The 112129-nt window shown below is 71.4% G+C and carries 104 protein-coding genes, 2 tRNA genes and 2 riboswitches (2 of these 108 only partly in view); of the genes, 44 read left to right on the top strand and 62 right to left on the bottom strand.

From position 1 onward, the window contains the following. Nucleotides 1-472: the 3' end of a GNAT family N-acetyltransferase gene (locus MOJ79_RS04615; RefSeq protein WP_241923060.1), read on the top strand. Its footprint begins 734 nt before the window's first position; the window shows 472 of its 1206 coding nt (coding positions 735-1206); the start codon falls outside the window, past its left edge; the stop codon is at nt 470-472. On the opposite strand, the gene MOJ79_RS04610 is transcribed toward MOJ79_RS04615, so the two are convergent. Both MOJ79_RS04610 and ppa read right to left on the bottom strand, forming a co-directional pair. Further along, nucleotides 459-3194 (bottom strand): M16 family metallopeptidase, encoded by a 2736-nt coding sequence (locus MOJ79_RS04610; RefSeq protein ID WP_241923059.1) that lies wholly within the window; start codon nt 3192-3194, stop codon nt 459-461. The genes MOJ79_RS04615 and MOJ79_RS04610 overlap by 14 nt on opposite strands. A gap of 170 nt (nt 3195-3364) precedes the next feature. Beyond that, the gene (gene ppa / locus MOJ79_RS04605) at nt 3365-3904 is read right to left on the bottom strand and encodes an inorganic diphosphatase (protein ID WP_241923058.1); all 540 of its coding nucleotides are present in this window, start codon (nt 3902-3904) and stop codon (nt 3365-3367) included. A gap of 203 nt (nt 3905-4107) precedes the next feature. On the opposite strand from ppa, the gene MOJ79_RS04600 reads away from it, so the two are divergent. The 3 genes from MOJ79_RS04600 to MOJ79_RS04590 all read left to right on the top strand — a co-directional run bounded on the left by MOJ79_RS04600 (nt 4108) and on the right by MOJ79_RS04590 (nt 8655). Beyond that, nucleotides 4108-6261 carry a sodium-translocating pyrophosphatase gene (locus MOJ79_RS04600; protein WP_241923057.1) on the top strand — a complete coding sequence of 718 codons (2154 nt, stop codon included), beginning with the start codon at nt 4108-4110 and terminating at the stop codon, nt 6259-6261. 85 nt (nt 6262-6346) lie between these two features. Continuing rightward, the gene (locus MOJ79_RS04595; protein ID WP_241923056.1) at nt 6347-7828 is read left to right on the top strand and encodes an NfeD family protein; all 1482 of its coding nucleotides are present in this window, start codon (nt 6347-6349) and stop codon (nt 7826-7828) included. A 35-nt stretch (nt 7829-7863) separates the two neighbouring features. Next, complete coding sequence (locus MOJ79_RS04590) at nt 7864-8655, top strand: slipin family protein (RefSeq protein ID WP_241923083.1); 792 nt, start codon at nt 7864-7866, stop codon at nt 8653-8655. Here the strand turns inward: MOJ79_RS04590 and MOJ79_RS04585 are convergent. The 6 genes from MOJ79_RS04585 to MOJ79_RS04560 form a co-directional block, all read right to left on the bottom strand. Then, nucleotides 8652-9149: a transcriptional repressor gene (locus tag MOJ79_RS04585; RefSeq protein WP_241923055.1), complete on the bottom strand. Its 498-nt coding sequence runs from the start codon at nt 9147-9149 to the stop codon at nt 8652-8654. The genes MOJ79_RS04590 and MOJ79_RS04585 overlap by 4 nt on opposite strands. 3 nt (nt 9150-9152) lie before the next feature. Then, nucleotides 9153-9920 carry a metal ABC transporter permease gene (locus MOJ79_RS19080; protein WP_241923054.1) on the bottom strand — a complete coding sequence of 256 codons (768 nt, stop codon included), beginning with the start codon at nt 9918-9920 and terminating at the stop codon, nt 9153-9155. A gap of 9 nt (nt 9921-9929) precedes the next feature. Further along, nucleotides 9930-10916 (bottom strand): metal ABC transporter solute-binding protein, Zn/Mn family, encoded by a 987-nt coding sequence (locus MOJ79_RS04575; protein WP_241923053.1) that lies wholly within the window; start codon nt 10914-10916, stop codon nt 9930-9932. A 7-nt stretch (nt 10917-10923) separates the two neighbouring features. Beyond that, nucleotides 10924-12075 carry a hypothetical protein gene (locus MOJ79_RS04570; protein ID WP_241923052.1) on the bottom strand — a complete coding sequence of 384 codons (1152 nt, stop codon included), beginning with the start codon at nt 12073-12075 and terminating at the stop codon, nt 10924-10926. Beyond that, nucleotides 12066-13388 (bottom strand): hypothetical protein, encoded by a 1323-nt coding sequence (locus MOJ79_RS04565; protein WP_241923051.1) that lies wholly within the window; start codon nt 13386-13388, stop codon nt 12066-12068. Before MOJ79_RS04565 ends, MOJ79_RS04570 begins: the two co-directional genes overlap by 10 nt. 128 nt (nt 13389-13516) lie before the next feature. After that, nucleotides 13517-14308: an enoyl-CoA hydratase gene (locus MOJ79_RS04560; RefSeq protein ID WP_241923050.1), complete on the bottom strand. Its 792-nt coding sequence runs from the start codon at nt 14306-14308 to the stop codon at nt 13517-13519. A 103-nt stretch (nt 14309-14411) separates the two neighbouring features. Here MOJ79_RS04560 and MOJ79_RS04555 point away from each other — a divergent pair, with 103 nt between their 5' ends. Next, the gene (locus MOJ79_RS04555; protein WP_241923049.1) at nt 14412-15509 is read left to right on the top strand and encodes an acyl-CoA dehydrogenase; all 1098 of its coding nucleotides are present in this window, start codon (nt 14412-14414) and stop codon (nt 15507-15509) included. Nucleotides 15510-15527: 18 nt separating this feature from the next. On the opposite strand, the gene MOJ79_RS04550 is transcribed toward MOJ79_RS04555, so the two are convergent. Further along, the gene (locus MOJ79_RS04550; RefSeq protein WP_241923048.1) at nt 15528-17180 is read right to left on the bottom strand and encodes an acyl-CoA synthetase; all 1653 of its coding nucleotides are present in this window, start codon (nt 17178-17180) and stop codon (nt 15528-15530) included. Between the two features lie 190 nt (nt 17181-17370). Between MOJ79_RS04550 and MOJ79_RS04545 the strand changes: the two genes are divergently transcribed. The 5 genes from MOJ79_RS04545 (at nt 17371) to MOJ79_RS04525 (ending at nt 22065) form a co-directional block, all read left to right on the top strand. Then, a complete protein-coding gene (locus MOJ79_RS04545) occupies nt 17371-18147 on the top strand; it encodes an ABC transporter ATP-binding protein (protein ID WP_241923047.1) in 777 nt (258 codons plus the stop codon). After that, nucleotides 18140-18850: an ABC transporter ATP-binding protein gene (locus tag MOJ79_RS04540; RefSeq protein WP_241923046.1), complete on the top strand. Its 711-nt coding sequence runs from the start codon at nt 18140-18142 to the stop codon at nt 18848-18850. The genes MOJ79_RS04545 and MOJ79_RS04540 overlap by 8 nt, the downstream gene beginning before the upstream one ends. 50 nt (nt 18851-18900) lie before the next feature. Then, complete coding sequence (locus tag MOJ79_RS04535) at nt 18901-20112, top strand: ABC transporter substrate-binding protein (protein ID WP_119287542.1); 1212 nt, start codon at nt 18901-18903, stop codon at nt 20110-20112. A 67-nt stretch (nt 20113-20179) separates the two neighbouring features. Next, nucleotides 20180-21067 carry a branched-chain amino acid ABC transporter permease gene (locus MOJ79_RS04530; protein WP_241923045.1) on the top strand — a complete coding sequence of 296 codons (888 nt, stop codon included), beginning with the start codon at nt 20180-20182 and terminating at the stop codon, nt 21065-21067. A 107-nt stretch (nt 21068-21174) separates the two neighbouring features. Continuing rightward, nucleotides 21175-22065, top strand: a complete 891-nt coding sequence (locus MOJ79_RS04525; protein ID WP_241923082.1) for a branched-chain amino acid ABC transporter permease — start codon at nt 21175-21177, stop codon at nt 22063-22065. 34 nt (nt 22066-22099) lie between these two features. Here the strand turns inward: MOJ79_RS04525 and MOJ79_RS04520 are convergent, their stop codons facing one another. The 3 genes from MOJ79_RS04520 to MOJ79_RS04510 are packed head-to-tail and all read right to left on the bottom strand — an operon-like array spanning nt 22100 to nt 25513. Next, nucleotides 22100-23680 carry an aldehyde dehydrogenase family protein gene (locus MOJ79_RS04520; RefSeq protein WP_241923044.1) on the bottom strand — a complete coding sequence of 527 codons (1581 nt, stop codon included), beginning with the start codon at nt 23678-23680 and terminating at the stop codon, nt 22100-22102. Between the two features lie 48 nt (nt 23681-23728). After that, nucleotides 23729-25030 (bottom strand): O-acetylhomoserine aminocarboxypropyltransferase/cysteine synthase family protein, encoded by a 1302-nt coding sequence (locus MOJ79_RS04515; protein ID WP_241923043.1) that lies wholly within the window; start codon nt 25028-25030, stop codon nt 23729-23731. Nucleotides 25031-25051: 21 nt separating this feature from the next. Continuing rightward, on the bottom strand, nt 25052-25513 hold the full coding sequence (locus MOJ79_RS04510) for a CoA-binding protein (protein WP_241923042.1): 462 nt from the start codon (nt 25511-25513) through the stop codon (nt 25052-25054). 98 nt (nt 25514-25611) lie between these two features. Between MOJ79_RS04510 and MOJ79_RS04505 the strand changes: the two genes are divergently transcribed. From MOJ79_RS04505 to gcvP, 7 genes are all read left to right on the top strand, one after another. Then, complete coding sequence (locus tag MOJ79_RS04505; RefSeq protein WP_241923041.1) at nt 25612-26946, top strand: aspartate aminotransferase family protein; 1335 nt, start codon at nt 25612-25614, stop codon at nt 26944-26946. Between the two features lie 110 nt (nt 26947-27056). Further along, nucleotides 27057-28043: a TAXI family TRAP transporter solute-binding subunit gene (locus MOJ79_RS04500; RefSeq protein WP_241923040.1), complete on the top strand. Its 987-nt coding sequence runs from the start codon at nt 27057-27059 to the stop codon at nt 28041-28043. Between the two features lie 122 nt (nt 28044-28165). Beyond that, the gene (locus MOJ79_RS04495) at nt 28166-30763 is read left to right on the top strand and encodes a TRAP transporter permease (RefSeq protein ID WP_241923039.1); all 2598 of its coding nucleotides are present in this window, start codon (nt 28166-28168) and stop codon (nt 30761-30763) included. Continuing rightward, on the top strand, nt 30760-31416 hold the full coding sequence (locus MOJ79_RS04490; RefSeq protein WP_241923038.1) for an aspartate/glutamate racemase family protein: 657 nt from the start codon (nt 30760-30762) through the stop codon (nt 31414-31416). Before MOJ79_RS04495 ends, MOJ79_RS04490 begins: the two co-directional genes overlap by 4 nt. After that, nucleotides 31414-31513, top strand: a riboswitch (glycine riboswitch). It overlaps the preceding gene by 3 nt. A 10-nt stretch (nt 31514-31523) precedes the next feature. Beyond that, a riboswitch (glycine riboswitch) is annotated at nt 31524-31635 on the top strand. Nucleotides 31636-31680: 45 nt separating this feature from the next. Next, on the top strand, nt 31681-32829 hold the full coding sequence (gcvT, locus tag MOJ79_RS04485; RefSeq protein ID WP_241923037.1) for a glycine cleavage system aminomethyltransferase GcvT: 1149 nt from the start codon (nt 31681-31683) through the stop codon (nt 32827-32829). 23 nt (nt 32830-32852) lie between these two features. Beyond that, the gene (gcvH, locus tag MOJ79_RS04480; RefSeq protein WP_119287566.1) at nt 32853-33227 is read left to right on the top strand and encodes a glycine cleavage system protein GcvH; all 375 of its coding nucleotides are present in this window, start codon (nt 32853-32855) and stop codon (nt 33225-33227) included. Between the two features lie 34 nt (nt 33228-33261). Then, nucleotides 33262-36168 carry an aminomethyl-transferring glycine dehydrogenase gene (gene gcvP, locus MOJ79_RS04475; RefSeq protein ID WP_241923036.1) on the top strand — a complete coding sequence of 969 codons (2907 nt, stop codon included), beginning with the start codon at nt 33262-33264 and terminating at the stop codon, nt 36166-36168. A gap of 51 nt (nt 36169-36219) precedes the next feature. On the opposite strand, the gene MOJ79_RS04470 is transcribed toward gcvP, so the two are convergent. From MOJ79_RS04470 to cysS, 6 genes are all read right to left on the bottom strand, one after another. Beyond that, nucleotides 36220-36312, bottom strand: a tRNA-Ser gene (locus MOJ79_RS04470). Nucleotides 36313-36354: 42 nt separating this feature from the next. Beyond that, nucleotides 36355-37629 carry an aspartate kinase gene (locus MOJ79_RS04465; protein WP_119287786.1) on the bottom strand — a complete coding sequence of 425 codons (1275 nt, stop codon included), beginning with the start codon at nt 37627-37629 and terminating at the stop codon, nt 36355-36357. An 87-nt stretch (nt 37630-37716) separates the two neighbouring features. Further along, on the bottom strand, nt 37717-39054 hold the full coding sequence (gene tilS, locus MOJ79_RS04460) for a tRNA lysidine(34) synthetase TilS (protein WP_241923035.1): 1338 nt from the start codon (nt 39052-39054) through the stop codon (nt 37717-37719). Then, complete coding sequence (locus tag MOJ79_RS04455; RefSeq protein WP_119287572.1) at nt 39023-39994, bottom strand: acetyl-CoA carboxylase carboxyltransferase subunit alpha; 972 nt, start codon at nt 39992-39994, stop codon at nt 39023-39025. Before MOJ79_RS04455 ends, tilS begins: the two co-directional genes overlap by 32 nt. Before the next feature lie 23 nt (nt 39995-40017). Further along, nucleotides 40018-40668, bottom strand: coding sequence for a DNA-3-methyladenine glycosylase family protein (locus MOJ79_RS04450; protein ID WP_119287575.1), 651 nt, complete (start codon nt 40666-40668; stop codon nt 40018-40020). Between the two features lie 5 nt (nt 40669-40673). Continuing rightward, nucleotides 40674-42044, bottom strand: a complete 1371-nt coding sequence (gene cysS / locus MOJ79_RS04445; protein ID WP_241923034.1) for a cysteine--tRNA ligase — start codon at nt 42042-42044, stop codon at nt 40674-40676. Between the two features lie 112 nt (nt 42045-42156). On the opposite strand from cysS, the gene MOJ79_RS04440 reads away from it, so the two are divergent. From MOJ79_RS04440 to MOJ79_RS04425, 4 genes are read left to right on the top strand one after another with little or no spacing between them, the layout of a single operon-like run. Further along, a complete protein-coding gene (locus MOJ79_RS04440; RefSeq protein ID WP_241923033.1) occupies nt 42157-42714 on the top strand; it encodes a peptidylprolyl isomerase in 558 nt (185 codons plus the stop codon). A gap of 1 nt (nt 42715) precedes the next feature. After that, complete coding sequence (locus tag MOJ79_RS04435; protein ID WP_119287582.1) at nt 42716-43219, top strand: peptidylprolyl isomerase; 504 nt, start codon at nt 42716-42718, stop codon at nt 43217-43219. Between the two features lie 4 nt (nt 43220-43223). Further along, a complete protein-coding gene (locus tag MOJ79_RS04430) occupies nt 43224-44009 on the top strand; it encodes a UDP-2,3-diacylglucosamine diphosphatase (RefSeq protein WP_241923032.1) in 786 nt (261 codons plus the stop codon). After that, a complete protein-coding gene (locus MOJ79_RS04425; protein WP_241923031.1) occupies nt 44006-44788 on the top strand; it encodes a zinc-dependent peptidase in 783 nt (260 codons plus the stop codon). The genes MOJ79_RS04430 and MOJ79_RS04425 overlap by 4 nt, the downstream gene beginning before the upstream one ends. Nucleotides 44789-44803: 15 nt before the next feature. Here MOJ79_RS04425 and clpA read toward each other — a convergent pair whose 3' ends face one another. Together clpA and clpS are read right to left on the bottom strand one after the other, a co-directional pair. Beyond that, nucleotides 44804-47107 carry an ATP-dependent Clp protease ATP-binding subunit ClpA gene (clpA, locus tag MOJ79_RS04420; RefSeq protein WP_241923030.1) on the bottom strand — a complete coding sequence of 768 codons (2304 nt, stop codon included), beginning with the start codon at nt 47105-47107 and terminating at the stop codon, nt 44804-44806. Next, nucleotides 47104-47460: an ATP-dependent Clp protease adapter ClpS gene (gene clpS / locus MOJ79_RS04415; RefSeq protein ID WP_241923029.1), complete on the bottom strand. Its 357-nt coding sequence runs from the start codon at nt 47458-47460 to the stop codon at nt 47104-47106. Before clpS ends, clpA begins: the two co-directional genes overlap by 4 nt. 270 nt (nt 47461-47730) lie before the next feature. On the opposite strand from clpS, the gene MOJ79_RS04410 reads away from it, so the two are divergent. Next, nucleotides 47731-47991 carry a cold-shock protein gene (locus tag MOJ79_RS04410; protein WP_119353448.1) on the top strand — a complete coding sequence of 87 codons (261 nt, stop codon included), beginning with the start codon at nt 47731-47733 and terminating at the stop codon, nt 47989-47991. A 111-nt stretch (nt 47992-48102) separates the two neighbouring features. On the opposite strand, the gene icd is transcribed toward MOJ79_RS04410, so the two are convergent. From icd to hemN, 3 genes are all read right to left on the bottom strand, one after another. Then, complete coding sequence (icd, locus tag MOJ79_RS04405) at nt 48103-49356, bottom strand: NADP-dependent isocitrate dehydrogenase (RefSeq protein WP_119353449.1); 1254 nt, start codon at nt 49354-49356, stop codon at nt 48103-48105. Between the two features lie 106 nt (nt 49357-49462). Further along, nucleotides 49463-50236 (bottom strand): urease accessory protein UreH domain-containing protein, encoded by a 774-nt coding sequence (locus MOJ79_RS04400; RefSeq protein WP_241923028.1) that lies wholly within the window; start codon nt 50234-50236, stop codon nt 49463-49465. 6 nt (nt 50237-50242) lie between these two features. After that, nucleotides 50243-51661 (bottom strand): oxygen-independent coproporphyrinogen III oxidase, encoded by a 1419-nt coding sequence (gene hemN / locus MOJ79_RS04395; protein ID WP_241923027.1) that lies wholly within the window; start codon nt 51659-51661, stop codon nt 50243-50245. 180 nt (nt 51662-51841) lie between these two features. Here hemN and fnr point away from each other — a divergent pair, with 180 nt between their 5' ends. Beyond that, the gene (gene fnr, locus MOJ79_RS04390; RefSeq protein ID WP_241923026.1) at nt 51842-52576 is read left to right on the top strand and encodes a fumarate/nitrate reduction transcriptional regulator Fnr; all 735 of its coding nucleotides are present in this window, start codon (nt 51842-51844) and stop codon (nt 52574-52576) included. Nucleotides 52577-52615: 39 nt separating this feature from the next. On the opposite strand, the gene MOJ79_RS04385 is transcribed toward fnr, so the two are convergent. The 9 genes from MOJ79_RS04385 to MOJ79_RS04345 are packed head-to-tail and all read right to left on the bottom strand — an operon-like array spanning nt 52616 to nt 60506. Then, nucleotides 52616-52915: a hypothetical protein gene (locus tag MOJ79_RS04385; protein ID WP_241923025.1), complete on the bottom strand. Its 300-nt coding sequence runs from the start codon at nt 52913-52915 to the stop codon at nt 52616-52618. Between the two features lie 3 nt (nt 52916-52918). Continuing rightward, nucleotides 52919-53167: a hypothetical protein gene (locus MOJ79_RS04380; RefSeq protein WP_241923024.1), complete on the bottom strand. Its 249-nt coding sequence runs from the start codon at nt 53165-53167 to the stop codon at nt 52919-52921. Nucleotides 53168-53208: 41 nt separating this feature from the next. Next, nucleotides 53209-54699, bottom strand: coding sequence for a cytochrome c oxidase accessory protein CcoG (gene ccoG / locus MOJ79_RS04375; RefSeq protein WP_442863096.1), 1491 nt, complete (start codon nt 54697-54699; stop codon nt 53209-53211). A gap of 40 nt (nt 54700-54739) precedes the next feature. Beyond that, nucleotides 54740-55657, bottom strand: a complete 918-nt coding sequence (ccoP, locus tag MOJ79_RS04370) for a cytochrome-c oxidase, cbb3-type subunit III (protein ID WP_241923023.1) — start codon at nt 55655-55657, stop codon at nt 54740-54742. Further along, a complete protein-coding gene (locus MOJ79_RS04365; protein WP_241923022.1) occupies nt 55650-55868 on the bottom strand; it encodes a cbb3-type cytochrome oxidase subunit 3 in 219 nt (72 codons plus the stop codon). Before MOJ79_RS04365 ends, ccoP begins: the two co-directional genes overlap by 8 nt. A gap of 19 nt (nt 55869-55887) precedes the next feature. Further along, nucleotides 55888-56508 (bottom strand): cytochrome-c oxidase, cbb3-type subunit II, encoded by a 621-nt coding sequence (gene ccoO / locus MOJ79_RS04360; protein ID WP_241923021.1) that lies wholly within the window; start codon nt 56506-56508, stop codon nt 55888-55890. A gap of 25 nt (nt 56509-56533) precedes the next feature. Continuing rightward, nucleotides 56534-57994 (bottom strand): cytochrome-c oxidase, cbb3-type subunit I, encoded by a 1461-nt coding sequence (gene ccoN / locus MOJ79_RS04355; protein WP_442863095.1) that lies wholly within the window; start codon nt 57992-57994, stop codon nt 56534-56536. Nucleotides 57995-58025: 31 nt separating this feature from the next. Next, nucleotides 58026-58226, bottom strand: coding sequence for a cbb3-type cytochrome oxidase assembly protein CcoS (gene ccoS / locus MOJ79_RS04350; RefSeq protein ID WP_119287615.1), 201 nt, complete (start codon nt 58224-58226; stop codon nt 58026-58028). Nucleotides 58227-58253: 27 nt separating this feature from the next. Beyond that, nucleotides 58254-60506, bottom strand: coding sequence for a heavy metal translocating P-type ATPase (locus tag MOJ79_RS04345; RefSeq protein ID WP_241923020.1), 2253 nt, complete (start codon nt 60504-60506; stop codon nt 58254-58256). Between the two features lie 69 nt (nt 60507-60575). Here MOJ79_RS04345 and MOJ79_RS04340 point away from each other — a divergent pair, with 69 nt between their 5' ends. After that, nucleotides 60576-61058 carry a DUF192 domain-containing protein gene (locus MOJ79_RS04340; RefSeq protein WP_241923019.1) on the top strand — a complete coding sequence of 161 codons (483 nt, stop codon included), beginning with the start codon at nt 60576-60578 and terminating at the stop codon, nt 61056-61058. Between the two features lie 23 nt (nt 61059-61081). On the opposite strand, the gene MOJ79_RS04335 is transcribed toward MOJ79_RS04340, so the two are convergent. From MOJ79_RS04335 to xseA, 4 genes are all read right to left on the bottom strand, one after another. After that, the gene (locus MOJ79_RS04335; RefSeq protein ID WP_241923018.1) at nt 61082-62509 is read right to left on the bottom strand and encodes a sensor histidine kinase; all 1428 of its coding nucleotides are present in this window, start codon (nt 62507-62509) and stop codon (nt 61082-61084) included. Nucleotides 62510-62513: 4 nt separating this feature from the next. After that, entirely contained in the window at nt 62514-63194 is a 681-nt protein-coding gene (locus MOJ79_RS04330) for a response regulator (RefSeq protein WP_241923017.1), read from the bottom strand. Between the two features lie 25 nt (nt 63195-63219). Beyond that, nucleotides 63220-63807, bottom strand: coding sequence for a superoxide dismutase (locus MOJ79_RS04325; RefSeq protein ID WP_235823255.1), 588 nt, complete (start codon nt 63805-63807; stop codon nt 63220-63222). 150 nt (nt 63808-63957) lie between these two features. Further along, nucleotides 63958-65268 (bottom strand): exodeoxyribonuclease VII large subunit, encoded by a 1311-nt coding sequence (gene xseA, locus MOJ79_RS04320; RefSeq protein ID WP_241923016.1) that lies wholly within the window; start codon nt 65266-65268, stop codon nt 63958-63960. Nucleotides 65269-65621: 353 nt separating this feature from the next. On the opposite strand from xseA, the gene MOJ79_RS04315 reads away from it, so the two are divergent. From MOJ79_RS04315 to MOJ79_RS04285, 7 genes are all read left to right on the top strand, one after another. Beyond that, on the top strand, nt 65622-66257 hold the full coding sequence (locus tag MOJ79_RS04315; protein WP_119287626.1) for a MotA/TolQ/ExbB proton channel family protein: 636 nt from the start codon (nt 65622-65624) through the stop codon (nt 66255-66257). Between the two features lie 25 nt (nt 66258-66282). Further along, complete coding sequence (locus tag MOJ79_RS04310) at nt 66283-66708, top strand: ExbD/TolR family protein (protein WP_119287629.1); 426 nt, start codon at nt 66283-66285, stop codon at nt 66706-66708. Nucleotides 66709-66719: 11 nt separating this feature from the next. Beyond that, nucleotides 66720-67769, top strand: coding sequence for a tetraacyldisaccharide 4'-kinase (gene lpxK, locus MOJ79_RS04305; protein WP_241923015.1), 1050 nt, complete (start codon nt 66720-66722; stop codon nt 67767-67769). Continuing rightward, entirely contained in the window at nt 67766-67963 is a 198-nt protein-coding gene (locus MOJ79_RS04300; RefSeq protein ID WP_241923014.1) for a Trm112 family protein, read from the top strand. Before lpxK ends, MOJ79_RS04300 begins: the two co-directional genes overlap by 4 nt. An 18-nt stretch (nt 67964-67981) precedes the next feature. Next, entirely contained in the window at nt 67982-68767 is a 786-nt protein-coding gene (gene kdsB, locus MOJ79_RS04295) for a 3-deoxy-manno-octulosonate cytidylyltransferase (RefSeq protein WP_241923013.1), read from the top strand. 142 nt (nt 68768-68909) lie between these two features. Next, the gene (adk, locus tag MOJ79_RS04290; RefSeq protein ID WP_241923012.1) at nt 68910-69563 is read left to right on the top strand and encodes an adenylate kinase; all 654 of its coding nucleotides are present in this window, start codon (nt 68910-68912) and stop codon (nt 69561-69563) included. 103 nt (nt 69564-69666) lie between these two features. After that, the gene (locus tag MOJ79_RS04285; RefSeq protein ID WP_241923011.1) at nt 69667-70425 is read left to right on the top strand and encodes a 3-hydroxyacyl-CoA dehydrogenase; all 759 of its coding nucleotides are present in this window, start codon (nt 69667-69669) and stop codon (nt 70423-70425) included. Between the two features lie 27 nt (nt 70426-70452). Here MOJ79_RS04285 and MOJ79_RS04280 read toward each other — a convergent pair whose 3' ends face one another. The 6 genes from MOJ79_RS04280 to guaB all read right to left on the bottom strand — a co-directional run bounded on the left by MOJ79_RS04280 (nt 70453) and on the right by guaB (nt 79318). Then, complete coding sequence (locus tag MOJ79_RS04280; RefSeq protein ID WP_241923010.1) at nt 70453-73068, bottom strand: TonB-dependent receptor domain-containing protein; 2616 nt, start codon at nt 73066-73068, stop codon at nt 70453-70455. A 167-nt stretch (nt 73069-73235) separates the two neighbouring features. Beyond that, the gene (locus tag MOJ79_RS04275; protein WP_241923009.1) at nt 73236-74159 is read right to left on the bottom strand and encodes an LD-carboxypeptidase; all 924 of its coding nucleotides are present in this window, start codon (nt 74157-74159) and stop codon (nt 73236-73238) included. Beyond that, a complete protein-coding gene (tadA, locus tag MOJ79_RS04270) occupies nt 74147-74737 on the bottom strand; it encodes a tRNA adenosine(34) deaminase TadA (protein WP_241923008.1) in 591 nt (196 codons plus the stop codon). Before tadA ends, MOJ79_RS04275 begins: the two co-directional genes overlap by 13 nt. Before the next feature lie 166 nt (nt 74738-74903). After that, complete coding sequence (gene guaA / locus MOJ79_RS04265; protein WP_241923007.1) at nt 74904-76487, bottom strand: glutamine-hydrolyzing GMP synthase; 1584 nt, start codon at nt 76485-76487, stop codon at nt 74904-74906. A 14-nt stretch (nt 76488-76501) separates the two neighbouring features. Further along, complete coding sequence (locus MOJ79_RS04260) at nt 76502-77764, bottom strand: MFS transporter (RefSeq protein ID WP_241923006.1); 1263 nt, start codon at nt 77762-77764, stop codon at nt 76502-76504. 81 nt (nt 77765-77845) lie between these two features. After that, the gene (gene guaB, locus MOJ79_RS04255) at nt 77846-79318 is read right to left on the bottom strand and encodes an IMP dehydrogenase (RefSeq protein WP_241923005.1); all 1473 of its coding nucleotides are present in this window, start codon (nt 79316-79318) and stop codon (nt 77846-77848) included. A 93-nt stretch (nt 79319-79411) separates the two neighbouring features. On the opposite strand from guaB, the gene MOJ79_RS04250 reads away from it, so the two are divergent. Beyond that, entirely contained in the window at nt 79412-79945 is a 534-nt protein-coding gene (locus tag MOJ79_RS04250; protein ID WP_241923004.1) for a DUF4124 domain-containing protein, read from the top strand. A 25-nt stretch (nt 79946-79970) separates the two neighbouring features. Here the strand turns inward: MOJ79_RS04250 and MOJ79_RS04245 are convergent, their stop codons facing one another. Both MOJ79_RS04245 and MOJ79_RS04240 read right to left on the bottom strand, forming a co-directional pair. After that, entirely contained in the window at nt 79971-80270 is a 300-nt protein-coding gene (locus MOJ79_RS04245; RefSeq protein WP_241923003.1) for an RnfH family protein, read from the bottom strand. Next, nucleotides 80260-80712: a type II toxin-antitoxin system RatA family toxin gene (locus tag MOJ79_RS04240; RefSeq protein ID WP_241923002.1), complete on the bottom strand. Its 453-nt coding sequence runs from the start codon at nt 80710-80712 to the stop codon at nt 80260-80262. Before MOJ79_RS04240 ends, MOJ79_RS04245 begins: the two co-directional genes overlap by 11 nt. A gap of 59 nt (nt 80713-80771) precedes the next feature. Between MOJ79_RS04240 and smpB the strand changes: the two genes are divergently transcribed. Continuing rightward, nucleotides 80772-81224: an SsrA-binding protein SmpB gene (gene smpB / locus MOJ79_RS04235; RefSeq protein WP_119287659.1), complete on the top strand. Its 453-nt coding sequence runs from the start codon at nt 80772-80774 to the stop codon at nt 81222-81224. Nucleotides 81225-81232: 8 nt separating this feature from the next. On the opposite strand, the gene MOJ79_RS04230 is transcribed toward smpB, so the two are convergent. From MOJ79_RS04230 to MOJ79_RS04205, 6 genes are all read right to left on the bottom strand, one after another. After that, entirely contained in the window at nt 81233-82405 is a 1173-nt protein-coding gene (locus tag MOJ79_RS04230) for a PLP-dependent transferase (RefSeq protein WP_241923001.1), read from the bottom strand. A gap of 12 nt (nt 82406-82417) precedes the next feature. After that, nucleotides 82418-83812, bottom strand: coding sequence for a 30S ribosomal protein S12 methylthiotransferase RimO (rimO, locus tag MOJ79_RS04225; RefSeq protein ID WP_241923000.1), 1395 nt, complete (start codon nt 83810-83812; stop codon nt 82418-82420). 27 nt (nt 83813-83839) lie between these two features. Next, complete coding sequence (gene phaR / locus MOJ79_RS04220) at nt 83840-84418, bottom strand: polyhydroxyalkanoate synthesis repressor PhaR (RefSeq protein ID WP_241922999.1); 579 nt, start codon at nt 84416-84418, stop codon at nt 83840-83842. Between the two features lie 128 nt (nt 84419-84546). Then, nucleotides 84547-84623 (bottom strand) — tRNA-Val (locus MOJ79_RS04215). A gap of 42 nt (nt 84624-84665) precedes the next feature. Beyond that, complete coding sequence (locus MOJ79_RS04210; protein WP_241922998.1) at nt 84666-86909, bottom strand: RelA/SpoT family protein; 2244 nt, start codon at nt 86907-86909, stop codon at nt 84666-84668. After that, on the bottom strand, nt 86906-87784 hold the full coding sequence (locus MOJ79_RS04205) for an alpha/beta fold hydrolase (RefSeq protein ID WP_241922997.1): 879 nt from the start codon (nt 87782-87784) through the stop codon (nt 86906-86908). Before MOJ79_RS04205 ends, MOJ79_RS04210 begins: the two co-directional genes overlap by 4 nt. Before the next feature lie 56 nt (nt 87785-87840). Here MOJ79_RS04205 and MOJ79_RS04200 point away from each other — a divergent pair, with 56 nt between their 5' ends. Next, nucleotides 87841-88620, top strand: coding sequence for a 3-hydroxybutyrate dehydrogenase (locus MOJ79_RS04200; protein WP_241922996.1), 780 nt, complete (start codon nt 87841-87843; stop codon nt 88618-88620). 18 nt (nt 88621-88638) lie between these two features. Here the strand turns inward: MOJ79_RS04200 and MOJ79_RS04195 are convergent, their stop codons facing one another. Then, a complete protein-coding gene (locus tag MOJ79_RS04195) occupies nt 88639-89352 on the bottom strand; it encodes an SIMPL domain-containing protein (protein WP_241922995.1) in 714 nt (237 codons plus the stop codon). A gap of 252 nt (nt 89353-89604) precedes the next feature. On the opposite strand from MOJ79_RS04195, the gene ompR reads away from it, so the two are divergent. Then, the gene (ompR, locus tag MOJ79_RS04190) at nt 89605-90333 is read left to right on the top strand and encodes an osmolarity response regulator transcription factor OmpR (protein WP_241923079.1); all 729 of its coding nucleotides are present in this window, start codon (nt 89605-89607) and stop codon (nt 90331-90333) included. Then, nucleotides 90330-91769 (top strand): sensor histidine kinase, encoded by a 1440-nt coding sequence (locus MOJ79_RS04185; protein WP_241922994.1) that lies wholly within the window; start codon nt 90330-90332, stop codon nt 91767-91769. Before ompR ends, MOJ79_RS04185 begins: the two co-directional genes overlap by 4 nt. Here the strand turns inward: MOJ79_RS04185 and ftsH are convergent. The 6 genes from ftsH to MOJ79_RS04155 all read right to left on the bottom strand — a co-directional run bounded on the left by ftsH (nt 91747) and on the right by MOJ79_RS04155 (nt 97620). Next, nucleotides 91747-93597, bottom strand: a complete 1851-nt coding sequence (gene ftsH, locus MOJ79_RS04180) for an ATP-dependent zinc metalloprotease FtsH (protein WP_241922993.1) — start codon at nt 93595-93597, stop codon at nt 91747-91749. The two genes, MOJ79_RS04185 and ftsH, sit on opposite strands and share 23 nt — an antisense overlap. Before the next feature lie 4 nt (nt 93598-93601). Further along, nucleotides 93602-94720, bottom strand: coding sequence for a S1C family serine protease (locus tag MOJ79_RS04175; RefSeq protein ID WP_241922992.1), 1119 nt, complete (start codon nt 94718-94720; stop codon nt 93602-93604). Further along, entirely contained in the window at nt 94717-95145 is a 429-nt protein-coding gene (locus MOJ79_RS04170) for a phosphate-starvation-inducible PsiE family protein (protein WP_442863097.1), read from the bottom strand. The genes MOJ79_RS04175 and MOJ79_RS04170 overlap by 4 nt, the downstream gene beginning before the upstream one ends. Nucleotides 95146-95240: 95 nt before the next feature. Beyond that, the gene (locus tag MOJ79_RS04165) at nt 95241-96320 is read right to left on the bottom strand and encodes a S1C family serine protease (RefSeq protein ID WP_241922990.1); all 1080 of its coding nucleotides are present in this window, start codon (nt 96318-96320) and stop codon (nt 95241-95243) included. After that, a complete protein-coding gene (locus tag MOJ79_RS04160; RefSeq protein WP_119353586.1) occupies nt 96317-96628 on the bottom strand; it encodes a chaperone modulator CbpM in 312 nt (103 codons plus the stop codon). Before MOJ79_RS04160 ends, MOJ79_RS04165 begins: the two co-directional genes overlap by 4 nt. Further along, nucleotides 96625-97620, bottom strand: a complete 996-nt coding sequence (locus MOJ79_RS04155; protein WP_241922989.1) for a DnaJ C-terminal domain-containing protein — start codon at nt 97618-97620, stop codon at nt 96625-96627. The genes MOJ79_RS04160 and MOJ79_RS04155 overlap by 4 nt, the downstream gene beginning before the upstream one ends. A gap of 165 nt (nt 97621-97785) precedes the next feature. On the opposite strand from MOJ79_RS04155, the gene MOJ79_RS04150 reads away from it, so the two are divergent. From MOJ79_RS04150 to MOJ79_RS04135, 4 genes are all read left to right on the top strand, one after another. Further along, on the top strand, nt 97786-98220 hold the full coding sequence (locus MOJ79_RS04150; RefSeq protein WP_241923078.1) for an Hsp20/alpha crystallin family protein: 435 nt from the start codon (nt 97786-97788) through the stop codon (nt 98218-98220). A gap of 19 nt (nt 98221-98239) precedes the next feature. Next, nucleotides 98240-98635, top strand: a complete 396-nt coding sequence (locus tag MOJ79_RS04145; RefSeq protein WP_241922988.1) for an Hsp20/alpha crystallin family protein — start codon at nt 98240-98242, stop codon at nt 98633-98635. A 69-nt stretch (nt 98636-98704) separates the two neighbouring features. Beyond that, the gene (locus MOJ79_RS04140) at nt 98705-99211 is read left to right on the top strand and encodes an Hsp20/alpha crystallin family protein (RefSeq protein WP_119353584.1); all 507 of its coding nucleotides are present in this window, start codon (nt 98705-98707) and stop codon (nt 99209-99211) included. Between the two features lie 139 nt (nt 99212-99350). Then, the gene (locus MOJ79_RS04135; RefSeq protein ID WP_241922987.1) at nt 99351-100646 is read left to right on the top strand and encodes a flavin-dependent oxidoreductase; all 1296 of its coding nucleotides are present in this window, start codon (nt 99351-99353) and stop codon (nt 100644-100646) included. 119 nt (nt 100647-100765) lie between these two features. On the opposite strand, the gene ispF is transcribed toward MOJ79_RS04135, so the two are convergent. Beyond that, entirely contained in the window at nt 100766-101980 is a 1215-nt protein-coding gene (ispF, locus tag MOJ79_RS19015) for a 2-C-methyl-D-erythritol 2,4-cyclodiphosphate synthase (RefSeq protein ID WP_336606310.1), read from the bottom strand. Between the two features lie 77 nt (nt 101981-102057). Here ispF and mfd point away from each other — a divergent pair, with 77 nt between their 5' ends. Further along, nucleotides 102058-105519 carry a transcription-repair coupling factor gene (gene mfd, locus MOJ79_RS04120; protein WP_241922986.1) on the top strand — a complete coding sequence of 1154 codons (3462 nt, stop codon included), beginning with the start codon at nt 102058-102060 and terminating at the stop codon, nt 105517-105519. Between the two features lie 45 nt (nt 105520-105564). On the opposite strand, the gene MOJ79_RS04115 is transcribed toward mfd, so the two are convergent. From MOJ79_RS04115 to MOJ79_RS04105, 3 genes are read right to left on the bottom strand one after another with little or no spacing between them, the layout of a single operon-like run. Beyond that, nucleotides 105565-106716 (bottom strand): cytochrome-c peroxidase, encoded by a 1152-nt coding sequence (locus tag MOJ79_RS04115; RefSeq protein WP_241922985.1) that lies wholly within the window; start codon nt 106714-106716, stop codon nt 105565-105567. 6 nt (nt 106717-106722) lie between these two features. Continuing rightward, nucleotides 106723-107427 (bottom strand): SCO family protein, encoded by a 705-nt coding sequence (locus tag MOJ79_RS04110; RefSeq protein WP_241922984.1) that lies wholly within the window; start codon nt 107425-107427, stop codon nt 106723-106725. Further along, complete coding sequence (locus MOJ79_RS04105) at nt 107424-108758, bottom strand: selenium-binding protein SBP56-related protein (protein WP_272885350.1); 1335 nt, start codon at nt 108756-108758, stop codon at nt 107424-107426. Before MOJ79_RS04105 ends, MOJ79_RS04110 begins: the two co-directional genes overlap by 4 nt. Before the next feature lie 171 nt (nt 108759-108929). Here MOJ79_RS04105 and MOJ79_RS04100 point away from each other — a divergent pair, with 171 nt between their 5' ends. Genes MOJ79_RS04100 through MOJ79_RS04090 form a run of 3 tightly spaced genes read left to right on the top strand, consistent with a single transcriptional unit; the run spans nt 108930 to nt 111944 of the window. Continuing rightward, nucleotides 108930-110033, top strand: coding sequence for a methyl-accepting chemotaxis protein (locus MOJ79_RS04100; RefSeq protein WP_241922983.1), 1104 nt, complete (start codon nt 108930-108932; stop codon nt 110031-110033). Nucleotides 110034-110091: 58 nt separating this feature from the next. After that, entirely contained in the window at nt 110092-110820 is a 729-nt protein-coding gene (serB, locus tag MOJ79_RS04095) for a phosphoserine phosphatase SerB (RefSeq protein ID WP_241922982.1), read from the top strand. Beyond that, the gene (locus MOJ79_RS04090; RefSeq protein ID WP_241922981.1) at nt 110817-111944 is read left to right on the top strand and encodes a glutaredoxin family protein; all 1128 of its coding nucleotides are present in this window, start codon (nt 110817-110819) and stop codon (nt 111942-111944) included. The genes serB and MOJ79_RS04090 overlap by 4 nt, the downstream gene beginning before the upstream one ends. A gap of 10 nt (nt 111945-111954) precedes the next feature. Here the strand turns inward: MOJ79_RS04090 and MOJ79_RS04085 are convergent, their stop codons facing one another. Further along, on the bottom strand, nt 111955-112129 hold the 3' end of the coding sequence (locus tag MOJ79_RS04085; protein WP_119287704.1) for a TrpB-like pyridoxal phosphate-dependent enzyme. The gene runs 1190 nt beyond the window's last position; the window shows 175 of its 1365 coding nt (coding positions 1191-1365); its start codon lies beyond the right edge, outside the window; its stop codon occupies nt 111955-111957.

Here is a 112129-nt window from a genome sequence, read left to right as displayed (position 1 = left end):
CGCGCACCGCTCGACGCCGTACCTGACGCGCGCGTTCTTCGGTGCGATGGCACGCACGATGCCCGAGGCCTGGCTGCTGTTCGTCGCGTGGCGCGGCGGCGAGCGCATCGCCGCGTCGCTGCTCGCCGTCGACGACGCGCGCCGCAGCGCATACGGCCGCTACTGGGGCTGCACCGAGTACGTGCCGTGCCTGCACTTCGAGGCCTGCTACTACCGTCCGCTGGCGTGGTGCCTCGAGCACGGTTACCTGCGCTTCGAAGGCGGCGCGCAGGGCGAGCACAAGATGGCGCGCGGGCTGCTGCCGGTGCGCACGACGTCGGCGCACTGGTTGCGCGACGCGCGCTTCGCGCGCGCGGTGGCCGACTTCGTCGCGCGCGAGGGCGAACACGTCGCGCTGTACGTCGACGAGCTGAACGAGCGTAACCCGTTCAAGCCGCCCGCCGAAGGCACCGGCGGCGCTACGGCTGCCTGAAGTCGCCGGCGAGCGCGCGCACGAAAGCCGCCGGGTCGAGGTGGCGGCGCAGCGCCGCATTGACCTGCGCCGGCGTCAGCGCGGCGATCGCCTCGTCGACCTGCTGCGACACCGCCATCGTGCGGCCGAGATACAGATTGGCCGCCAGTGCGCCGGCCAGCCGCTCGTCCTGCGCGCGCGACAGGCGGCGGAACGCCAGCAGCGATTCGCGCGCCGCGCGCACCTCGTCGTCGCTGAATCCCTCGTCGAGCGCGCGCCGGATCTCCTCGGCGAACGCGCGCTCGACGGCGTCGCGGTTGGCCGGCGCGAAGATCGCGCCGGCGCCCCACACCGAGTGCGGCTCGTGGCTGCTCCAGTCGACGTAGCTCCAGGTGCCGTACGACAGCCCGTCCTTCTCGCGGATGCGCCGCCACAGCCGCGAGTCGCCACCCCTGCCGAGCATGAAGTTGGCCAGCGTGAACGCGGCGTAGTCGGCGTCGGTGTCGGCGAGCGCGACGCGCTGCTGCACGGCGAGCACCGCGTTCTGCTTGTCGGGCGTGAGCCGCTGCAGCCGCGCCGGTGGCGGCGCATACCACGGCCGCGGCACCCGCGCGTACGGCTCGGGCGCCGTCCAGCCGCCGAACGCCCGCTCGACGGCGGCGCGCAGCGCATCGGCGTCGAAGTCGCCGACGGCAGCGAACTGCGCGTGCGCGCTGCCGTAGAAGCGGCGGTGGAACTCGCGCAGCTGCGCCAGCGTGACGGCGCGCACGTCGTCGGCGCGCTCGTCGAAGCTGCGTGCGTGGCGCACGTCGCCGCGCGGGTAGGGGTTGCCGTGCCGAGCGAGCGCGAGGTCGGCGATGGCCTGCGGGTCGTCGCGCTGCGACGCGATGCCTGCCAGCGCCTGACGCCGCACCTCCTCGAGCGCGTCGGGCGGCAGCGCCGGCTCGCGCAGCAGCGACGCCACCAGCGCGACGGCTTCGGCCGCGTGCTCGCGCCGCGTGCGCAGCGACACCGTCAGCACGCCGCCGCGCGCGGCGATATCGAGCTCGGTGCGCAGCGCGTCGAGCCGGTCCTCGATCTGCTGGCGCGTGAGCCCACCGCCGCCCTTGTCGAGCATCGCGGCGAGCATCGCCTCGACCTCGGCCTGGCCGGCCAGCGACTGCGCGGTGCCGTAGCGCAGCGTCAGCACGGCGTGGACGGCCTGACCGCGCGTGGGCTTGGGCAGCAGCGCGAGCTGCATGCCGTGCGCGAGCGTGACGCGCTGCGTGCGCGCCTCGATGTTCGCCGGTGACGGGTCGAACGGCGGCACGGGCGCCGCGGCCGGCGCGGGACGGAATGCCCGGAGCTGCTCGGCCACGTCGACGCGCTGCGGTGCCGGCGCGCGCACCGGCTGCGGCGTCGGCAGGTAGGTGCCCAGCGTGCGGTTGGCGACGATCAGGCGCTCGCGCGCGACGCGCTGCACGTCGGCCAGCGTCAGCGCGCGCACGCGGTCGCGCTGCAGGAAGAACAGCCGCCAGTCGCCGGCGGCGATCGCCTCCGACAGCGCGACGCCGACCTGCTGCGGATCGCTGAAGCGCAGCTCCCACGCCTTGAGCCACTTGTGGCGCGCGCGTTCGAGCTCCTCGGCCGTGACCGGCTCGCGCTCGAGACCTTCGAGCGTGTCGAGCAGCGCCGCGCGCGCGGCCTCGACGTCCTGCTGCGGCTCGAGCTGTGCGCCGAAGTAGGCCACGCCGGGCTCTTCGGTCGGCAGCGTGCCGCCGAACACGCTCGCCGCGAGCCGCTGCTCGACCAGCTGCTTGTGCAGCCGCCCCGACGGCGTGTCGCCGAGCACGATGGCGAGCACCTCGGCCGCGGCGAAGTCGGGCGCCGCCGCCGGCGGCAGGTGGTACAGCGCGAGCAGCGCCGGCGTGCCGCCGGCACGGCGCAGCGTGACGCTGCGCTCGCCGTCCTGCGCGGGGTCGAGCGTCGGCGCGAGCCAGCGCGGCTCGGCCGACCGCGCGATGGGGCCGAAGTGCTCGGCGATCCACGCCAGCGTCGCCGGCGGGTCGAAGCGGCCGGAGACGATCAGCGTCGCGTTGTCGGGGCGGTAGTGCTTGCGGTAGAACGCGCGCAGCCGCTCGATGTCGACGTTCTCGACGTCGGTGCGCGCACCGATCGTCGCGTTGCCGTAGTTGTGCCACTGGTACGCCGCGGCCAGCGAGCGCTGCAGCAGGATGCGAAACGGGCTGTTCTCGCCCATCTCCATCTCGTTGCGCACCACCGTCATCTCGGTGTCGAGGTCGCGCTGCGAGATCGTGCTGTGGACCATCGCGTCGGCCAGCCACGCGAGGTACCAGCGCAGGTGCTCGTCGTTGTCGGCGAAGCTGGCGAAGTAGTTCGTGCGGTCGACCCAGGTCGTGCCGTTGGCGCGCAGCCCGCGGCGCATGAATTCGGCCCACGGGTTCGGCGTCGTCGGCGTGCCCTTGAACAGCATGTGCTCGAGCAGGTGCGCCATGCCGGTTTCACCGTAGCTCTCGTGGCGCGAGCCGACGCGCACGGTCAGGTTGACCGTCGTCGTCGGCTTCGAGTCGTCGGCCACCAGCAGAACCTGCAGCCCGTTGGCGAGGCGGTACTCGGCGATGCCCTCGACCGAGGTCACGGCCTCGACGCCGGCGGGCAGCGCGCGTGCGGACGCTGCCAGCGACAGCGCGCCCAGCACGGTCAACACCAGCGCGTGGAGCCACAGGCGGTGGACGCGCGTCACCCGCAGCGCCGACCGCGCGAGAACGCCCGTCACTGACTGCCCCATGGTCACGCAGTGTAGGCAGCGCCAGCGCGGCGCGCCGCGGCGGGGTCATCCCCTCGGCAGCTGCGCTGCACCCACGAACGGCGACGGGGCCCTCGGCCCCGTCATGTCGCGAGCAGCCCTGGCGGTCAGGCGCGCTTGACCTTGCGGTAGTTCGCGATGCCGTCGGCGACTTCGGCGCGCGCGCTGTCGGGGCCTTCCCAGCCCGTGACCTTGACCCACTTGCCCTCTTCGAGGTCCTTGTAGTGCTCGAAGAAGTGCTGGATCGTCTTCAGCCGCATCGGATTGAGGTCTTCGGGCTTCTTCCACTGCGTGTAGATCGACAGGATCTTGTCGATCGGCACCGCGAGCAGCTTGTTGTCGCCGCCGGCCTCGTCCTCCATCTTCAGCACGCCCAGCGGCCGGCACGTCACGACGACGCCGGGAATCAGCGGCACCGGCGTGATGACGAGCACGTCGACCGGGTCACCGTCGGCCGCGAGCGTCTGCGGGATGTAGCCGTAGTTGCACGGATAGTGCATCGACGTGCCCATGAAGCGGTCGACGAACAGCGCGCCGGTCTCCTCGTCGACCTCGTACTTGATCGGGTCGCCCATCATCGGGATCTCGATGATGACGTTGAACTCGTCGGGCGCCTTCGCCCCGGGGGTGACGTTGTGCAGACTCATCGACCGGCCTCGACAGCAGTGGAAACCCGAATTGTAGAAGCCCGCCTTGCCCCGCCCTGACGGCACGGCGCCCCGCAGGAAAACACCATGCCGTCGCCAGCGGGCGTTCCCGTAGCATGCCGGCGCGCCGCGTGCGGACGAGCCATCGGAGCGGCGGCGGGACAATCATCAGATCGGGTCAGACAGAGGAAGGAGAGACATTCATGTCCACCGCAATGGCGCTGTACCTGGCGCTGGCGTGCGGCCTCGCGGCCGTCATCTACGGGTTCGTCCAGCGCAGCTGGATCCTGCGCCAGGACGCCGGCAATGCCCGCATGCAGGAGATCGCCGGCGCCGTCCAGCAGGGCGCGGCCGCGTACCTCGCGCGGCAGTACAAGACGATCGCGATCGTCGGTGTCGTGCTCGCGGTGCTGATCGGCGCCTTCCTCGACGTGACGACCGCCATCGGCTTCGTGCTCGGCGCCGTGCTGTCGGGCGCGTGCGGCTTCATCGGCATGAACATTTCGGTGCGTGCCAACGTGCGCACCGCGCAGGCGGCCACGCGCGGCATCGGTCCGGCGCTCGACGTCGCGTTCAAGGGCGGCGCGATCACCGGCCTGCTCGTCGTCGGGCTGGGGCTGCTGGGCGTGGGCGTCTTCTACTGGTTCCTCGTCGGCAACGGCGCGATGAACCCGACGACCAAGCTCACCGACCTGCTCAAGCCGCTGCTCGGCCTCGCGTTCGGCTCGTCGCTGATCTCGATCTTCGCGCGTCTGGGCGGCGGCATCTTCACCAAGGGGGCCGACGTCGGCGCCGACCTGGTGGGCAAGGTCGAGGCCGGCATCCCCGAAGACGACCCGCGCAACCCGGCGGTGATCGCCGACAACGTCGGCGACAACGTCGGCGACTGCGCCGGCATGGCCGCCGACCTGTTCGAGACCTATGCCGTGACGCTGATCGCGACGATGACGCTCGGCGCGCTGATGGTCGCCGCGGCGCCGCTGAACGCGGTCGTCTATCCGCTGCTGCTCGGCGGCGCGTCGATCATCGCGTCGATCATCGGCGCGAGCGTCGTCAAGGCCAGCCCCGGCATGAAGAACGTGATGCCGGCGCTGTACAAGGGCCTGATCGTCGCCGGCGTGATCTCGCTCGTGCTGTTCTACGTTGTCACCGCGCTCGTGATGCCGGCCGACGCGCTCGGCGCCGGCACGCACTGGCGGCTGTGGGCCGCGAGCGTCGTCGGGCTGGCGCTGACCGCGGCGATGGTGTGGATCACCGAGTACTACACCGGCACCGACTACAAGCCGGTCAAGCACGTCGCGCAGGCGTCGACGACCGGCCACGCGACGAACATCATCGCCGGCATCGGCGTGAGCATGAAGTCCACCGCGTGGCCGGTGATCTTCGTGTGCCTGTCGATCCTGGTCGCGTACTGGCTGGCCGGCCTGTACGGCATCGCGGTGGCAGCCACGTCGATGCTGAGCATGGCCGGCATCATCGTCGCGCTCGACGCCTACGGCCCGATCACCGACAACGCCGGCGGCATCGCCGAGATGGCCGAGCTGCCCGACAGCGTGCGCGACATCACCGACCCGCTCGACGCGGTGGGCAACACGACGAAGGCGGTGACCAAGGGCTACGCGATCGGCTCGGCGGGCCTCGCGGCGCTGGTGCTGTTCGCCGACTACACGCACTCGCTCGAGGCCAAGGGCATCCTGGCCACGTTCGACCTCAGCAACCCGAACGTGATCATCGGCCTGTTCATCGGCGGCCTGATCCCGTACCTGTTCGGCGCGATGGCGATGGAGGCCGTCGGCCGCGCGGCCGGCAGCGTCGTCGAGGAGGTGCGCCGCCAGTTCCGCGAGATCAAGGGCATCATGGAAGGCACCGCGAAGCCCGAGTACGGGCGCGCGGTCGACATGCTGACGACGGCGGCGATCAAGGAGATGATGATCCCGTCGCTGCTGCCCGTCGTCGTGCCGATCGTCGTCGGCCTCGCGCTCGGCCCCGAGGCGCTCGGCGGGCTGCTGATGGGCACGATCGTCACCGGTCTGTTCGTCGCGATCAGCATGTGCACCGGCGGCGGCGCGTGGGACAACGCGAAGAAGTACATCGAAGACGGGCACCACGGCGGCAAGGGCAGCGATGCGCACAAGGCCGCCGTCACCGGCGACACCGTCGGCGACCCGTACAAGGACACCGCCGGCCCAGCCGTCAACCCGCTGATCAAGATCATCAACATCGTCGCGCTGCTGATCGTGCCGCTGCTGCCGGCCGCGGGCGGCAAGCCGCACGCCGAACTGGCCACACCGCCGGCCGTGTTGCAGACCGCGGCGGCGACGACGCCGGTGGTGGCACCGCCGGCCGCGAAGCCCTGAGCGGGCGCTTCTCGACCCAGAGGGCCGGCCCCGTGCCGGCCCTTTTTCTTGGTCGGCGGCACGGCGCGCCTATGATGCGATGGCGATGGACACGCCGCGCCGCCCGACACCGCCCGCGCGCAGCCCCCTGCGCGCGCTCGGCTGGATGCTGCTCGCCGGGCTCGGGGCGTGGCTCGGTGTTCTCGCCGTGTCGCTCGCGCAGGCCCCCGGCGGGGCGCGCACCGCGGTCGTGCTGACGATCGACGGTGCGATCGGGCCGGCGAGCGCCGACTACGTCAAGCGTGGGCTCGCGCGCGCGCAGGAGCGCGGCGCCGCGGCCGTCGTGCTGCAGATCGACACGCCGGGCGGGCTCGACACCTCGATGCGCGAGATCATCCGCGCGATCCTCGCGTCACCGCTGCCGGTGCTCGGCCACGTCGCGCCCAGCGGTGCGCGCGCGGCGAGCGCCGGCACGTACATCCTCTATGCGAGCCACGTCGCCGCGATGGCGCCGGGCACCAACCTCGGTGCCGCGACCCCGGTGCAGATCGGCGGCGGCTCGCCGCTGCCCGGCGGCCCGAGCGACGAGCGGCCGGCCCCACCGCCGGCGCCCGCCGCGTCCGCGGCCAGCGCCCCGGCCGGCGGCGACGGCGTCACGCGCAGCCCGCGCCGTGGCTCAAGCGCGATGGACGCCAAGGTGACGAACGACGCGGTGGCCTACATCCGCTCGCTGGCCGAGCTGCACGGCCGCAATGCCGACTGGGCCGAGGCCGCAGTGCGCGACGCCGCGAGCCTTGCCGCCGAGGACGCGCTCAAGCGCGGCGTCATCGATCTGATCGCCGCCAGCGTCGCCGACCTGCTCGACAAGGCCCACGGGCGCGAGGTGCGTCTCGGCGAAGCGCGGCTCACGCTCGAGACGAAGGGACTCGCCGTCGAGCGCCTCGACCCCGACTGGCGCTCGCGGCTGCTCGGCGCGATCACCAACCCCAACCTCGCGCTGATCCTGATGCTGGTGGGCATCTACGGGCTGATCTTCGAGTTCATGAACCCCGGCGCGCTGGTGCCGGGCACGATCGGCGCAATCAGCCTGCTGCTCGGGCTGTACGCGCTGTCGGCGCTGCCGGTCAACTACGTCGGCGTCGCACTGCTGCTGCTGGGCATCGCGCTGATGGTCGCCGAGGCGTTCACGCCGTCGGTGGGCGTGCTCGGCATCGGCGGCGTCGTCGCGTTCGTGTTCGGCGCGATGCTGCTGTTCGACGCCGACGCGCCGGGCTTCGGCGTCTCGCTGGCGCTGGTCGGCGGCGTCGCGCTCGCGAGCCTCGGCATGACGCTGCTGATCGTGCGCCTGGCGCTCAAGTCCAGGCGCAGCCGCGTCGTGACGGGAGCCGAAGGCATGGTCGGCACCGAGGGCCGCGTGCTCGACTGGGACGGCCGCGCCGGCCACGTGCTCGCCGCTGGTGAACGCTGGGCAGCCGACGGCCCCGAAGGACTGCGCCCCGGCCAGGCCGTGACCGTCACTGCGGTGCACGGGCTGCAACTGAGCGTGCAGCCGGCGCGCGAGGCGTGGCCGGTGCCGCATCACCCCTGACCGCCCCGATGGACCACCCCCTGGAAGCCCTCGACATGTTCTTCGACTTCGCGTTCTACCTGCCCTTCCTCGTGCTCGCGCTCGTCGTGCTCGGCGCGTCGATCCGCATCCTGCGCGAGTACGAGCGCGGCGTCGTGTTCACGCTCGGACGCTTCACCGGCGTCAAGGGCCCGGGCCTGATCCTGCTCGTGCCGTACATCCAGCAGATGGTGCGCGTCGACCTGCGCGTGGCGGTGCTCGACGTGCCGAGCCAGGACGTGATCTCGCGCGACAACGTCTCGGTCAAGGTCAATGCCGTCATCTACTACCGCGTCGTCGAGCCGGCGAAGGCGGTGATCCAGGTGCAGAACTTCCACCAGGCCACCAGCGAGCTCGCGCAGACGACGCTGCGCTCGGTGCTCGGCAAGCACGAGCTCGACGAACTGCTCGCCGAACGCGACAAGATGAATGCCGACATCCAGGAGATCCTCGACCAGCAGACCGACGCCTGGGGCATCAAGGTCGCCAACGTCGAGCTCAAGCACATCGACCTCGGCGAGGGGATGGTGCGCGTGATGGCGCGCCAGGCCGAAGCCGAGCGCGAGCGGCGCGCGAAGATCATCAACGCCGAGGGCGAGGAGCAGGCCGCGCGCAAGCTGCTCGAGGCGGCACGCGTGCTCGGCCAGGCGCCCGAGGCGATGCAGCTGCGCTACCTCAGCACGCTGGCGACGATCGGCATGCAGAACAGCTCGACGATCGTATTCCCGTTCCCGACCGAGTTCGGGCCGCTGCTTCAGAAGTTCGCGCGCGAGGCCACCTCGACGGGCAACGATCGCCCAGCGGCCTAGCCTCCGGAGCGGACGGGCAGCGCGCAACGTGCGCACAGGCCCGGGATCTCCGCCCCGTGCGCCGCGAACCCGGCGCGACGAGCTTCGCTCTGGATGGACTGGGACAGGCGCGGCCGCGACCATTCCTGGGCGGTACCACAGCGTTGACAGACCAGGAAGATGGGATCGTGGTGCGCCGTACCCGGCTCGTGGCACGCGACGAAGCTGCTCGTCGAAGCGACGCGATGCACGAGGTCTTGATCGACAAGGAAGTCCAACGCACGGTACACCGTCATCGGTGCAACGCGGCCATGCACCTCGCGCATCTTTTCGAGCAGGTCGTAGGCCTTCAGCGGCGCGTCGTGGGTCACGAGCAACGCATAGACCTCGGCGCGCAGCGGTGTCCATTGCACACCGCGCGATTCACACAGCCGGCGCGCGCGTTCGAGACGGTCGGACGAAACTGGCAGCGGCATACCATGGCTGGCTGGTGTCGAGGCGCTGCGCTTGTTCACCCTTCAATTGTAGGTAGATACCTGCTGGCGACGTCGCCCAATCGCGCTGCCTAGACCCCAAATGGTCAGCCCTGCTGCCACGCAAGCACCGCTGGGCCAGTCGAGCATCCACGACAACGCGAGACCCGCTGCCGCGACGATCACGGCCGAGGCCAGCACGAACGGCCACGCCCAACCCGCGCGCATCCACAGCGCCGGAGCGATCAGACAGGCGAAGACCAGCACCAAGCCGAGAACGGGCACAGCGACGCTGACGGCAAAGGCAAACACCATGTAGAAAAAAGCGTCACCCGACGATACCCGCGGCAGCCGCCATTTCAGCGCAATAACCAGCGCGGCAGTCACGGCGAGCGCCACGGCCTGCGTCATGTCAGCCCACAACACGTCTGCGGCGAGCATCTGCGCGAGCCGCTCGCCACCGTGCGGGTCAAGCCTGGCTCCGAGCACGGCGAGGCTCGCACCGGCGGCGTAGACAAGACCGATCAGGGCCTCGCGGTACGGCGGCCAGCGCCTGACCAGCCAAGCGACGAACATGCTGCCGGCCAGCGCACCTGCGGCGCTGGCCACCCAGGCCCAGACGCCAAGGTGACCACCGAGCCAGGCTCCTACCCACAGCGATGTGGCAGCTGCCGCCTGCGCCACGGCCAGGTCGATAAACACGATGCCGCGGTCCAGCACACGATGCCCAAGCGGCGCGAGCAGCGCGCAACCGGCCGCCAGCGCCGCCAGAGGCGCCACGAACCACGGCAGGACAGTCACGGCTTCCGGCACCGCAGGCGCTCAGTGCAGTCGCTCGCGCAGCGTCCCCACGACCTTGTCAAACCAGCGTGCGAGCGCATCGGGCTGGGATGGGTCGTCGACAGTGGCCGGCAGCACGATCGGCTGCAGCACCATACCGCCGGACGGCGCCGGCAACCGCTGCGCCAGCCAATGCGCCGGGCGCGGATCCTGGTAGCTCGCGACAACGATGCCAGCCGGCGGATCGGCGTGCAGCGTTTTCAGCACTTGCTGCAGATGACCCGGTGTGGGTGGCATTCCCGGGACCGGTTCGAGGTCGGCGGCAACGACGATTCCCAGCCAGCGCCACAGGTAGGCGAAAGTGCCGTGCTGTACTGCCACGCGCTTGCCACGCAGCGGTGCAGCCTGCGCTTCCCAGGCCAAGATGCGTTGCTGCCAGTCGGCCTCGAACGCGCGAAGTCGCTGCCGGACCGGCTCGGCCTGCGCCGGATCGATTTCGCCGATGCGAGCGGCCAGCGCACGGGCGATCGGGATCATGTGTCGGGGATCGAGGTGGATGTGCGGATTGCCGCGCACGTGCACATGACCCGCGAAGGGGTTCCACGCGCTGCCCGGCGCTGGACGGTCGTCGAGCAGCTCGACGACTTCCTCCGCATAGAACATGCCGGGCGCCGCGTCCTGGACCCGAGGATTGGCTGCGCGCTGCTGCAGCGTGGGCAGCCAGCCCTGCTCAAGCTCGGCGCCGGTGCACACCGCCAGATCGGCACGACGAAGCTGGGCGATCAGCGCCGGGCGCGGCTCGATCTGGTGCGGATCCTGTCGTACGTTCGTGGCTGCCAGCACCTCCGCCTGTGGCAGCAGCACCCGCGTCAGCGCCGCCCACTCGGCCTCGCACGCGAAGACTGACATCGCCCGGACTGGAAGTCCGGCCGAAAGTGCGATCGCGAGGCCGGCGACGAGCCGCCACCCCAGCATGCCGCGCGGCCCGATCGCTGGCGGCACGGCAGAACAGGCAACATCGATCTTCATCGGCGTCTCAGTAAGTGTGCGCCGGGTGTGCGCCGAGACTGAACACGTACTGCAGCTGCACCGAATGGCGCGCCGCGTCGTCGAGCCCCTTGGCGTGGCGTTGCGTCGTGAACTGCAAACGCAGCGTCTGCAAGTGGGTCGGCTTCCACGCGACCATGACCGCATGCTCGTCCAGATGCACGGGGTGGAAATGATCGCCGTGTGGCGACAGCGCGCGCAGCCGATCCGTGCGCCAGCCGACCTCCCAGCCCGGCCGAAAGCGCCAGACGGCGGCGATCGACGAGGCCTGGTGACGGTCATCGCCGTCGGCGTGTCCGCCCAGGCCGGTGACGAAAGAGTGTTCAGCCAACACGCGAAGCTCCCGGTTGGCGGCATTGCCGTCGGGGGCCCACTTCCAGGCTGCATCGAACATCCACAGATGCCGGCCGCCGAACCGGGCCCCATGCACGTGTGCGTGGTCATGGTCATCGTCATGGCCGTGATCGTCGCCATGCACGGCCTCAAGGCGGTTGTGGACATATGCAATGCCGAGCTGCCAACTGTGCATCGTCCCGACATCGCCACCCGCCTTGGTCGAAAACGTCCAGCTGCCCACCGCCGGCTGACGGACTGCATCAGGGACGAGCTGCCGGCCGCGAAACGCCTCGACACCAACGCGCCAGTACAGCGGCGTAGGCAACAGCCAGTTCACCCGCACGCCGTCGTCGAACCAGTGGCCACCAAGAAAGGCGCGGTAGGCGAGCGGCCGTTCGGCAAAGTCGTCGGCGTGCGGATGGCGCTCGTTGAGGTAGCCAACCTGAGCCAGGAATCGGCCCAGGCGCAGCGTCAGACCCGCCGGCAGACTGCGGGTCTGCAACCAAAGCTCTTCGAGCTCGACCTCGATGCGGCCGTCGTGCGCATGCGCGGCAACAGTCGCCTGGCCTTCCAGCGCGGCACCGACCGGACCCCACGCAGTGACGTCGCTCGGACCGAGCCCCAGTCCCCGCTCGCGCGATCCGAATGCAGTGGCGCGAGACGTCGTGCCGACGTCGACCACGGCGCCGAACCGCCACGCCTGCGCGTCAGACGCCGCGGCCGGCGTAACGGTACCGAGCGCGAGCAGCAAGACGGGCAGCGCCCGAACCGCGGCATCAGGCAGGCATCGACGCTTCATCGCCATATTCCCAGCCATACGATCGCCGACGGGACATATCCAAGGTCTCGGCGCTCAAGGACGGTCCCGTCATGGGCATTGATGCTCACAAGCTGCCTGGCCACCGGGTCACTGAGGTAGATCACGTCGCGCGCTCCGTTGGCCGAAATTGCCGGCCATGGCGCAGCCGTGGGCATGCCGGCAACGACTTGAGCGTTGCCGGCTGCGCGCCATGTCGGGCCATCCCGCACCAGTTGGTGCAGCCGCCCGAGGCTGTCGAGGACGAAGAAACGCTGGCCACTGCGGTCGAAGCCGTGCGCCCGGCGAACGACGCCTTCGGCAAGGTCTTGAATTACCAGTTCCGTGGCGACGCCGGCGGCGGCGTCGATCGCGAAGAAGCGCGTCGTCGCCGTGGCACCGCTGCCGGCGTTGCCGATGCCGATGACGTGTCCGGCCAGGCGTGGATGACCGGCGATCGTGCCGATGCGGATCGGCGTCGGCACGTGGCGAGCCTGCACGCTCCCGTCGGCCCCTGTCGTCGCGACGAGCACACCATCCTGACAACCGACCACCGTGTGCCGGTCCAGCGTCGTGAAACTGCCGTGCATACCCTCGCACCGAACTTCGTCGATACGGCGTATGAACGAGTACCCCGCACCCTGGCGCCGCCACTGTTCGAGGTGGGTCGGCAGCGTCGTCGACGCATCGGCGGCGCGGTGGACGGTCAGCAGCCAGTCGCCCCAGGGCTCGGCCAGACCATGGATCGAAACCGTCAGATCGAGCCCTGCGACGACGGACCCTCGCCCGATCGAGTCGTCGGTGATCAGCCGTACCGCTGCGGTACGCACTGGCGCGGATGCGGCGTCGCCGTCGAAGAAGACCGCCGCCTGCACGCCTGACTGCACGTCGTAGTGCGTCGGGCGCGGCCCCTGCAGCCGCCACGCCATCGGGCGACTGTCGCGCTTGTAGTCGTGCAGGTGGTCGCCGTGGTCCTCCTGCCAGATGCCGCCGTCGACGAACTGCACCTGATCTTGCAGGCGCTGCACGACGACGGCATAGCGCCCGCCGGGGCTCGCGTAGACGGCCGAAGGTGGATGTTCCAGCGCATGCGCCGCGACGGGCCACGATGTGTCGTCGAGGTCGTATATCCGAAGCGTCGTCGCGTCCTGCTCGGCCACGACGAGTCGGCCCGCGGTGTCGATGAAACGATCGTCGTGATCATGACCACCGCCGCCACCGCCACCACACCCAGCGAACATGACCGCGATGCTCAGCGCGGCAATCCATACGCCACCGAGTCGACGACGAACATCGATCCTGCGACCGCGGAACTGCGGCATGGCTCTCCTCCTTTGCACTGCAACCGGCGCAGCCCCGTCCCGGAAGCAACAGGGACTCGCTAAATAGTGATGTTATCACATCACACACTGTGCTGGGCAAAGGTCTTGCCGCACACGGCAACGTTACGTTAGCCGGCGGACCAGCTGGGGCGACGCTTGTCGATGAAGGCCTGCACGCCCTCGAGCGCGGCCTCGTCCATCATGTTGCACGCCATCGTCTGCTCGGCGTCGGCGTAGGCGGCCTCGATGCCCTTCTCGAGCTGGCGGTAGAACAGCGCCTTGCCCATCGCCACCGCGACGCGCGGCTTCGCGACGATCGCGGCCACCAGCCGCTCGACTTCGGCGTCGAGCTGGTCGGGCTCGGCGACGCGGTTGACGAGGCCCTTGGCCTTGGCCTCGTCGGCGTCGATGAACTCGCCGGTGACGAGCATCTCGAACGCCGCCTTGCGCCCGAGGTTGCGGCTCAGCGCGACGCTCGGCGTCGAGCAGAACAGGCCGAGGTTGACGCCGCTGACGGCGAACTTCGCGCCGCGTGCGGCCACCGCGAGGTCGCACATCGCCACCAGCTGACAGCCCGCGGCGGTGGCGATGCCGTGCACGCGCGCCACCACCGGCACCGGCAGCTTCTGCAGGCTCATCATCATGCGACCGCACTGGCCGAACAGGCGCTCGTAGTAGCCCAGCGACGGCTGCGCGCGCATCTCTTTCAGGTCGTGGCCGGCGCAGAACGCCTTGCCGGCGCCGGCGATCACGACGACGCGCGCCGTCTCGTCCTTCGCGATCGCATCGAGCTCGCGCTGCAGCGCCGCGAGCATCGCTTCCGACAGCGAATTGAACGCCTGCGGCCGGTTCAGCGTCAGCGTGATGACGCCGCGCGCGTCCTTCGCGTAGCACACCAGCGGGTCGTCGGTGGTCAGCATCGTCGCTCTCCTGTCTCCTGGATTGCGGGCCCGGCGCACAGGCGCCATCGTGCATCGTAGCGCCTCGCGGCAGGGCCGCACGCTGGCCTACAGTGGCGGCGAGATGACCGCCACCGTTCCCCACCCCGACATCACTGGCACTGCGCTCGCTCCACGTGACGCAAAGCGCCTGCGCGACGACGCCGCAGTGGCCGACGCCGGCGGTGCGCTGACTGCCGCGCAGCGCGCGCTGGTGCACCGCCGCGGCTGGCTGGGCACGCTGGCACCGCGCGCCGTTGGCGGCGCCGAGTGGCCACTGCCGCGGGTCGTCGCGCTCGAGGAGGCGCTGGCCGAGGCCGACGGCAGCACCGCCTGGGTCGTCACGCTGTGTGCCGGCGCTGCGTGGTTCGCCGGGTTCTGGCCGCCGGCGCTGGCGCGCGATGTGCTGGCCACGCACCGGGCATGCGTGGCCGGCAGTGGCGCCGCGACCGGCCGCGCCGAACACGACGGCGACGGCTGGCGACTGCAGGGACGCTGGGCCCACGCCAGCGGCGCCCCGTGGGCGACACACTTCACCGTCAACGCCGTGCTGCACCAGCACGGCGTGCCACTGCACGATGCCGGCGGTGCACCGCGCGTGGCCGCCTTCGTCGTACCGGCGCGCTGCGTGCACGTCGAGCCGACGTGGCGCGCGATCGGGCTGCGCGCGAGTGCGTCGCACGCGTTGCGCATCGACGGCGCGTGGGTGCCGGCGTCGCACCGTTTCGTGATCGACGCCGCGCACGCGACCCACGACGGTCCGCTGTGGCGCTTTCCGTTCCGCGCGCTGGCCTTCGCGACGCTGGCGGCGGTGACCTGCGGCATCGCGCGCCACTTCGTCGCGCTGGCCATGCCGGCCGTCGCGGTGCGACTGGCCAGCGAAGGCGCCGCATCGCCGCTGCGCGAGGCCGCACGCGATGCGCCGCGGCAGTTGACGCAGGCGCGCGACGCATTCTACGCCCGGCTCGACGCGGCGTGGGCGCGCGTCGAAGCCGGGCTGCCCGCGCACGACGCAGCGGCCGCCGTCGAGGCGGCCGCGCGCGAACTCGTCCACGCGGCGCGGCGCGCCGTCGACGACCTCTACCCGGCCTGCGGGCTGCCGGCCGCCGACGCCGGCTCCGACATCAACCGCGTCTGGCGCGACCTGCACACAGCCACCCTGCACGCGCTGTGGTGGACCTGAGCGCAGGCGCACAGCGCGCTACCCGATCGCGCTGGCGGACTTCGCCCGCTCGCGCAGCTGGAACTTCTGGATCTTGCCGGTCGACGTCTTCGGGATCTCCTCGAAGCGGATTTCGCGCGGCACCTTGTAGCCGGCCAGCTGGGTGCGGCAGTGCGCGACCAGCTCGTCGGCGGTGACGCTGGCACCGGGCTTGAGCTCGACGTAGGCCAGCGGCGTCTCGCCCCACTTCGGGTCGGGCTTGGCGACCACGGCGCACGCGAGCACCGCCGGGTGGCGGTACAGGGCGTCCTCGACCTCGATCGAGCTGATGTTCTCGCCGCCGCTGATGATCACGTCCTTGCTGCGGTCGCGGATCTTGACGTAGCGGTCCGGCTCGAGCACCGCGAGGTCGCCGGTGTGGAACCAGCCGCCCTCGAAGGCCTTGGCGGTCGCCGACGGGTTCTTCAGGTAGCCCTTCATCACGATGTTGCCGCGGAACATGATCTCGCCCATCGTCTGCCCGTCGGCCGGCACTTCCTGCATCGTCTGCGGGTCCATCACCGTCATGCCGTCCTGCAGCGCGTAGCGCACGCCCTGGCGGCCGTTCAGGCGCGTCTGCTCGGCCAGGCTCTGGCGCGCCCAGCTGTCGCGCTTGACCGCCACCGACGCCGGCCCGTAGACCTCCGTCAGCCCGTAGACGTGCGTGATGTCGAAGCCGATGCGCGCCATGCCCTCAATCATCGCCGCCGGCGGTGCCGCGCCTGCGACCATGCCCTTGACGCCGTGCACGCCCTCGCGCCACTCGGGCGGTGCATTGACGATCAGGTTGTGCACGATCGGCGCCGCGCAGTAGTGCGTGACGCCGTGCTCGCGCATCGCGTCGAGGATCGCGCGCGCCTCGACGCGGCGCAGGCACACGTGCACACCGGCCTGCAGCGCCACCGTCCATGGGAAGCACCAGCCGTTGCAGTGGAACATCGGCAGCGTCCACAGGTACTTCGGAAACGGCGGCATCGTCCACGTCACGGCGTTGCCCACCGCGTTGAGGTACGCGCCGCGGTGATGCGTGACGACGCCCTTCGGGTCGCCCGTCGTGCCGCTGGTGTAGCTCACCGCGATCGCGTCCCACTCGTCGGCCGCACCCTCGAGCCTGGGCAGCGGCGCGTGGGCGGCCAGCAGCGCCTCGTACTCGTGCGCGCCGAGGCGCTCGCCGCCGCCGGTGTACTCGCTGTCGCAGACGTCGATCACGACCACCTCGCGGCCGTGCTGTTCGCGCAGCAGGCGCAGCGCCTCGCGCACCGTCGGCGCGAACTCGCGGTCGGTGAGCAGCACCTTGGCCTCGCAGTGGGCCATCTGCCACGCCAGCAGCGGCGCATCGAGCCGCGTGTTCAGCGTGTTGAGTACGGCGTTGATCGCCGGCACCGCGTAGTGCGCCTCGACCATCTCGGGCGTGTTGGCGAGCATCGTGCTGACGGTGTCGAGCCGCCCGACACCCAGCGCGCGCAGCGCGGCGCCGAGCCGCGCCGCGCGCTCGCGGCACTGCGCCCACGTGTAGCGGCGCGCGCCGTGGATCACGGCCGGCAAGTCGCCGAAGACCTCGGCGCTGCGCTCGACGAAGCTCGTCGGCGTCAGCGCCGCGAAGTTGGCCGCGTTGCGGTCCAGGTGCTCTTCGTAGATGTTCTTCGTGCTCATCGTGGCGCCTCATCGGGGCCCAGGCCCCTCTTGCCATGGCCGGGCGTCCGTATGGTAATCAGGCGCGCCGCGTTGGCCATGGCCCGCGCACCGTCGACGTTAGGCACAAACCCGATGGCGGGCAGCGCGGCCGCCACCGAATAATGCCGCCGTTCAATCAGACAACGGCGGCGTGCTGCGCTGCCTCCCGATGACCACCGACGTCATCCTCGAGACCCGCGGTCTCGTCAAAGAATTCAAGGGCTTCGTGGCCGTCGCCGGCGTCGACCTGCGGGTGCGCCGCGGCACGATCCACGCACTCATCGGACCCAACGGTGCCGGCAAGACGACCTGCTTCAACCTGCTGACCAAGTTCCTGCCGCCCACGCGCGGGCAGATCCTCTACGAGGGCAGCGACATCACGGCCGAGAAGCCGGCGCAGATCGCGCGCCGCGGCATCGTCCGCTCGTTCCAGATCTCGGCCACGTTCCCGCACCTGACAGTGCTGGAGAACGTGCGCGTGGCACTGCAGCGCCAGCTCGGCACGTCGTTCCACTTCTGGCGCTCCGAGCGCACGCTCGATGCGCTCAACGGCCGCGCGCTCGAGCTGCTCGACACCGTCGGGCTGCGCGAATTCGCCAACGTCGTCACCGTCGAGCTGCCCTACGGCCGCAAGCGCGCGCTCGAGATCGCGACGACGCTGGCGATGGAACCGAAGCTGATGCTGCTCGACGAGCCGACGCAGGGCATGGGCCACGAGGACGTCGACCTCGTCACGCAGCTGATCAAGAAGGTCGCCGCCAACCGCACCGTGCTGATGGTCGAGCACAACATGAACGTCGTCGCGCGCATCGCCGACACGATCACCGTGCTGGCACGAGGGGCCGTGATCGCCGAGGGCCGATACGAGCAGGTGTCGAAGAACCCGCAGGTGCTCGAAGCCTACATGGGCAGCGCCGAGGTCGAACTGCAGGGCGCACATGGCTGAAGGCGTCGAGCTGCTGCGGTTGACGGACGTGCACGCCTGGTACGGCGAGTCGCACATCCTGCACGGCGTCGACCTCCAGGTGCACCGCGGCGAAGTCGTCACGCTGCTCGGCCGCAACGGCGCCGGGCGCACGACGACGCTGCGCGCGATCCTCGGACTGGTCGGTCGGCGCAGCGGGTCGATCATGATCAACGGCACCGAGGCGATCGGCCTGCCACCGCACGCGATCGCGCACCTGGGCGTGGGCTACTGCCCCGAGGAGCGCGGCATCTTCGCCAGCCTGACCTGCGAGGAGAACCTGCTGCTGCCGCCCGCGGTCGCCTCCGGCGGAATGAGCCTGGACGAGATCTACGCGATGTTCCCCAACCTGAAGGAGCGCCGTTCGAGCCCCGGCGGAAGGCTCTCGGGCGGCGAGCAGCAGATGCTGTCGGTGGCGCGCATCCTGCGCACCGGCGCGAAGCTGCTGCTCCTCGACGAGATCTCCGAGGGGCTGGCGCCAGTGATCGTGCAGGCGCTGGGCCGCGCGATCCGCACGCTGCGCGACAAGGGACTGACGATCGTGATGGTCGAGCAGAACTTCCGCTTCGCCGCGCCGCTGGCCGACCGTTTCTACGTGATCGAGCACGGCCGCGTGATCGAGTCGTTCGCCGCCAGCGAGCTGGCGGCCAAGCAGGACATGCTGCACGAGGTGCTCGGCGTGTGAGGGCCGGCGCGAGCCGGATCGGTGATTCGACCAAAGAAAGGGACAAGTCCATGAAGCTGCGTATCGTGTCGGCGCTCGTCGCGGCCGCCTGCGCCCTCGGCGCGGGCGGCGCTCAGGCGCAGATCTCCGATGGCGTGATCAAGATCGGCGTGATGAACGACATGTCGGGCCTGTACGCCGACATCTCGGGGCCGGGGGCACTGGTCGCCGCGCGTCTCGCCGTGGAGGACTTCGGTGCCGCCGCCAAGGGGCTCAAGGTCGAGATCCTCGGTGCCGACCATCAGAACAAGCCCGACGTGGGGTCGACGATCGCGCGCAGCTGGTACGACCGTGACGGCGTCGACGTCATCGTCGACGTGCCGACCTCGTCGGTGGCGCTGGCGATCAACCAGATCACGCGCGAGAAGGGCAAGGCCTTCCTCGTCTCGGGCGCGGCCACCGCCGACCTGACCGGCAAGGCGTGCAGCCCGAACACGATCCACTGGACCTACGACACCTGGATGCTCGCCAACGGCACCGGCAGTGCGATCGTCAAGACCGGCGGCGACACCTGGTTCTTCCTGACCGCCGACTACGCGTTCGGCCATGCGCTCGAGCGCGACACCGAGGCCGTCGTCGTCAAGAACGGCGGCAAGGTGGTCGGCAAGGTCCGCCACCCCTTCCCCGGCACTGACTTCAGCTCGTTCCTGCTGCAGGCGCAGGCGTCGAAGGCCAAGATCATCGGCCTGGCCAATGCGGGCGGCGACACGATCAACTCGATCAAGCAAGCCGCCGAGTTCGGTCTGACCCGCCGCGGGCAGAACCTCGCCGGGATGCTGGTGTTCATCAACGACATCCACAGCCTCGGTCTGAACACCGCGCAGGGGCTGATCCTGACGGAGACCTTCTACTGGGACCTCAACGACCAGACCCGCGCGTGGTCCAAGCGCTTCGCGGAGCGCCACAACGGCCGCATGCCGTCGATGGTGCAGGCGGGCGTCTACTCGGCGGTGCTGCACTACCTGAAGGCGGTGGAGGCGCTCAAGAGCGACGACGGCACCAAGGTCATCGAACAGATGAAGAAGATGCCCACCGATGACCCCCTGTTCGGCAAGGGGTCGATCCGCGCCGACGGCCGCAAGATCCACCCGGCGTACCTGTTCGAGGTCAAGACCCCGGCCGAGTCGAAGGGGCCGTGGGACTACTACAAGCTGCGCGCGACGATCCCGGCCGCCGAAGCCTTCCGCCCGCTGAACCAGGGCGAATGCCCGCTCGTCAAGTGAGCGCCCCCGGCGGCTGAGCCTCCACGCCGGCGCCGCGCACGCGCGGCGCCGGCCCATTCGACGCGCCATGACCGAGATCTTCGGGATCCCCACGCAGGCCCTGTTCGGGCAGCTGCTGATCGGCCTCATCAACGGGGCGTTCTACGCGCTGCTGTCACTCGGGCTGGCCGTGATCTTCGGCCTGCTCAACATCATCAACTTCACGCACGGCGCGCAGTACATGATGGGCGCGTTCGTCGCGTGGTGGCTGCTCAACAAGTTCGGGCTGGGCTACTGGTGGGCGCTGCTGATCGCGCCGCTGGTCGTCGGCGCCACCGGCGTCGTGATCGAGCGCACGATGCTGTCGCGCCTGTACAAGCTCGACCACCTCTACGGCCTGCTGCTGACCTTCGGCCTGGCGCTGATCATCCAGGGCCTGTTCCGCCAGCAGTACGGCTCCTCCGGCCAGCCCTACGCGATTCCCGAGGCGCTGCAAGGCGGTCAGAACCTGGGCTTCATGTTCCTGCCGAACTACCGGGCGTGGATCATCGTCGCCTCGCTGATCGTGTGCCTGGCCACCTGGTACGTCATCGAGCGCACCAAGCTCGGCGCCTACCTGCGCGCAGCCACCGAGAACCCGCAGCTCGTGCAGGCGTTCGGGATCAACGTGCCGCGCATGATCACGCTGACCTACGGCTTCGGCGTCGCGCTGGCCGCGCTGGCCGGCGTGATGGCCGCGCCGATCTACCAGGTCAGCCCCCAGATGGGCGCGGACCTGATCATCGTCGTCTTCGCCGTCGTCGTCATCGGCGGCATGGGCTCGATCCTCGGCTCGGTGGTCACCGGATTCGGGCTCGGCCTGGTCGAAGGGCTGACCAAGGTCTTCTACCCCGAAGCCTCGAGCACGGTGATCTTCATCATCATGGCCATCGTGCTGCTCGTGCGTCCTGCCGGGCTGTTCGGAACACAGAAATAGCGATGAGCGCCCCCACCTCCCCCCTCGCGCGAGGCGCGATCGCGCCGGCCGACAGCGGTGCGCGCCGCGACGCTCAGGCGCGTCTGCACCTGACGCTGTTCGTCGTGATGGCGCTGTTCTTCGCCGTCGCGCCGGCCGTGGCCTACCCGGTGTTCCTGATGAAGGTGATGTGCTTCGCGCTGTTCGCCTGCGCGTTCAACCTGCTGATCGGCTTCGGCGGGCTGCTGTCGTTCGGCCACGCGATGTTCCTCGGCTCGGCGAGCTATGCGTCGGCGCACGCGGCCAAGGTGTGGGGGTTCAACCCCGAGTTCGCGATCCTGTTCGGCACGCTGTGCGCCGGCCTGCTCAGCGTCGTCGCGGGCTCGCTCGCGATCCGCCGCCAGGGCATCTACTTCGCGATGATCACGCTCGCACTGGCGCAGATGGTGTTCTTCTTCAGCCTGCAGGCGCCCTTCACGGGCGGCGAAGATGGCATCCAGGCGGTGCCGCGCGGGCACCTGTTCGGCGTCGTGGACCTGTCGCAGCCGCTGGCGATGTACGCCGTCGTGCTCGCGGTGTTCCTCGGCGGCTTCGCGCTGATCTACCGCATCGTGCATTCGCCGTTCGGCCAGGTGCTCAAGGCGATCCGCGAGAACGAGAACCGTGCGATCTCGCTCGGCTACGACACCGACCGCTACAAGCTCGTCGCGTTCGTGCTCTCCGGGACGCTGGCCGGCCTGGCCGGCGCGACCAAGGCCATCGTGTTCCAGCTCGCGTCGCTGACCGACGTGCACTGGACGATGTCGGGCGAGGTCGTCCTGATGACGCTGGTCGGCGGGCTGGGCACGATCTTCGGCCCCATCGTCGGCGCCGCGGTGATCGTGACGATGCAGAACTACCTCGCGCCGCTGGGCGCGTGGGTCACCGTCGTGCAAGGCGTGATCTTCGTCGTGTGCGTGCTGGCGTTTCGGCGCGGCATCGTCGGCGAGATCGGGCACGCACTGAAGAAGTCGCTGTAGGCGCTGCCGCAGCGGCGCCGTGTGCGCGCGGCCGTCACTCGACGACGGTCACCGACTGCTCGCGCAGGTATTGCGGCAGGTACCAGAACGAGCCGATCGCCTTGCCGGTGCTGCCGCTGCCCTTCCAGCCACCGAAGGGCTGGTAGCCGGGCCACGCGCCGGTGGTCGCACCCTGCGGCCGGTTCACGTAGGTGACGCCGGCCTCGATGCGGTCGAGGAACACCTCGACTTCGTCGGGGGCACCGTAGAAGCCTGCCGTCAGGCCGTAGTCGCTGTCGTTGGCGCGCGCCAGCGCCTCGTCGAGGGACTCGACCTCGCCGACGAGCACGAGCGGCAGGAACAGCTCGTCGCGCCACAGGCGGTGCCCATAGGGCATGCGCGCCACGGTCGGCGCGACGAAGTGGCCGTGCGCGAAGTCGCCGGCCTGCAGCACCTCGCCGCCGACGTCGATGCGGCCGCCGGCGCGGATCTCGTCGACCGCCCGCCGGTAACGCGCCACCGCGGCGGCGTTGATCACCGGCCCCATCCAGTGCGCCGCGAGCACCGGATCGCCGATCGCGATCGCGCGCGTGCGCTCGACGAGCCGCTCGCGCAGCGCGTCGGCGACGCTGCGCTCGACGTACACGCGCGAGCACGCCGAACATTTCTGCCCCTGCAGCCCGAATGCCGACCGCACGATGCCGGTGGCGGCGCGGTCCAGATCGGCGTGGCGCGTGACGATGGCCGGGTTCTTGCCCCCCATCTCGGCGATCACCGGCCGCGGGCGCGTGCCGGCGGCGAAGCGGCGCAGCAGCGCCGTGCCGACCTCGTGCGATCCGGTGAACGTGACGCCGGCGACGTCGGGCGCACCCACCAACGCGTCGCCGACCTCGCCCCCGGCGCCGGCGACGAGGTTGACGACGCCCGGCGGCAGTGCCGCCTCTTCGAACACGTCCATCAGCAGCCGCCCGCTCCACGGCGTGTCGCTGGCGGTCTTGAACACCACCGTGTTGCCCGCCACCAGCGCCGCGCCGACCGGCCCGCCGGCCAGCGCGAACGGGAAGTTGAACGGAGCGATCACGGCCCACACGCCGTAAGGCCGCAGCCGCGTGCGGTTGTGGCTGCGCCAGCCCGGCAGCGGGTCGTCGGGCAGCGCCCGCTCGAAGCCGTCGGCTTCTTCCATGCGGTCGCAGTACCAGGCGATCAGGTCGGCCGTCTCCTGCACCTCGCCGAGCGCCTCCATGCGGTTCTTGCCGACCTCCAGCGCCACCGCGGCGGCCAGATCGAACACCCGCGCCTCGATGCGCTGTGCCGCGCGGCGCAGCAGCGCGACGCGCTCGCGCCAGGGTGTGGCCGCCCAGGCGGGCGCGGCCGCGCGCGCGGCGTCCACCGCGGCCCGCGCGTCGGCGGCGGTGCCGGCGGCGAAGCGCCCGAGCTGCAGGCGCGCGTCGGCAGGCGCGCGCTTGTCGATCCACTGCGCACCGCCACGGCGCTGCCCGCCGATCGTCATCGCGTGGTCGGCGCCGAGCTGCGCCCGCACGCGCTGCAGGGCCTCGTCGAAGCGCTCGTGCAGCTGCGCCGGCGGGTCGAACATCGTCGCGTAGGTCAGGCGGAAGGCGGGGGTCGTGTCGCTCATCGTCTCGCTGGGTCAGGGGTCGAAGGAATCGCGCTGCCACGCAGCCGGTCACGCGCCCGCCTTCGCGAGCGCCTGGTCGATGTCCCACAGGATGTCGTCGACGTGCTCGAGACCGACCGACATGCGGATCATGTCGGGCGTGACACCGGCGGCGCGCTGCTGCGCCTCGTCGAGCTGGCGGTGCGTCGTCGACGCCGGGTGGATCACGAGCGTGCGCACGTCGCCGATGTTGGCGAGGTGGCTCATGAACTGCGCCGCCTCGATGAACCGCACGCCGGCGTCGAGCCCGCCGTCGATCCCGAACGCGAGCAGCCCCGACGCACCCGGCGCGCCATCGACGTGGCGCATCTGGCGCGCCAGCAGCGCGTGCTGCGGGTGGTCGGGCAGCCCGGGGTAGTTGACCCAGCCGACCTTGGGATGCGCGCGCAGGAACTCGGCGACGCGGCGCGCGTTCGTGCAGTGCCGCTCCATGCGCACGTGCAGCGTCTCGACGCCCTGCAGGATCTGCCACGCGCTCATCGGCGCGAGCGCCGCGCCGTACACGCGCAGCGTCTCCATGCGGCAGCGCATCGTGAAGCCGAAGTCGCCGAAGGTCTCGTAGAAGCGCACGCCGTGGTAGCCGGGGCTCGGCTCGGTCATGCCGGGGAACTTGCCGTTGTCCCACGGAAACTTGCCGCTCTCGACGACGACGCCGCCCAGCGTCGTGCCGTGGCCGGCGAGGTACTTCGTCGCGCTGTGCACGACGACGTCGGCGCCGTGCGCGATCGGGTTGCACAGGAAGGGGCTCGGCACCGTGTTGTCGATCACCAGCGGCACGCCGTGCGCGTGCGCGACGTCGGCCACCGCGGCGATATCGAGCACTGCGAGGCTCGGGTTGCCCAGGCTCTCGGCGAACACCGCGCGCGTGTTCGGCCGCATCGCGGCGGCGAACGCCTCGGGCCGCGTCGCGTCGACGAACGTCGTCTCGACGCCGAACTTCGCGAGGTTGACGGCGAGCATCGTCACGGTGCCGCCGTACAGCGCCCCGGCAGCGACGACGTGGTCGCCGGCCTGCAGGATCGTCATCAGCGCGAGCGCCTCGGCGGCCATGCCGCTCGCGGCGGCCACCGCGGCGCGGCCGCCCTCGAGCGCGGCGACGCGCTCCTCGAGCGCAGCCACCGTCGGGTTGGACAGCCGCGAGTAGACGTTGCCGAAGGTCTGCAGGTTGAACAGCGCCGCGGCGTGGTCGGCGCTGTCGAACACGAAGCTCGTCGTCTGGTAGATCGGCAGCGCGCGCGCGCCGGTCGCGGCATCGGGGATCTGGCCGGCGTGGATCGCCAGCGTTTCGGGGTGGAAGCGGCGGTCGGCCACGGTGTGCCTTCTGCGGTCGTGTCAGTGCGGCCGCTTGGCCGAGATCACGCCGGTGTTGACGCCGACCCAGTGCAGGCCGCCGAACAGGCGCGCGTGCTCGATCTTGACGCAGCGGTCCATGACGCTGTCGAGGCCGGCGGCGCGTGCGATCGCGTCGGCCTCGGCGTTGGCCACGCCGAGCTGCTGCCACAAGCACTTCGCGCCGATCGCCACCGCGCTCGCCGCGATCGGCGGCAGGTCGGCGGGCTTGCGGAACACGTCGACCATGTCGACCGGGAACGGGATGTCCTCGAGCCGCGCATAGCTCTTCTCGCCGAGGATCTCGGGGTACTTCGGGTTGACCGGCACGATGCGGTAGCCCTTGCCCTGCAGGTAACTGGCGGCGAAGTAGCTCGGCCGGAACCAGTCGGCCGACAGGCCGACGACGGCGATCGTGCGGCAGGTGCGCAGGATGCGGCGCAGCGTGGCGATGTCGTCTTGCATGCTGGGCGCCGACTGTAGCGGGCCGGACACGGATCACAATCGTGGCTTCCCTGCCCCCGCGACCCGTATCCGACCGTCTCTTGACCGACCCGACCGCCATGAGCCACGTCCTGCACCGCCAGCTGAAGTCCCCCCTGCCCGTCGCCGTCGGCGGCGAAGGCTGCTGGCTGATCGACCGCGACGGTCGCCGCTACCTCGACGCATCGGGGGGCGCCGCCGTCTCGTGCCTCGGCCACGGCCACCCCGACGTGATCGCCGCGATGCACGCGCAGATCGACCGCCTGGCCTACGCGCACACGAGCTTCTTCACGACCGAGGTCGCCGAACAGCTCGCCGACCACCTCGTCGCGCACGCGCCGCCCGGCACGAGCCACGCCTATTTCGTCAGCGGCGGCTCGGAGGCGGTCGAGGCGGCGCTGAAGATGGCGCGGCAGTACTTCGTCGAGATCGGGCAGCCGCAGCGCGAGCACTTCATCGCCCGGCGCCAGAGCTACCACGGCAACACGCTCGGCGCGCTCGCGGTGGGCGGCAACGAGTGGCGAAGGCGCCAGTTCGCGCCGCTGCTGATCCCGGTCACGCACGTCTCGCCGTGCTACGAGTACCGCGACCGGCGTGCCGACGAGACGCCCGAGCAGTACGGCCGTCGGCTGGTGGCCGAGCTCGCCGAGGCGATCGACCGCCTCGGCGGCGACCGTGTGATCGCCTTCGTCGCCGAGACGGTCGTCGGCGCGACCGCCGGCGCGTTGACGCCGGTGCCGGGGTACCTGAAGGGCGTGCGCGAGCTGTGCGACCGCCACGGCATCCTGCTGATCCTCGACGAAGTGATGTGCGGCATGGGCCGCACCGGCACGCTGCACGCGTGCGAGCAGGAAGGCGTCGTGCCCGACCTGCTGACGGTCGCGAAGGGCCTCGGCGGCGGCTACCAGCCGATCGGCGCCGTGCTCGCGCAGCGGCGCATCGTCGACGCGTTCGCGCGCGGCAGCGGCATGTTCCACCACGGCCACACCTACATCGGCCACGCGGTGGCGTGCGCGGCGGCGCTCGCGGTGCAGCAGGTCATCGAGCGCGACGCGCTGCTCGAGCGCGTGCAGCGGCAGGGGTACGGCCTCGCCGAGCGGCTGCACGCCGCGCTCGGCGCGCACCCGCACGTCGGCGACGTCCGCGGCCGCGGGCTGTTCTGGGGCATCGAGCTGGTGGCCGACCGCGCGACGAAGGCGCCGTTCGACCCCGCGCGCCGGCTGCACGCGGCCGTCAAGCGCGAGGCGATGGCGCGCGGGCTGATGGTCTACCCGATGGGCGGCACGATCGACGGACAGCGCGGCGACCACGTGCTGCTCGCGCCGCCGTTCATCGTGTCGGATGCCGAGCTCGACGCGATCGTCGAGCGGCTCGCCGCGGCGATCGATGCGGCGCTGGCGGCCACCGCCGCATGAGCCGCCGCTGCGGTGAAACCCGCGGGTGACGCCACGCCGCCGGTGCAAGAATCCACGCTTCGCGCCGCGTCGACGACGCGGCCACCCCCATCGCATCCAGGAGTGACAGCATGACCTCGATCCGCAAGATCCCCGCCCTGCGCCCGCTGCTCGCCGCCGCCGCGCTGGCGCTCGCGCTGCCGGCCACGCCGGCGCTCGCGCAGCAGAAGTTCATCACGATCGGCACCGGCGGCGTCACCGGCGTGTACTACGCCGCCGGCGGCGCGATCTGTCGCCTGATGAACAAGGACCGCGCCAAGCACGGCATCCGCTGCTCGGTCGAATCGACCGGCGGCTCGGTGTTCAACATCAACACGATCCGCTCGGGCGACCTCGACTTCGGCGTCGCGCAGTCCGACTGGCAGTACCACGCGATGAACGGCACCAAGGCGTTCGAGAAGGACGGCAAGTTCGCCGACCTGCGCGCCGTGTTCTCGCTGCACCCCGAGCCGTTCACGGTGCTCTCGCGCAAGGAAGCCAACATCACCAAGATCGACGACCTCAAGGGCAAGCGCGTGAACATCGGCAACCCGGGCTCGGGCACTCGCGCGTCGATGGAAGAGCTGATGAATGCGCTCGGTTGGACGACGCGCGACTTCGCGCTCGCCGCCGAACTGAAGGCCGACGAGCACGGCCCGGCGCTGTGTGACAACAAGATCGACGCCTTCTTCTACGGCGTCGGCCACCCGAGCGCCAACATCCAGGACCCGATCACGACCTGCGGCGCGCGCCTCGTGCCGCTGCAGCACCCGGCGATCGACAAGCTCGTCGCCGGCGCGCCGTACTACGCCAAGGTCAACATCCCCGGCGGGCTGTACGCCGGCCACCCGAACCCGACGCCCACCTACGGCGTGATGGCCACCTTCGTGACCTCGGCCAAGGTGCCCGAGGCGACGGTGTACGAGCTGACCAAGGCGGTGTTCGAGAACTTCGAGGAGTTCAAGAAGCTGCACCCGGCGTTCGGCGCGCTCGACCCGAAGGAAATGATCAAGAACGGCATCTCGGCGCCGCTGCACCCCGGCGCGGTCAAGTACTACAAGGAAAAGGGCTGGATGTAAGCCCCGTGCCTGCGGCACCGGCGCGCGAACCCCGTGCCGCCGTTGCCGGCGCGCCCGAAGGCCCCGCACGGGGCCTTTTTTGATCCGACCGTGCCCGCGTCCCGCGAGGAGGAGCCACCCCGATGCTGCGCAAGAACAAGCCCGATCCGGCCGAGATCGACGTCGCCCAGCTCGCCGCCGACACCGACACCGGCGGACGCAACCCGGGCCCGATCGTCGCGAAGCTGATCCTCGCCGTCACGCTGGCGTGGAGCCTGTTCCAGCTGTGGATCGCCTCGCCGCTGCCGTTCGCGCTCGGCGTCGGCGTGTTCAACGACACGCAGTCGCGCGCGGTGCACCTGGGCTTCGCGGTGTTCCTCGCGTTCATGGCGTACCCGGCGTTCACGCGCTCGCCGCGGCACCAGGTGCCGATCACCGACTGGGTGTTCGCCATCGTCGGTGCGTTCTGCGCCACCTACCTGTTCTTCTTCTACCGCGAGCTCGCGACCCGCCCCGGCCAGCCGACCGACGTTGACCTCGCGGTCGCGATCGTCGGCATCGCGATGCTGCTCGAGGCGACGCGGCGCGCGCTCGGGCTGCCGATGGTGATCGTGGCCCTCGTCTTCCTCGCCTACACCTTCGCCGGGCCGTACATGCCCGACCTGATCGCGCACAAGGGCGCGTCGCTCGCGCGCGCGATGTCGCACTTCTGGCTGACGACCGAAGGCGTGTTCGGCGTCGCGCTCGGCGTCTCGAGCGGCTTCATCTTCCTGTTCGTGCTGTTCGGCTCGCTGCTCGACAAGGCCGGCGCCGGCAACTACTTCATCAAGAGCGCGTTCGCGCTGCTCGGCCACATGCGCGGCGGCCCGGCCAAGGCGGCGGTCGTCTCGTCGGCGGCCACCGGCATCATCAGCGGCAGCTCGATCGCCAACGTCGTCACCACCGGCACGTTCACGATCCCGCTGATGAAGCGCGTCGGCTACCGCGGCGACCAGGCCGGCGCAGTCGAGGTCTCGAGTTCGGTCAACGGCCAGATCATGCCGCCGGTGATGGGGGCGGCCGCGTTCCTGATGGTCGAGTACGTCGGCATCCCGTACACCGAGGTGATGAAACACGCGTTCCTGCCGGCCGTCATCTCGTACATCGCGCTGGTCTACATCGTCCACCTCGAGGCGCTGAAGGCCGGACTGCAGGGACTGCCGCGGCGCACGACGTCGACCTTCGGCCAGCGGCTGCTGGCGTTCGGCCTCACCGTCAGCGGCTTCGTCGTGCTCGCCGGCGCCGTCTACTGGGGCATCGGCTGGCTCAAGGCCGCGCTCGGCAACGCGGCGATCTTCGTCATCGGCGTCGGCGTGTTCGCCGCCTACCTCGGCCTGCTGTGGATCGGCACGCGCGAGCCCGAACTCACGCTCGACGACCCGAACGCGCCGGTGTTCGAGCTGCCCGAGACCGGCCCGACGCTGCGCAGCGGGCTGCACTACCTGCTCGCCGTCGTCGTGCTGATCTGGTGCCTGATGGTCGAGCAGATGTCGCCGGCGCTGTCGGCGTTCTGGGCGACGATGTTCATCGTGTTCGTGATCGTCACGCAGCGCCCGCTGATCGCGTGGATGCGCGGCCGCGGCGGTCTCGGCGGCGCGTTCGCGCTCGGGCTGAAGGAACTCGTCGCCGGACTCGAGGCCGGCGCGCGCAACATGATCGGCATCGGCGTGGCCACCGCCGCGGCGGGCATCATCGTCGGCACCGTGTCGCTGACCGGCATCGGCCTGGTGATGACGGAGATCATCGAGATCCTCTCCGGCGGCAACCTGATGCTGATGCTGGTGCTGGTGGCCGTCATCAGCCTGATCCTCGGCATGGGGCTGCCGACGACGGCGAACTACATCGTCGTCTCGACGCTGATGGCCCCCGTCGTCGTCGAACTCGGCGCGCAAAGCGGCCTGCTCGTGCCGCTGATCGCGGTGCACCTGTTCGTCTTCTACTTCGGTCTGATGGCCGACGTGACGCCGCCGGTCGGGCTGGCGTCGTTCGCGGCGGCGGCGATCTCGCGCGCCGATCCGATCAAGACCGGCGTCACCGCGTTCTTCTACAGCATGCGCACGGCGATCCTGCCGTTCCTGTTCATCTTCAACACGCAGCTGCTGCTGATCGGCATCACCGGGCCGCTGCACCTGGCGCTGACGGTGGCCAGCGCGGTAGTCGCGATGCTGGTGTTCGCCGCCGCGACGCAGGGCTACTTCCTCGTCAAGTCGCGCTGGTGGGAGACGGCCGCGCTGCTGCTCGTCACGTTCACGCTGTTCCGCCCCGGGTACTGGTGGGACATGGTCTACCCGCCGTACGAGGAGCGCCCGGCCAGCGAACTGATGACGCTGATCGAGGCCGCGCCCGCCGGCGAGCGCAAGCGGGTGTGGGTCGAAGGCGTCAACCTCGACGGCAAGGAGATCCGCAAGGGCGTGCTGCTGCCGCTCGGCGACCCCGGGCCGGCACGCGAGCGGCTGCGGCGCATCGGCCTGACGGTGATGACGCTCGGCGACGAGGTACAGATCGCCGCGGTGCAGTTCGGCTCGACCGCCGAGAAGCTCGGCCTCGAGCAGGGTTTCAGGATCACGCAGATCGAGATGCCCGCCGACCGTCCGCCCAAGGAGTGGATGTATCTGCCGGCGCTGCTGCTGCTCGGCGTCGTCGTCGCCGCGCAGCGCGCGCGGCTCAAGCGCGGGTCCGCCTCCCACCCCGCTGCGGCATGACACGCATCGCACTGATCCACGCGCTCGCGCACTCGATCGCGCCGGTCAACGACGCGCTCGCACGCGCCTGGCCCGAGGCGACGCGGATGAACCTGCTCGACGACAGCCTGTCGGCCGACCTCGCCGCATCGGCGACGGGGCTGGACGACGCGATGACGCGGCGCTTCATCGCGCTGGCCGACTACGCGGTGGGCACCGGCGCGCAGGCGATCCTGTTCACCTGCTCGGCGTTCGGCCCGTGCATCGACGCCGTCAAGCGGCGGCACGCGTCGATCCCGGTGCTCAAGCCCAACGAGGCGATGGTCGACGAGGCCGCGACGCTGGCAGCCACGCGCGGTGTGCGCATCGGGCTGGTCGCGACCTTCGGCCCGACGCTGCGCTCGATGCCGGCCGAGTTTCCCGCGCACGTCGAGGTGCGCACCGCGCTCGCCGACGGTGCGCTCGCCGCACTCGACCGCGGCGACGCCGAGCGCCACGACGCGCTCGCCGCGCAGGCGGCGCAGCACCTCGTCGAGCGCGAAGGCTGCGGCGTGATCGCGCTGGCGCAGTTCAGCCTCGCGCGCGCGCGCCGCCGCGTCGAGGCCGCGTGCGGCGTGCCGGTGCTCACCACCGTCGACAGCGCGGTGCGCGCGCTGCGCGCTCGGCTACACTGACGCCTGCCAGGAGAGAGCCGCGGGCCTTGGCGCCGCGGCCGCCGAAGGCGCAGAGGCTCGCCCTCGAACGCTCAGGCAAAAGGACTGGCGAGCGCTTCCGCAGGAAGCGTCACCACGCTGGAGAGAGACCGCGGCGCGCGGTCCACCGAAGGGGCAAGCGGCAGGCGCTTCGAGAGCGTCCCCGCCAATCTCTCAGGTAAAGCGGACAGCGAGGGGCTCCACCGGCACGATGGCGGTGGATCGACGGCCCTTCCGGAGAGCACGATGTCCGCACCGCTTCTGAAGACCCCGCTGCACGCACTGCACGTCGAACTCGGCGCGCGCATGGTGCCGTTCGCCGGCTACGAGATGCCGGTCAACTACCCCGGCGGCATCCTCGCCGAGCACCGCCACTGCCGCGAGTCGGCGGCGCTGTTCGACGTCTCGCACATGGGCCAGGTGCGCCTGGCCGGCGAAGAGGCCGCGGCGGCGCTCGAGTCGCTGGTGCCGGCCGACATCGTGGGGCTCGCGCCGGGCCAGCAGCGCTACGCGCTGTTCACGAACGCCGCCGGCGGCATCCTCGACGACCTGATGGTCACGCGGCGCCTGCACGGCGGCACCGACGATCTGCTGCTCGTCGTCAACGCCGCGTGCAAGGACGCCGACCTGCGCCACCTCGTGACGAACCTCGGCTCGCGCTGCCTCGTGCAGCCGCTGCCCGAGCGCGCGCTGCTCGCGCTGCAGGGGCCGAAGGCCGTGACGGCCCTGTCGCGGCTGAACCCGGCGGTGGCGGCGCTGACGTTCATGACCGGCGGCCAGTTCAATCTCGCGGCGCACGAGGTCGGCCTGCGCGGCGCGGAGTGCTTCGTCACGCGCAGCGGCTACACCGGCGAGGACGGCTTCGAGATCTCGGTGCACCGCGACGACGCCGAGGCGCTCGCGCGCGCGCTGCTCGCGCAGCCCGAGGTCAAGCCCGCGGGGCTCGGCGCGCGCGACACGCTGCGCCTCGAAGCGGGCCTGTGCCTGTACGGCCACGACATCGACGAGAAGACGACGCCGGTCGAGGCCGGCCTCGCGTGGGCGGTCGCCAAGGTGCGCCGTCCGGGCGGCGCGCGCGCCGGGCGCTACCCCGGCGCCGAGACGATCGCGCTGCAGCTCGAGCGCGGTGCGACGATCCGCCGCGTCGGCCTGACCGGCCTCGAGCGCATCCCGGTGCGCGAAGGCGCGGTGCTGCAGGACCGCCGCGGCCACAAGCTCGGCCGCGTCACGAGCGGCACGACGTCGCCGACGCTCGGCGTGCCGATCGCGATGGGCTACGTCAGCGTCGAGCACGCGCAGCCGAACGCCGAGATCTGGGCCGACGTGCGCGGCAAGCTGCAGCCGCTCAAGGTGACGCCCCTTCCCTTCACTCCCCACCGCTACCACCGCGGCTGAACACCCCCGAACCGGAGCCTGCCATGACGACCAAGTTCACCCCCGACCACGAGTGGATCAACATCGAGGACCACGAGGCCGCCGTCGTCGGCATCACGCCGCACGCGCAGGAGGCGCTCGGCGACGTGGTCTACGTCGACCTGCCCGAGGTCGGCCGCACCTACAAGAAGGGCGAAGTCGCCGGCGTCGTCGAGTCGGTCAAGGCCGCGGCCGACGTCTACATGCCGGTCGAGGGCGAGATCGTCGAGGTCAACGAGGCGCTGCGCGCCGACCCGTCGCTCGCCAACAAGGACCCGATGGGCGAAGGCTGGTTCTTCAAGGTCCACGTCACGCACATGGAGCAGTTCGACGAGCTGATGGACCCGCCGGCCTACGACGCGCTGCTCAAGACGCTCTGACCCCCTTCGATCCCTTCCCGCCCTGGAACGCCCGATGCTGATGTCCGCCCTGCCCCCGCTCGCCGAACTCGAGAACGCCGACGAGTTCGTCGCCCGCCATGTCGGCCCGACCGAGGCCGAGCAGCAGCGGATGCTGTCGGTGATCGGCGCGGCGTCGCGGCGCGCGCTGATCGAGGCGATCGTGCCTGCGGCGATCGCGCGCACGCGGCCGATGGAGCTGCCGCCGGCCGTGCCCGAGGCGCAGGCGCTCGCCGAGCTGAAGGCGATCGCGGCGAAGAACAAGGTGTTCAGGAGCTTCATCGGCCAGGGCTACCACGGCACGCACACGCCCGGCGTCATCCTGCGCAACGTGCTCGAGAACCCGGCGTGGTACACCGCGTACACGCCGTACCAGGCCGAGATCAGCCAGGGGCGGATGGAAGCCCTCGTCAACTTCCAGACGATGGTCACCGACCTGACGGGCATGGCGATCGCCAACGCGTCGATGCTCGACGAGGCCACCGCCGCCGCCGAGGCGATGACGCTCGCGCTGCGCGGGGGCAAGAGCAAGAGCATGCGCTTCTACGTCGCCGACGACGTGCTGCCGCAGACGATCGAGGTCGTGCGCACGCGCGCGAAGCCGCTGGGCATCGAGGTCGTCGTCGGTCCGGCGCAGGCGTGCGCCGAGGCCGACTGCTTCGCCGCGCTGGTGCAGTACCCCGGCGTCACCGGCCGCATCCGCGCACTGCAGCCGCTGGCCGACGCGGTGCACGCGAAGGGCGGCCTGCTGGTCGTGGCCGCCGACCTGCTCGCGCTCGCGCTGCTCACGCCGCCCGGCGAGCAGGGTGCCGACATCGTCGTCGGCACGACGCAGCGCTTCGGCATGCCGATGGGCGCCGGCGGCCCGCACGCCGCCTACATGGCCACGCGCGACGAGTTCAAGCGCTCGCTGCCGGGCAGGCTGGTGGGCGTCAGCGTCGACGCGCACGGGCGACCGGCGTACCGGCTCGCGCTGCAGACGCGCGAGCAGCACATCCGCCGCGAGAAGGCGACGAGCAACATCTGCACCGCGCAGGTGCTGCCGGCGGTGGTCGCGAGCATGTACGCCGTCTACCACGGCCCCGAGGGGCTGAAGCGCATCGCGCGGCGCATCGCGACCTACACCGCGATCCTCGCCGCGGGCCTCGAGGCGATGGGCGTCGCGCTGCGCCACCCCGAGGCCTTCGACACGCTCGAGCTGCTCACCGGCGAGCGCACCGACGCGCTGCTCGCCGCGGCCGAGTCGCGCGGCATGAACCTGCGCCGTGCGAGCGCCACGAGCGTGGGTATCACGCTCGACGAGACGACGACGCGCGCCGACCTCGCCGCGCTGTGGCAGGTGACAGCGCTCGCGACCGGCTGGCGCGGCGCGCTGCCCAGCGTCGAGCGCTTCGAGTCCGGCGTCGCGACGCGACTTCCCGAGGCGCTCGCACGCCGCAGCGCGTTCCTGACGCACCCGGTGTTCAACACGCACCACAGCGAGACGGCGATGCTGCGCTACCTGCGCGGCCTCGCCGACAAGGACCTCGCACTCGACCGCACGATGATCCCGCTCGGCTCGTGCACGATGAAGCTCAACGCGACGAGCGAGATGATCCCGATCACGTGGCCCGAGTTCGCGCAGGTGCACCCATTCGCGCCGGCCGACCAGCTCGCCGGCTACGCCGAGCTGAACGCGCAGCTCACCGCGTGGCTCGCGCAGGCCACCGGATACGCCGGCATCAGCCTGCAGCCCAACGCCGGCTCCCAGGGTGAATACGCCGGGCTGCTCGCGATCAAGGCCTGGCACGAGGCGCGCGGCCAGGGCCACCGCGACGTGTGCCTGATCCCCGAATCGGCGCACGGCACGAACCCGGCGAGCGCGCAGATGGCGGGCATGAAGGTCGTCGCCGTCAAGTGCGACGCCAACGGCAGCGTCGACCTCGCCGACCTCGAGGCCAAGTGCACCGCGCACGCCGGCGACCTCGCCGCGGTGATGATCACGTACCCGTCGACCTACGGCGTGTTCGAAGCCGGCGTCACGCGGCTGTGCGAGATCGTCCACCGCGCGGGCGGGCGCGTCTACGTCGACGGCGCGAACATGAACGCGCTGGTGGGCATCGCCGCGCCGGGGCAGTTCGGCGGCGACGTCAGCCACCTGAACCTGCACAAGACGTTCTGCATCCCGCACGGCGGCGGCGGGCCGGGCGTCGGTCCGGTGTGCGTCGTCGACGACCTCGTGCCGTTCCTGCCGGGCCACGGCGACACGAAGGCGCCGGTGGGCGCCGTCAGCGCCGCGCCGCTGGGCAACGCCGCGGTGCTGCCGATCAGCTGGATGTACATCCGCATGATGGGCGCCGACGGGCTGCGCACCGCCACCGAAGTCGCGATCCTCGCGGCGAACTACGTCGCGGCGCGCCTGGCAGACCACTACGACATCCACTTCAGCGGCGGCGTGCCGGGCCTCAAGGGCGGCGGCGTCGCGCACGAATGCATCCTCGACCTGAGGCCGCTCGCGAAGACGAGCGGCGTCAGCGCCGAGGACGTCGCCAAGCGGCTGATCGACTACGGCTTCCACGCGCCGACGCTGAGCTTCCCGGTGGCCGGCACGCTGATGGTCGAGCCCACCGAGAGCGAGTCGCTGGCCGAGCTCGACCGTTTCTGCGACGCGATGATCGCGATCCGCGGCGAGATCGCGAAGATCGAGCGTGGCGAGTGGCCGCAGGACGACAACCCGCTGAAGCACGCGCCGCACACCGCGGCCGCGCTCACCGCGAGCGAGTGGACGCACCCGTACACCCGCGACGAGGCCGCCTACCCGCTGCCCGCGCTGCGCCAGCGCAAGTACTGGGTCCCAGTGGGCCGCGTCGACAACGTGTACGGCGACCGCAACCTGTTTTGCAGCTGCGTGCCGCTTGGGGATGACACACCGGCCGCACGCTGAGCGTCGCGCGAACCGCTGCAGCCAAAGAAAACGGCCCTGGCGGGCCGTCGCTGGCGGAGACGGAGGGATTCGAACCCTCGATGCAGGTTTTGCCCGCATACTCCCTTAGCAGGGGAGCACCTTCGGCCTCTCGGTCACGTCTCCAGCACGAAAAGCTGCATTCTAGCCCCGGGCGCCGCCCGGCGTTCAGGCCGCGGCGGCTTCCTGGTCGAGCTCGAACGCGCGGTGCAGCGCGCGCACCGCAAGCTCCATGTACTTCTCGTCGATCACGACGCTGGTCTTGATCTCGCTGGTCGAGATCATCTGGATGTTGATGCCCTCCTCGCTGAGCGTGCGGAACATCTTCGCCGCGACGCCGACGTGGCTCTTCATCCCGATGCCGACGATGCTGACCTTGCAGATGCGCGCGTCGCCGATCACTTCGCGTGCGCCGAGCGCCGGCACGACCTTTTGCTTGAGCAGGTCCATCACGCGGGCGTGGTCGTTGCGGTGCACCGTGAACGAGAAGTCGGTCTTGCCGTCGTGCGACACGTTCTGGATGATCATGTCGACGTCGATGTTGGCGTCGGCGACCGCACCGAGGATCTGGTACGCAATGCCCGGCTTGTCGGGCACGCCGAGCACGGTGACCTTGGCCTCGTCGCGGTTGAACGCGATGCCCGACACGACGGCTTGTTCCATCTTCTCGTCCTCTTCGAAAGTGATCAGCGTGCCCGACTTCGCTTCCTCGTCGATCGGGATGTCCCAGTCGGTGAAGCTCGAGAGCACGCGCAGCGGCACGCGGTACTTGCCGGCGAACTCGACCGAGCGGATCTGCAGCACCTTCGAGCCCAGGCTCGCCATCTCGAGCATTTCCTCGAAGCTGATCGTGTGCAGCCGTCGCGCCTCGGGGACGATGCGCGGGTCGGTCGTGTAGACGCCGTCGACGTCGGTGTAGATCAGGCACTCGTCGGCCTTCAGCGCGGCGGCCACCGCCACCGCCGACGTGTCACTCCCGCCGCGGCCCAGCGTCGTGATGTTGCCGGCGTCGTCGACGCCCTGGAAGCCGGTGATGATGACGACGCGCCCGGCGTCGAGGTCGGCCCTCACACGTGCGTCGTCGATGCTCGTGATACGCGCCTTCGTGTACGCCGAGTCGGTCCTGATCGGCACCTGCCAGCCGGTGTAGCTGATCGCGTCGATGCCCTCGGCCTGCAGCGCGAGCGCGAGCAGCCCGACCGAGACCTGTTCGCCGGTCGACGCGATCATGTCGAGCTCGCGCAGCACGCGCTCGTCGACCTTCGCCGGCTGCAATTCCTTCGCGAGACCGAGCAGGCGGTTCGTCTCGCCGCTCATCGCCGACGGCACCACGACCATGCGGTGCCCCGCGCGCGCCCACTTGGCGACGCGCTTGGCGACGCTGCGGATGCGCTCGGTCGAGCCCATCGACGTGCCGCCGTACTTGTGAACGATCAATGCCATGACGACGCGACGCGTGCGCTGCACGCGCCCAGATGCGAGATGCGCGAAATCGCGGATTCTAGCGGCGCGTCCTTCGGCGGCCTGACGTCAGCCGGGGCCGCGGCACCAGCGCAGCGCGACCTGCGGCGTGCCGGGCGCCGCGCGCACGCGCGCGTCGATCCCCAGCCCGGGCACGAACAGCAGGCGCCCGTCGGCGCCGTACAGCAGCGGCCCGCTGCGCTGTGCGGCCGCGACGCCGGCGGCCTGGAACTGCTTCTTCAGGCTGCGCGCGATGCCGCCCGGCGCCACCTGGAAGCGCTCGCCGCCGCAGCGCGCGCGCAGTTCGCAGCGGCGCAGATGCTCGAGCGCGATGCCCCCGGCGTCGACCGCGACGACCTCCAGCCACCCGCCCCACGCGGGCAGCGCGTGGCAGCCGGGGCCCGTGATCGACAGCGACGTCGTCGCGCCCGAGGGCGCGGCGCGCGGGGGCGCTGCACGGTCCACACGCAGCCGGCTGCGGTACAGGTGCACCTCGCCTCCGCCCGGCAGCGGCCAGCGCGCCGACGGCGTGCGGCCCGCCTCGGCCAGCAGGCGTTCGACGACGGTCGCAGCCGCGCCGCGGCCCGTGCGCACGCGCAGCCACGCGCGCAGCGCGTTGCGCCGGCGTGCGGGTGTCAGCGCGCGCCAGGCGTCGAGCCGCAGCGCCCCATCGGCGTCGCAGGCCGAGGTCAGGTCGGCCGCCGCGACTTCGTCGAGGCAGGCCTGCGCGGCCTGCGCCTCGCGTGCGGCGGCGGCCAGCGCCGCGTCGGCGCCGTCGAACGCGGCGCGCAGCGCCGGCATCACGCGCGTGCGCAGACGGCTGCGCGCGTACGCGGCATCGGCGTTGCTCGGGTCGTCGACCCAGCGCAGCCGGTGGCGGCGCAGGTAGGCGTCGATCGCGGCATCGTCGTGGTCGAGCCAGGGCCGTGCCCACACGAGCCCGTCGCGCTCGACGCGCTGCGGCATCGCGGCCAGACCCGCTGGCCCGGCGCCACGCAGCGCCTGCAGCAGGAAGGTCTCGGCCTGGTCGCGCCGGTGGTGCGCGAGCAGCACGAGCGACGCGCCGGCCGCGCGTGCCATCGCGGCCAGCGCGGCGTAGCGCTCGCGCCGCGCCCACGCCTCGACGCTGTCGCCGGCACCCGGGCGCGTCGGCAGGCGCGTGGCTGCGAAGCGCACCGGAAGGCCTCTGGCGGCCCAGCGGTGGCATTGCGCGCGCACGTGCGCGAGCCATGCATCGGCCTGCGGCTGCAGGCCGTGGTGGACGTGCAGCGCGACGACGTGCACGCCAAGCCTGGCGGCCGCGTGCACCGTCGCATGCAGCAGCGCCGTGGAGTCGCTGCCGCCGCTGGCCGCGACGGCGACGACCGGTGGGGTTTCAGCGCTCCTTCGTGTCGCTGAAGCGGCCATACGACTGCAGGCGCTCGTAGCGGCGCTGCAGCAGGTCCTTGGTCTTCAGGTCCGCGACCTGGCGCAGTGCCTCGCCGAGTGCGCGCTTGAGGCTGGCGGCCATCGCCTTCGGGTCGCGGTGCGCGCCGCCGACCGGCTCGTTGACGATCTTGTCGATCAGCCCGAGCGCCTTCAGACGGTGCGCCGTGATGCCCAGCGCCTCGGCAGCGTCGGCCGCGCGCTCGGCCGTCTTCCACAGGATCGACGCACACCCCTCGGGCGAGATCACCGAGTACACCGAGTACTGCAGCATCAGCACCTGGTCGGCGACGCTGATCGCCAGCGCGCCGCCCGAGCCGCCCTCGCCGATGATCGTCGTGACGATCGGCACCTCGAGCTGCGCCATCTCGAAGATGTTGCGCCCGATCGCCTCGCTCTGCCCGCGTTCCTCGGCGCCGATGCCCGGATACGCCCCCGGCGTGTCGACGAACGTGAACACCGGCAGGCCGAACTTCTCGGCCAGCTTCATCAGCCGCAGCGCCTTGCGGTAGCCCTCGGGACGGCTCATGCCGAAGTTGCGCGCGGTGCGCTCCTTCGTGTCGCGGCCCTTCTGGTGACCGATGACCATGCAGGCCTGGCCGTTGAAGCGCGCCAGGCCGCCGACGATCGAGAGGTCGTCGGCGAACGCGCGGTCGCCGTGCAGCTCGTGGAAGTCGGTGAAGATCTCGGCGACGTAGTCGAGCGTGTACGGGCGCTGCGGGTGGCGCGCGATCTGCGTGACCTGCCACGGCGTCAGCGTGGCGTAGATCTCTTTCGTCAGCTGCAGGCTCTTCTTGTCGAGGCGGTCGATCTCCTCCGAGATGTCGACCGCCGACTCGTTCTGCACGAAGCGCAGCTCCTCGATCTTCTTCTCGAGTTCGGCGATCGGCTGCTCGAAGTCGAGGAAATGGCGTCGGCTCATCGCATCGGTCCTCCGCGTTGTCGTCAGTAGTCGACCGGCACCGGGTCGAGGCTGCGCCAGACGTACCACGTGGCCACCGAGCGGTACGGTGCCCACGCCTCGCCGACCTCGCGCGCCTCGGCCCGCGACACCGGCTCGCCGCTGAAGTAGTTGACGCTGATGCCGCGCAGCAGGCCGAGGTCGTCGAGCGGCAGCACGTTCGGGCGCAGCAGGTGGAAGATCAGGAACATCTCGGCCGTCCAGCGGCCGATGCCGCGGATGGCCACCAGCTCGTCGATGATGGCCTCGTCGTCCATCGCCGGCCAGTCGTCGACGTGGACCGTACGCTCGACGAAGTGCGTCGCGAGGTCGCGCACGTAGTCGGCCTTGCGCGCCGACAGGCCCGACGCGCGCAGTTCGTCGATGCCGAGCGCGAGCACGCGCCGCGGGTCGACGGTGGCGCCGCCGTCGACCGCAGCGACCAGCCGCTCCCACACCGACTGCGCCGCCTTGACCGAGATCTGCTGGCCGACGATCGAGCGCGCGAGCGTCGTGAACGCGTCGCCGCGGCTGCTCAGCCGCGCCTGCCCGAAGCGCGGGATCAGCTTGCGCATCACGCGGTCGCGCCGCGCCAGGTGCTTGCAGGCGTCGTCCCAGTAGTCGGGCGTCACGGCCGCGGCCGGCGTCGCTGCCATCGTGTTCAGGCCCTGACCCAGGTCGTGCCCTGCGGCCCGTCCTTGAGCACGATGCCCTGCGCGGCGAGCTCGTCGCGGATGCGGTCGGCGAGCGCGAAGTCGCGCGCCTTCTTGGCCTGCGCGCGCTCGGCGATGCGCTGCTCGATCGCCGCGGCATCGGTGTCGCCGCCTTGCAGGTACGCGCGCGGCGCCTGCTGCAGGAGGCCCAGTGTCGCGCCGAGCGCCTTGAGCTGTGCGGCGGCCGCAGCCGAGCGGCTGCGGTTGACCTCACCGGCCAGCTCGAACAGCACGGCCAGCGCGGCCGGCGTGTTGAAGTCGTCGTTCATCGCGGCGCGGAACGCCGCCGGCGCCGGTTGCGCCCAGTCGAGCGCGCTGTCGTCGGGCGGCACCGCGTCGAGCGCGGTGTACAGCCGCCGCAGCGCGTGGCGCGCGTCGTCGAGGTGCGCGTCGCTGAAGTTGAACGGGCTGCGGTAGTGCGTGCGCAGCAGGAAGAAGCGCAGCGTCTCGCCGTCGGTGGTCTTCAGCACGTCGCGGATCGTGAAGAAGTTGCCCAGCGACTTGGACATCTTCTCGTTGTCGACGTTGAGGAAGCCGTTGTGCATCCACAGCCGCGCAAACGGCTTGCCGTTGGCGGCTTCGCTCTGCGCGATCTCGTTCTCGTGGTGCGGGAACTGCAGGTCCAGGCCGCCGCCGTGGATGTCGAAGGTCTCGCCGAGCAGCGCGCAGCTCATCGCCGAGCACTCGATGTGCCAGCCCGGGCGGCCGGGGCCGAACGGGCTCGCGTACTTCGCGTCGTCGGGTTCGTCGGCCTTGGCGGCCTTCCACAGCACGAAGTCGAGCGGATCGTCCTTGCCTTCGTGCACCGCGACGCGCTCGCCGGCGCGCAGTTCGTCGAGCGACTTGCCCGACAGCTTGCCGTAGCCGGCGAACTTGCGCACGGCGTAGTTGACGTCGCCGCCCGGCGCGCGGTATGCGTAGCCCTTGCGCTCGAGCGTGCCGATCATCGCGAGCATCTGCGGCACGTAGTCGGTCGCACGTGGCTCGTGCGTCGGTGGCAGCAGGCCGATCGCGCCGATGTCGGCGTGCATCGCGGCGATCATCTCGTCGGTGAGCTGGCGGATCGGGATGCCGCGCTGCAGCGCGCGCTGGATGATCTTGTCGTCGATGTCGGTGATGTTGCGCACGTAGGTCACGTCGTAGCCGAGCGTGCGCAGCCAGCGGTAGACGACGTCGAACGCCGTCATCATCCGTGCGTGCCCCATGTGGCACAGGTCGTAGACCGTCATGCCGCACACGTACATGCGCACCTTGCCGGCCTCGAGCGGTGCGAAGGCCTCGACCGTGCGGGTCAGCGAGTTGTGGATGCGCAGTGTCATTCGCGGGGCGGGCAAAGCGAACGGCCTCCTGAACAAGTCTGTCGTCGGAGGCCGCTCGTTAGAATCGATTCAGTATAGCGGCGCGGTCGCGCGGCTTGGGAGTCGGTTGGCGATGAAGGCAGTGATCACGACGGCGGTGCTGGCAGCGGCGCTGACCGCGGCACCCGCATGGGCGCAGAAGGTCAGGCTCGCGACGACGATGGGCGACATCGTCGTCGAACTCGACGCCGCGAAGGCGCCGAAGACCGTCGACAACTTCGTGCAGTACGTCAAGGCCGGGCACTACGACGGCACCGTGTTCCACCGCGTGATCCCGAACTTCATGATCCAGGGCGGCGGCTTCACACCCGACATGACGCAGAAGGCCACGCGGGCGCCGATCCCGCTCGAGAGCCGCAACGGCCTGTCGAACGTGCGCGGCACGATCGCGATGGCGCGCACCGCGGTGCCCGACTCGGCGACCGCGCAGTTCTTCATCAACGTCGTCGACAACGCGTTCCTCGACCAGCCCAATGCGCGCGACGGCGCGGGCTACGCCGTGTTCGGCAAGGTCGTCGCCGGCATGGACGTGGTCGACAAGATCCGCGCCGTGCCCACTGGCAACCGCGGCCCGCACCAGAACGTCCCCCTGCAACCCGTGGTCATCACGAAGGCCACCATGGAGAACTGAAATGACCAAGACCGTCGAGATGACGACCAGCGCCGGCACGATCCGCCTCGAGCTCGACGACGCGAAGGCGCCGCAGTCGGTGGCCAACTTCATCGACTACGTCAACAAGGGCCACTACGACGGGACCGTGTTCCACCGCGTGATCAAGGGCTTCATGATCCAGGGTGGCGGCTTCGAGCCCGGCATGAAGCAGAAGCCCACCGGCGCGCCGATCGCCAACGAGGCCGCCAACGGACTGAAGAACGAGCGCTACACGATCGCGATGGCGCGCACGTCGGCGCCGCACTCGGCCACCGCGCAGTTCTTCATCAACACGGTCGACAACGACTTCCTGAACTTCAAGTCGCAGACGCCGCAGGGTTGGGGCTACGCGGTGTTCGGCAGGGTCGTCGCCGGCACCGAAGTCGTCGACGCGATCGAGGGCGTCAAGACGGGCCGCCGCGGCATGCACGACGACGTCCCGCTGGAAGACGTCGTGATCCACAAGGCGACCGTCGTCGGCTGACGCGATGCAACCGGGCTGGCAGCTGCCGAGCCTGTACGAGCTGTCGGCGCCGCCCGCGTGGCAGGCGGTCGAGTTCATCTCCGACCTTCACCTGTCGGACGCCGGCTCGCCCACGTTCGCCGCGTGGGCCGATTACATGCGCACGACGACCGCCGACGCGGTGTTCATCCTCGGCGACCTGTTCGAGGCCTGGGTCGGCGACGACGCGCGCGGCGAGCCGTTCGAGGCGGCGTGCATGGACGTGCTCGCCGACACCGGCTGCCGCCGCCAGCTCGGCTTCATGGTCGGCAATCGCGACTTCCTCGTCGGCGCCGCGACGCTGCGCGACGCCGGTGCGATCGCCTTGCGCGACCCGACGCTGCTGACGGCGTTCGGCGAGCGCGTGCTGCTCACGCACGGCGACCTGCTGTGCCTCGACGACGTCGATTACCAGCGCTTTCGTGCGCAGGCGCGCAGCGACGCGTGGCGCGCCGCCGCGCTGGCAATGCCGATCGCGCAGCGCCGAGTCGTCGCGCGCCAGATGCGCGACGCGAGCCAGCAGCGCCAGCAAGGCGCCGAGACCACGCGCTGGACCGACATCGATCCCGGCGCGGCCGTGGCCTGGCTGCACGCGGCGGGCAGCCGGCACATGGTCCACGGCCACACGCACCGGCCGGGCGACGAAGAACTCGCGCCCGGCTACTGGCGCCACGTGCTCAGCGACTGGGACGCCGAGGCCGATCCGCCGCGTGGCGAGGTGCTGCGCCTGACGCGTGCCGGCTTCAGCCGGCACCCGCTGCGCCGCCGATGATCGGCCGCCTGCTGCGCCGCTGGCAGCAGCACCGCGAGCAGCGGGCGCTGGCACGGCGCGAGATCCCCGAGGCGCTGTGGCAGCGTACGCTGCAACGCTACCCGTTCCTCGCCCGGCGCAGCGACGCCGACCTGCGCGAGCTGCGGCGCCTGTCCAGCCTGTTCCTCGACCGCAAGGAGTTCAGCGGCGCCGGCGGCTTCGTCGTCGACGACGACACCGCGGTGGCCGTGGCTGCGCAGGCTTGCCTGCCGGTGCTGAGGCTCGGCCTCGGTGCCTACGACGGCTTCGTCGGCATCGTGATCCACCCGGCGCCGGTCGTCGCGGCGCGCGCCGTGACCGACGAGACCGGCGTCGTGCACCAGTACGACGAAGTGCTCGCCGGCGAAGCGATGGAAGGCGGCCCCGTGATGCTCAGCTGGACCGACGTCCGTGACGCCGGCGCGACGGCCGGCGACGCCTACAACGTCGTGATCCACGAGTTCGCGCACGTCATCGACATGCTCGACGGCGAGGCCGACGGCGTGCCGCCGCTGCCCGACGCGAAGGCGCTCGCACACTGGAGCGAGGTCATGCAGTACGAGTACGACCGCTTCTGCGAGCGTGTGGCCTGCGGCCACGACACCGTGCTCGACCCCTACGGCGCCGAGGCGCCGGGAGAGTTCTTCGCCGTCGCCAGCGAGGCGTTCTTCGTCGCCCCGCAGGCGCTCAAAGAAGAACAGCCGGCGCTGTACCGGCTGTTCGTCGACTTCTACCGCCAGGACCCGGCCGCGACGGCCTGAGCCACCGGCCCCGCCTCACGCGGTGGCCGGTTCGGCCTTCGGCTTGTCGCTCCTTTTCGGGTCGATGTCGAGCTTGACTTCGCCGGCCTCGTCGATGTCGACTGTCAGGCGCCCGCCGTCGACCAGGCGGCCGAACAGCAGCTCGTCGGCCAGCGCACGGCGGATCGTGTCCTGGATCAGGCGCTGCATCGGGCGCGCGCCCATCAGCGGGTCGAAGCCCTTCTTCGCCAGGTGCCTGCGCAGCGCGTCGGTGAACGTGACCTCCACCTTCTTCTCGGCGAGCTGGCTCTCGAGCTGCAGCAGGAACTTGTCGACCACGCGCAGGATGATCTCCTCGTCGAGCGGCTTGAAGCTGACGATCGCGTCGAGGCGGTTGCGGAACTCGGGCGTGAACAGGCGCTTGATGTCGGCCATCTCGTCACCCTGCTCGCGCTTGGTCGTGAAGCCGATCGTCGCCTTGTTCATCGTCTCGGCGCCGGCGTTCGTCGTCATGATGATGATGACGTTGCGGAAGTCGGCCTTGCGCCCGTTGTTGTCGGTCAGCGTGCCGTGGTCCATCACCTGCAGCAGCACGTTGAAGACGTCGGGGTGCGCCTTCTCGATCTCGTCGAGCAGCAGCACCGCGTGCGGCTTCTTGCTGATCGCCTCGGTCAGCAGCCCGCCCTGGTCGAAACCGACGTAGCCCGGCGGCGCGCCGATCAGGCGGCTCACCGCGTGGCGCTCCATGTACTCGGACATATCGAAGCGGATCAGCTCGATGCCGAGGATGTAGGCCAGCTGCTTCGCGACCTCGGTCTTGCCGACGCCGGTCGGGCCGCTGAAGAGGAACGAGCCGATCGGCTTGTCGGGCTTGCCCAGCCCCGAGCGCGCCATCTTGATCGCGGCGGCAAGTGCGTCGATCGCCGGGTCCTGGCCGAAGACGACGCTCTTCAGATCGCGGTCGAGCGTCTTGAGCTTGCTGCGGTCGTCGCTCGAGACGGACGCCGGCGGGATGCGCGCGATCTTCGCGACGATGTCCTCGACCTCGGCGCGCGTGATCGTCTTCTTCTGCTTGTTCTTCGGCAGGATGCGCTGCGCGGCGCCCGCCTCGTCGATCACGTCGATCGCCTTGTCGGGCAGGTGGCGGTCGTTGATGTACTTGGCCGACAGCTCGGCAGCCGCCTGCAGCGCACCGAGCGCGTACTTGACCTGGTGGTGGTCCTCGAAGCGGCTCTTCAGCCCCTTGAGGATCTCGACCGTCTGCTCGACCGACGGTTCGACGACGTCGATCTTCTGGAAGCGCCGCGACAGCGCCGCATCCTTCTCGAAGATGCCGCGGTACTCGCTGAACGTGGTCGCGCCGATGCACTTCATCTGCCCGCTCGACAGCGCCGGCTTGAGCAGGTTGCTCGCGTCGAGCGTGCCGCCCGAGGCCGCGCCGGCGCCGATCAGCGTGTGGATCTCGTCGATGAACAGGATCGCGCGCGGCTGCTCCTTGAGCTGCTTGAGCACGCCCTTGAGGCGCTGCTCGAAGTCGCCGCGGTACTTCGTGCCCGCCAGCAGCGCGCCCATGTCGAGCGCGTAGACCGTCGAGTCGGCCAGCACCTCGGGCACCTCGCCCTGCGTGATGCGCCAAGCCAGCCCCTCGGCGATCGCGGTCTTGCCGACACCGGCCTCGCCGACGAGCAGCGGGTTGTTCTTGCGCCGGCGGCACAGCACTTGGATCACGCGCTCGACCTCGTGTTCACGGCCGATCAGCGGGTCGATCTTGCCCTCGCGCGCGAGCGCGTTGAGGTTCTGCGTGAACTGGTCCAGCGGCGAGCCCTTGCCCTCGCCCGCTTCTTCCTTGTCGCTCTCGGCGCTGCTGCTGCCCTCGCTCGACTTGCTCGGCTCGGGCGGCTCCGACTTCTTGATGCCGTGCGCGATGTAGTTGACGACGTCCAGCCGCGTGACGCCCTGCTGGTGCAGGTAGTAGACGGCGTGCGAGTCCTTCTCGCCGAAGATCGCGACCAGCACGTTGGCGCCGGTCACCTCCTTCTTGCCGCTGCCGGTCGACTGCACGTGCATGATCGCGCGCTGGATCACGCGCTGGAAGCCGAGCGTGGGCTGCGTGTCGACCTCCTCGGTGCCGCCGACGGTCGGCGTGTTTTCCTTGATGAACGTCGTCAGGCTCTTGCGCAGGTCGTCGATGTTGGCCGCGCAGGCACGCAACACCTCGGCGGCCGACGGGTTGTCGAGCAGCGCGAGCAGCAGGTGCTCGACGGTGATGAACTCGTGCCGCTGCTGGCGCGCCTCGACGAACGCCATGTGCAGGCTGACTTCCAGTTCTTGCGCGATCATGCGGCCTCCATAATGCACTGCAATGGGTGCCCTGCCCGCTTCGCGGTGGCCAGCACCAGTTCGACTTTCGTCGCCGCGACGTCCTTGGTGTAGACGCCGCACACGCCACGCCCCTCATGATGGATCTTCAGCATGATGTGGGTGGCGGTTTCCAAATCGTGCCCGAAATACTGCTGCAGCACCATCACGACGAACTCCATCGGCGTGAAGTCGTCGTTCAGCATGACGACTTGGTACATGCGCGGTGGGACCGTCTTCTGCGCCTGTCGCTCGGCGACGACCGCACCTTGCCCCTCGTCCGTGCGCGGGATCGCACCGGGCGTGCGGGGTGGCTTCGAGGCATTCGAAGGCATGCCAAAGATTCTATAGAGTCGGTTTCGGGCCACGACGATAGGGGATGTTGCACCGTTCGTGCCCGCTTCAAGGTCCGATCAGCGCGGCGGGCGACCCTCGTTTCGGCGTCGTCGGCCGTGTCCGGGCGGCGACTTGACAAGGGTCAAGCAAAAGCAACCGGTCCGAATTCGTCTAGGACGAGCCGTCGACAAAGGGTTGCCGAGCTTGACACCCGCCGAAACGCAGCAAGAGAATCTTCGCCCCGATACCGCAGTCAGAAAGGGCAGACCATGGCCATCGGCACCGTCAAATGGTTCAACGACGCGAAGGGTTTCGGCTTCATCGAGCCCGAAGGGGGAGGCGCGGACGTGTTCGCCCATTTCTCGGCGATCCAGATGGAAGGGTTTCGCACCTTGAAGCAGGGCAGCCGCGTGAGCTACGACCGCGTCCAGGGCCCCAAGGGCGATCTGGCGCAAAACATCCGGCCGCTCGATGCCGCCGACGCGACGCGACCGAAGGGCGCGACGTCGGGCGCGACGGTCGGCTCCTGACGATCCCGATCACCGGTCCGAAAGCACGCGGGCCCGCCGACTGGCGGGCCCGCATCGCTTCTGGCATCGACACCTCGCGTCACGGCGCGGCAGCACCGCGCGACGGCGTCCTCACATGTGGTCGATCATCACCTGGCCGAAGCCCGAGCAGCTGACCTGCGTGGCGCCTTCCATCAGGCGCGCGAAGTCGTAGGTCACCTTCTTGCTCTGGATGGCCTTTTCCATCGAGCTGATGATGAGGTCGGCCGCCTCGGTCCAGCCCATGTGGCGCAGCATCATCTCGGCCGAGAGGATCTCGGAGCCGGGGTTGACGTAGTCCTTGCCCGCGTACTTCGGCGCCGTGCCGTGGGTGGCCTCGAACATCGCCACCGAGTCACTCAGGTTGGCCCCCGGCGCGATGCCGATGCCGCCGACCTGCGCCGCCAGCGCGTCGGAGATGTAGTCGCCGTTGAGGTTGAGCGTCGCGATGACGCTGTACTCGGCCGGGCGCAGCAGGATCTGCTGCAGGAAGGCGTCGGCGATCGAATCCTTGATGACGATGTCCTTGCCCGTCTTCGGGTTCTTGAACTTGCACCACGGGCCGCCGTCGATCGGCTGCGCGCCGAACTCGCGCTGCGCCAGCGCATAGCCCCAGTCGCGGAAGCCGCCCTCGGTGAACTTCATGATGTTGCCCTTGTGCACGAGCGTCACGCTGGGCTTGTCGTTGTCGATCGCGTACTGGATCGCCTTGCGCACCAGGCGCTCGGTGCCCTCGATCGACACGGGCTTGATGCCGATGCCCGAGGTCTCGGGGAAGCGGATCTTCGTGACCCCCATCTCCTCGATCAGGAACTTGATGAGCTTCTTCGCCTTCTCGCTCTTGGCCTCGTATTCGATGCCGGCGTAGATATCCTCCGAGTTCTCGCGGAAGATCACCATGTCGGTCTTCTCGGGCTCCTTCAGCGGGCTGGGCACGCCCTTGAAGTAGCGCACCGGGCGCAGGCACACGTACAGGTCGAGTTCCTGCCGCAGCGCGACGTTGAGCGAGCGGATGCCGCCGCCCACCGGCGTCGTCAGCGGCCCCTTGATCGAGACGACGTAGTCGCGCACCGCGTGCAGCGTCTCCTCGGGCAACCAGACATCGGGGCCGTAGACGCGCGTCGACTTCTCGCCGGCGTAGACCTCCATCCAGTGGATCTTTCGCTTGCCGCCGTAGCTCTTCTCGACCGCCGCGTCGACCACCTTGAGCATCACCGGCGTGATGTCGACACCGGTGCCGTCGCCCTCGATGTACGGAATGATCGGGTGGTCGGGCACGTTGAGCGAGAAGTCGGCGTTGACGGTGATCTTCTGCCCGCTCGCGGGCACCTTGATGTGCTGGTACATGAAAGCGCTCTCCGTGGTGTCGTTGGCTGCGCGTGCGCCGCGCCCGAGCGCGGCATTCTATGTCCCGCGCTGTCGGCGCCCTGACAGCCGGGCGCGCGCCCCGCGCTCAGCCCAGGCAATAGGCGAGCACGCGCGCGCCGACGTCGTGGAACAGCGCCCAGCCCGACGCCGCGGCGAGGCCGAGCCCCGCCAGCCGCACGGCGCCGCCGCTGGCCAGCCAGCCCGCGCCCGGGGCACCGAGCCGCCACCACAGCGTCGGGCCGACCCACAGGCCGACGGTGGTGCCGACAGCGAACGCCGCCATGATCGCGGCTCCGCCGACCGCGGTGTTGCCCAGCGCGGCCATCACCAGCGCCGAGTGCAGCAGTCCGCAAGGCCACGCCAGCCACAGCGAACCGGCGGCGGCGGCCTTGGCCACCCCCACGTGGCTTCGACCGCTGGCGCCCGCACCGGCGACCGCGGCACCACGCACGCCGCTGAGCGGGCCGACGACTGGCTGCGTCGCGGCCGGCACCGCGGCTGCCGCCAACCCGCGGGCCGTGCCGCGGCCGATGTTCTCGACGAAGGCGGGCTGCCGGCCGGTCCACAGCAGCCACACGCCGAGTCCCAGCGCGGCGGCGTGGACGAGCGTCCACAGCGGCCGCAGCGCCGGCGACCACGCGGCGAGCGTGGCCAGCGCGCCGACACTGCCGGCCGCGATGGCGCCGCCGGCGGCGTAGCCCAGCAGCCGCCCGAGATGCAGCGCCAGCAGCGCGCGCTGCGGCCGTGCACCACCACAGCGCCCGGCGATCCCGGTGCAGGCCGCGCCGCACATCGCCACGCAGTGCGGCGAGCCGGCCAGGCCCATCAGCAGCGCACTGAGCGCGAGCGCCGTGTCCACGCGAAGTCAGATGATGCGCGAGAAGCGCTCGCGCGTGCGGTCGGCCTGCAGGTAGCGGTCGAACACCATCGCGATGCCACGCACGAAGTACCAGCCCAGCGGCGTCACGTCGATGCCGCGCCCCTCCAGCCGCACCAGGCCCATCTCGGCCAGCGGCCGCAGCTGCTCGAGCTCCGGTGCGAAGTACTCCTCCATGCGGATCAGATGCGCGAGATCGATCGACTCGAAGTCGACACGCCCCTGGCACATCAGCGCCATGATAACGGCACGGCGCACGAGGTCGTCGCGGCTGAGCGCCAGGCCGCGCTCGGTCGCGAACTGCCGCTGGCGCATCGCGTCGTAGTACTGGTCCAGCGTCTTGACGTTCTGGCTGTAGGTCGCGCCGATGCGGCCGATCGCCGACACGCCCAGGCCGATCAGGTCGCAGTCCGGCTGCGTGCTGTAACCTTGGAAGTTGCGGTGCAGCCGCCCCTGCCGCTTGGCCACCGCGAGCGAGTCGCCCGGCAGCGCGAAGTGGTCCATCCCGATGTAGGTGTAGCCGTGGCCGAGGAAGCCGCGGATCGCGGTGCCGAGCATCGCGACGCGATCGGCCGCCGACGGCAGGTCGTGCGCGTCGATGCGCCGCTGCGGCTTGAAGCGCTGCGGCAGGTGCGCATAGGCGTACAGCGCGATGCGGTCCGGGCGCAGCTCGCCGACCTGCGCGACGGTGCGCGCCAGCGACGCCGGCGTTTGCTTCGGCAGGCCGTAGATCAGGTCGACGTTGGTCGACTCGAAGCCCAGCGCGCGGGCGCTGGCCATCAGGTCGCGCACCATCTCGAACGACTGCACGCGGTGCACCGCCTTCTGCACCTCGGGGTCGAAGTCCTGCACGCCGAAGCTGATGCGGTTGAACCCCAGCCCGGCCAGGTGCCGCAGCCGCTCGTCGGTCACGGTGCGCGGATCGACCTCGATCGACACCTCGGCACCCGGCACGATGCGAAACGCCCGCCGCAGCGAGTCCATCAGCGCCGCGATCTCGGCGTCGCTGAGGAAGGTCGGCGAGCCGCCGCCGAAGTGCAGCTGCGACACCGACTGCCGCGCGCCGAGTGCCTGCACGTGCAGGTCGATCTCGACATCGAGCGCGGCGAGGTACTCCGCGGCGCGCTCGTGGTGGCGCGTGATGACCTTGTTGCACGCGCAGTAGTAGCACACCGACTCGCAGAACGGGATGTGCAGGTACACCGACAGCGGCGGCGTGCCGCCGACGGTGGCCCCCAGCGCACGCTGCTGCAGCGCCTGCGCGTACGCGGCCGAGCCAAAGGCCTCGACGAAGCGGTCGGCAGTCGGGTACGAGGTGTAGCGCGGCCCGGGCTTGTCCAGACGCGCAAGCATCGCCTGCGTCAGCACCGGCGGCGCGACGTTCTCCTCGACCTTTGGGGCATCCATCGTGGCTGCCACTGTGCCTGACTCCGGTGCCTGCGGCTTTGACCATCGTCAAGTCCAACGCGCCCGGGGTCTCGGCCGAAATCGGGGCGATTGAGACATATCATGTGCCCAGGAAGTTCACGGCGGCGGCGCCCCTGCGGCCGTCGCCGGTGCCTCGCAGTCTTTGTCGACGACCGATCCATGACCACCCTGCCGCCGATCCGCCCCGAAGCGTTCAAGGTCGCCTGTTCGAGCTGCAACCTGCGCGAGCTGTGCCTGCCCGTCGGGTTGAACCGCGACGACCTCGAGCACCTCGACTCCCTCGTCGCGACGCGGCGCAGCGTCGCGCGCGGCGACACGCTGTTCCGCAGCGGCGACCCGTTCCAGTCGCTGTACGCCGTGCGCACCGGCTTCTTCAAGACCTGCGTGACGGCCGAGGACGGCCGCGACCAGGTCACCGGCTTCCAGATGGCCGGCGAGCTGCTCGGGCTCGACGGCATCAGCACCGACCGCCACAGCGTCGATGCCGTGGCGCTCGAGGACTCGCAGGTCTGCGTGATCCCGTACCACGAGCTGGAGACGCTGTCGCGCGAGTTCACGAACCTGCAGCACCAGTTCCACCGCATCATGAGCCGCGAGATCGTGCGCGATCACGGTGTGATGCTGCTGCTGGGCAGCATGCGCGCCGAGGAACGGCTCGCGGCCTTCCTGCTCAATCTCACGCAGCGGCTGCAGGCGCGCGGCTTCTCCGGCTCGTCGATGATCCTGCGCATGACGCGCGAGGAGATCGGCAGCTACCTCGGGCTCAAGCTCGAGACGGTCAGCCGCACGTTCTCGAAGTTCCAGGAAGAAGGCCTGCTCGAAGTCAAGCAGCGGCAGATCCGCATCCTCGACGCAGCCGGCCTGCAGAAGATCGTCAACGGCGCGTCGTGCTGAGCGTGGCGGCGGCCTCCTGCCCGGCGCGCTGAACCGCGATCAGCTCAGGCCACGCGCATTGATCTCCTGCGCCGAGCAGGTCAGCAGCTGGCTGATGAATCCGGCCGCGGCGATCACGGCCCAGAAGATGAAGAACGTCACCGTGTAGACGGCCAGCGCGGGCCACTCGATCGGCGCGCCGCCGAACCAGTGCAGGCTCAGCGGATCGACGACGGCGAAGACCAGCGTCTCCAGCACCCCGGCCATCAGGAACGCCGGCCACAGCACCGTCAGCAGGCGCTGCGCGCGGGCCGGCGCCTCGGCGGGCCGAGGGGTCTGCGGCGGCGTCACCGCATCCACGGGTCAGTCTCCTGCCGCGGCCGTGGCGGCGTGGTTGCGCGCCTGGATCGCCGGCGTCATCGCGTCGGGCACCACCACCGACGTGCGGCCAGACCGCGCCGACGTGTCGAGGACCGGGTCGGCGCCGCGCACCGCGATGACGGCGGTGGCGATGCCGGCGACGACGACCGCCAGCGGCCCGCCGATCACGAGCCAGACCATGCCGACGCGCCACCACGGTGTCGGGGACTTCGCGCTCGAAGAAGGGTTCATCTCGATGGGCTCCTGGCGGGATTCGGGCGGTGCCACGGGTGTCAGCGCGGCACGATGAAGGTCGATTTTTCCACCACGCGCGCGGCGGCGTCGCCGTCCTGCGCGAGGCGCTCGATGCTGAACTCGAGCGGGTGTGCACCCGGGCCCAGTGCCTGCGCGGTTTGCGGCGGCACGCGCACGCCAGCCGGCACCCAGCGCGCCTGTGCCGGGCCGATGCGCACCTCCTCGCCGACGTCGACGATGGCGCCGTCGAGGCCGCGCACGGTCACGACGTAGCGCTGCTCGCGTTCGGTCGCATTCATGATCTGCAGGCGGTAGACGTTTTCGATGTAGCCGTTGTCGACCAGTCGCGCGAGCGACGCGCGGTCGCGCACGACGTCGACCTTGAACGGGCTGCGCATCAGGATGCTGGTGAGCAAGGCGCCCGCGACGACGACCAGCACCGCCGTGTAGACGAGCACGCGCGGACGGAACACGCGCCGCAGCATCTGCGCGCGCGTCCAGTGGTACGTCATGCCGTTTTGCGTGGCATAGCGGATCAGCCCGCGCGGGTAGTGCATCTTGTCCATCACGCTGTTGCACACGTCGATGCACGCGGTGCAGGCGATGCACTCGTACTGCAGACCGTTGCGGATGTCGATGCCCGTCGGACACACCTGCACGCACAGCCCGCAGTCGATGCAGTGACCGAGGTTGGCGGCCTTCAGGTCGGTCTTGCGCCCGCGCGTGCCGCGCGGCTCGCCGCGCTCGGCGTCGTAGCTGATGATCAGCGTGTCCTTGTCGAACATCGCGCTCTGGAAGCGCGCGTACGGGCACATGTACTTGCACACCTGCTCGCGCATGTACCCTGCGTTGCCGTAGGTCGCGAAGCCGTAGAACAGGACCCAGAACGTCTCCCACGGACCGAGCCCGAACGAGGCGATCGACGGCACGAGTTCGCGGATCGGCGTGAAGTAGCCGACGAACGTGATCCCGGTCCACAGGCCGATCGCGATCCACGCCACCTGCTTGGCGGCGAAGCGCCAGACGCGGTCGAAGGTCCACGGACCCGCGTCGCGCTTCATGCGCTGCGCGCGGTCGCCCTCGATCTTGCGTTCGACCCACATGAAGATCTCGGTGTAGACCGTCTGCGGGCACGCGAAGCCGCACCACAGCCGCCCGGCGATTGCTGTGAACAGGAACAGCGAGTACGCCGAGATGACGAGCAGCGCCGTCAGGTAGATGAAGTCCTGCGGATACAGGACGAGGCCGAAGATGTAGAAACGCCGCGCGCCGAGATCGAACAGCACCGCCTGGCGCGCGTTCCACTCGAGCCACGGCAGCCCGTAGAAGACGATCTGCGTCAGCCACACCAGCGCCCAGCGCCAGCCGGCGAACCAGCCGCTGACGGCGCGCGCGTAGATGCGCTTTTGCTTCTGGTACAGCGACACCAGCTCGGCGGCGGCGTCCTTGCCGTCGCCGGGCGGGGTCGCGTTGCCGGCCGGCCCGGTGGCGGGCGGCGTGGCCGGCAAGGGAGTCGTACTGCTGCTCACGAGAAGAATTCCCCGCCGGCCGCAGCCGGCGCGCGAGACGTCAGGGCTGCTTGGCCACCTGGGTCGGTTGCGACAGGCGCCACACGTACGCCGCCAGGACGTGGATCTGCTCGGGCGTCAGCAGGCGCGCCTGCGCCGGCATCGCGTTGTTGAAGCCGTTGTTGATCGCGCGCACGATGGCCTGCTCGCCCCAGCCGTGCAGCCAGACGTTGTTGGTCAGGTCAGGCGCACCCATCGCCTGGTTGCCCTTGCCATCGGCGCCGTGGCAGGCCGCGCAGGCGGCGAACTTCGGCTGGCCGAGCTGCGCGTAGACGGCGTTGTGCGTGCTGCCCGACAGGCTCAGCACGTAGTGCGCGACGTTGCGCACGTCGTCGGCAGTGCCGACCGCCGCGGCCATCGGCGGCATCACGCCGTTGCGGCCGTTGGTGATCGTTTCCTTGATCTGCTCGTGCGAGCCGCCCCACATCCACTCGCCGTCGGTCAGATTCGGGAAGCCGAGGCTGCCGCGCGCGTCGGAGCCGTGGCACTGCGCGCAGTTGTTCAGGAACAGCCGCTGGCCGATCTCCATCGCCTGGCTGTCCTTGGCCAGATCCTCGGCCGACAGGTTCGCGAACCGGGCGTACACCGGCGCCATCGACGCCTCGAGCTTCGCGCGCTCCTTCTGGTACTGGTCGACCGACGACCACTTCGCCGCGCCCTGGAAACTGCCCAAGCCCGGGTACAGCGCGAGGTAGACCGCGCCGAAGACGACCGTGATCACGAACAGCCCCATCCACCAGCGCGGCAGCGGGTTGTTCATCTCGCGCAGGTCCTCGTCCCACACGTGGCCCGTCGTGTTGTCGCTGGCCATCACGCGGCGTTTGGCCGCTGCCAACAGCAACACCAGGCAGGCGATGAGGCTGACGATCGTCACCGCCGCGACGAAGATCGACCAGCCGCTGTTGAAGAAATCACTCACGGCGACCTCCAGCATTCATGGGTTCTTCGGCCCGGGCCTTCCCACCCGGGGCAACCGCGCCGCTGCCGACGGGGTCGCTGTCGAGAAAGGGCAATTGCGCAGCGGCATCGTGTGCCGGACGGCGCTTGGCACTCCACGTCCACGCGACGAGCGCAAGGAAGAGCACCAGGCCGGCCACCGTCACGAGGCTGCGCCAGTCGTTGATGTCCATTCGAGCCTCCCGCCGAGCGTCACTTGACGTGCGTGCCGAGCACCTGCAGGTACGCGATCACGGCATCCATCTCGGTCTTGCCCTTGACCTCGTCGGCCGCCTTGGCGATCTCGTCGTCGCTGTACGGCACGCCCAGGCGGCGCAGCGCCGTCATGCGCGCGGCCATCGACGACCCGTCGACGGTGGCCTTGGCCAGCCACGGGTACGCCGGCATGTTCGACTCGGGCACGAGGTCGCGCGGGTTCGTCAGGTGCACGCGGTGCCACTCGTCGCTGTAGCGACCGCCGACGCGCGCCAGGTCGGGCCCGGTGCGCTTGCTGCCCCACTGGAACGGGTGGTCGTAGACGAACTCGCCGGCCAGCGAGTAGTGGCCGTAGCGCAGCGTCTCGGCGCGGAACGGTCGCACCATCTGCGAGTGGCAGTTGTAGCAGCCCTCGCGGATGTAGACGTCGCGTCCGGCGAGCTGCAGCGCGGTGTAGGGCTTGAGTCCCTCGACCGGCTGCGTCGTCGACTTCTGGAAGAACAGCGGGACGATCTCGACGATGCCGCCGATCGCGACCGTGATCAGGATCAGCACGATCATCAAAAAGTTGCTGGTCTCGATCTTCTCGTGACCGCTGGGTGCCGCATGTTGTGCCATGTTGTTGTCCTCCTCGTGCGACCGCTCAGGCGTGGGCCGGCAGCGGCACCGGGGCCACCGCGGGCTTGCTGCTGCGCACGGTCATGAAGACGTTCCACGCCATGATCAGCATGCCGGTCAGGTACAGCAGGCCGCCGCCGAGGCGGATCACGTAGAACGGATACGTCGCCTTGACGCTCTCGACGAAGCTGTAGACCAGCGTGCCGTCGGGGTTCACCGCACGCCACATCAGGCCCTGCATCACGCCGGCGATCCACATCGCGGCGATGTAGAGCACGATGCCGATCGTGGCGATCCAGAAGTGCAGCTCGATCGCCTTCGGGCTGTACATGCTCTTCTTGCCGTACATGCGCGGGATCAGGTGGTACATCGCGCCGATCGAGATCAGGCCCACCCAGCCGAGCGCGCCGCTGTGCACGTGGCCCACCGTCCAGTCGGTGTAGTGGCTCAGCGCGTTGACCGTCTTGATCGACATCATCGGCCCTTCGAAGGTCGACATGCCGTAGAACGACAGCGAGACGATCAGGAACTTCAGGATCGGGTCGTCACGCAGCTTGTGCCACGCACCCGACAGCGTCATGATGCCGTTGATCATGCCGCCCCAGCTCGGGGCCAGCAGCACGAGCGAGAACACCATGCCCAGCGACTGCGCCCAGTCGGGCAGCGCGGTGTAGTGCAGGTGGTGCGGACCCGCCCACATGTAGGTGAAGATCAGCGCCCAGAAGTGCACGATCGACAGGCGGTAGCTGTAGACCGGGCGCTCGGCCTGCTTCGGGATGTAGTAGTACATCATCCCGAGGAAGCCGGCGGTCAGGAAGAAGCCCACCGCGTTGTGGCCGTACCACCACTGGATCATCGCGTCCTGCACGCCGGCGTAGGCGGAGTAGCTCTTCAGCGCGCCCCACGGCATCGAGATGTTGTTGACGATGTGCAGCAGCGCCACCGCGATGATGAAGGCACCGAAGAACCAGTTCGCCACGTAGATGTGGCGCACCTTGCGCATGCCGATCGTGCCGAAGAACACGATCGCGTACGCGACCCACACGACGGCGATCGCGATGTCGATCGGCCACTCGAGCTCGGCGTACTCCTTGGCCTGCGTAAAGCCCAGCGGCAGCGTGATCGCCGCGGCGACGATGATCGCCTGCCAGCCCCAGAACGTGAACTTGGCCAGCGCCGGCAGGAACAGCGGCGTCTGGCAGGTGCGCTGCACGACGTGGTAGCTGGTGGCGAACAGCGCGCAGCCGCCGAAGGCGAAAATCACCGCGTTGGTGTGCAGCGGCCGCAGCCGCCCGTAGCTCAGCCACGGGATGCCGAGGTTGAGTTCCGGCCACGCGAGCTGGGCAGCGATGATCACCCCCACCAGCATGCCCACCACGCCCCACACCACGGTCATGAGCGCGAACGCGCGCACGACCCAGTCGTCGTATACGGCTCCCGACGAGGACTTGGCCCCGCTCATGGCCGCGGTTGCAGCAATCGCCATCCGAACTCTCCTTCCTACGCGATGACCTGTTTCAGGTTGTGCGGGATTTTTCAGGCGAGTCGGCCGACGGGGATTGATCGTCGTCAACCGTGTATGACTCGCCGCGCAAAATGCGCTGTCCTTCGTCCTCGAGGTCGTCGAACTGCCCGTTGTGCAGCGCCCAGCCGAACACGGCGATGATGGCCAGCACCAGCACGGCCGACAGCGGGATCAGCAGGTACAGGATGTCCACGCGGGATGCTCGGCCGTCAGGGGTGCGTCAGTCGCGCGCCAGACGCAACGAGTTGCCGACGACGAGCAGCGAGCTCAGCGCCATGCCCAGCCCCGCCGCCCAAGGCGGCAGCCAGCCGGCCAGCGCGAGCGGGATGCTCAGCGCGTTGTAGGCCGCGGCCCATACGATGTTCTGGCGCACGACGCGCAGCGTACGCTGCGCCAGGCGCCGCGCATGCGCGATGCTCGCGAGCCGGTTACCGACGACGATCGCATCGGCCGTCGCGCGCGCGACGAGCGCGCCCTGCCCCATCGCGAACGCGACGTCGGCCTGCGCCAGCACCGGCGCATCGTTGACGCCGTCGCCGACCATCGCGACGCGCACGCCGTCGGCCTGCGCGGCGCGAACCGCCGCGAGCTTGTCCTCGGGTGTGGCCGCCGCCTGCACCGGCAGCGGCGCGCCGGCGGCTTGCAGTCGGGCGGCCAGGCGCTCGACGCGCGGCGCCGCGTCGCCCGACAGCAGTTGCACCTCCACGCCCTGCGTGCGCAGGTCGCGCAGCGTCTCGACGGCGTCGGCACGCAGCCGCTCGTCGAACGCGAAACCGATCCACGCCTGACCGTCGGGACCGAAAGCCAGCCGCAGCTCGTCGCCGAACGCCGCGTCGCCTTGCGCAGCGCCGACCCAGTCGGGCCGGCCGAGCCTCCAGGTGCGCCCGTGCGCATCGACACCCGACAGCCCGAGGCCCGGCACCTCGCGCACCTCGTGCCACGCGCCGGCCTCGGCCGCCGGCGTGGCCGCCGCGAGCGCACGCGACAGCGGGTGCGCCGAGCGCGACGCGAGCGCCGCCGCCCGGCGCTGCAGCGCGTCGAGCGCTGCCGGCGAGGCCTGCGTTGACGGCAGCGCAGGCAGCGGCCGCACCGCGGCGAGTTCGAGCCGGTCTTCGGTCAGCGTGCCCGTCTTGTCGAAGAACAGGCGGCGCACCTGCGCCAGCGGCTCGAGCGCGTCGAGGCGCGCGATCAGCACGCCGCGGCGCGCGAGCGCGCCGGCGGCGGCGGTCATCGCCGACGGCGCGGCCAGCGACAGCGCGCACGGACACGTGACGATCAGCACCGACACGGCGACCCACACCGCGCGCTCGGGGTCGATCACGCTCCACGCCGCCGCCGCGCCGCCGGCCAGCAGCAGCACGATCCAAAGGAACGGCGTCGCCCACCGATCGGCGATGCGTGCGAGCGCGGGGCGCTGCGTCAGCGCCTGCTGCATCAGCGCGACGATCGCCTGGTAGCGCGTGTCGGCGCCGACGCGCTCGACGCGCAGCCGCACCGGCGCACCGACGTTGACGCTGCCGGCCACTACCGTGTCGCCCGCGGCCTTCGCGACCGGTTCCGACTCGCCGGTCAGCAGCGCCTCGTCGGCCGCGGTGGGCCCCTCGAGCAGCACGCCGTCGGCCGGGAACGGTTCGCCCAGCGGCACCTGCACGCGGTCGCCGGGGCGCAGCGCGTCGACGTCGACGCGTTCGACCCCACCGGCGTCGGTGCAGCGCCACGCGGTGCGCGGCATCGCCGCGAGCGCTGCCTCCAGCGTCGCCGCGGCGCGGTGGCGCGCGCGCATCTCGAGCCAGCGCCCGGCGAGCAGGAACGCGACGAACATCGTCAGCGAGTCGAAGTAGACCTCGTGGCCGAACGCGCCGCCCGGCGCGAACGTCGCGCCGGTGCTGGCGACGAAGGTCACCGCGACGCCGAGCGCGACCGGCACGTCCATGCCGATGCGCCGCGTGCGCAGGCTGCGCCACGCGCCGGCGAAGAACGGCGCCGCCGACCACCACACGACGGGGATGCTCAGCACCCAGGCGCCCCAGTTCAGCAGCTGGCGCAGGTCGTCGGGCAACTCGCCGGGCGCGGCGATGTAGCTCGGCCACGCGAGCATCATCACCTGCATCATGCAGAACCACGCGACGAACAGCCGCCACAGCGCCTGTCGCGCCTCGGCGCGGCGCATCGCGTGCGCCGGCGCGGCGGCGTCGGGCGCGGCGTCGTAGCCGGCGCGGCGCACTGCCGCCACCAGGTCGGCCACGCTCGCGCGCCGCGGGTCCCAGCGCACCGTCGCGCGCTCGGCCGCGGCGCTGACGCGCGCTTCGCCGACGCCGTCGACCTGCTGCAGCGCCGCCTCGATCGTGCCGGCGCACGCCGCGCAGTACATGCCCGCGATGCGCAGCGTCGCCTGCCCCGGCAGGTCGCCCGCCGGCGGCGCCGCGCCGGAAGACACGGCGTCGGCGGTCATCGCGGCGGCAAAGGAGGTCATCGGGTGGGCGTCGGGTCCGGGTGCGGAGACCGGACGGTCGATAATCTAGCGAGCGCGCCCCCGACCGGCATGATCTACATCAAGGCCAGCACAACCTCCCCCGGCGCAGCGGCGTGGTTCGCCGGCGTCGCGCTCGTCCTCGCACTCGTCGCGGGCGGCGTTGCGCACGCGCAGGAGCCGCAGCGCCTGCCGACGGTGACGCTGCGCGCCGGCATGCACAACATCGTCGCGATGGTCGCGCGCACGCCCGAGCAGCGCGCGGTGGGCCTGATGCACCGGCGCGAGATGGCCACGCACGAGGGCATGCTGTTCGTGTTCGAGCAGCCGGCCGTGCAGTGCTTCTGGATGAAGAACACGCTGCTGCCGCTGTCGATCGCCTTCATCGCCGACGACGGCACCATCGTCAGCCTGGCCGACATGCAGCCGCAGTCGCTCGACTCGCACTGCTCGTCCAAGCCGGTGCGCTACGCGCTCGAGATGAACCAGGGCTGGTTCGCGCGGCGCGCCGTGCGCCCGGGCTTCCGCCTCGCGGGCGGGCCTTTCGGCAACTGACGCCGACGCGGCGTCGCGGCCGTTCAGGCCGCGAGCTGCACCGTGAAGCGCATGCCCGGCACCTGCGGGCGGCTCGCGGCTTCGATGCGACCGCCGAGCCGCTCGACGATCTCGCGCGCGATCGTCAGCCCCAGGCCGGTGCCGCCGTCGTTGCGCAGGTCGGCGCGCTCGCCGCGCCAGAACGGCTCGAACAGCTTCGGCAGGTGCTCGGGCGGCACGCCGGGGCCGTCGTCCTCGACGACGACTTCGGCACCGCCCGCGGGCAGCGGCCGCACGCGCAGCAGCACGTGTTCGCCGCCGTAGCGCCGCGCATTGTCGAGCAGGTTGATCACCGCCTCGCCGAGCCACAGCGGGTGCGCGCGCGCGACCACCGGCTCGGCCGGCGCGTCGAGCTCGAGCGTGCGTCCTTCGCGCAGCCCTTGCAGCACGAGCGGCTCGGCCGCCTCGCGCAGCAGCGGCACGATGTCCAGCGGCGCCTGCTCGCCGTTGACGCCCAGCGCAGTCTCGGAGCGCGCCAGGCTCAGCAGCTGGCCGATCAGCCGGTTCATCCGCTGCGTCGTCGCGTCGACCTGCTGCAGCAGCGGCGCCCAGCCGGCCGCGGTGGCCCCGGCGTCGGCCGCAAGCTCGCGCTGCAGCTCCTGCGCGAGCACGCGCAACCCCGCGACCGGCGTGCGCAGCTGGTGCGCGGCATCGGCGACGAAGCGCCGCTGCAGCTGCGCGGCGTGCTGCATGTCGGCCATCAGCATGTTGATGCGCTCGATCAGCGGCACCGCCTCGGCCGGCACACGCTCGAGCGGCAGCGGCTGCCAGTCGCTGCTGGCGCGGGCGGCGACGTCGCTGGCGACGTCGCGCAGCGGCTGCAGCCCGCGCCGCACGCCCCAGGCGATCAGCGCGATCGACAGCAGACCGAGTCCGACGCCGGGCAGCAGCACGCCGAGCAGGATGCGCCGCTGCAGCTGCACGCGCTTGCCGGTCGTCTCGACGACGACGATCGACACCGTGCGGTCGAGCATCGGCGACTTGATCGAGAACACGGCACCGCGCACCGGTTCGCCGCGGTAGACGCCGTCGAACAGCAGCGGGGCCTCGTAGGCGCGGTCGCGCTCGGGCGGCGCGGGCACGAGGATGTCGCCGGCGAGCATATTGCCCTCGACGTCCTGCATCGCGAACGCGATGCGGTCGTCGCGGTCCCAGGTCAGGATTTCCATCGCCTGGCGCGTGACGTCGAGCAGCGGGCCCCGCTCGGTCCACATCACCTTGGCCGCGAGCGCCGAGGCCTGGTCCTGCAGGCCACGGTCGAACGCGTCGTCGACACTGCTGCGTGCGAGCCGGTAGGCGCCGGCGCCGGCGAGCAGGCCGCCGACCAGCCAGATCCACAGCAGCGGCGTGAGCAGCTGCGCGCGCAGGCTCGGCCCGTGGCGCGGCGGCGCGTCGGGCGCGGGCGCCGTCATCGCGTCACGCGGCGGCCGCCGGCGCGCACTCCAACACGTAGCCGAAGCCGCGCACCGTCTTGATCACGACGCCGAGGTCGGCGAAGCGCTTGCGCAGCCGGTGCACGTAGACCTCGACCGAGTTCTCGCTGAAGTCGGCCTCCCAGCTCGACAGCGTCGCGACGATGCTCTCCTTGGGCACGACGCGGCCGGCCTTGTGCATCAGCAGCTCGGTCAGCGCCAGCTCGCGCGGGCTCATGTGCACGCGCTGCCCGCGCCAGCGCAGCTCGCGCTGCGTCAGGTCGAGCTCGAGCTCGCCCAGCGTCAGGCGCTCGGACAGTCGCCCGTCGGCACGGCGCTTGAGTGCGCGCACGCGCGCGACGAGCTCGGCGACGTCGAACGGCTTGACGAGGTAGTCGTCGGCACCGGCGTTCAGGCCCTCGACGCGGTCGCCGAGTTCGTCGCGCGCCGTCAGCAGCAGCACCGGAACGCGCGCGCCGCGTGCGCGCCAGTGACGCAGCACGTCCATGCCGTCGCAGCCGGGCAGCCCCAGGTCGAGCACCGCGACGTCGTACACCCCGACGTCGCCGGCCGCCAGCGCCAGGCGCCCGTCGTGCAGCACATCGACGCTCCAGCCCTCGCGCTCGAAGGCGCGCCCCACGCCGAGACTCAGCGCGGAGTCGTCCTCGACGAGCAGGATGCGCATCGGACCGCGGCGCGGGCGCCGGCGCTCAGGCGAAGTTCTTCTGCGCGAAGTCCCAGTTGACCAGCTTGTCGAGGAAGGTCTCGACGAACTTCTGGCGCAGGTTGCGGTAGTCGATGTAGTAGGCGTGCTCCCACACGTCGACCGTCAGCAGCGCCTTGTCGGCGGTGGTCAGCGGCGTGCCGGCCGCCCCGGTGTTGACGATGTCGACGCTGCCGTCGGGCTTCTTGACGAGCCACGTCCAGCCCGAGCCGAAATTGCCGACCGCGCTCTTGACGAACGCCTCTTTGAACGCCGCGTAGCTGCCCCACTTGGCATTGATCGCCGCGGCCAGCGCGCCGGTGGGTTCGCCGCCGCCGCCCGGCTTCATGCAGTTCCAGAAGAAGGTGTGGTTCCACACCTGCGCGGCGTTGTTGTAGACCGGGCTCGGGTTGGGCGCCTTGCGCACGATGTCCTCGAGCGACATCGACTCGTACTCGGTGCCCTTCTGCAGGTTGTTGAGGTTGACCACGTAGGCGTTGTGGTGCTTGCCGTGGTGGTACTCGAGCGTCTCGCGGCTGTAATGCGGCGCGAGGGCGTCGATCGGGTACGGCAGGGGCGGCAGCGTGTGTTCCATGGTTCGGTCCTCGGTTCGTTGGGGCGCCGCGTGCGGCGCGGCGACGCCGCTAGCAATGACGCGGCGCGATTGTAGGCAGCGGCCGGTGCGCGGCCACGCCGCGGTGCGATGGCCCCATCGCGCGGGCGGGTGCCGCGCCGCGGCGCCCACTCAGCGCGGCGGCTCGTCGGCGCCGCGCAGCCGCACGTCGAGCACCTGCGCACTCGCCTCACCGTCGGCCCACACCGCGTGCACGCGCTGGCCGGACGCGAGCGCCGCAGCCGAGACGATCGGCCGCCGCGCCTCGTCGGTGACCCACGCATAGCCGCGCGCGAGCACCTGCGCCGGGTCGAGCGCGGCCAGCCGCGCCTGCCACGTGTCCAGTGCCGCGCCGCGCCGCTGCAGGCCCGCGTGCACCGCCCCGCGCAGACGCGCCGCCAGCAGCGGCGCGCGTCCCTGCTGGCGCTGCAGCGCCTGCCGCAGCGCCGCGAGCTGACGCTGCGCGAGCAGCGCGTGACGCTGGCGGTGCGCCGCCAGCAGCGCCGACGGCCGCGCGAGCTGCAGTGCGCGCTGGTCGAGGCGCTGCGCGTGCGCATCGAGGGTGCGCCGCAGCGGCCGGTGCAGCCGCAGCGCCAGCGCGTCGAGCTGCTCGAGCGCTTGCCGCTGCGACGGCGCGGCGAGCTCGGCCGCCGCGGTCGGCGTCGGCGCGCGCAGGTCGGCGGCGAAGTCGGCCAGCGTGACGTCGGTCTCGTGGCCGACGCCGCACACCACCGGGATCGGCGACGCGGCGATCGCGCGCACGACGCGCTCGTCGTTGAATGCCCACAGGTCTTCGAGCGAACCGCCGCCGCGGCAGACGATCAGCGTGTCGACCTCGGCGCGCCGCGCCGCGGTGGCGATCGCCGCCGCGAGCGCCGGCGGCGCGTCGGGGCCCTGCACCGGCGCCGGGTACACGACGACGCGCACGTGCGGCGCGCGCCGCGCCAGCGCACTGAGCACGTCGTGCAGCGCCGCGGCGGCGAGCGACGTGACGACGCCCACGGCGTGCGGGAAGCGCGGCAGCGCCCGCTTGCGCGAGGCGTCGAACAGGCCCTCGGCCTCGAGCCGGGCCTTCAGGCGCAGGAACTGTTCGTACAGCGTGCCCTCGCCGGCCGGGCGCATCGACTCGACGACGAGCTGCAGCTCGCCGCGCGGTTCGTACACCGCCAGCCGCCCGCGCAGCGTCACGCGCTGCCCGTCGCGCGGCACGAAGTCGAGCAGCGACGCCGCGCGGCGGAACATCGCGCAGCGCAGCGTCGCGGCGTCGCCGTCGGCGTCTTTCAGCGTGAAGTAACAGTGCCCGCTGGGCGCGCGCGAGAAACCCGACAGCTCGCCGGCAACGGCCACGGCACCGAAGCGCGCGGCCAGCGCATCGCCGATGGCCAGCAGCAGCGCCGCCACGCCCCACACCTGCGGCGCGGACGCCGACGGTGCGTCAGCCAAGGCGCACCCGCCCGGCGCGCCCGCGCCGGCGCCGCGAGAACTCCACAACGAGGACGCCGCTGCGACGCCGCCCAGGGAACGCCGTCACAGCGCTGTCACTTCCGTGCAAGTTCTTGATGTGCAATGGTTTTTCGCTGCTCAAAGCTTGTGCAGACCGACCGGTGTCGCGTCGTCGCGCGGCTTTGGCCCAGGCGTCGACGCGTTGCCCACAATGTTGTCCACAGAAACGGTGGATTGTCGGCCAAAGTGCCGTCAGTTGCGGCCGGTCGCGCGCAGGGCAACGGTGATAATCGCGCCCGCCGACCCCGCATCATCCAGGCGCCGAGCCGCGCCGACGCACAACGAGGACGCCGTTGATCTCGATCATCCAAGCCGCCGGCTGGCCGATCTGGCCGCTGATCCTGTGCTCGATCGTCGCGCTGGCGCTCATCATCGAGCGGCTGCTGACGCTGCGCGCCAAGCGCGTCGCCCCGCCGACGCTGGTCGACGAGGTCATCGGCGTCACGCGCAGCTCGCTGCCGCCGGCCGACGTCGTCAACAAGCTCGCCGAGAGCTCGGTGCTCGGCAGCGTGCTGGCCGCCGGGCTGCGCAGCGTCGTCGCCGACCCGCGCATCACCGAGGAGGCGCTGCGGCAGTCGTTCGAGAGCGCGGGCCGGCGCGCCGTGCACCTGCTCGAGCGCTACCTCAACACGCTGGGCACGATCGCCAGCGCCGCGCCGCTGCTCGGCCTGCTCGGCACCGTCGTCGGGATGATCGAGATCTTTGCTGCGCAGGGCGCGTCGGGCGTCGCGACCAACCCCGAGCAGCTCGGTCGCGGCATCTCGATCGCGCTGTACAACACCGCGTTCGGGCTGATCATCGCGATCCCGACGATGATGTTCTACCGCTTCTTCCGCGGCCGCGTCGACGAGTTCACGCTCGAGATGGAGCACGCGGCCGAGCGCCTCGTGCCGCACCTGATGCGCTTCGTCGTACGCCCGCCGCAGTGAGCCACGGCCCAGCCGCGAGTCCGTCATGAACTTCCGCAAGCAGCGCGGCGAGGATCCGGAGATCAACCTGATCCCGTTCATCGACATCCTGCTGGTGATCCTCATCTTCCTGATGCTGACCACCACCTACTCGCGCTTCACCGAACTGCAGCTGACGCTGCCCACCGCCGACGCAGAGCGGCTGCAGCAGCGCCCGCACGAGATCGTCGTCGCCGTCGGCGCCGACGGGCGCTACGTCGTCGACCGCACGCCGCTGCCCGGCGGGCCGGCCGTCGAGGCGCTGACGCAGGCACTCGTGCAGGCCGCGCAGGGCCGGCAGGACCCGGTCGTCATCATCAGCGCCGACGCCACTGCCGCGCACCAGTCGGTCGTCAACGTGCTCGACGCCGCGCGCCGCGCCGGGCTCGCGCGCCTGACCTTCGCCGCGCAGACCGACGCGGCCGGCCGCTAGAGCGCCGCGCGGTGGCCGCCGCCGGCCTCACGGGGCTCGAGGCACTGTGGCAACGCCACGCGTGGCGCGCGCGGCCGAGCCTGCTCGCGCGTGCGCTGCAGCCGCTGTCGTGGCTGTACGCCGCCGTCGCGGCGGTCCTGCACTGGCCGTACCGCGTGGGTCTGCGCCGCCCCGCGCCGCTGCCGGTGCCGGTGGTCGTCGTCGGCAACCTCGTCGTCGGGGGTGCTGGCAAGACGCCGACCGTGATCGCGCTCGTGCGCTGGCTGCGCGACCACGGCTGGCACCCCGGCGTCGTCTCGCGCGGCTACGGCCGACGCGGTGACGCCGTGCGCGCCGTCGATGCCACCGCGACGGCGGCCGAGGTCGGCGACGAGCCGCGGCTGATCGCGCGGCGCACCGGCGTGCCGGTCGTCGTCGGGCGTGACCGCGTCGCCGCGGCACGGGCGCTGCTGCGCGCGCACCCGCAGGTCGACGTGCTCGTCAGCGACGACGGGCTGCAGCACCACCGGCTGCCGCGCACCCTCGCGATCGTCGTGTTCGACGAACGCGGCACCGGCAACGGCCTGCGGCTGCCCGCCGGGCCGCTGCGCGCGCCGATGCCGCGCGCCGTGCCGCCGCGCACCCTCGTGCTGTACAACGCCGAGCGGCCGACGACGCCGTGGCCCGGCAGCTGCGTGCGCCGCGCACTCGCCGGGGCCGTCGCGCTCGACGCGTGGTGGCGCGGCGAGCCGCCGACCGCCGCCGCGCTCGCGGCGCTGCGCGGGCGGCCGCTGCGGGCCGCCGCCGGCATCGCGTCGCCGCAGCGCTTCTTCGCGATGCTCGAGGCGCAGGGCCTCGCGTTCGAGCGCCTGCCGCTGCCCGACCACCACGACTACGCGACGCTGCCGTGGCCCGCGGGCACGCGCGACGTCGTCGTCACCGAGAAAGACGCCGTCAAACTCGACCCGGCGCGCGTCGGCGCGACGCGGGTGTGGGTCGCCCCGCTAGACTTCGCGTTCGACCCTGCCTTCGAGGCCGCGCTGGCCGCGGCGCTTGGGGCGCCCACCGAGGCCCGACGATGACGCTCGACCACCGCCTGATCGAACTGCTGGTATGCCCGGTCTGCAAGGGCCCGCTCGAGCTGCAGCGCGACGAGCAGCTGCGCCCGAGCGAACTGGTGTGCCCGGCCGACCGCCTGGCGTTCCCGATCGTCGACGGCATCCCGGTGATGCTCGAGCAGGAGGCCCGCCCGGTCGAACTGCCGCCGACGCCCTGAGCACACAGGGGCTGCGGCGTGGGCTTCACCGTCCTGATTCCGGCGCGGCTCGCGTCGACGCGGCTGCCCGACAAGCCGCTGGCCGACATCGCCGGCGCACCGATGGTCGTGCGCGTCGCGCAGCGCGCCCGCCGCTCGGGGGCCACGGCGGTCGTCGTCGCCGCCGACGACGCGCGCACCATCGCCGCCTGCGCCGCGCACGGCGTGCGCGCGCTGATGACGCGCCCCGACCACGCCAGCGGCAGCGACCGCCTCGCCGAGGCGTGTGAGCAGCTCGGGCTCGACGGCGACGACATCGTCGTCAACGTGCAGGGCGACGAGCCGCTGATCGCGCCGGCGCTGATCGACGCATGCGCGGCGCTGCTGCGGCAGCGCGGCGACTGCGTGATGGCCACCGCGGCGCACGCGATCGAGTCGGTGGCCGACTTCGTCAACCCGAACGTCGTCAAAGTCGTCTGCGACGCGGCCAGCCGCGCGCTGTACTTCAGCCGCGCGCCGCTGCCGTGGTGGCGCGACGGCAACGCCGGCGGCATCACCACCCTGCCCGCGCCGGCGCCGCTGCGCCACGTCGGCCTGTACGCGTACCGCGCTGCGTTCCTGCGCCGCTTCCCGGCGCTGCCACCGTCGCCGCTGGAGACGGTCGAGTCGCTCGAGCAGCTGCGCGTGCTGTGGCACGGCGAGCGCATCGCGGTGCACGTGTGCGCCGAAGCGCCCGGTGCCGGCGTCGACACGCCGGCCGACCTCGAGCGCGTGCGCGCGCTGGCCGCCGACGCGGCGCAGGCGCGCGCCTGGTGGGGCACCTGAGCGCGGCAGCGCGTCCGCCGCGCCAGAGCCGTCAGGCTCGCGCAGGGACCCGCGTGATATTCTCGATTCGAGACAAGACGCGAGGCCGGCTGGCCGAGGCCGCCCGCGCCGCACCGCCCACGACAACGCACGAGGACCCCCGATGAGACTGATCCTGCTCGGCCCCCCCGGCGCCGGCAAGGGCACGCAAGCGGCCTTCATCTGCCAGCGCTTCGGCATCCCGCAGATCTCGACCGGCGACATGCTGCGCGCCGCCGTCAAGGCCGGCACGCCGCTCGGGCTGGCGGCCAAGCAGGTGATGGACGCGGGGCAGCTCGTCAGCGACGACATCATCATCGGCCTCGTCAAGGAACGCATCGCGCAGCCCGACTGTGCCAACGGCTTCCTCTTCGACGGCTTCCCGCGCACGATCCCGCAGGCCGAGGCGATGAAGGCCGCCGGCGTCAAGCTCGACGTCGTGCTCGAGATCGACGTGCCCGACGCCGCGATCATCGAGCGCATGAGCGGGCGGCGCGTGCACCCGGCGTCGGGGCGCACCTATCACGTCAAGTTCAACCCGCCGAAGGTCGCCGGCAAGGACGACGTCACCGGCGAGGACCTGATCCAGCGCGACGACGACAAGGAAGAGACGGTGCGCAAGCGCCTCGAGGTCTACCACGCGCAGACGCGCCCGCTCGTCGACTACTACTCGCAGTGGGCCGCCACCGGCGACCCGCAGGCGCCGCGCTACCGCCGCATCGACGGGCTGGGCAGCGTCGACGAGATCACCGCGCGCGCGATCGCCGCGCTCTCCTGAGTCCTGCCGCAGCCCGCGCCGAGCCGCCATCGGGCGGCTTTTCGCCGCGCGACAATCGACGCGAACGTCAATTCGTCCCACCGTTTCACGAGGAGCGTTTCCCATGGACATCGCAGGCAAGGTCTTCATCGTCACCGGCGGCGCGTCGGGTCTGGGCGAAGGCACGGCGCGCATGCTCGCGCGCGAGGGCGGCAAGGTCGTCATCGCCGACCTGCAGGACGACAAGGGCCGCGCCGTGGCCGCCGAGATCGGCGGCGCCTACGTGCACTGCGACGTCAGCCAGGAGGCCGACGCGCAGGCCGCAGTGGCGCAGGCGGTGTCGATGGGCAAGCTGGTGGGGCTGGTCAACTGCGCCGGGATCGCCCCGGCGATGAAGACGGTCGGCAAGGACGGCGCGCACTCGCTGGCCGTGTTCACGAAGACGATCATGGTCAACCTCGTCGGCACGTTCAACATGATCCGCCTCGCCGCCGAAGCGATGGCGAAGAACGCCCCCGAGCCCACCGGCGAGCGCGGCGTGCTGATCTCCACCGCGAGCGTGGCCGCCTACGACGGCCAGATCGGCCAGGCCGCGTACAGCGCGAGCAAGGGCGGCGTCGTGGGCATGACGCTGCCGATCGCGCGCGACCTCGCGCGCAACGGCATCCGCAACATGACGATCGCGCCGGGCATCTTCGGCACGCCGATGCTGTTCTCGATGCCCAAGGAGGTGCAGGACGCGCTCGCCGCCAGCGTGCCGTTCCCGAGCCGGCTGGGCACGCCCGAGGACTACGCGAAGCTCGTCAAGCACATCATCGAGAACGACATGCTCAACGGCGAGGTGATCCGCCTCGACGGCGCGATCCGCCTGGCGCCGAAGTGACGCCGGCGCACGGCCCGCGCGTCGACCTCAAAACCTGAGGTCGACGCTCGCGTAGAACGTGCGCCCGCGCGGGTCGTAGTAGCGGTCGTCGTAGCCGAGCGCGAAGCCGCCGCCGGCCGACAGCAGCGAGCACGGCGGCGCGCGGTCGGCGACGTTGAGCACGCCCAGCGTCAGCGCCGACGCGCGGCCGACCTGCCAGCGCGACTGCCAGTCGAAGGTCACGTGCGAGCGCACGCGGCCGGCATAGTCGATCGGCTCGCCGGTGGCGACGTCGAAGACGACGCCTTCGTCGGCGCTGTACGTCTGGTCGCGGTAGCCGCTGCGGAAGTTGACCGCCAGCGCGTGCGTCCAGCGACCGGCGGCCAGCGCATTGACCCAGCGCCCCTGCCAGCGGAACGTCACCGCGCCGTCGGGCCCGAAGCGCCCGAGGCTGCTGTGGTACGCGCCGCCGGGCATGAACTGGTACGCGTCCTTCAGGTGGTGCGTCAGCGCGAGCTGGCTGGTCCACACGCCCACGGGCAGCCGCGCACGCGCGCGCACGTCGACGTCGATGCCGCGCTGCACCTGCTCGCCGAGGTTGCGGTTGGACAGCAGCAGCGCGAGGTAGGTGGCGCCGGTGGCGTCGGTGTAGGTCGTGAACAGGTCGCGCCACGCCAGCGGGTCGGCGAAGATCGTCGCGTCGCTGACCTGCCCGATCGCGCGGCGCACCCGCACCTGCCACAGGTCGGCACCGATCGACAGCGCGTCCAGCGGCTCGACGCGCAGGCCCAGCGTCCACTGCAGCGACTTCTCGGGCTTCAGGCCGGGGTTGCCCTGCGCGTAGACGTTGTACTGCGAGCCGTCGGGCGGGCACACGGCACCGAGGTCACTGGCGATGGCCTGCAGCTCGGGCGTGCAGTCGTAGTAGCTCAGCGTCGCCCCGTAGAGCTGGCGTGTGGCCTGCACCTGCGACAGCGTCGGCGCCTTGAACCCGGTGCCCACCGACGCGCGCAGCAGCCAGTCGCGCCGCGGCTGCCAGCGCGCCGACAGCTTGGCCGTCGTCGCGGCGCCGAAGTCCGACGTCGCGTCGTGGCGCAGCGACGCGGTGGCCTCGAACGCGCGCGACAGCGGCGCGACCAGTTCGGCGAACAAGGCGCGCAGTGTGCGCTCGGCGCGGTACGGCACGATGTCGGCGTCCTCGAGGAAGCGCGTGTCGCCGACGCCCTGCGCGAGCGGCGACGCCGTCTTGCGGTAGCTCTCGCGCGCGATGCCCACACCGGCGGCCAGCGCCAGCGGCCCGCCGCCGAGCGCGCCGAGGTCGCGGCTGCCGCGCAGCTGCGCCGCCTGCAGCTGCGTGCGCCCGCCCTCCCAGAAGCCGGTGATCTGCGCGTCGGCCAGCACCTGCCGCGCGGCGTCGGACTGCTGGCCCGCGGCCACGTAGGGGTCGATGACGCCGCCGAGCAGGGCGTCGAGCACCGGCGTGCTGCGCAGGTGGCCGCGGCGCAGCAGCGTGGCCTGCCGGTTCTGCGAGTGCGTCAGCGTCGCGACGTAGTCCCACCCGGCAGCGATGCCCTCGAGGCCGAGCACGGCGTGCCGCGCCGTCGTGCGGTCGTCCTGCTCGCGGCGGCCGGCATCGGCGAGCCGGTACAGCACGAAATCGTCGCCGAGCTCGAGCGCCGGCGCGCGCACCGGCGTGATGCGGCTCGTCGTCGTCGTGTGCGCAGCGAGGAACTCGCCGAACAGGTGATGGCCGTCGGCCAACCGCACGCTGCCCTGCGCGAGCAGCGTCGCGCGCTCGCGCGCCGGCAGCGCCTGCGTGTCGGCCTGCGTGTCGTAGTAGCACCAGGCGCCGCCATAGTACGCGCCGAGGTCGACGTGCTTCGGCGGGCAGGTGCCGTAGGCCAGCAGGTACGGGTTGACGTAGTCGCCGCCGGCGGTGATGACATTCGCCGGCGTCGCGTACACCGACGGCAGCAGGAACACCGCATCGCGGCCCTGGTAGCGCAGCGGGATCACGCTCGAGCGCGCGAAGCGCCGCTCGCTCGCCTCGAGCGCCGTGCGGCGCTGCAGGCCGAGCGCGACGGTGACGTTGTGGCCGTCGGCGCCGAAGTCGCCGAAGCCTTGCGCCAGCGCGACGCGCTGTTCCTGCGCGCCGCCGGCCGGGGCCGACAGCCCGGCCTCGACGCGCGCGTCGGCGAAATGCCGCCGCGTGACGACGTTGACGACGCCGGCCACCGCATCGGCCCCGTACAGCGCCGACGCGCCGTCGGCCAGGATCTCGACGCGCTCGACGGCGGCCAGCGGGATCGTGCTCAGGTCGACGCCGGCGAACGCGCCGGTGATCGTCTGCCCGGCGAACGGCGCGAGCCGGCGCCCGTTGAGCAGCACCAGCGTGCGGCCCTCGCCGAGGTTGTGCAGCGACGCCCCGGCGAAGCCGCTGCCGCCGCCGCCGACCGACGCGGCGTCGTTGGTGAAGCCGTGCATCGCCGGCAGCGACTGCACGAGTTCCTCCAGCGACGTCGCACCCGACTGCTCGATCTGCGCCCGGGTGATCGTCTGCACCGGCAGGGACCCCTCGGCGGCGATGCGGCGCACCGCCGAGCCCGTGATCTCGATGCGCTGCGCGTCGCCCGGCTGCGCCTGCGCGACCGCGCAGACGGCCACGAAAGCGGCGCCGATCCGCGCGCGCCGGTGTGCCCTCCTCGTCGTCATCTGTGCTGTCGACCCCGTGTTCCGCTCATGCGGCGGGCCGCGGCGTCGCCGGACCTCGCCGTGCACCGGATTGTCCGTTCGTCGGCGGTCGACGCCGACTGCGGGCAAGCCCTACGGGCTCACCCTCGGCCATGCCCCCAGGCCAGCCACGCGGTGCGCCGATCGACGACGAGCTGCGCGCGCCGTCCCACCGGCAGCGGCAGCTTGGTGCGCGGCACGTGGCCGATCGGCAGCCCGGTGACGATCGGCGTGCGCGTGACGCGGCGCAGGTGCGCGACGACGTCGCGCAGGCCGTAGCCGCGGTCCAGCGGCGACGGCTTCCAGCCGCCGAAGTCGCCGAGCAGCACGGCGCGCTGCGCGTCGAGCACACCGGCGTGGTGCAGCTGCAGCAGCATGCGCTCGATGCGGTACGGGTGCTCGGCGACGTCCTCGAGGAACAGCAGCCCGCCGCGCACGCGCCGCGCGGGCCAGTGGCGCGTGCCGAGCAGCGAGACGACCATCGTCAGGTTGCCGCCCCACAGCGGCCCGCGCACGTCGACGCCGTCGAGCCCGGCCTCGGTGCGAAACCCGATCGCCTCCAGTTCGCCGGCCATCGCCTCGACGAAGGCACCGACCGTCACCTCGTCGGTGCCGCCTTCGGCGTCGCGGCGGCCGAAGTCGTCGAGCGCCAGCGGCCCGGCCCAACCCGAGACGCCCTCGTGCGCCCACAGCGCGAGCAGCAGCGCCGTCAGGTCGCTGTAGCCGACCCAGCGCGTGCCGCGCTCGACGCTGCGCGCGAGCAGCGCCCAGTCGAGCCGGTCGAGCAGGCGCGACAGGCCGTAGCCGCCGCGCGTGGCCAGCGCGACGTGCGGCGCCGCGCGCGCGACGCGGTGCACCGCGGCCAGCCGCGTGTCGTCGTCGCCGGCGAAGCGCTGGTGGCGCGCCAGCGCCGCCTCGTCGACGTGCACGTCGAAGCCCAGCGCGGTCAGCCGCTTCACCGCGAGCTTCAGCGGCGCGGCGCGCGCCACCGCGCCGGAAGGCGAGAACAGGGTCAGCGTGCGCATGCGTCGGGGTTGAAGAGGTCGCCTTCGATGACGTCGCCGGTCGGGATCGGTGCGTCGTCGTCGGCCCCGGGGGGGCGACGGCTCGCGCGCTGCTGCGCGCGCCGCGCGGCGAAGAAGTCGCGCAGCAGCTGGCCGCAGGCCTCGCCGAGCACGCCGCCGCGCACGTCGGTGTGGTGGTTCAGACGGCTCTCGGCGAACAGGTCGACGACCGAGCCGGCCGCGCCGGTCTTCGGGTCCCAGGCGCCGAAGACGACGCGCTTGACGCGCGCGTGCATCAGCGCCATCGCGCACATCGCGCACGGCTCCAGCGTCACGTACAGCTCGCAGTCGGGCAGGCGGTAGTTCTCGAGCAGCGTCGCCGCGTGGCGCAGCGCGACGATCTCGGCGTGCGCCGTCGGGTCGTGCGTCGTGATCGGGCGGTTGTAGCCCGTGGCCACGACCTGCACCCCCTCGTCGGTGCGGCGCACGATCACCGCGCCCACCGGCACCTCGCCGACGAGCAGCGCGTTGTGCGCCTGGTCGAGCGCGAGGCGCATGCCGGCGAGGTCGGGGTCTTCGGGCGGCGCGTCGTCGCTCATGGCATTTCATCGGGCCCCGCAGCCGCCTGCGGCAAGGCCCCCGGCGCGCCAACGACCACGCGCAGCGGGGTCGGTCGCACGGCGGAGGCCGCAGCGAACCGGCTCGACACCCCCACGGTCGGACACCTCTGCCGGCTGCCGGAGGACGGCTGGCCGTGAGTCTGGATCACTCCCACTCGATCGTCGCCGGCGGCTTCGAGCTGACGTCGTAGACGACGCGGTTGATGCCGCGGACTTCGTTGATGATGCGGCTCGAGACCTTCTTCAGCAGTGCATACGGCAACTCGGCCCAGTCGGCGGTCATGAAGTCGCTGGTGTGCACCGCGCGCAGCGCGACGACGTGGTCGTAGGTGCGGCCGTCGCCCATCACGCCGACCGACTTGACCGGCAGGAACACGGCGAAGGCCTGACTCGTCAGGTCGTACCAGCTCTTGCCGGTGGCCTCGTCGGTCCACGCGCGCAGCTCGTCGATGAAGATCGCGTCGGCGCGGCGCAGCAAGTCGGCGTACTCCTTCTTCACCTCGCCGAGGATGCGCACGCCCAGCCCCGGGCCCGGGAACGGGTGCCGGTAGACCATCTCGGCCGGCAGCCCGAGCGCGACGCCGAGCTCGCGCACCTCGTCCTTGAACAGGTCGCGCAGCGGCTCGAGCAGCTTCAGGCCGAGCGTCTGCGGCAGCCCGCCGACGTTGTGGTGGCTCTTGATCGTCGTGGCCTTTTTCGTCTTCGCGCCGCCGCTCTCGATGACGTCGGGGTAGATCGTGCCCTGCGCGAGCCACTTCGCGTTGGCGAGCTTGGCGGCCTCGCGCTGGAAGACCTCGACGAACTCGGCGCCGATGATCTTGCGCTTGGCCTCGGGGTCGGCCACGCCGGCGAGCTTGCCGAGGAACTGCGCGCTCGCGTCGACGTGCACGACCTTCGCGTGCAGGCGGCCGACGAACATGTCCATCACCATCTGCGCCTCGTTCAGGCGCAGCAGCCCGTGGTCGACGAAGACGCAGGTCAGCTGGTCGCCGATCGCGCGGTGGATCAGCGCGGCGGCCACGCTCGAGTCGACCCCGCCCGACAGGCCGAGGATGACCTCCTCGTCGCCGACCTGTGCGCGGATGGCCTCGACGGCTTCGGCGATGTGGTCGCGCATGATCCAGTCGGGCTTGGCGCCGCAGATCTGCAGCACGAAGCGTTCGAGCAGCGCGCGCCCCTGCACCGTGTGCGTGACCTCGGGGTGGAATTGCACGCCGTAGTAACCGCGCGTCTCGTCGGCCATGCCGGCGATCGGGCAGCTCGGGGTGGACGCCATCAGCTTGAACCCCGGCGGCATCTCGGTGACCTTGTCGCCGTGGCTCATCCACACCTTCAGCATCCCGTGGCCTTCGGGGGTGCGGAAGTCCTCGAGGCCGTCGAGCAGCTTCGTGTGGCCGCGCGCGCGCACCTCGGCGTAGCCGAACTCGCGCTGGTCGCTCCACTCGACGGTGCCGCCGAGCTGCGCGGCCATCGTCTGCATGCCGTAGCAGATGCCGAGCACCGGCACGCCGAGCTCCCACACCGCCTGCGGGGCGCGCAGCTGGTGGTCCTCGTAGGTGCTGCCGTGGCTGCCCGACAGGATGATGCCCTTCGGCGCGAACGCGCGGATGAAGTCGTCGCCGACGTCGTTCGGGTGGATCTCGCAGTACACGTGCGCCTCGCGCACGCGGCGTGCGATCAGCTGCGTGACCTGCGAGCCGAAGTCGAGGATCAGGATCTTGTCGTGCATGGGCGGCGATGGCCTCAAGGCGCCGCCGGGGCGGCGGCATTCGACGCGCGGTCGCGCTGGAAGTGGCGGATCGCCACCACGGTGGCCATGCCCTGCAGCACGGCGCAGAAGAAGAACGGCAGCCCGATCCACACGTCGCCTGGCGGGCGGTGCGACACCGCGCCGAGCAGCGCCGCGGCAATCACCGGTGCGGCCACCCCCATCAGGCTGTTGAGCGACGCGATCGAGCCCATCGTGCGTCCCTGCTCGTGCTCGCCGGCGGCGTTGGACATCAGGCTCTGGATCGCGACCACCGTCGTGAAGCCGAACAGGTTGAGCACGATGATGGCGATCATCATCCAGCCCTCGGTGGCCAGCCCCCACGCGAGGTAGCACAGCGTCGACGACACGAGCCCGAGCGCGGCCAGGCGCCGCGGCGAGAAGCGCTCGAGCAGACGTTTCATCAGCCCGCCCTGGACGATGGCCGCCATCACGCCGACCGCGAACAGCGACCAGCCGTTCTCCTTCGGCCCCCAGCCGAACTTGAACGTCGTGTAGAGCACCCAGCTCATGTGCATCGTGAACTGCGCGAGGCCCGCCAGCGCGATGACCCACACCAGCGGTCCGACGCCGCGCAGCTGCGCGAGCGCCCTGAAACCGGCCACCGGGTTGGCGCGCTTCCAGTCGAACGGCTGGCGCCTGTCGTGCGGCAGCGACTCGGGCAGCACGAACGCGCCGTACAGCGTGTTGGCCAGCGCGAGCGTGCCCGCGACCCAGAACGGCAGGTGCAGGTCGATGCTGCCGAGCACACCGCCGATCACCGGACCGAGCGTGTAGCCGATGCCGAACATCGCGCCCAGCAGCCCGAAGCGGCGCGCGCGCTGTGCCGGCTCGGTGATGTCGGCGACGTAGGCATGCGCGACCGCGATGTTGGTCTGCATCGCGCCGCCGAACAGGCGCGCGAGCACGATGACCCACAGCGCCGACGCGAGCGCGGTGGCGTAGAAGTTCAGCGCCAGCCCCGCGAAGCCCAGCAGCAGCACCGGCCGTCGCCCGAAACGGTCCGACAGGCCGCCGAGCACGGGCCCCGACAGGAAGCTCGCGACGCCGAACGCGAACGCGACCGCGCCGTACCAGAACGCCTGGTCGGCCTGGCTGCCGGTGAAGGTGCCCACCAGCGCCGGCAGCACCGGGATGATCAGGCCGACCGACACCATGTCGATCAGCACCGCGACGAGGATGAACGGCATCGCCGGCGCGCGCGCAGCGCGCGGCACCGGCCCGCTCACCGCGGCCATGGCGCGGGCCACCGGCAGCCGGCGGCGACGGATCTGACGCGGCGGGACGTGGCGTCGCGGGTCGTCACGGCGCGCATCGCCTCACTCGAGGCGGTAGTTCGGCGCTTCCTTCGTGATCTGCACGTCGTGGACGTGGCTCTCGCGGATGCCGGCCGCGGTGATCTCGACGAACTCGGCCTTCTGGTGCATCTGCTCGATGTTCGCGCAGCCGCAGTAGCCCATCGCGGCGCGCAGCCCGCCGGCCATCTGGAAGATGATGTTGACCACCGACCCCTTGTACGGCACGCGGCCCTCGATGCCCTCGGGCACGAGCTTGTCGGCGTTGGGGTTGGCGGCCTCGTCGTTCTCCTGGAAATAGCGGTCGGCGCTGCCGGCCTTCATCGCGCCGATCGAGCCCATGCCGCGGTAGCTCTTGTAGCTGCGGCCCTGGTAGAGGATCACCTCGCCCGGCGCCTCCTCGGTGCCGGCGAACATGCCGCCCATCATCACGCTGCTCGCGCCGGCGGCGATCGCCTTCGCGATGTCGCCCGAGTAGCGGATGCCGCCGTCGGCGATCAGCGGCACGCCGCTGCCGCGCAGCGCGGTCGCGACGTTGTCGATCGCGGTGATCTGCGGCACGCCGACGCCGGCCACGATCCGCGTCGTGCAGATCGACCCCGGCCCGATGCCGACCTTGACGCCGTCGGCGCCGGCCTCGCACAGCGCGAGCGCCGCCGCGCCGGTGGCGATGTTGCCGCCGATCACGTCGACCTGCGGGAAGTTGCGCTTGATCCAGCGCACGCGCTCGATCACGCCGGCGCTGTGACCGTGCGCGGTGTCGACGACGAGCACGTCGACGCCGGCGCGCACGAGCAGCTCGACGCGCTCCTCGGTGCCTTCGCCGACGCCCACCGCCGCGCCGACGCGCAGCTTGCCCTGCGCGTCGCGCGCCGCGTTCGGGAAGTTGGTCTGCTTCGTGATGTCCTTGACGGTCATCAGCCCGCGCAGCTCGAACTGGTCGTTGACGACGAGCACGCGCTCGAGGCGATGCTTGTGCATCAGCGCCTTGCCCTCCTCGAGGCTGGCGCCCTCGCGCACCGTCACCAGGCGTTCGCGCGGCGTCATGATCTCGCGCACCGGCGCGTCCATGCGCGTCTCGAAGCGCAGGTCACGGCCGGTGACGATGCCGACCACCTTGCCGTCCTCGATCACCGGGAAGCCCGAGATGCCGTGCTGCTCGGCCAGCGCCTTGACCTGGCGCACCGTCTTGTCGGGTCCGATCGTGATCGGGTCGCGCAGCACGCCGCTCTCGTAGCGCTTGACCTTGGCCACCTCGGCGGCCTGCACGGTCGGCGGCAGGTTCTTGTGCACGATGCCGATGCCGCCCTCCTGGGCGATCGCGATCGCGAGCCGCGACTCGGTCACGGTGTCCATCGCCGCCGAGACCAGCGGCAGGTTCAGCGAGATGTGCCGCGTCAAACGGGTGGCCAGGCTGGTGTCACGCGGTAACACCTGTGAGAAGGCCGGCACCAGCAGCACGTCGTCGAACGTGAGCGCTTTGCCGAGTAGGCGCATGGGAAGGCTCCTGACGCAAAACCGAATTATAGGAAGGCCCCCGCCGGCTACTTCTGCACACGCCGCCGGCGAGCGCGTGGCTACACTGGGTTCATGCCGATGTCTTCGTTCGCCCCTGTCCGTCTCGGCGTGCCGATCCTGGCGGCGCTGCTGGCCTTCGTCGCCGCCGGCGACGCCCAGGCGCAGTGGAAATGGCGCGACCGCAGCGGCCAGATCCACGTGAGCGACTTGCCACCGCCGCGCGACATCGCCGACAAGGACGTGCTGCAGCGTCCGGCCACCGCCTCGCGGCCGGCGCCGCCCCCTGCCCCGGCGCCCGAAGGCGACGACGCGGCCGCGCCCGCCGCGCCGCCGGCCGAGGCCAAGCCGCGCGTCGACCCCGAACTCGAGGCCCGCCGCAAAGCCGCCGAGCAGGAGCAGCTCGCGCGGCAGAAGCAGGAAGAGGCCAGGCTCGCGCAGCAGCGCGCCGAGAACTGCGACCGCGCCCGCGCGCACCTGAGGCAGCTCGAGAGCGGCATGCGCATGGCGCGCGTCAACGACAAGGGCGAGCGCATCGTCATCGACGACAAGGAGCGAGCCTCCGAGATGCAGCGCGCGCGCCAGGTGATCGCCAGCGACTGCCGCTGACACTGCGGCGCAGGCTGGGCCGACGTCAGCCGCTGCCGCGCCGGCCCGTCTTGCCCTTGTAGCGCAGCCGACGCGCCTCTTTCGGGTCGACCGTCAGCGGGCGGCACACCTCGACACGGTCGCGGTCGCGCAGCGGCTGGTCGGCGCTGGCCAGCCGCCCCCACACGGAAAACGCCAGGTCGGCCGGGGCCGCGTCGCCGAGCACGCCGCTGGCACGCACGGCGTCGGCCACCGTGCTGCCCGGCGCCATCTCGAGCCGGCTGCGGCGCACGGTGCGCGGCGCCGGGCTGTAGACGACCTCGACGCGCAGCGGCTCAGCGCTCACCGTAGACCTGCCCGGCGCGCCGCACGAACGAGTCGACGAACGTGTTGGCGACGCGGTCGAACACCGGGCTCAACACCGCTTCGAGCGGCTTGCTCGAAAAGGCGTAGCGCAGGTCGAACTCGACCTTGCAGGCTTGCGCCTCGCCGCCGGGCCGGCCCAGCGGCACGAACTGCCACGTGCCGTCGAGCAGCGAGAACGGCCCGTCGACGAGCTGCATCACGACCTGCTCGCCCGGCCGGTGCACGTTGCGCGTCGTGAAGGCATGACGCACGCCGGCATACGCCAGGCTCAGCCGCGCCGTCATGCCCGCGTCGTGCGCCTCGAGCACCTCGGCGCGCTCGCACCACGGCAGGAACTGCGGGTACTGCTCGACGCCGGTGACCAGCTCGTACATCTCGTGTGGCGAGTACCACAGCAAGACGGACTTCTTGACGTGCTTCATAGAATGCCCAAATTTTAGGCGGCGCTTGCCTTCTCACCCGGCGCCCCCAGCTGGATGCGATGACTGCCATTGCCGAGAACCGCCGCGCGCGGTTCGACTACCACATCGAAGAGCGGTTCGAGGCCGGCATCGTGCTCGAGGGCTGGGAGGTCAAGGCGATCCGCGCCGGCCAGGTGCAGCTCACCGACGGCTACGTCGTGATCCGCGACGGCGAGCTGTCGCTGATCGGCTGCCGCATCAACGCGCTGCGCACCGCGTCGACGCACGTGCGCCCCGAGGCCGACCGCACGAAGAAGCTGCTGATGCACAAGGCCGAGATCCGCCGGCTGATCGGCAAGGTCGAGCAGCGCGGCTACACGCTCGTGCCGCTGAACCTGCACTACAAGGGCGGGCGCGTGAAGGTCGACATCGCGCTGGCCAAGGGCAAGGCCGAGCACGACAAGCGCGACTCGATCAAGGAGCGCGAGGGCAAGCGCGAAATCGAGCGCGCGCTCAAGCGGCGCACGCGCTGACGCAAAGCTCAACCGATCGCCGCCAGAGCCTGCGCGAGGTCGGCCTTCAAGTCGTCGACGGCCTCGAAGCCGATCGACAAGCGCACCAGCGCGCCCGGCAGCGCCGAGCGGTCGCGGCGCATCGCCGACAGGTCGTACGGCACCGCCAGGCTCACCGGCCCGCCCCACGAGTAGCCGATGCGAAACAGCTTCAGCGCATCGACGAAGGCATCGACGTGCGCAGGCTCGATCGCCGGGTCGAACAGCACCGAGAACAGGCCGGCGGCGCGCGTGCACAGCGCGGCCCAGTGCGCGTGCCCCGGCGAGCCGGGCAGCGCCGGGTGCAGCACGCGCGCGATGCCCGGCTGCCTCTGCAGCCATGTGGCGAGTTCGCGCGCGGCCGCGTCCTGCGCGTCGTAGCGCAGCGCGATCGTCGGCAGCGACCGCAGGATCGCCTCGGCGTCGTTGGCGCCCACGCCGAGCCCCAGCCGCATGTGCGTGAGCAGCACGCGTTCGTGCAGCGCGTCGTCGACGGTCGTCACCGCGCCCATCAGCACGTCGGCGCCGCCCGACGGGTATTTCGTCAGCGCATGCATGCTCAGGTCCACCGCCAGCCCGTCGCCGAGGTCGAACGGGTGGAAGGCCAGCCCGGCGCCCCAGGTGTTGTCGAGCGCGACCGTCAGCCCGTGGCGGCGCGCGACGCGCACGAGCGCGCGCACGTCGGGAAACTCCATCGTCACCGAGCCGGCGGCCTCGATCCACAGCAGCTTGGTGTGGGGGCCGACCATCGCGTCGAGCGCGTCGGCGTCGAGCGGGTCGTACAGCCGGTGCGCGATGCCGAAGCCCTCGAGCAGCGAGCGCGCGAGGTCCTTCGACGGGCCGTAGACGTTGTCGGGCAGCAGCAGCTCGTCGCCGGCGCGCAGCAGCGCGAGGTCGACCAGCGCGATCGCGGCGAGCCCCGACGGCGCGAGCACGCAGTGGCGGCCGCCCTCGAGCGCGGCGATGCGCTCCTCGAGCGTGAACGTCGTCGGCGTGCCGTGCAGGCCGTAGGTGTAGCCGGCCTTGCTGCGCCAGTCGCGCGCGCGCAGCGCGGCGACGTTCGGGAACATCACCGTCGACGCCTTGTGCACCGCCGGCGGCACGGCGTCGAAGCCGGCGGGCGCGCGGTACGGGTGGTGGATCAGGCGTGTGACGTCGTCCATCGGCGTGCTTGCTCACACGGGCTGGCCGACGAGGTCGTGGCCCTCGACGCCGACGATGCGCGCGCGCGCGAATTCGCCGACCTTCAGCACCGTCGACGCCTTGGTCGGCGGCAGCAGCCGCACCGTGCCGTCGATCTCGGGCGCGTCGGCGTAAGTGCGCCCGACGCCGCCGCGGCGGCCGAGCGCCGGCGCGTGGTCGACGAGCACCTGCATCGTCGCGCCGACGCGGCGCTGCAGCCGCGCGACCGAGACCTGCTCGGCCACCGCCATGAAGCGCGCGCGGCGCTCCTCGCGCACCTCTGCCGGCAGCTGGCCCGGCAGCTCGTTGGCCGCGGCACCGGCCACCGGCGAATACGCGAAGCAGCCGGCGCGGTCGATGCCTGCCTCGCGCACGAACTGCAGCAGGTGCTCGAACTCGGCCTCGGTCTCGCCCGGGAATCCGGCGATGAAGGTGCTGCGGATCACGAGCTCGGGGCAGATCTCGCGCCAGCGCGCGATGCGCTCAAGGTTCTTCTCGCCGCTGGCCGGGCGCTTCATGCGCCGCAGCACGTCGGGGTGCGAGTGCTGGAACGGCACGTCGAGGTACGGCAGGATGCGCCCGGCGGCCATCAGCGGCAGCACCTCGTCGACGTGCGGGTATGGATAGACGTAGTGCAGCCGCACCCACGCGCCGTGCGGCTCGGCCAGCTCGCCGAGCTTCTCGCACAGGTCGAGCAGCCGCGTGCGCACCGGCCGTCCGTCCCAGAAGCCGGTGCGGTATTTGACGTCGACGCCGTAGGCGCTGGTGTCCTGGCTGACGACGAGCAGTTCCTTGACGCCGGCGTCGAACAGCCGCTTCGCCTCGCCGAGCACGTCGCCGATCGGGCGCGACACCAGGTCGCCGCGCATGCTCGGGATGATGCAGAACGTGCAGCGGTGGTTGCAGCCCTCGCTGATCTTCAGGTACGCGTAGTGCTTCGGCGTCAGCTTGACGCCGATCTTGTCGAAGTGAGGCGGCACGAGGTCGACGAACGGGTCGTGCGGCTTGGGCACGTACGCGTGCACCGCGTCCATGACCTCCTCGGTCGCGTGCGGGCCGGTGACGGCGAGCACCTTCGGGTGCACCTGCCGCACCAGGTTCTCGCCGCCCTCGCCGGTGCGCGCGCCGAGGCAGCCAGTGACGATCACGCGGCCGTTGTCGGCCAGCGCCTCGCCGATCGCGTCGAGGCTCTCCCTGACCGCGTCGTCGATGAAGCCGCAGGTGTTGACGATCACGAGGTCGGCGCCGGCGTAGGTCTTGCTCGTCGCGTAGCCCTCGGCAGCCAGCCGCGTGAGGATCAGTTCGGAGTCCGTCAGCGCCTTCGGGCAGCCGAGGCTGACGAACCCGATCGTCGGCGCCGTGCGCGCCTCGGGGGGGGATGCACTCATGCGGGGATTGTCCCGCAGCGGCGCGCCTCAGGTCTTCTTGCTCGGGAACCCCGGGAACATCGCCGCCGACTGCTCGAGCATCTGCTTTTGCATCTGCACGAACAGGTTCTTCGACTGCTCGAGGTAATTGCCCATCAGCCCCTGCATCAGCGGTGCCTGGCCGCTGAGGAACTGCGTCCACATCTCGGGCGTGAAGTTCTTCGGGTCGTACAGGCCCTTGGTCTGCTCGGCGAGACGGTTCTGCAGCTCGACGAAGGTCTGCAGGTTCTTCTCGAGGTACGCGCCCATCATCCCCTGCATCGCGTGGCCGTAGAAGCGGATGATCTGCGCCAGCGTCTGCGACGAGAACATCGGCACGCCGGCCGTCTCCTCCTCGAGGATGATCTGCAGCAGGATGCTGCGCGTGAGGTCCTCGCCGGTCTTGGCGTCGCGCACCTCGAAGTCCTCGCCGGCGAGCACCATCTGCTTGACGTCGGCCAGCGTGATGTAGCTGCTGTGGCGCGTGTCGTACAGGCGCCGGTTGGGGTACTTCTTCAGCACGCGCACACCGGTGGACTCGCTGGCGGAAGGCGCGGTGGCTGCGGGCGACGTACGACTCTTGGCCATGACCGCACGATTCTAGGAGCCGCCTCGCGGCCCCCCGCGGCGGGTTTTCCCGCTCGGGACCCGCCCGCAGCCGTTCGCGCGACGACGCCGAAACGAAACGACCCGGCAGCGGCCGGGTCGTCGGGTGTTGGTAGGCGCGATTGGACTCGAACCAACGACCCCCACCATGTCAAGGTGGTGCTCTAACCAGCTGAGCTACGCGCCTGCGAGCCGCGCAGTATAGCCGACAGCGGCGCCGCGTTCGCGCTCAGCGCCGCCGCGCCTGCCTCACACCGCCGACGCGCATCACGTGGCCGAGCACCTGCTGCAGCCGCGACGCGTCGGTGACCTCGACGGTGAACGTCATCCAGGCGGTGCCGCCGCGGCCGTCCTTGACGCTTTGCGTGTGCACGCCGGTGACGTTCATCTTCTCCTTCGCGAACACTTCCGAGATGTCGCGCAGCAGCCCCGGCCGGTCGGCCGCCTCGACGAGCACGTCGACGGGGTACAGCGCCTCCTGCGCGCAACGCGGCGCGCCCCACTCGACGGGGATCACGCGCTGCGGCGAGCGCGCCGCGACGTGGCGGAAGTTCGGGCAGTCGGCGCGGTGCACGGCGACGCCGCGCCCGCGCGTGACGAAGCCGCCGATCGCATCGGGCGGCGCGGGACGGCAGCAGCGCGCCAGCGACGTCAGCAGCGAGTCGACGCCCACGACCAGCACGCCACCGCGCGTGCCGCCCTCGGCGGCGCGCGGGCGCTTGAGCGCGATGCCTTCGTCGGCGGCGGGGGCGGGTTCGGGCGGCCGCAGCAGCTGCTCGATGTGGCGCAGCGAGTACTCGTCCTTGCCGACGACTTCGAACAGCGCCGCGGCGCTGTTGAAGCCGAGCTGTGCGGCGAGGTCGTCGAGCTTGAGCGCGGTGCGCCCTTCGCGCTGCAGCAGCTTCTCGACCGCCTCGCGCCCGCGCGCGATCGTCTGCTGCTGCGCCAGCGCGTTGAACCACGCGCGCACCTTCGACTTCGCGCGCGAGCTCGCGAGGTAGCCGAGTTCGGGGTTGAGCCAGTCGAGCGACGGCCCGCCCTCCTTCGCGGCGACGATCTCGACCGTCTGCCCGTTGGCCAGCGGCGTGTTCAGCGGCACCATCTGCCCGTCGACGCGCGCACCGCGGCAGCGGTGGCCGAGCTCGGTGTGCAGGCTGTACGCGAAGTCCACCGGCGTCGCGCCGGCCGGCAGCTCGACCACCGCGGCCTGCGGCGTGAAGACGTAGATGCGGTCGTCGAACACGCCGCCGTCGGCGTCGCCGGCGGCCTGTGCGTAGTCGCGCTCCCAGGCCAGCAGCTGGCGCAGCACGGCCTTGCGCGCCTCGGCCACCCGCTCCTCGAACGCGCCGGCCGCGCTGACGCCGGCGTAGCCGCGCGCGCCCGCCTCCTTGTAGGCCCAGTGCGCGGCGACGCCGTACTCGGCGTGCTCGTGCATCGCGTGCGTGCGGATCTGCACTTCCACCGGCCGCCGGTCGTCGTCGAGCACGACGGTGTGCAGCGACTGGTAGCCGTTGGGCTTGGGCTTGGCGATGTAGTCGTCGAACTCGCCCTCGACCGGCGTGTAGCGCTGGTGCACCAGCGCCAGCACCGCGTAGCAGGTGTCGACGTCGGCCACCAGCACGCGCAGCGCACGCAGGTCGAGCACCTGCGCGAAGTCCAGCCGCTTGCCCTGCATCTTCTTCCAGATGCTGTAGATGTGCTTCGGCCGGGCCTGCACGCTCGCGGCGATGCCCGCGCGCGCGAGCTCGGCGGCCAGCTGCGCGCGGAAGGCCTCGAGCCGGCGCTCGCGCTCGCTGCGCTTCTCGTCGAGCAGCGCGGCGATGCGCCGGTACTCGTCGGGCTGCAGGAAGCGGAACGCCAGGTCCTCGAGCTCCCACTTGATCTGCCAGATGCCGAGCCGGTTGGCCAGCGGCGCGAACACCTGCTGCGTCTCGAGCGCGAGCGCGTGCGGGCACGCCGTCTTGCTCAGCGCGTGCCAGCGCAGCGTCTGCAGCCGCGACGCCAGACGCAGCAGCACGACGCGCAGGTCGCGCGAGAACGCGAGCAGCATCTTGCGCACGCGCTCGGTTTGCTGCGCCCGCTGCTCGGCGCCGACCTGCGCCTCGCGCGCCGCGCGCTGGATCTGCACCAGCCGCCGCGTGGCGATCACGAGCGCGGCGTACGACGCGCCGAACGACTTGGCGATCACCTCGTCGGGCCGGTGCAGATAGTCGGCGGCGTAGACGAGGTAGGCCGCCGCCTGCATCGACGGCGCGGCGCCGATCGCGCGCAGGATCGCCGCGACGCCCTCGGCGTGCGCCCACGCGTTCTCGCCGGTGTCGAGCGCCTGCGGCGCCAGCAGCGGCTCGGCGAACGCACGCGCTCGCTGCAGCGCCCCGGCGCCCTCGGCGTCGTCGGGCGGCGCCGCGACCTGCTCGACGTCGGCGATGCGCACGATCGGCGCGACGTCGGCCGCCGACGCCAGCGTCTTCATCGCGAACGCAGGAAGTCGCGCACGACGGCCACTTGGTCCGGCGGCACCAGCGTCGGCGCGTGGCCGACGCCGGCGAACTCGACGAGCGCCGCCTTCGGGCCGCGCTGCGTCATCGCCTGCGCCGTCGCGCGCGACAGCAGGTCCGACTCGGCGCCGCGCAGCAGCAGCGTGCGCGCGGTGATGCGGTCGTAGGCGGCCCACAGCGCCGCCTCCCCGGCGGCGGCCATCTCGGGGGTGGCCGCGCGCAGCGGCACCGCGATTGCCGGGTCGTAGTGCAGCACGAAGCCGCCGTGGCCGTCGTCCTTGAGCTGCGGCGCGGTCAGCGCGAGCCACTGCTCGCGCGTGTGCGGCCCGAAGCCGATGGCGATCTGCCGCAGCCGCTCGGCCGCCTCGTCGAGGCTCGCGAAGCGCATCGGCACGCCGACGTAGCTGCCGATGCGCGCGACGGCCGCCGGCTCGATGCGCGGGCCGACGTCGTTGAGCACCAGCCGGCGGATCGGGTTGCCCCCGCCGCCGGTCAGCGACGCCAGCGACAGCCCGATCAGCCCGCCCATCGACGTGCCGACCCAGTCGACGGTGGCCGCATCCAGCCGCGCGAGCAGCGTGACCATGTCGGCGACGTAGGTCGGCACGCCGTAGCCCATCGGGTCGGCGAGCCAGTCGGAGCGACCGCGTCCGACGACGTCGGGGCAGACGACGCGGAAGTCGTCGCACAGCGCACGCGCGAGCACGTCGAAGTCGCGCCCCTGGCGCGTGAGCCCGTGCACGCAGACGACGACGTGCGGGTTCGCGGCGTCGCCCCACTGCCAGTACGCCATGCGGTGCAGCCCGCGGGCATCGAGGCATTGAACATGGTGCAGGGTCGGCTCGTTCATCGCGGCAGGGGTCGGCATCGATAATCGATGGTAGCAACCGTCAGGAGGACATCGTCATGCTGCAAGGGAAAACGGCGCTGGTCACGGGCTCGACGAGCGGCATCGGGCTGGGCATCGCGCTGGCGCTGGCGCGCCAGGGCGCGAACCTCGTGCTCAACGGCTTCGGCGACGTCGACGCCGCGCGCGCCGCGGTGCAGGCTGCAGCGCGTCCCGGTGCGCGCGTCGGCTACCACGGCGCCGACATGAGCCGCCCCGCCGAGATCGAAGCGATGATGGCGATGGCCGCGGCCGAGTTCGGCGGTGTCGACGTGCTCGTCAACAACGCCGGCATCCAGCACGTCGCGCCGGTCGAGGACTTCCCGCCCGAGAAGTGGGACGCGATCATCGCGATCAACCTCAGTTCGGCGTTCCACACCACGCGCCTGGCGCTGCCGGGCATGAAGGCGCGCGACTGGGGACGCGTGATCAACGTCGCGTCGGTGCACGGGCTGGTCGCGTCGGCGCAGAAGTCGGCCTATGTCGCGTCGAAGCACGGCATCGTCGGCTTCACGAAGGCCGTCGCGCTCGAGACTGCGACCACCGGCATCACCGTCAACGCGATCTGCCCGGGCTGGGTGCTGACGCCACTGGTGCAAAAGCAGATCGACGACCGCGCCGCGCGCGAGGGCATCCCGCTGGCACAGGCGCAGCGCGACCTGCTCGGCGAGAAGCAGCCGTCACTGCAGTTCACGACGCCCGAGCAGCTCGGCGAGCTCGCGGTGTTCCTGTGCTCGCCCGCGGCCGCGAACATCCGCGGTGCAGCGTTCAACGTCGACGGCGGCTGGCTCGCGCAGTGACCGCTGCGCGGTACGGCGTCACTTCATCTGCACCGAGCCGCTGACCGTCGCGGTGACGGTGCCCTTGCCCGGCTCGACGGGCAGCGGCGCGTCGGCCGACGCGGCCATCGCCTCGGCGCGCATCATCGGCAGCGGCCGCTCGCCGTCGCTGCCGGTGCTCACCGTGACTTCGCGCAGCGTGTAGCCCTGATAGCCGAACAGGCGCGCGACGTCGCCGGCCTGCGCGCGGAAGCGCTCGATCGCCTGCGCGACGACCTCGCCCTCGACGCGCCGCTGCGCGTCGCGCGACAGCCGCTGCGCCACGCCGGCCACCGACATCGTCGTGATGCGCCCGGCCAGGCGGCCGATGCCGTCGACGTCGCGCCCCTGCACGACCATCTCGGCGCGGCCCTGCCAGCCGGCGATGCCGCCCTTGGGCGCGTAGCGCGGGTGGAGCGTGAAGTTGCCGGTCGACACGTCGATCTGCCCCGGCTGCGCCGCCTTGCGCGCCTCGGCGAGCGCGGCGTCGAGCGCGCGCTTGAGCTCGGCCTGCACCGCGGCCGGCTCGGCGCCGTCGCGCGTGGCGGCGAAGGTCAGCACGAGCACGTCGCGCGGCACCTCGACGCTGGCGCTGGCCGTCAGGTTCAGCACGCCCTGCAGTGGCGGCGCAGACGGCGGCGTCTGCGCAGCCGCGCCGGTGGCGACGAGGGCGGCCAGCAGGCCGGGCAGCAGGACACGCGTCGAAGCAGGCATGGAACGGACCCTCGTCGGAATCGGTGGGCGGGTGCGCCAGGCCCGCGGAACCCGGCCCGAGCCGCCGAGGGCGCCACGACGCCGCCACCGCAGCGCGTTGCGCACCATAGCGCGGCGTGATGGATTTGCGTTGACCGCCCCGGGATCCGCGAACGGCCCGAAATAGATGTAACAGGCCGTCAGTTGCCCGCGATGCCGGCTGTCGCTCCCCCGCACAATGCGACTGTTACAAATTCGGAGCTGCCCATGAACATGGCCGCCACCCACCGCCCCGACCGCATCGTCGTCGTCGACGACGACGCGCGCATCCGCGACCTGCTGCGGCGCTACCTGACGCAGGAGGGCTTCGAGGTGCTGCTCGCCGAGGACGCGAAGGCGCTGAACAAGCTGCTCACGCGCGAGACCTTCGACCTCATCGTGCTCGACCTGATGCTGCCCGGCGAAGACGGGCTGAGCATCTGCCGGCGGCTGCGCGCGGCGAGTGACCGCACCCCGATCATCATGCTGACCGCGAAGGTCGAGGACGTCGACCGCATCGTCGGCCTCGAGGTCGGCGCCGACGACTACCTGCCCAAGCCGTTCAACCCGCGCGAGCTGCTCGCGCGCATCAACGCGGTGCTGCGCCGCCGCCCGCCGAGCGAGGCGCCCGGTGCGCCGTCGAAGGAGCCGCAGGTCGTCACGTTCGGGCCCTTCGAGTTCGACCTGTCGCTGCGCAAGCTGACCAAGGACGGCGAGACGATCCCGCTGACCACCGGCGAGTTCTCGATGCTCAAGGCGCTCGTGCGCCACCCGCGCCAGCCGCTGTCGCGCGACAAGCTCGCGCAGCTCGCGCGCGGGCGCGAGTTCGAGCCGTTCGACCGCAGCCTCGACGTGCAGGTCAGCCGGCTGCGCAAGCTGATCGAGCCCGACCCGGCGCAGCCGCGCTACATCCAGACGGTGTGGGGCGTGGGCTACGTCTTCGTCCCCGACGGCGCTGCGTGAGCCGGCCTGCCGCCGAGCGCGGAGAGAACCCGAAGGCACGCGACCGGCGATCGTCGGCGGCGTGGCGCCCGACGCGCCCCGACTTCCCGAGCCGCGTCGCGCAGGCGGTCGCGCGACGCAGCCCGTTCGCGCTGAGCCTGTTCTCGCGCACCTTCCTGCTGCTGGCGCTGCTGCTGGGCGGCGGCATCTTCGCGTGGGTGCTGACGCTGCGCCAGCTCGAGCTCGAGCCGCGCGCGGTGCAGGCCGCGCGCGAGATCGCCGCGCTGGTCAACCTCTCGCGCGCGGCGCTGCGCTACAGCGACCCGATCGACCGCGTCGCCGTCGTCAAGACGATGAGCGAGGAGGAAGCGATCCGCGTGATGCCGCGCGAGCCCGGCGACACCTGGGAGCCCTACGCCACCGACCGTTTCACCCGCCGCGTCGCCAACGAGCTGCGCGCGCGGCTCGAGCAGTACTCGATCCTCGCGCGCAGCGTCAACGGCCAGCCCGGCCTGTGGGTCGGCTTCACGATCGAGAACGACGCGTACTGGCTGCACGCCGACGCCGCGCGCATCCAGCCGCTGACGCCGGCGACCTACTTCGTGTGGGTGGGCATCGCGCTGGCAGCGACGCTGCTCGCATCGGCCGCGGTGGCGCGCTGGATCAACCGGCCGCTGCAGGACCTGTCGTTCGCCGCCAGCCGCATCCGCGACGGCGAGTACGACTCGCGTCTCGACGAGGACACGATGACGCACGAGATCCGCCAGGTCAACATGGGCTTCAACCGCATGGCGCGCGAGCTCGCGCGCATCGAGGAAGACCGCGCCGTGATGCTCGCCGGCATCAGCCATGACCTGCGCACGCCGCTCGCGCGGCTGCGGCTGGAGACCGAGATGAGCGTCGCCGACGAGGAGGCGCGGCGCAACATGGCCGCCGACATCGACCAGCTCGACGCGATCATCGACAAGTTCATGGACTACGCGCGCCCCGGCGAGACGCAGCTCAAGCCGGTGCCGCTGTCGGCGCTGGTGGACCGCGAGATCGCCGCGCTGCGCGAGACCTCCGAGGTCAAAGTCACGTCGAAGCTGGCGATCGACCTGATGGTGCTCGCCGACGAGACCGAGCTCGGCCGCGTGTTCGGCAACCTGTTCGAGAACGCGCGCCGCTACGCGCGCGGCCCCGACGGGTTCGCGCGCGTCGAGGTCACGTACCACCGCGAGGGCCCGTGGGTCGTCGTCAGCGTGCGCGACCACGGCCCGGGGGTGCCGCGCGACAAGCTGCCGCAGCTGACGACGCCGTTCTTCCGCGGCGACGCCGCACGCACCGAGGCCACCGGCGCCGGCCTCGGCCTGGCCATCGTCGACAAGGCGATGCAGCGCATGGGCGGCAGCCTCGAGGTCGACAACGCCGAAGGCGGCGGCTTCGTCGCGCGTCTCAGGCTGCGGCGGGTGACGTAGCGCCGGCGCGCAGCGGCGCCGTCAGCGCGCGCAGCGCCGCCTCGTCGAGCGTCTCGCGCGCGAGCAGCTCGCGCGCGCAGCGCTCGAGCACGTCGCGGTGCTCGCGCAGGATCGCGGTCGCGCGCTCGAAGGCGCCCATCACGATCGCGCGCACCGCCTCGTCGATGCGCTGCTGCGTCGCCGGGCTCGGCGGGCAGCCGCCCTGCGACATCGCCGGCACGTCGAGGAAGCGCGGCGGCTGCGCCTCGTACGCGACGTAGCCCAGCTCCTCGACCATGCCATAGCGCGTGACCATGTCACGCGCGATGTCGGTGACCTTGGCCAGGTCGTCGGCGGCGCCGGTCGACAGGTGGCCGAAGACGAGCTTCTCCGCCGCGCGGCCGCCGAGCAGCACCATGATCTTGCGCTCGAGTTCCTCGCGCGTCATCAGGAAGCGGTCCTCGGTCGGACGCTGGATCGTGTAGCCGAGCGCGCCGATCCCGCGCGGGATGATCGACACCTTGTGCACCGGGTCGGTGCCGGGCAGCGCCATCGCGACGAGTGCGTGGCCCATCTCGTGGTAGGCCACGACTTCGCGCTCGCGCGCGTTGAGGACGCGGTTCTTCTTCTCGAGGCCGGCGACGATGCGCTCGATCGCCGCCGTGAAGTCGGCGAGCGTCACCTCGCCGGCGCCGCGGCGCGTGGCCGCGAGGGCGGCCTCGTTGCACAGGTTCGCGAGGTCGGCGCCGGAAAAGCCCGTGGTCAGCGCCGCCACCTGCTCGAGATCGACGTCGGGCGCGAGCCGGATCTTCCTGCTGTGCACCTTCAGGATCGCGACGCGTCCGCTCTTGTCGGGCCGGTCGACGAGCACCTGGCGGTCGAAGCGCCCGGCGCGCAGCAGCGCCGGGTCGAGGATCTCGGGCCGGTTCGTCGCCGCCAGCAGCACGAGCCCGCTCGAGCTGTCAAACCCGTCGAGCTCGACGAGCAGCTGGTTGAGCGTCTGCTCGCGCTCGTCGTGGCCGCCGATCGGGCCGGCCGCACCGCGCGCGCGGCCGAGGGCGTCGAGCTCGTCGATGAAGATGATCGCCGGCGCCTTCGCACGCGCCTGCTCGAACAGGTCGCGCACGCGCGCGGCGCCGACGCCGACGAACATCTCGACGAACTCGCTGCCCGAGATGCTGAAGAACGGCACGCCCGCCTCGCCGGCCACGGCCTTGGCGATCAGCGTCTTGCCGGTGCCCGGCGGCCCCACGAGCAGCACGCCCTTGGGCATGCGCGCGCCCAGCCGGCCATAGCCCTGCGGGTCCTTCAGGAACGCGACGATCTCCTGCAGCTCGGCCTTCGCCTCGTCGACACCGGCGACGTCGGCAAACGTAACGCCGGTGTCCTTCTCGACGTAGACCTTGGCGCGGCTCTTGCCGATGCTCATGAAGCCGCCCATGCCCATGCCCTGCTTCTCGATCACGCGCCGGATCACGAAGAACCACAGGCCGAAGAACACCAGCGCCGGCACGACCCAGCTCAGCAGGTCGCGCAGCAGCGTGCTCTGCACGACGCGCGTGTACGGCACGTCGAACTGCGACAGCCGCGCCGCGAGGTCCGGCTCGACGCGGTTGGCGACGATCGTCGTCTTGCCACCGGGGTCGGGCGACTTCAGCCGGCCGGTGATCGTCGTCTCGCCGACGATCACTTCGGCCACGCGCCCTTCGGCGAGCGCCTTCTCGAACTGGCTGTACGGCACCGCCTCGACGGTGCTGGCACTCTGCCAGAGGTTTTGCAGGCTCAGCAGCGCGAGCAGCGCGAGCAGCCAGTAGCCGACGTTCCACTGCGTCTTCGGGTCGGGCTTCATCGCGTCACGCTCCTGCCTGCAGCGTCACTTCGACCGTGCGCCGCTCGCCGCCGCGCAGCACCTCCAGCCGCACGACATCGCCGACGCGAAAGTCGTCGAGCCGCGCGAGCAGCTGGCCCACACCGTTCACCGGCTTGCCCTCGACGGCGACGATGACATCGCCGGCCGCGACACCCTCGCCGGTCACCGTCGCGCCCCGCAGCCCCGCGGCCGCCGCGGCCGAGCCGGGCGCCACGCGCAGGATCACGACGCCCTCGACGCCCAGCGCCTGCGTCAGTCGCGCGTTGAGCGACTCGTCGACCTCGATGCCCAGCGCCGGGCGGACGTAGCGCCCGTGCTTGATCAGCTGCGGCACGACGCGGTTGACGGTGTCCACCGGCACCGCGAAGCCGATGCCAGCGCTCGCCCCCGACGGGCTGTAGATCGCCGTGTTGATGCCGATCAGCCGCCCGCTCGAGTCGAGCAGCGGCCCACCCGAGTTGCCGGGGTTGATCGCGGCGTCGGTCTGGATCAGGTGCTCGATCGTCGCGCCGCGCTCGGTCGGCAGCGAGCGGTCGAGCGCCGAGACGATGCCGGTGGTCAGCGTCCAGTCCAGACCGAACGGGTTGCCGATCGCGAACACCTTCTGGCCGACCTTCAGCGTCGCGCTCTGACCCACCGGCACCGGCGGCGGGCGGTTGAAGCCCACACCGATCTTCAGCACCGCGATGTCGTGCGACGGGCTCGCGCCGACGAGCGCCGCGCGCACCTCGCGCCCGTCGGCCAGCCGCACGAAGGCCTCGCTGGCGCCCTCGACGACGTGGAAGTTGGTCACGACGTGGCCGTTCTCGTCCCAGATGAAGCCGCTGCCGGTGCCGCGCGGCACCGAGAACACGTTGCGCGTCCAGAAGTCGCGCACCTGCGCGCGCGTCGTGATGAACACGACGGAGTCGCGCGAGCGCTCGAACAGCTCGATCGTCGCGCGCTCGTCGGCCGCGAGGTCGCCGGCGGCGGCGATCGGCCGCGGCGCGGCATCGCCACGCGCCGCGTCGGGCACCGGGCCGGGCAGCCAGCGCCACAGCGCGATCAGCGCCGCCGCGGCCAGCGTCAGCCACAGCAGGCGCGACACGAAACGGTCGGTCATTTCACCCCCTGCGTACGCGCCGCGCGGTCGTCGCGGTCGCGCATCAGCCAGTACACGACACCCAGCGCCAGCGCCGCGCCCGACAGCGCCGCGATCTTGGCCGGGCTGGTGTCGGGGTCGAGGATCACGAACTTGCGCGCCAGCGCGATCAGCGCGATCAGCACCACGGTGCGCACCTGGATGATGCTCTCGCGGCGCAGCGCCACCTTGACGATCGAGTGCTTGAACTCCATCGCGATCAGCAGCGTCATGATCATCCCGAACACGGTCTGGAAGGTCGCGTGATCGAGCGGGTTAAACGCGTCGAGCAGCAGCAGGCGAAACACCGTGCCGATCAGCTGGATCATCGAGACGACGACGATGACGGCGATCACGGCGCTGAGCACGAGCGCGATGATCTGCTCGAAGCGCTCGTAGAAGCTCATCACCGCGAGCTCGTCGGCCAGCTCGCGCCAGGCGCTCTTGCGCGCTCGGGTGGGTTCACTCATCGGCCGCATTCGACCACAAGCGAGCGTGCAGCTCAGGTGCCGGCGTCGAGCACGACGTCGACGTCGACGCTGCGCCCGTCGCGCCGCAGCTGCAGCCGCACGCGCTCGCCGACGCGGAAGTCGTCGAGCCGGCCGAGCAGCTGGCCGACGCTGGCCACCGGCCGCCCGTCGACGCCGACGATCACGTCACCCGGCTGCCAGCGCCCGTCGGCGCCGCGGCGGATGCCGCGCAGCCCCGCGCGCTCGGCGCCCGAGCCGGGCAGCACGCGCAGCACGAACACGCCCTCGACGCCGAGCGCGCGCACCAGCCGCTGGTTCAGTGCGTCGTCGAGCTCGATGCCCAGCGACGGCCGGATGTAGCGGCCGTGCTTGATCAGCTGCGGCACGACGCGGTTGACGGTGTCCACCGGCACCGCGAAGCCGATGCCCGCGCTCGCGCCCGACGGGCTGTAGATCGCGGTGTTGACGCCGATGAGCCGTCCGGCCGAATCGAGCAGCGGCCCGCCCGAGTTGCCCGGGTTGATCGCCGCATCGGTCTGGATCAGGTGCTCGATCGTCGCGCCCGACTCGCTCGGCAGCGAGCGGTCGAGCGCCGAGACGATGCCGGTGGTCAGCGTCCAGTCGAGGCCGAACGGGTTGCCGATCGCGTAGACGCGCTGGCCCACGCGCAGGTCGTGGCTCGTGCCCAGCGGCACCGCCGGCGGGCGGTCGAACGGCACGCCGATCCTCAGCACCGCGAGGTCGTGCGACGGGCTCACGCCGACCAGCGCGGCCTGCACCTCACGGCCGTCGGCGAGCCGCACGATGGCCTCGCTCGCGCCCTGGATCACGTGCGCGTTGGTCACGACGTGGCCGGCGTCGTCCCAGATGAAGCCGCTGCCGGTGCCGCGCGGCACCGAGAACACGTTGCGCGTGAACAGGTCGCGCACCTGCTGGCGCGTCGCGATGTAGACGACCGACTCGCGCGCGCGCTCGAACAGCTCGATCGTCGCGCGCTCGTCGGCGCCCAGCGGCCCGCGCGGCGCGACGGTGCGCGGCTGCTGCGCGAATGCGCGCGCTGCCAGCACGCCGAGGCCGATCGCGGCCACCGCCGCGCGGCGGTCCAGGCTCATTCGAGCCCCAGCGCGCGCAGCCGCGCGCGCAGCCGCGCGAGTTCGTCCTGCAGGTCGGCCACCAGCGCGGCGAGCTCGGGCACCGCGTCGAAGTCGCGCTCGACCTGCGCCATGCAGCGCACGCGCCGCAGTGCCGCGGCGTCGAAGCGCCACGCGTCGCCGGGGCCGAGCGGATGCGCCGCGAGCAGCCCGGCGGCCACACGTTCGTGCACCCACGCGGCGTCGACGCCGCCGACGCGGCACAGCTCGTCGAGGTCGAGCCACAGCTCGTCGAGCAGCGCCTCGACGGGAACGATCGGACGGATCATGACGTGCTCCTGCGTTCGGCCTCGGCGGCGGCCACCTTGCGCGCGTCGAAGTCGGTCAGCTCGGCAGCCATGCGCTCGTACAGCGCCTTCGCGCGCGGGTCGTACGCGCTGGGCAGCACGACGCGCAGCTGCAGCTCGAGGTCGCCCGGCGTGCGCGCCGGCAGCCCTTTGCCGCGCACCGTCAGCGTCTGCCCCGACTGCGCGCCGGCGGGCACGCGCACGCGCAGCGTCGAGCCGTCGGGCAGCGCGACCGGCACGACGGCGCCGAGCGCGGCCTCCCAGGGCGCCACCGGCAGGTCGGCGATCAGCGTCGTGCCGTCCAGGCGGAAGCGCGGGTGCGGACGGATCGCGACCTCGAGGAACAGGTCGCCGGCGGGCGCGCCGCCGTGGCCGGCGCCGCCCTGCCCCGCCAGCCGGATCATCTGCCCCGGCTTGACGCCGGGCGGGATCTTCACGTCGAGCGTGCGCTCGACGAGCACGACGCGCCCGTGCGCGTCGAGCTGCGGGCTGCGCAGCGTGACCTGGCGCGTCGCGCCGCGCCACGCGTCCTCGAGGTCGAGGACGATCTTGGCGTGGTGATCCTCGCCGCGCGCGGCGAAGCCCTCGTGCGCGGCGTGCGCACCGGCCGCGCCGCGGCGCCGCCCGGCGCCCATGCGGCCGAACAGCTCGGCGAAGAAGTCGCTGAACTCGCCGGCATCCACGCCCTCGAAGCCGCGGCCGCTGAACTCGAAGCCGGCGTCCCAGTCCGGCGGCGGCGTGAACGGCTCGCCGGCACGGTGCCCGCGGCCCACGGCGTCGTAGGCGGCACGCTTCTCGGCGTCGGACAGGACCGCGTAGGCCTCGTTGACCTCGCTCATGCGCGCCGCGGCGTCGGGCTCCTTGCTGACGTCGGGGTGGTACTTGCGCGCCAGCTTGCGGTAGGCCTTCTTGATCTCGTCGGCGCTCGCGTCACGCGCGACGCCCAGAACGGCGTAGTAGTCCTTGAACTCCACGGTGATTGGCTCCTGCGGCGGCTATCTGCGAGCGCGTCGGGCCGATTCAACCCCCGTCCGCCCGCGACCCCTCTTGAAGCCGGCGCCCGCCAACCCTACATCATCGGCAGCGACGCGGCCAGCACCGGCCGCACGCACCCGATTCACCAAGGAGCCACGACCATGTTGTATCGAAGCCTGTTTCCCCGCGACCTGTTCGCGGAAATGGACCGCCTGACGCGCGAGATGCAGCAGGCGTTCGAGGTCTCGCCGAGCATCCGCGGCATCGGCCGTGGCGGCTTCCCGGCACTGAACATCGGCAGCACCGCCGAGGCGATCGAGGTCTATGCCTTCGCGCCCGGCATCGACCCGGCCAAGGTCGAGGTGCAGCTCGACCGCGGTGTGCTGACGATCAGCGGCGAGCGCGCCGGCCTGCCCGAGGACGACGCGAAGACGACGCTGCACGTCAACGAGCGCTTCGCCGGGCGCTTCCGCCGCGTGATCAGCCTGCCCGACGACATCGACCCGAACGCCGTCAGCGCCGACTACCGCGACGGTGTGCTGCACGTCAGCATCAAGCGCCGCGCGTCGGCCCAACCGCGCCGCATCGAGGTGCAGTGAGCTGCTGGAGGACCGCACGATGAACGAACAAGCCGTTGCCACCACGACCGCGTCGGCCACGCCGACGCCCCCCCGTCGCGACGAGCCGGCGCTGCTGCCGCCGGTCGACGTGATCGAGGACGCCACCGGCATCACGCTGTACGCCGACCTGCCGGGCGTGCCGAAGGACAAGCTGAACCTGCGCGTCGAGGGCGACACGCTGTCGATCGACGCCGACCTCGTGCTGCCGCTGCCGCAGGGCATGGAGGCCAGCCACGCCGAGGTGCAGCTCGCGCGCTACCGCCGCGCGTTCACGCTGAGCAAGGAGCTCGATGCGGCCAAGGTCAGCGCCGAGCTCACGCACGGTGTGCTGCGCGTGCGCATCCCGAAGGCCGAGCACGCGCAGCCGCGGCGCATCGAGATCCAGGTCGGCTGACGCTGCCCACCCGCGGCGCGGGTGCGTCCCGCGCCGTTCGTGCCGACTCATGACGAATGGAGGTTCCGGATGAAGATGAGTGACATCCGCCAGAGCTTCGGTTCGCTGTGGGACACGGTGGCCGAAGGCTGGGACCGGCTGCGCGAGCGTGCGGCCGGCGCACTGACGCGCTACCGGCCGGGCGCCAAGTCGAACCTGCCGGCGCGCGACGAGATCGACGACGCGAGCTACGTCCCCAACGCCGGCTGGGCGATGCTCGGCGGCGACGTGTTCGAGGACGAGCGGCGCGTCGTCGTGCGGCTCGAGGTGCCGGGCATGGACAAGCGCGACTTCGACATCGAGGTGTTCGGCGACACGCTCGTCGTGCGCGGCGAAAAGCGCTTCGAGCGCGAGGACACCGAAGGCCGCTGGCGCGTGCTGCAGTGCGCCTACGGCGCCTTCCAGCGCCAGGTGCCGCTGCCGGTGCCGGTCAAGGGCGACGAGGCGCGCGCGACCTACCGCAACGGCGTGCTGCGCATCGAGCTGCCGAAGCAGCAGCCGTCGAAGCCGCGCGTCGTGCAGATCCGCGTGGGCTGACACGCCGGCGCCGCCCTCGGTGCCCCCCGGAGCGGGGGGGGCGGCACCCGCCGGGCCGCCGCCCGCGCGTCGACCGCAAGGCGCCCGGCCGGAACGACCCGCAGCGGGCCGGCGCAGCGCGTCGGGGACAATCGCCGGCATGGCAAGTCCCTCCCTCGAGGCGCCGGTGCTGATTGCCGGCGGCGGCATCGGCGGCATGGCGCTGGCGCTGACGCTGCACCAGATCGGCGTGCCCTGCACCGTCTTCGAAGCCGTCGCCGAGCTCAAGCCACTGGGCGTGGGCATCAACCTGCAGCCCAACGCGGTGCGCGAGCTCTACGACCTGGGCCTGGACGCCGACGTGCTCGACACCATCGGCATCCAGGTCCGCGAGTGGGCGCTGGTGGGCCGCAACGGCAACGACGTGTACGCCGAGCCGCGGGGCCTGCGGGCCGGTTACCGCTGGCCGCAGTACGCGGTGCACCGCGGGCAGCTGCAGATGCTGCTGTACCGCACGGTGCTCGAGCGGCTGGGCGCGTCGGCGGTGCGCCTGGGTCACCGCGTCACCGGCTACCGCCAAGAACGCGATGGCGTCGTCGCCCTCGTACAGACCCGCGACGGGCGCACGCTCGAGGAGCGCGGCACGCTGCTGGTGGCGGCCGACGGCCTGCACTCGGCGGTGCGCGCGCAGATGCATCCGCAGCAGCCGCCGATCCACTGGGGCGGCGCCATCATGTGGCGCGGCACGACGCCAGGGGTGCCGATCCGCACCGGCTCGTCCTTCGTCGGCCTGGGCTCGGCGCGGCACCGCGTGGTGCTGTACCCGATCTCGCAGCCCCACCGCGTCACCGGCCTGGCCACGATCAACTGGATCGCCGAGATCACGGTGGACAACAGCGGCGGCTGGACGCAGGGCGACTGGAACCGCCGCGTCGCGGTGGAGGAGTTCGCCCACCACTTCGACGGGTGGAACTACGGCTGGCTCGACGTGCCGGCGATGCTGCGCGGTGCCCGCGAGATCTTCGAGTACCCGATGATCGACCGCGACCCGGTGCCGACGTGGGTCGACGGGCGCGTCGCGCTGCTCGGCGATGCCGCCCACGTGATGTACCCGACCGGCTCCAACGGCGCGAGCCAGGCGATCGTCGACGCCCGCGTGCTCGGCGCGTCGATCCTCGCGCACGGCGTGACCGCCCACGCGCTGAAGGCCTACGACGACAAGCTGTGCGCCGACGTCTCGGCGCTCGTGTTGCGCAACCGGGGCGCGGGACCGTTCGGCCTGCTGAACCTGGTCGACGAGCGCTGCGGCGGCGTGTTCGACGACATCGAGCAGGTGATCCCGGCGGCCGAACGCGAGGCCTTCATGGCGCGCTACAAGGCCGCGGCCGGGCTGGCCATCGAGACGCTGAACGCGGCCCCGCCGACGATCCCGCCCGGCGCGCGCGTGCGTGGCTGAGCGCCGGCTGCCGCGCGCGTGGCAGCAAGCGGTGTGCGGCGCGCCCATGGCCCCGAGGCTGCTGGGGCCGTCAGAGCCGCATCGGCCGTCGTGTCACCCGCGCCGACGCGGCTCGGCGCTCACGTGCGCAGCAGCAGGCTCACCGCCCGCGCCTCGATCGCCCTTTCCTCGCCCACCGGCCCCATCTTCTCGGCCGTCTTGGCCTTGACGTTGACCTGATCGGGCGCGAGGCCCATCGCCGCGGCGAGCCGCTCGCGCATCGCCGGGATGTGCGGCGCCATCTTCGGCGCCTGCGCGACGATCGTCGCGTCGACGTTGCCGATCGTCCAGCCGGCCGCGCGTACGCGGCGCGCGGCTTCGGCCAGCAGCACGAGCGAGTCGGCGCCCTGGAACTGCGGGTCGGTGTCGGGGAAGTGGCGCCCGATGTCGCCGAGCGCGGCGGCGCCGAGCAGCGCGTCGGTGATCGCGTGCGCGAGCGCGTCGGCATCCGAATGGCCCGCCAGCCCGTGCGTGTGCGGGATCGTCACGCCGCCGAGGATCAGCGGCCGCCCGGTGACGAGGGCGTGCGTGTCCCAGCCCTCGCCGATGCGCAGCGTCGTCATCGCGTTCGCTCCCGTCGTGCGGCCGCGCGACGCGAGCAGCCGCTCGGCGAGCGCGAAGTCGGCCGGCCACGTGACCTTGAAGTTTTCCAGCGGCGCAGCGACCAGCCGCGGCGCCAGGCCCAGCGCCTCGACGGCGCTGGCCTCGTCGGTGACGGCGTCGCCGGCGGCGGCCAGCGCGCGCCGCAGCAGCCCGAGGCGAAACATCTGCGGCGTCTGCGCGGCCCACTTGCCGGCGCGGTCGACCGTGGCGGCCACGCGGCCCGTCTCGTCGGCCTGCTTCAGCGTGTCGGCCACCGGCTGTGCGAGCAGGCCGCCGACCTCGTCGCCCACGCAGGCGTCGATCAGCGCGTCGACCCATTCGGGGCGCAGCAGGCAGCGCGCCGCGTCGTGCACGAGCACCCAGTCGTCGTCGGCCGCGCCGCGCCGCGCGAGCTCGGCGAGCCCGGCGGCGACGCTGGCCGCGCGCGTCGCACCGCCCACGCGGGCCACCCAGCCGCGCTCGCCGGGGAAGCCGGGTGCCGCGGTCTCGAACTGCGTGTCGTCGGGCGCGAGCACGACGAGCGTGGCCGCCAGCCGCGGCACCGCGGCCAGCGCCGCCAGCGTGTGCGCGACCATCGCGCGGCCGGCAACGGCACGGTACTGCTTCGGCCCGGCGTGACCCGCGCGGCTGCCGCTGCCGGCGCACGGCACGAGCGCGAACAGGCGCGGTGCAGGAGGATGGAGCGTCGTCACGATGGCGGCGACTGTACGCGAGCGCCGCCTAGAATCCCGCGCGGCCCCGTTGCGGGGCTTTCGTCGTTTCTTCGCCGATGCAGCTGCCTTCCATCGCCCCCGGCAAGCGCTTCACCGTGCCGCGCCCGCTCGGCTCGGCCGACGCGCTGCTGCTCGCGCGCCACGCGCAGGCGCAGGCTGCCCAGAAGCGGCTGCTGGCCATCGTCACCGCCGAGCCGGCCGACGTGCACCGGCTCGAGGACGAGCTGCGCTTCTTCGCGCCCGAGCTGCGCGTGGCCGTGTTCCCCGACTGGGAGACGCTGCCGTACGACACGTTCAGCCCGCACCAGGACCTGGTGTCGGAGCGGCTCGCGACGCTGTGGCGCGTGTATCGCCAGCACGACGTCGACGTGCTGCTGCTGCCGGCCACGACCGCGCTGCAGCGCCTCGCGCCGCCGTCGTTCCTCGCCGCCTACACCTTCGAGTTCAAGCAGAAGCAGAAACTCGACGAGGCCGCGCTGAAGGCGCAGCTGACGCTCGCGGGCTACCACCACGTCAGCCAGGTCGTCGCGCCGGGCGAGTACGCCGTGCGCGGCGGGCTGATCGACCTGTTCCCGATGGGCTCGCCGGTGCCGTACCGCGTCGACCTGTTCGACGACGAGGTCGACTCGATCCGCACCTTCGACCCCGACACGCAGCGCAGCCTCTACCCGGTGCCCGAGGTGCGCCTGCTGCCCGGGCGCGAGTTCCCGCTCGACGAAGCCGCGCGCACGGCGTTTCGCGCGCGCTGGCGCGAGAAGATGGAAGGCGACCCGACGAAGTCGCGCATCTACAAGGACATCGCGCAGGGCATCGCCAGCGGTGGCATCGAGTACTACCTGCCGCTGTTCTTCGACCAGACGGCGACGATCTTCGACCATTTGGGTGAGAGTGCTGCACTCGTCCTGCACGGCGAGGTCGACCGCGCGCTCGACCGCTTCTGGCACGACACGCGCGAGCGCTACCGCTTCCTGCAGCACGACCCCGAGCGGCCGATCCTGCCGCCCGAGGACCTCTTCCTGCGCCCCGACGAGTTCTTCGCGCGCACGCAGCCGCACGCGACGCTCGTCGTGCGCGGCGAAGGCGAGGTCGACTGGGCGCGGCCGCTGCCCAACGTCGCGATCGAACGCGGCACACCCGAGCCGCTGAAGGCGCTCGAGATGCACCTGCACGCGACGCTGCACCGCGTGCTGCTGATCGCCGAGAGCGAGGGCCGGCGCGAGACGATCCTCGACCTGCTGCGCGACCACGGCCTGCACGTGCCGCCGGTCGACAGCCTGCAGGCCTTCGAGGAGGGCGACGCGCGCATCGCGATCGCCGCCGCGCCGCTCGCCGAGGGCTTCTTCTGGCACGAGCCCGCCGAAGGGCACGTGATCCAGTTCATCACCGAGACGGAGCTGTTCGCCAGCACGCGCGAGGCGCGCCGGCGCCGCCGGCAGGAGCGCACCAGCGACGTCGACGCGCTGATCAAGGACCTGTCGGAACTCAACGTCGGCGACCCCGTGGTGCACCTGAACCACGGCATCGGCCGCTACCGGGGTCTCGTGCACATCGACCTCGGCGACGGCGACAGCGAGTTCCTGCATCTCGAGTACGCCGACAAGGCCACGCTGTACGTGCCGGTCGCGCAGCTGCACCTGATCAGCCGCTACACCGGCGTCAGCGCCGACGAGGCGCCGCTGCACAAGCTCGGCTCCGGGCAGTGGGAGAAGGCCAAGCGCAAAGCCGCCGAGCAGGTGCGCGACACCGCCGCCGAGCTGCTCGACCTGTACGCACGCCGCGCCGCGCGCCAGGGACACGCGCACCCGTTCAACGTGCACGACTACGAGGCGTTCGCCGCGAGCTTCGGCTTCGAGGAGACGCCGGACCAGCGCGCGGCGATCCACGCCGTGATCCACGACATGACGAGCGACAAGCCGATGGACCGCCTGGTGTGTGGCGACGTCGGCTTCGGCAAGACCGAGGTCGCGCTGCGCGCAGCCTTCGTCGCCGTCTCGGGCGGCAAGCAGGTCGCGATCCTGGCGCCGACGACACTGCTCGCCGAGCAGCACTTCCAGACGATCAGCGACCGCTTCGGCAAGTGGCCGGTCAAGGTCGCCGAGCTGTCGCGCTTCCGCAGCGCGAAGGAGGTCAAGGCCGCGCTCGACGGGCTGGCCGACGGCAGCGTCGACATCGTCGTCGGCACGCACCGGCTGCTGAGCCCCGACGTGAAGTTCGCGCGGCTGGGGCTGCTCGTCATCGACGAGGAGCACCGCTTCGGCGTGCGCCACAAGGAAGCAATCAAGGCGCTGCGCAGCGAGGTCGACGTGCTGACGCTGACCGCCACGCCGATCCCGCGCACGCTGGGCATGGCACTCGAGGGCCTGCGCGACCTGAGCGTGATCGCCACCGCGCCGCAGCGGCGCCTGGCGATCAAGACCTTCGTGCGCAACGAGCACAACGGCGTGATCCGCGAGGCCGTGCTGCGCGAACTCAAGCGCGGCGGGCAGGTGTACTTCCTGCACAACGAGGTCGAGACGATCCTCAACCGCCGCGACAAGCTGGCGGAATTGCTGCCCGAGGCGCGCATCGGCGTCGCGCACGGCCAGATGCCCGAGCGCGAGCTCGAGCGCGTGATGCGCGACTTCGTCGCGCAGCGCTACAACGTGCTGCTGTGCTCGACGATCATCGAGACCGGCATCGACGTGCCGACCGCGAACACGATCGTGATCAGCCGCGCCGACAAGTTCGGCCTCGCGCAGCTGCACCAGCTGCGCGGGCGCGTCGGCCGCAGCCACCACCAGGCCTACGCGTACCTGCTCGTGCCCGACCTCGAGAGCCTGAGCAAAGTCGCGGCGCAGCGGCTCGACGCGATCCAGCAGATGGAGGAGCTCGGCAGCGGCTTCTACCTCGCGATGCACGACCTCGAGATCCGCGGCGCCGGCGAAGTGCTCGGCGAACACCAGAGCGGCAACATGCAGGAAGTGGGCTTCCAGCTGTTCAACGAGATGCTCGCCGAGGCCGTGCGCTCGCTCAAGGCCGGCCGCGAGCCCGACCTGCTCGGGCCGCTGTCGGGCGTGTTCGCGACCACTGAGATCAACCTGCACGCCCCCGCGCTGCTGCCCGACAGCTACTGCGGCGACGTGCACGTGCGGCTGAGTCTGTACAAGCGGCTGGCCACGGCCGACCGCGCCGAGGCGATCGACGCGATGCTGGAAGAAATCACCGACCGCTTCGGCAAGCTGCCACCGCAGGGGCAGACGCTGTTCGACACGCACCGCCTGCGCGTGCTCGCGAAGAGCTACGGCGTCGCGAAGGTCGACGCCGGGCCGCAGGTGATCGTGATCACGTTCCGCCCGAACCCGCCGGTCGATGCGCTGAAGATCATCGAGCTGGTGCAGAAGAACCGCGCGATCAAGCTCGCCGGCAACGACAGGCTGCGCATCGAGCGGCCGCTGGCCGACCCGAAAGAGCGCGCCCAGCTGGTGCGCGACGTGCTGCGCTCGCTGGGCACGCCGCGCGTCGAGGCGGCGGCGGCCTGAGCGCGGGCGGGCACCGGCACGCCGCGCGCCGAGCAGCGCCAGCCGTCAGCGCCCGTCGGCCAGCGGACGGCGCGCGGCCTCGACGAGCGCCGGCAGCGCCGCACTGTCGAGCGCGCGCAGGAACGCGACCAGCGCGCGCTTGTCGTCGCCGGTGAGTCCGAGTGGCGCGAGCAGCGGGCTCTTGCCCTCCAGGTCGCCGCCGCCGCGGTCGTAGAAATCGACGACGTCGTCGAGCGTCGCGAGCGAGCCGTCGTGCATGTAAGGCGCGGTGCGCGCGACGTTGCGCAGCGACGGCGTGCGAAACGCGTGGCGGTCCGCCGGGTCGAGCGTGACCTCGAAGCGGCCGAGGTCGGGCGGGCGCGGGTCGGCGAAAGGCGTGAGCGCGCCGGCCTCGAGCACCGTCTGCACGCCGGGGGCGAGCGGCACGACGAGCCGCGCCGGGCCCGGCACGAAACCGACGCCGGTGGCGTGGTAGCGGTGGTCGGTGAACGGCGCGTCGCGATCGCCGACGTGGTGGCAGGCCGCGCAGCGTGCGGCGCCGGTGAAGAGCTCGAACCCGCGCTGCTCGAGCGGCGTCAGCGCCTGCGCGTCGCCGCCATAGCGCCAGCGGTCGAAGCGCGAGCCGGCCGCGACGAGCGACCGCTCGTACGCGGCGAGCGCCGCGCCGACGGTGTCCATCGACGGTCCCCGCCCGCCGAACGCGCGCTCGAAGCGCCCGGCGTACTCGGGCAGCGCGCGCAGGCGCTCGATCACGTGGCCCGGCGACGGGTTGCCCATCTCGTGCGGGTGCAGCAGCGGCGACCACGCCTGCGCCTCGAGCGACGGCTCGCGCCCGTCGTGGAACAGCTCGCGCACCCACGCGACGTTGAGCACGGTGGGCGCGTTGCGGCGCAGGCTGCGGCCCTCGATGCCGACCGCGAGCCGCGACGCGTTGGACGCGAAACCCTCCTCCGGCACGTGGCACATCGCGCACGACATCGTGCCGTTGAACGACAGCCGCCGGTCGAAGAAGAGCTGCCGCCCGAGTTCGACCTGCGCCGCCGACGGCGGCACGCCCGGCAGCGGCGGCAGGCCGAGCGCGGCGGCGGGCGGCGGCCCGTCCGCGGCACCGTGCCGGTCGCCGCACGCGGCAAGGCCCACGATCGCGCACACGACGAGCGCCGTCACGCCGAAGCGCGCGGCCGCACGTGCCGCCATCGCCGCTCAGCGCCGCCGCACCGCGCTCTCGAGCGCGAGCGTGCGCAAGTCGTTGAGCATCACCTCGGGCTGCAGGAACGCCGCGCTGTAGATCTCGCGCACGCGGCCGCGCTCGTCGATGAGGAACACCTTCAGCAGGTGCGTCAGCGTGCGCGTGGGCTGACCGTCGGCATCGAGCTCGACCTCGACGTCCTGCCCGAAGCCGTCGAGGATGGGTTTGAGGAAGCGCACCGAGTACGTCGTCAAAAAGGCCCACGGCACGTCGCGGTCGCGCGCGTACGCGCCGCCGTACAGCTGCATCTGCGCCGGCGTGTCGTGCGTCGGGTCGAACGACAGCGACACCAGCCGCACGCGGCCCTTGAGCAGCGGGTCGGCACGCACGCGCTCGCGCAGGTCGACGAAGGTCTCGAACGCGAGCGGGCAGCCGATGGGGTCGATGCAGTACGTGTAGACGAAGCTCAGCAGCGTCAGCGCGCCGCGCGTGTAGCGCGACAGCCGCCGCGGCAGCCAGTCGCCGTCGAGCACCCAGCCGTCGGCGGCTTGCTGGATCGGCGGCAGGCGGTAGGTGCCCGGCGCAGGAGCGACGAAGTCCTGCTGCGGCCGCGCGACGAGGCCCTTGCCCGGCTCGTACTGCGCCGCCGGCGCACTGCCGGCGGCCAGCGCCAGCAGCGCCGCCGCGCCAGCGCGCGCCGCTGAAGCACCCGCCGTCATCGGCGCACTGCGGCCAGCCGCGTCGACGCGTCGGCGGCGGCGGTGGCCGGCGCCGACTTGGCCGAGAACTTCATGTGGTGCGCGCGGCCGAGCTTGAGCTTGTAGAAGTCGATCTCGAACTGCGGCTTGAGCTCCTTGCCGTCCCACGCGAAGGCGCGCAGGAACTGCTCGTCGTCGGCGCCCTTCTTGTCCCAGTTCGCGAGCAGCGACGACGTGATGTAGACGCGCTTGCCGTCCCAGCTCTGCGAAACCATGTTGACCTGCTTGCCGGTGACCTTCTCGTACGTCTGCCTCGGCGCTTCGGGGTTGCTGAGGTCGAAGTAGCGCGTCTTGCCGTCCATGAAAGTGTTGACCCACAGCCCCTTGCCGTCGGCGGTGATCGAGATGTCCACCGGCAGCGGGATCTTGGACGGGTCGCCGATCGTCGCGACCTCCTTGGCCTGCCACTGGCCGCTCGCGTCCTGCTTGATCAGCCACAGCTTGGAGGTCAGCGCGGTGGCCGTGACGGCCCAGTTGTCGCCCGGGTTCAGCGACCAGCGGATCTCCAGCGGCGATCCGGGCACGTCGAGCACCTTCTGCGGCTTCATCGACTTCAGGTCCCACACCACCATCGTGTTGCCGAAGCGCTTCATCGCCTCGGCGTCGGCCACCAGCTTGCCCATGTCCATCATGTAGTTGGTCCAGCCGGTGAAGCTCGACGTCAGCAGCACGTTCTTCTGCGGGTTGATGCCGATGTCGTAGCCGTAGCCGTCGCCCTTGCCGATCGCGAGCTCCCCGCGCGGCATGTCGTACTTCTCGACCAGGCCGCCCTGGTTGTTGTACAGCGCCATGCCGGTGACGCCGCCGTGGTCCTTCGTGTTCGACAGGCCCTGGATCAGCATCCGCCCGGGCAGCGCGTAGAACGTGTGCGGGCCGACGTAGCCGGTCTTCTGCGCGAAGTCGGCGATCGTGCGCACGAGCTTGGGCTTGGCCGGGTCGGTGCCGACGTCGAAGACGAAGATCTTGTTGTCGTCGAGCCGCCCGGCCCACAGGTAGCGCCGGTCGTCGGTGAAGCCCATGTGGTGCGCCTCGCCGCGTCCGCCGACCGACAGCGTGTGCACGACCTGCCCGTAGGTCTTGCTGCCGGGACGCACGTCGATCGTCACCAGCTTGTCGGAGCCGTCGCCCAGCCCCTGCACGCCGAGCGTCCACACGTGCAGGTACTCCTCCTGGCCCTTGATCAGCTTGCTCGTGTACGGCGAGTTGCAGGTCTCGTCGGCGTGCACCGTGGTGGTGGCGAGTGCCGCCGCCAGCGCCAGCATCGCCCAGCGCGTCTTGCCCGGTTTGTTCATCGTCGTCTCCTCTCGTGGGTTGGGGGCGGTGCGAACGTTGCGCCGCGTTCGGGTCCCAAGGCATCCGGGTTAACCCGTGGCGTGACGGGCGGTCCAGCGGCCGCCCTCCATGCAATTGACCGGCAACGGCGTCGCATATCAATGCGATGCCGGCGCCGCCGCGGTGCGACGATGCCCGGCATCGACCGCTGCCGGGAGATGCCGATGATCGACCTCGTGCGCCGCACCAGCCAGGCCAGTCGTGTGACCTGGGGCTTCGCGCTGCTGTCGCTGACCACGCTCGCCTTCGGGGTGGCCGCCGACCTCGCGTGGCTCGCCGTGCCGGTGGCGGCGCTGGGGCTGGCCGCCGGCTGGATCGTGCGGCAAAGCATCAAGCTGCCGGTGGAGGACACGGTGCAGGCCGTCATGCGCATCGCCCGCGGCGACCTGCAGACCAAGATCGACTCGCCCGGCCGCGACGAGCTGAGCTGGTTGCGCCACGAACTCGACCGCATGCGCAAGCAGCTGCGCACGATGCTCGAAGGCATCGACGCGTCGGCACTGGCCGTCTCGGCAGCCGCCGGCGAGATCGCGCAGGGCAACGCGGACCTGTCGTCACGCACCGAGCAGCAGGCAGCGGCGGTGCAGCACACCGCGAGTTCGATGCACCAGCTCGCCGAGGCCGTGCGCGACAGCGCCGAGCGGGCCCGCCAGGCGCACGACGAGATGGCGCAGGCGCGCGACGTGGCCGCGCGCAGCGCGACGCTGATGCGCGACGTCGTCGGCCGCATCGGCGACATCCAGGCCAGTTCGGGGCGCATCGCCGACATCATCGGCGTCATCGACGGCATCGCGTTCCAGACCAACATCCTCGCGCTCAACGCCGCAGTGGAAGCCGCGCGCGCCGGTGAACAGGGCCGCGGCTTCGCGGTGGTGGCCGGCGAGGTGCGCAGCCTCGCGCAGCGCTGCGCGGCCGCAGCGCGCGAAGTGAAGGCGCTGATCGAGGACTCCGGCCAGAAGGTCGAAGCCGGCAGCGCCCTCGTCGCCGACGCCGGCCGCACGATGGACGAGCTCGCGCAGTGCGTGCAGCGCGCCGCACAGCTGGTGGCCGAGATGGCCGGCAGCAGCGCCGCGCAGAGCAGTGGCATCGCCGAAGTCCACCAGTCGGTGGGGCACATCGACGGCGCGACGCAGCAAAACGCCGCCCTCGTCGAGCAGATGGCGGCTACCGCGACCGCACTGCACCAGCAGGCCGAGCAGCTCAAGCACGCCACCGGCGTGTTCCGCGCCGCCTGAAGGACGCGCGGCGGCCCGCGCGCGCCACCCGCGGCCGGCGCCCGGCCGCGCTGCGACAATGGTGGCCGTGAGCGACGAGCGTGAACTCTCCCCCGGCCTGTTCGTGCGCGGCATCGTGCCGCCGCTGAAGCTCGGCGACTTCCGGCTGATCGCGTTCGACATGGACTCGACGCTGATCAACATCGAGTGCGTCGACGAGATCGCCGACGCCGCCGGCCGCAAGGCCGAGGTCGCGGCGATCACCGAGGCCGCGATGCGCGGCGAGATCGCCGACTACAAGGACAGCCTGCGACGCCGCGTCGCGCTGCTGGCCGGCGTGCCGGTCGAGGCGCTCGAGCACGTCTACCGCCAGCGGCTGCAGCTCAACCCCGGCGCCGACGAGCTGGTCGCCGCGTGCCGCGACGCCGGGCTGCACACGCTGCTCGTCTCGGGGGGCTTCACGTTCTTCACCGACCGCGTGCGCCGGCGGCTCAACATCGACACCTCGCGCGGCAACGTGCTCGAGATCGAGAACGGCAGGCTCACCGGCCGGCTCGTCGACCAGTGGTGGGGCGACATCGTCGACGGCACGATGAAGCGCGCCACCGTGTTCGAGACGTGCTTTCGCATCGGCTGCGAGCCGTCGCAGGCGATCGCGGTGGGCGACGGCGCCAACGACCTCGAGATGATGGCCGCGGTCGGCCTGAGCGTGGCCTACCGTGCCAAGCCCAAGGTGCGCGCGCAGGCGCACGTCGCGATCGACATCGGCGGGCTCGACCGCCTGCTCGAGGTGTTCGAGCCGCGATGACGCGCGCGCCGCGGGCGTCGGCGTGGACCGCGCTGTGGCTCGCGCTGCTGCTCGCGCTGCCGGTGTCGGCGCAGCCGCCCGCGCGCGCCGACGCCGAGGCGGTGCGCGTCTACGTGCGCGAAGGCTGCCCGCACTGCGCCGACGCCAAGGTCTTCCTCGACGATCTGCAGCGCCGCCGGCCCGGGCTGCGCATCGAGCTGCGCGACGTCGAGCGCGACCCCGATGCCGCGCGCGAGCTCGAGACGCTGTCGCGCGAGGCCGGGGTGTGGCCGCCGGGCGTGCCGACCTTCGTCGTCGGCGCGGCGGTGCTCGTCGGCTTCGACGACGCCGAACACCGGGGACGCGACCTCGTCGCGCTGCTCGAGCGCGGCGCTGTCGACCGCGGCGAGGTGCGCACGCGCTGGTTCGGCACGCTCAGCGCGCACGCGATGGGACTGCCGGCGTTCACGCTCGCACTCGGCCTGCTCGACGGCTTCAACCCCTGTGCGATGTGGGTGCTGCTGTTCCTGCTGTCGCTGCTCGTGCGGCTGCACGACCGCCGGCGCATGGCGCTGATCGCCGGGACCTTCGTCGCCGCCAGCGGCGCCGTGTACTACGCGTTCATGGCCGCGTGGCTGAACTTCTTCCTCGTGCTCGGCATGTCGAATGCGCTGCGCTGGACGCTGGCCGGCGTCGCGTTCGTGATCGGCGCGGTCAACGTGAAGGACTTCGTCGCTTTCGGGCGCGGCCTGTCGTTGCGCATCCCCGCGTCGGCCAAGCCAGGGCTGTACGCGCGCGTGCGCGAGGTGGTGCAGGCGCCGACGCTCGCGGTGTCGCTCGTCGCGGTCACGGCGCTCGCGATCGTCGTGAACTTCGTCGAGCTGCTGTGCACCGCGGGGCTGCCGGCGCTGTACACCGCCGTGCTCGCGCAGCACGACGTCGGCGCCGCCGGCCGCTATGCGTACCTCGGCCTCTACATCGCCGGCTACATCGCCGACGACGCGCTGATGGTCGCGCTGGCGGTGGCCGCGCTCGGCCAGCGCAAGCTGACCGAGCGCAGCGGCCGCTGGCTGAAACTGATCAGCGGCGTCGTGATGCTCGCGCTGGCGGCCGTGCTCGCGCTGCGGCCGCAGTGGCTGATGTAGACGCCGGGGCTCAGGCCGGCTCCGGCACGCTCGGCAACCCGGCCAGCGCCATCGCGAGTTCCTTCTCGTCGTAGGCCTCGTCCTTCAGCTGGCCGGCGAAGTACTTGTCGTACGCCGCCATGTCGAAGTGACCGTGACCGCAGAGGTTGAACAGGATCGTCTCGGCCTTGCCTTCGCGCTTGCAG

This window comes from Calidifontimicrobium sp. SYSU G02091, from assembly GCF_022631395.1.
Lineage (GTDB): Bacteria > Pseudomonadota > Gammaproteobacteria > Burkholderiales > Burkholderiaceae_C > Calidifontimicrobium > Calidifontimicrobium sediminis.
Note: the sequence above shows the minus strand (reverse complement) of the source record. Positions and strands in the feature narration are given on the sequence as shown.

What these genes read in the sequence shown, in the direction of transcription:
- clpA (WP_241923030.1), bottom strand. Translation starts at nt 47,107, where the DNA reads ATGATCGCGCAAGAACTGGAAGTCAGCCTGCACATGGCGTTCGTCGAG.
- clpS (WP_241923029.1), bottom strand. Translation starts at nt 47,460, where the DNA reads ATGCCTTCGAATGCCTCGAAGCCACCCCGCACGCCCGGTGCGATCCCG.
- MOJ79_RS04285 (WP_241923011.1), top strand. Translation starts at nt 69,667, where the DNA reads ATGGACATCGCAGGCAAGGTCTTCATCGTCACCGGCGGCGCGTCGGGT.
- tilS (WP_241923035.1), bottom strand. Translation starts at nt 39,054, where the DNA reads ATGGCCGCTTCAGCGACACGAAGGAGCGCTGAAACCCCACCGGTCGTC.
- ccoO (WP_241923021.1), bottom strand. Translation starts at nt 56,508, where the DNA reads ATGGCACAACATGCGGCACCCAGCGGTCACGAGAAGATCGAGACCAGC.
- MOJ79_RS04230 (WP_241923001.1), bottom strand. Translation starts at nt 82,405, where the DNA reads ATGGACGACGTCACACGCCTGATCCACCACCCGTACCGCGCGCCCGCC.
- MOJ79_RS04325 (WP_235823255.1), bottom strand. Translation starts at nt 63,807, where the DNA reads ATGGAACACACGCTGCCGCCCCTGCCGTACCCGATCGACGCCCTCGCG.
- MOJ79_RS04260 (WP_241923006.1), bottom strand. Translation starts at nt 77,764, where the DNA reads ATGGCCGCGGTGAGCGGGCCGGTGCCGCGCGCTGCGCGCGCGCCGGCG.
- MOJ79_RS04335 (WP_241923018.1), bottom strand. Translation starts at nt 62,509, where the DNA reads ATGACGGCGCCCGCGCCCGACGCGCCGCCGCGCCACGGGCCGAGCCTG.
- MOJ79_RS04240 (WP_241923002.1), bottom strand. Translation starts at nt 80,712, where the DNA reads ATGAAGCACGTCAAGAAGTCCGTCTTGCTGTGGTACTCGCCACACGAG.
- MOJ79_RS04500 (WP_241923040.1), top strand. Translation starts at nt 27,057, where the DNA reads ATGACCTCGATCCGCAAGATCCCCGCCCTGCGCCCGCTGCTCGCCGCC.
- MOJ79_RS04200 (WP_241922996.1), top strand. Translation starts at nt 87,841, where the DNA reads ATGCTGCAAGGGAAAACGGCGCTGGTCACGGGCTCGACGAGCGGCATC.
- phaR (WP_241922999.1), bottom strand. Translation starts at nt 84,418, where the DNA reads ATGGCCAAGAGTCGTACGTCGCCCGCAGCCACCGCGCCTTCCGCCAGC.
- MOJ79_RS04425 (WP_241923031.1), top strand. Translation starts at nt 44,006, where the DNA reads ATGATCGGCCGCCTGCTGCGCCGCTGGCAGCAGCACCGCGAGCAGCGG.
- MOJ79_RS04275 (WP_241923009.1), bottom strand. Translation starts at nt 74,159, where the DNA reads ATGCGCACGCTGACCCTGTTCTCGCCTTCCGGCGCGGTGGCGCGCGCC.
- ftsH (WP_241922993.1), bottom strand. Translation starts at nt 93,597, where the DNA reads ATGAAGCCCGACCCGAAGACGCAGTGGAACGTCGGCTACTGGCTGCTC.
- hemN (WP_241923027.1), bottom strand. Translation starts at nt 51,661, where the DNA reads ATGGATGCCCCAAAGGTCGAGGAGAACGTCGCGCCGCCGGTGCTGACG.
- cysS (WP_241923034.1), bottom strand. Translation starts at nt 42,044, where the DNA reads ATGACACTGCGCATCCACAACTCGCTGACCCGCACGGTCGAGGCCTTC.
- MOJ79_RS04600 (WP_241923057.1), top strand. Translation starts at nt 4,108, where the DNA reads ATGTCCACCGCAATGGCGCTGTACCTGGCGCTGGCGTGCGGCCTCGCG.
- MOJ79_RS04145 (WP_241922988.1), top strand. Translation starts at nt 98,240, where the DNA reads ATGAACGAACAAGCCGTTGCCACCACGACCGCGTCGGCCACGCCGACG.
- MOJ79_RS04365 (WP_241923022.1), bottom strand. Translation starts at nt 55,868, where the DNA reads ATGGACATCAACGACTGGCGCAGCCTCGTGACGGTGGCCGGCCTGGTG.
- MOJ79_RS04575 (WP_241923053.1), bottom strand. Translation starts at nt 10,916, where the DNA reads ATGAAGATCGATGTTGCCTGTTCTGCCGTGCCGCCAGCGATCGGGCCG.
- gcvT (WP_241923037.1), top strand. Translation starts at nt 31,681, where the DNA reads ATGTCCGCACCGCTTCTGAAGACCCCGCTGCACGCACTGCACGTCGAA.
- guaA (WP_241923007.1), bottom strand. Translation starts at nt 76,487, where the DNA reads ATGCACGACAAGATCCTGATCCTCGACTTCGGCTCGCAGGTCACGCAG.
- MOJ79_RS04205 (WP_241922997.1), bottom strand. Translation starts at nt 87,784, where the DNA reads ATGAACGAGCCGACCCTGCACCATGTTCAATGCCTCGATGCCCGCGGG.
- MOJ79_RS04565 (WP_241923051.1), bottom strand. Translation starts at nt 13,388, where the DNA reads ATGCCGCAGTTCCGCGGTCGCAGGATCGATGTTCGTCGTCGACTCGGT.
- MOJ79_RS04160 (WP_119353586.1), bottom strand. Translation starts at nt 96,628, where the DNA reads ATGATCCGTCCGATCGTTCCCGTCGAGGCGCTGCTCGACGAGCTGTGG.
- MOJ79_RS04430 (WP_241923032.1), top strand. Translation starts at nt 43,224, where the DNA reads ATGCAACCGGGCTGGCAGCTGCCGAGCCTGTACGAGCTGTCGGCGCCG.
- MOJ79_RS04535 (WP_119287542.1), top strand. Translation starts at nt 18,901, where the DNA reads ATGAAGCTGCGTATCGTGTCGGCGCTCGTCGCGGCCGCCTGCGCCCTC.
- gcvH (WP_119287566.1), top strand. Translation starts at nt 32,853, where the DNA reads ATGACGACCAAGTTCACCCCCGACCACGAGTGGATCAACATCGAGGAC.
- MOJ79_RS04210 (WP_241922998.1), bottom strand. Translation starts at nt 86,909, where the DNA reads ATGAAGACGCTGGCGTCGGCGGCCGACGTCGCGCCGATCGTGCGCATC.
- MOJ79_RS04490 (WP_241923038.1), top strand. Translation starts at nt 30,760, where the DNA reads ATGACACGCATCGCACTGATCCACGCGCTCGCGCACTCGATCGCGCCG.
- MOJ79_RS04340 (WP_241923019.1), top strand. Translation starts at nt 60,576, where the DNA reads ATGATCTACATCAAGGCCAGCACAACCTCCCCCGGCGCAGCGGCGTGG.
- MOJ79_RS04195 (WP_241922995.1), bottom strand. Translation starts at nt 89,352, where the DNA reads ATGCCTGCTTCGACGCGTGTCCTGCTGCCCGGCCTGCTGGCCGCCCTC.
- MOJ79_RS04100 (WP_241922983.1), top strand. Translation starts at nt 108,930, where the DNA reads ATGCCCGGCATCGACCGCTGCCGGGAGATGCCGATGATCGACCTCGTG.
- serB (WP_241922982.1), top strand. Translation starts at nt 110,092, where the DNA reads ATGGTGGCCGTGAGCGACGAGCGTGAACTCTCCCCCGGCCTGTTCGTG.
- MOJ79_RS04545 (WP_241923047.1), top strand. Translation starts at nt 17,371, where the DNA reads ATGACCACCGACGTCATCCTCGAGACCCGCGGTCTCGTCAAAGAATTC.
- MOJ79_RS04090 (WP_241922981.1), top strand. Translation starts at nt 110,817, where the DNA reads ATGACGCGCGCGCCGCGGGCGTCGGCGTGGACCGCGCTGTGGCTCGCG.
- MOJ79_RS04380 (WP_241923024.1), bottom strand. Translation starts at nt 53,167, where the DNA reads ATGAACCCTTCTTCGAGCGCGAAGTCCCCGACACCGTGGTGGCGCGTC.
- MOJ79_RS04410 (WP_119353448.1), top strand. Translation starts at nt 47,731, where the DNA reads ATGGCCATCGGCACCGTCAAATGGTTCAACGACGCGAAGGGTTTCGGC.
- MOJ79_RS04550 (WP_241923048.1), bottom strand. Translation starts at nt 17,180, where the DNA reads ATGAGCACGAAGAACATCTACGAAGAGCACCTGGACCGCAACGCGGCC.
- icd (WP_119353449.1), bottom strand. Translation starts at nt 49,356, where the DNA reads ATGTACCAGCACATCAAGGTGCCCGCGAGCGGGCAGAAGATCACCGTC.
- MOJ79_RS04540 (WP_241923046.1), top strand. Translation starts at nt 18,140, where the DNA reads ATGGCTGAAGGCGTCGAGCTGCTGCGGTTGACGGACGTGCACGCCTGG.
- MOJ79_RS04450 (WP_119287575.1), bottom strand. Translation starts at nt 40,668, where the DNA reads ATGGCAGCGACGCCGGCCGCGGCCGTGACGCCCGACTACTGGGACGAC.
- MOJ79_RS04140 (WP_119353584.1), top strand. Translation starts at nt 98,705, where the DNA reads ATGAAGATGAGTGACATCCGCCAGAGCTTCGGTTCGCTGTGGGACACG.
- MOJ79_RS04505 (WP_241923041.1), top strand. Translation starts at nt 25,612, where the DNA reads ATGAGCCACGTCCTGCACCGCCAGCTGAAGTCCCCCCTGCCCGTCGCC.
- MOJ79_RS04165 (WP_241922990.1), bottom strand. Translation starts at nt 96,320, where the DNA reads ATGAGCCTGGACCGCCGCGCGGCGGTGGCCGCGATCGGCCTCGGCGTG.
- MOJ79_RS04530 (WP_241923045.1), top strand. Translation starts at nt 20,180, where the DNA reads ATGACCGAGATCTTCGGGATCCCCACGCAGGCCCTGTTCGGGCAGCTG.
- MOJ79_RS04300 (WP_241923014.1), top strand. Translation starts at nt 67,766, where the DNA reads ATGACGCTCGACCACCGCCTGATCGAACTGCTGGTATGCCCGGTCTGC.
- MOJ79_RS04105 (WP_272885350.1), bottom strand. Translation starts at nt 108,758, where the DNA reads ATGAACAAACCGGGCAAGACGCGCTGGGCGATGCTGGCGCTGGCGGCG.
- MOJ79_RS04495 (WP_241923039.1), top strand. Translation starts at nt 28,166, where the DNA reads ATGCTGCGCAAGAACAAGCCCGATCCGGCCGAGATCGACGTCGCCCAG.
- MOJ79_RS04440 (WP_241923033.1), top strand. Translation starts at nt 42,157, where the DNA reads ATGAAGGCAGTGATCACGACGGCGGTGCTGGCAGCGGCGCTGACCGCG.
- MOJ79_RS04310 (WP_119287629.1), top strand. Translation starts at nt 66,283, where the DNA reads ATGAACTTCCGCAAGCAGCGCGGCGAGGATCCGGAGATCAACCTGATC.
- ccoN (WP_442863095.1), bottom strand. Translation starts at nt 57,994, where the DNA reads ATGGCGATTGCTGCAACCGCGGCCATGAGCGGGGCCAAGTCCTCGTCG.
- MOJ79_RS04170 (WP_442863097.1), bottom strand. Translation starts at nt 95,145, where the DNA reads ATGAGCTTCTACGAGCGCTTCGAGCAGATCATCGCGCTCGTGCTCAGC.
- tadA (WP_241923008.1), bottom strand. Translation starts at nt 74,737, where the DNA reads ATGAGCGACGACGCGCCGCCCGAAGACCCCGACCTCGCCGGCATGCGC.
- MOJ79_RS04555 (WP_241923049.1), top strand. Translation starts at nt 14,412, where the DNA reads ATGACCGCCACCGTTCCCCACCCCGACATCACTGGCACTGCGCTCGCT.
- MOJ79_RS04330 (WP_241923017.1), bottom strand. Translation starts at nt 63,194, where the DNA reads ATGCGCATCCTGCTCGTCGAGGACGACTCCGCGCTGAGTCTCGGCGTG.
- ompR (WP_241923079.1), top strand. Translation starts at nt 89,605, where the DNA reads ATGGCCGCCACCCACCGCCCCGACCGCATCGTCGTCGTCGACGACGAC.
- MOJ79_RS04595 (WP_241923056.1), top strand. Translation starts at nt 6,347, where the DNA reads ATGGACACGCCGCGCCGCCCGACACCGCCCGCGCGCAGCCCCCTGCGC.
- MOJ79_RS04135 (WP_241922987.1), top strand. Translation starts at nt 99,351, where the DNA reads ATGGCAAGTCCCTCCCTCGAGGCGCCGGTGCTGATTGCCGGCGGCGGC.
- smpB (WP_119287659.1), top strand. Translation starts at nt 80,772, where the DNA reads ATGACTGCCATTGCCGAGAACCGCCGCGCGCGGTTCGACTACCACATC.
- MOJ79_RS04465 (WP_119287786.1), bottom strand. Translation starts at nt 37,629, where the DNA reads ATGGCATTGATCGTTCACAAGTACGGCGGCACGTCGATGGGCTCGACC.
- MOJ79_RS04115 (WP_241922985.1), bottom strand. Translation starts at nt 106,716, where the DNA reads ATGGCGGCACGTGCGGCCGCGCGCTTCGGCGTGACGGCGCTCGTCGTG.
- MOJ79_RS04455 (WP_119287572.1), bottom strand. Translation starts at nt 39,994, where the DNA reads ATGAGCCGACGCCATTTCCTCGACTTCGAGCAGCCGATCGCCGAACTC.
- MOJ79_RS04510 (WP_241923042.1), bottom strand. Translation starts at nt 25,513, where the DNA reads ATGCAAGACGACATCGCCACGCTGCGCCGCATCCTGCGCACCTGCCGC.
- fnr (WP_241923026.1), top strand. Translation starts at nt 51,842, where the DNA reads ATGACCACCCTGCCGCCGATCCGCCCCGAAGCGTTCAAGGTCGCCTGT.
- mfd (WP_241922986.1), top strand. Translation starts at nt 102,058, where the DNA reads ATGCAGCTGCCTTCCATCGCCCCCGGCAAGCGCTTCACCGTGCCGCGC.
- MOJ79_RS04520 (WP_241923044.1), bottom strand. Translation starts at nt 23,680, where the DNA reads ATGAGCGACACGACCCCCGCCTTCCGCCTGACCTACGCGACGATGTTC.
- ppa (WP_241923058.1), bottom strand. Translation starts at nt 3,904, where the DNA reads ATGAGTCTGCACAACGTCACCCCCGGGGCGAAGGCGCCCGACGAGTTC.
- MOJ79_RS04250 (WP_241923004.1), top strand. Translation starts at nt 79,412, where the DNA reads ATGCCGATGTCTTCGTTCGCCCCTGTCCGTCTCGGCGTGCCGATCCTG.
- MOJ79_RS04435 (WP_119287582.1), top strand. Translation starts at nt 42,716, where the DNA reads ATGACCAAGACCGTCGAGATGACGACCAGCGCCGGCACGATCCGCCTC.
- guaB (WP_241923005.1), bottom strand. Translation starts at nt 79,318, where the DNA reads ATGCGCCTACTCGGCAAAGCGCTCACGTTCGACGACGTGCTGCTGGTG.
- MOJ79_RS04345 (WP_241923020.1), bottom strand. Translation starts at nt 60,506, where the DNA reads ATGACCTCCTTTGCCGCCGCGATGACCGCCGACGCCGTGTCTTCCGGC.
- MOJ79_RS04175 (WP_241922992.1), bottom strand. Translation starts at nt 94,720, where the DNA reads ATGACCGACCGTTTCGTGTCGCGCCTGCTGTGGCTGACGCTGGCCGCG.
- rimO (WP_241923000.1), bottom strand. Translation starts at nt 83,812, where the DNA reads ATGAGTGCATCCCCCCCCGAGGCGCGCACGGCGCCGACGATCGGGTTC.
- MOJ79_RS04560 (WP_241923050.1), bottom strand. Translation starts at nt 14,308, where the DNA reads ATGCTGACCACCGACGACCCGCTGGTGTGCTACGCGAAGGACGCGCGC.
- MOJ79_RS04110 (WP_241922984.1), bottom strand. Translation starts at nt 107,427, where the DNA reads ATGACGGCGGGTGCTTCAGCGGCGCGCGCTGGCGCGGCGGCGCTGCTG.
- MOJ79_RS04570 (WP_241923052.1), bottom strand. Translation starts at nt 12,075, where the DNA reads ATGGCGATGAAGCGTCGATGCCTGCCTGATGCCGCGGTTCGGGCGCTG.
- adk (WP_241923012.1), top strand. Translation starts at nt 68,910, where the DNA reads ATGAGACTGATCCTGCTCGGCCCCCCCGGCGCCGGCAAGGGCACGCAA.
- gcvP (WP_241923036.1), top strand. Translation starts at nt 33,262, where the DNA reads ATGCTGATGTCCGCCCTGCCCCCGCTCGCCGAACTCGAGAACGCCGAC.
- MOJ79_RS04525 (WP_241923082.1), top strand. Translation starts at nt 21,175, where the DNA reads ATGGCGCTGTTCTTCGCCGTCGCGCCGGCCGTGGCCTACCCGGTGTTC.
- MOJ79_RS04590 (WP_241923083.1), top strand. Translation starts at nt 7,864, where the DNA reads ATGTTCTTCGACTTCGCGTTCTACCTGCCCTTCCTCGTGCTCGCGCTC.